Annotated in this window: 101 protein-coding genes and 1 riboswitch (2 of these 102 only partly in view); of the genes, 56 read left to right on the top strand and 45 right to left on the bottom strand. The window is 65.8% G+C overall.

Annotated features, from left to right (window positions below):
* Positions 1–577, bottom strand: partial view of a cobalt-precorrin-6A reductase gene (locus tag U5A67_RS07705; RefSeq protein WP_321813590.1) — the 5' portion only. It extends 176 nt beyond the left edge of the window; 577 of the gene's 753 nt are visible here — the first part of the coding sequence; it begins with the start codon at positions 575–577; its stop codon lies beyond the left edge, outside the window.
* Entirely contained in the window at positions 574–1,821 is a 1,248-nt protein-coding gene (cbiE, locus tag U5A67_RS07710) for a precorrin-6y C5,15-methyltransferase (decarboxylating) subunit CbiE (RefSeq protein WP_321813591.1), read from the bottom strand. Before cbiE ends, U5A67_RS07705 begins: the two co-directional genes overlap by 4 nt.
* 213 nt (positions 1,822–2,034) lie before the next feature.
* Here cbiE and cobG point away from each other — a divergent pair, with 213 nt between their 5' ends.
* The 5 genes from cobG to U5A67_RS07735 all read left to right on the top strand — a co-directional run bounded on the left by cobG (position 2,035) and on the right by U5A67_RS07735 (position 8,115).
* On the top strand, positions 2,035–3,495 hold the full coding sequence (gene cobG / locus U5A67_RS07715; protein ID WP_321813592.1) for a precorrin-3B synthase: 1,461 nt from the start codon (positions 2,035–2,037) through the stop codon (positions 3,493–3,495).
* On the top strand, positions 3,495–4,121 hold the full coding sequence (locus tag U5A67_RS07720) for a precorrin-8X methylmutase (protein WP_321813593.1): 627 nt from the start codon (positions 3,495–3,497) through the stop codon (positions 4,119–4,121). The genes cobG and U5A67_RS07720 overlap by 1 nt, the downstream gene beginning before the upstream one ends.
* Positions 4,122–4,853 (top strand): precorrin-2 C(20)-methyltransferase, encoded by a 732-nt coding sequence (locus U5A67_RS07725; protein ID WP_205985512.1) that lies wholly within the window; start codon positions 4,122–4,124, stop codon positions 4,851–4,853. It begins immediately after the preceding gene.
* On the top strand, positions 4,841–6,547 hold the full coding sequence (gene cobJ, locus U5A67_RS07730; RefSeq protein ID WP_321813594.1) for a precorrin-3B C(17)-methyltransferase: 1,707 nt from the start codon (positions 4,841–4,843) through the stop codon (positions 6,545–6,547). The genes U5A67_RS07725 and cobJ overlap by 13 nt, the downstream gene beginning before the upstream one ends.
* 641 nt (positions 6,548–7,188) lie before the next feature.
* Complete coding sequence (locus U5A67_RS07735) at positions 7,189–8,115, top strand: flagellar brake protein (protein ID WP_321813595.1); 927 nt, start codon at positions 7,189–7,191, stop codon at positions 8,113–8,115.
* Between the two features lie 9 nt (positions 8,116–8,124).
* Here U5A67_RS07735 and U5A67_RS07740 read toward each other — a convergent pair whose 3' ends face one another.
* The 4 genes from U5A67_RS07740 to cobW are packed head-to-tail and all read right to left on the bottom strand — an operon-like array spanning position 8,125 to position 14,814.
* Positions 8,125–8,793: a vWA domain-containing protein gene (locus U5A67_RS07740; protein WP_415767794.1), complete on the bottom strand. Its 669-nt coding sequence runs from the start codon at positions 8,791–8,793 to the stop codon at positions 8,125–8,127.
* Positions 8,790–9,866, bottom strand: a complete 1,077-nt coding sequence (locus U5A67_RS07745; RefSeq protein ID WP_415767795.1) for an ATP-binding protein — start codon at positions 9,864–9,866, stop codon at positions 8,790–8,792. The genes U5A67_RS07740 and U5A67_RS07745 overlap by 4 nt, the downstream gene beginning before the upstream one ends.
* Before the next feature lie 19 nt (positions 9,867–9,885).
* On the bottom strand, positions 9,886–13,677 hold the full coding sequence (cobN, locus tag U5A67_RS07750) for a cobaltochelatase subunit CobN (protein WP_321813597.1): 3,792 nt from the start codon (positions 13,675–13,677) through the stop codon (positions 9,886–9,888).
* 48 nt (positions 13,678–13,725) lie between these two features.
* A complete protein-coding gene (gene cobW, locus U5A67_RS07755) occupies positions 13,726–14,814 on the bottom strand; it encodes a cobalamin biosynthesis protein CobW (protein ID WP_321813685.1) in 1,089 nt (362 codons plus the stop codon).
* 217 nt (positions 14,815–15,031) lie between these two features.
* Positions 15,032–15,308: riboswitch (cobalamin riboswitch) on the bottom strand.
* Positions 15,309–15,418: 110 nt separating this feature from the next.
* Between cobW and U5A67_RS07760 the strand changes: the two genes are divergently transcribed.
* The 4 genes from U5A67_RS07760 to bluB are packed head-to-tail and all read left to right on the top strand — an operon-like array spanning position 15,419 to position 18,621.
* Entirely contained in the window at positions 15,419–16,033 is a 615-nt protein-coding gene (locus tag U5A67_RS07760; protein ID WP_321813598.1) for a cobalamin biosynthesis protein, read from the top strand.
* A gap of 9 nt (positions 16,034–16,042) precedes the next feature.
* Positions 16,043–16,645, top strand: a complete 603-nt coding sequence (cobO, locus tag U5A67_RS07765; RefSeq protein ID WP_205985519.1) for a cob(I)yrinic acid a,c-diamide adenosyltransferase — start codon at positions 16,043–16,045, stop codon at positions 16,643–16,645.
* Between the two features lie 4 nt (positions 16,646–16,649).
* The gene (locus tag U5A67_RS07770; RefSeq protein ID WP_321813599.1) at positions 16,650–17,969 is read left to right on the top strand and encodes a cobyrinate a,c-diamide synthase; all 1,320 of its coding nucleotides are present in this window, start codon (positions 16,650–16,652) and stop codon (positions 17,967–17,969) included.
* Entirely contained in the window at positions 17,953–18,621 is a 669-nt protein-coding gene (gene bluB, locus U5A67_RS07775) for a 5,6-dimethylbenzimidazole synthase (RefSeq protein ID WP_321813600.1), read from the top strand. Before U5A67_RS07770 ends, bluB begins: the two co-directional genes overlap by 17 nt.
* Before the next feature lie 12 nt (positions 18,622–18,633).
* Here the strand turns inward: bluB and U5A67_RS07780 are convergent, their stop codons facing one another.
* From U5A67_RS07780 to ribA, 7 genes are all read right to left on the bottom strand, one after another.
* Positions 18,634–19,332 carry a DUF4136 domain-containing protein gene (locus U5A67_RS07780; RefSeq protein ID WP_321959686.1) on the bottom strand — a complete coding sequence of 233 codons (699 nt, stop codon included), beginning with the start codon at positions 19,330–19,332 and terminating at the stop codon, positions 18,634–18,636.
* A complete protein-coding gene (locus tag U5A67_RS07785; RefSeq protein ID WP_321813602.1) occupies positions 19,304–21,769 on the bottom strand; it encodes a CHASE2 domain-containing protein in 2,466 nt (821 codons plus the stop codon). The genes U5A67_RS07780 and U5A67_RS07785 overlap by 29 nt, the downstream gene beginning before the upstream one ends.
* Before the next feature lie 11 nt (positions 21,770–21,780).
* A complete protein-coding gene (locus U5A67_RS07790; RefSeq protein ID WP_321813603.1) occupies positions 21,781–23,199 on the bottom strand; it encodes a FecR domain-containing protein in 1,419 nt (472 codons plus the stop codon).
* Positions 23,196–23,894, bottom strand: a complete 699-nt coding sequence (locus U5A67_RS07795) for a response regulator transcription factor (RefSeq protein ID WP_205985523.1) — start codon at positions 23,892–23,894, stop codon at positions 23,196–23,198. The genes U5A67_RS07790 and U5A67_RS07795 overlap by 4 nt, the downstream gene beginning before the upstream one ends.
* 286 nt (positions 23,895–24,180) lie before the next feature.
* A complete protein-coding gene (locus U5A67_RS07800) occupies positions 24,181–24,606 on the bottom strand; it encodes a hypothetical protein (protein ID WP_321813604.1) in 426 nt (141 codons plus the stop codon).
* A gap of 766 nt (positions 24,607–25,372) precedes the next feature.
* Complete coding sequence (locus U5A67_RS07805; RefSeq protein WP_321813605.1) at positions 25,373–26,311, bottom strand: SH3 domain-containing protein; 939 nt, start codon at positions 26,309–26,311, stop codon at positions 25,373–25,375.
* Positions 26,312–26,427: 116 nt separating this feature from the next.
* The gene (gene ribA, locus U5A67_RS07810) at positions 26,428–27,075 is read right to left on the bottom strand and encodes a GTP cyclohydrolase II (protein WP_205987079.1); all 648 of its coding nucleotides are present in this window, start codon (positions 27,073–27,075) and stop codon (positions 26,428–26,430) included.
* Positions 27,076–27,353: 278 nt separating this feature from the next.
* Here ribA and U5A67_RS07815 point away from each other — a divergent pair, with 278 nt between their 5' ends.
* Positions 27,354–27,797: a CBS domain-containing protein gene (locus tag U5A67_RS07815; RefSeq protein WP_321813606.1), complete on the top strand. Its 444-nt coding sequence runs from the start codon at positions 27,354–27,356 to the stop codon at positions 27,795–27,797.
* Positions 27,798–28,034: 237 nt separating this feature from the next.
* Here the strand turns inward: U5A67_RS07815 and U5A67_RS07820 are convergent, their stop codons facing one another.
* The 5 genes from U5A67_RS07820 to U5A67_RS07840 all read right to left on the bottom strand — a co-directional run bounded on the left by U5A67_RS07820 (position 28,035) and on the right by U5A67_RS07840 (position 33,296).
* Positions 28,035–28,385, bottom strand: coding sequence for a DUF4148 domain-containing protein (locus U5A67_RS07820; RefSeq protein ID WP_205987081.1), 351 nt, complete (start codon positions 28,383–28,385; stop codon positions 28,035–28,037).
* 185 nt (positions 28,386–28,570) lie between these two features.
* Positions 28,571–29,233, bottom strand: coding sequence for a DNA-3-methyladenine glycosylase (locus U5A67_RS07825; RefSeq protein ID WP_321813607.1), 663 nt, complete (start codon positions 29,231–29,233; stop codon positions 28,571–28,573).
* Complete coding sequence (locus U5A67_RS07830) at positions 29,230–30,582, bottom strand: cytochrome c (protein WP_321813608.1); 1,353 nt, start codon at positions 30,580–30,582, stop codon at positions 29,230–29,232. The genes U5A67_RS07825 and U5A67_RS07830 overlap by 4 nt, the downstream gene beginning before the upstream one ends.
* Before the next feature lie 11 nt (positions 30,583–30,593).
* The gene (locus U5A67_RS07835) at positions 30,594–32,837 is read right to left on the bottom strand and encodes a xanthine dehydrogenase family protein molybdopterin-binding subunit (protein ID WP_321813609.1); all 2,244 of its coding nucleotides are present in this window, start codon (positions 32,835–32,837) and stop codon (positions 30,594–30,596) included.
* Between the two features lie 3 nt (positions 32,838–32,840).
* Entirely contained in the window at positions 32,841–33,296 is a 456-nt protein-coding gene (locus tag U5A67_RS07840; protein ID WP_321813610.1) for a (2Fe-2S)-binding protein, read from the bottom strand.
* 422 nt (positions 33,297–33,718) lie between these two features.
* Between U5A67_RS07840 and U5A67_RS07845 the strand changes: the two genes are divergently transcribed.
* On the top strand, positions 33,719–34,111 hold the full coding sequence (locus tag U5A67_RS07845) for a hypothetical protein (protein ID WP_321813611.1): 393 nt from the start codon (positions 33,719–33,721) through the stop codon (positions 34,109–34,111).
* Between the two features lie 26 nt (positions 34,112–34,137).
* On the opposite strand, the gene prpR is transcribed toward U5A67_RS07845, so the two are convergent.
* Positions 34,138–36,189: a propionate catabolism operon regulatory protein PrpR gene (prpR, locus tag U5A67_RS07850; RefSeq protein WP_321813612.1), complete on the bottom strand. Its 2,052-nt coding sequence runs from the start codon at positions 36,187–36,189 to the stop codon at positions 34,138–34,140.
* A 223-nt stretch (positions 36,190–36,412) separates the two neighbouring features.
* Here prpR and prpB point away from each other — a divergent pair, with 223 nt between their 5' ends.
* From prpB to prpF, 5 genes are all read left to right on the top strand, one after another.
* Positions 36,413–37,303, top strand: coding sequence for a methylisocitrate lyase (prpB, locus tag U5A67_RS07855; protein ID WP_321813613.1), 891 nt, complete (start codon positions 36,413–36,415; stop codon positions 37,301–37,303).
* A gap of 53 nt (positions 37,304–37,356) precedes the next feature.
* Complete coding sequence (gene prpC / locus U5A67_RS07860; protein ID WP_321813614.1) at positions 37,357–38,523, top strand: 2-methylcitrate synthase; 1,167 nt, start codon at positions 37,357–37,359, stop codon at positions 38,521–38,523.
* A gap of 142 nt (positions 38,524–38,665) precedes the next feature.
* Positions 38,666–41,260 carry a Fe/S-dependent 2-methylisocitrate dehydratase AcnD gene (gene acnD, locus U5A67_RS07865; protein ID WP_321813615.1) on the top strand — a complete coding sequence of 865 codons (2,595 nt, stop codon included), beginning with the start codon at positions 38,666–38,668 and terminating at the stop codon, positions 41,258–41,260.
* 59 nt (positions 41,261–41,319) lie between these two features.
* Positions 41,320–41,718: an endonuclease domain-containing protein gene (locus U5A67_RS07870; RefSeq protein ID WP_321813616.1), complete on the top strand. Its 399-nt coding sequence runs from the start codon at positions 41,320–41,322 to the stop codon at positions 41,716–41,718.
* Positions 41,715–42,905, top strand: coding sequence for a 2-methylaconitate cis-trans isomerase PrpF (gene prpF / locus U5A67_RS07875; protein ID WP_321813617.1), 1,191 nt, complete (start codon positions 41,715–41,717; stop codon positions 42,903–42,905). The genes U5A67_RS07870 and prpF overlap by 4 nt, the downstream gene beginning before the upstream one ends.
* A gap of 75 nt (positions 42,906–42,980) precedes the next feature.
* Here the strand turns inward: prpF and U5A67_RS07880 are convergent, their stop codons facing one another.
* On the bottom strand, positions 42,981–43,832 hold the full coding sequence (locus U5A67_RS07880) for a peptidoglycan DD-metalloendopeptidase family protein (protein ID WP_321813618.1): 852 nt from the start codon (positions 43,830–43,832) through the stop codon (positions 42,981–42,983).
* A 742-nt stretch (positions 43,833–44,574) separates the two neighbouring features.
* Here U5A67_RS07880 and U5A67_RS07885 point away from each other — a divergent pair.
* Together U5A67_RS07885 and U5A67_RS07890 are read left to right on the top strand one after the other, a co-directional pair.
* Positions 44,575–45,675 (top strand): OpgC domain-containing protein, encoded by a 1,101-nt coding sequence (locus U5A67_RS07885; protein WP_321813619.1) that lies wholly within the window; start codon positions 44,575–44,577, stop codon positions 45,673–45,675.
* Between the two features lie 199 nt (positions 45,676–45,874).
* A complete protein-coding gene (locus U5A67_RS07890; RefSeq protein ID WP_321813620.1) occupies positions 45,875–46,786 on the top strand; it encodes an alpha/beta hydrolase in 912 nt (303 codons plus the stop codon).
* A gap of 24 nt (positions 46,787–46,810) precedes the next feature.
* Here U5A67_RS07890 and U5A67_RS07895 read toward each other — a convergent pair whose 3' ends face one another.
* Entirely contained in the window at positions 46,811–47,878 is a 1,068-nt protein-coding gene (locus tag U5A67_RS07895) for an AI-2E family transporter (RefSeq protein ID WP_321813621.1), read from the bottom strand.
* 392 nt (positions 47,879–48,270) lie between these two features.
* Between U5A67_RS07895 and U5A67_RS07900 the strand changes: the two genes are divergently transcribed.
* Positions 48,271–48,579, top strand: a complete 309-nt coding sequence (locus U5A67_RS07900; protein ID WP_205987096.1) for a DUF3331 domain-containing protein — start codon at positions 48,271–48,273, stop codon at positions 48,577–48,579.
* 202 nt (positions 48,580–48,781) lie between these two features.
* Here U5A67_RS07900 and U5A67_RS07905 read toward each other — a convergent pair whose 3' ends face one another.
* Positions 48,782–49,306, bottom strand: coding sequence for a thioesterase family protein (locus U5A67_RS07905; RefSeq protein WP_321813622.1), 525 nt, complete (start codon positions 49,304–49,306; stop codon positions 48,782–48,784).
* Positions 49,307–49,469: 163 nt separating this feature from the next.
* Between U5A67_RS07905 and U5A67_RS07910 the strand changes: the two genes are divergently transcribed.
* Complete coding sequence (locus tag U5A67_RS07910) at positions 49,470–52,043, top strand: adenosylcobalamin-dependent ribonucleoside-diphosphate reductase (RefSeq protein WP_321813623.1); 2,574 nt, start codon at positions 49,470–49,472, stop codon at positions 52,041–52,043.
* A 9-nt stretch (positions 52,044–52,052) separates the two neighbouring features.
* Here the strand turns inward: U5A67_RS07910 and U5A67_RS07915 are convergent, their stop codons facing one another.
* The 3 genes from U5A67_RS07915 to U5A67_RS07925 all read right to left on the bottom strand — a co-directional run bounded on the left by U5A67_RS07915 (position 52,053) and on the right by U5A67_RS07925 (position 56,256).
* The gene (locus U5A67_RS07915) at positions 52,053–54,128 is read right to left on the bottom strand and encodes an EAL domain-containing protein (protein ID WP_321813624.1); all 2,076 of its coding nucleotides are present in this window, start codon (positions 54,126–54,128) and stop codon (positions 52,053–52,055) included.
* Positions 54,129–54,350: 222 nt separating this feature from the next.
* Positions 54,351–55,304 carry a 2-hydroxyacid dehydrogenase gene (locus U5A67_RS07920; protein ID WP_321813625.1) on the bottom strand — a complete coding sequence of 318 codons (954 nt, stop codon included), beginning with the start codon at positions 55,302–55,304 and terminating at the stop codon, positions 54,351–54,353.
* Positions 55,305–55,356: 52 nt separating this feature from the next.
* Positions 55,357–56,256, bottom strand: coding sequence for an AraC family transcriptional regulator (locus U5A67_RS07925; RefSeq protein WP_415767796.1), 900 nt, complete (start codon positions 56,254–56,256; stop codon positions 55,357–55,359).
* A gap of 413 nt (positions 56,257–56,669) precedes the next feature.
* Between U5A67_RS07925 and U5A67_RS07930 the strand changes: the two genes are divergently transcribed.
* Entirely contained in the window at positions 56,670–57,722 is a 1,053-nt protein-coding gene (locus tag U5A67_RS07930; protein ID WP_205987102.1) for an NAD(P)-dependent alcohol dehydrogenase, read from the top strand.
* 373 nt (positions 57,723–58,095) lie between these two features.
* Positions 58,096–59,052: a LysR family transcriptional regulator gene (locus tag U5A67_RS07935; RefSeq protein WP_321813626.1), complete on the top strand. Its 957-nt coding sequence runs from the start codon at positions 58,096–58,098 to the stop codon at positions 59,050–59,052.
* A gap of 57 nt (positions 59,053–59,109) precedes the next feature.
* On the opposite strand, the gene U5A67_RS07940 is transcribed toward U5A67_RS07935, so the two are convergent.
* The gene (locus tag U5A67_RS07940) at positions 59,110–59,802 is read right to left on the bottom strand and encodes a C39 family peptidase (RefSeq protein ID WP_321813686.1); all 693 of its coding nucleotides are present in this window, start codon (positions 59,800–59,802) and stop codon (positions 59,110–59,112) included.
* 346 nt (positions 59,803–60,148) lie between these two features.
* Between U5A67_RS07940 and U5A67_RS07945 the strand changes: the two genes are divergently transcribed.
* Positions 60,149–61,003, top strand: coding sequence for a helix-turn-helix domain-containing protein (locus tag U5A67_RS07945; protein ID WP_321813627.1), 855 nt, complete (start codon positions 60,149–60,151; stop codon positions 61,001–61,003).
* Between the two features lie 24 nt (positions 61,004–61,027).
* On the opposite strand, the gene U5A67_RS07950 is transcribed toward U5A67_RS07945, so the two are convergent.
* Complete coding sequence (locus U5A67_RS07950) at positions 61,028–62,893, bottom strand: hybrid sensor histidine kinase/response regulator (protein ID WP_321813628.1); 1,866 nt, start codon at positions 62,891–62,893, stop codon at positions 61,028–61,030.
* 11 nt (positions 62,894–62,904) lie between these two features.
* Positions 62,905–63,501 (bottom strand): molybdopterin-dependent oxidoreductase, encoded by a 597-nt coding sequence (locus U5A67_RS07955; RefSeq protein WP_321813629.1) that lies wholly within the window; start codon positions 63,499–63,501, stop codon positions 62,905–62,907.
* Positions 63,502–63,727: 226 nt separating this feature from the next.
* Here U5A67_RS07955 and U5A67_RS07960 point away from each other — a divergent pair, with 226 nt between their 5' ends.
* The 3 genes from U5A67_RS07960 (at position 63,728) to U5A67_RS07970 (ending at position 66,145) form a co-directional block, all read left to right on the top strand.
* Positions 63,728–64,675 (top strand): phosphoribosyltransferase, encoded by a 948-nt coding sequence (locus U5A67_RS07960; RefSeq protein ID WP_205987106.1) that lies wholly within the window; start codon positions 63,728–63,730, stop codon positions 64,673–64,675.
* A 130-nt stretch (positions 64,676–64,805) separates the two neighbouring features.
* Positions 64,806–65,432 carry a glutathione S-transferase family protein gene (locus tag U5A67_RS07965; RefSeq protein WP_205987107.1) on the top strand — a complete coding sequence of 209 codons (627 nt, stop codon included), beginning with the start codon at positions 64,806–64,808 and terminating at the stop codon, positions 65,430–65,432.
* 65 nt (positions 65,433–65,497) lie between these two features.
* Complete coding sequence (locus U5A67_RS07970; protein ID WP_321813630.1) at positions 65,498–66,145, top strand: Fur family transcriptional regulator; 648 nt, start codon at positions 65,498–65,500, stop codon at positions 66,143–66,145.
* Between the two features lie 173 nt (positions 66,146–66,318).
* On the opposite strand, the gene U5A67_RS07975 is transcribed toward U5A67_RS07970, so the two are convergent.
* From U5A67_RS07975 to U5A67_RS07985, 3 genes are all read right to left on the bottom strand, one after another.
* Entirely contained in the window at positions 66,319–66,729 is a 411-nt protein-coding gene (locus tag U5A67_RS07975; RefSeq protein WP_240161245.1) for a response regulator, read from the bottom strand.
* Between the two features lie 197 nt (positions 66,730–66,926).
* The gene (locus U5A67_RS07980; protein WP_321813631.1) at positions 66,927–68,444 is read right to left on the bottom strand and encodes a deoxyribodipyrimidine photo-lyase; all 1,518 of its coding nucleotides are present in this window, start codon (positions 68,442–68,444) and stop codon (positions 66,927–66,929) included.
* Between the two features lie 155 nt (positions 68,445–68,599).
* Complete coding sequence (locus tag U5A67_RS07985; protein WP_321813632.1) at positions 68,600–69,322, bottom strand: TetR/AcrR family transcriptional regulator; 723 nt, start codon at positions 69,320–69,322, stop codon at positions 68,600–68,602.
* A 117-nt stretch (positions 69,323–69,439) separates the two neighbouring features.
* On the opposite strand from U5A67_RS07985, the gene U5A67_RS07990 reads away from it, so the two are divergent.
* Together U5A67_RS07990 and U5A67_RS07995 are read left to right on the top strand one after the other, a co-directional pair.
* Positions 69,440–70,966, top strand: coding sequence for an MDR family MFS transporter (locus U5A67_RS07990; protein WP_321813633.1), 1,527 nt, complete (start codon positions 69,440–69,442; stop codon positions 70,964–70,966).
* A gap of 182 nt (positions 70,967–71,148) precedes the next feature.
* The gene (locus U5A67_RS07995) at positions 71,149–72,453 is read left to right on the top strand and encodes an MFS family transporter (RefSeq protein WP_205987112.1); all 1,305 of its coding nucleotides are present in this window, start codon (positions 71,149–71,151) and stop codon (positions 72,451–72,453) included.
* 45 nt (positions 72,454–72,498) lie between these two features.
* Here the strand turns inward: U5A67_RS07995 and U5A67_RS08000 are convergent, their stop codons facing one another.
* On the bottom strand, positions 72,499–73,872 hold the full coding sequence (locus tag U5A67_RS08000) for a PLP-dependent aminotransferase family protein (protein ID WP_321813687.1): 1,374 nt from the start codon (positions 73,870–73,872) through the stop codon (positions 72,499–72,501).
* Between the two features lie 184 nt (positions 73,873–74,056).
* On the opposite strand from U5A67_RS08000, the gene U5A67_RS08005 reads away from it, so the two are divergent.
* Complete coding sequence (locus U5A67_RS08005; RefSeq protein WP_321813634.1) at positions 74,057–74,959, top strand: DMT family transporter; 903 nt, start codon at positions 74,057–74,059, stop codon at positions 74,957–74,959.
* Positions 74,960–75,067: 108 nt separating this feature from the next.
* Positions 75,068–75,610 (top strand): GNAT family N-acetyltransferase, encoded by a 543-nt coding sequence (locus tag U5A67_RS08010; RefSeq protein WP_415767787.1) that lies wholly within the window; start codon positions 75,068–75,070, stop codon positions 75,608–75,610.
* A 33-nt stretch (positions 75,611–75,643) separates the two neighbouring features.
* On the opposite strand, the gene U5A67_RS08015 is transcribed toward U5A67_RS08010, so the two are convergent.
* From U5A67_RS08015 to U5A67_RS08025, 3 genes are all read right to left on the bottom strand, one after another.
* Positions 75,644–76,771 carry a HAMP domain-containing sensor histidine kinase gene (locus U5A67_RS08015; RefSeq protein ID WP_321813636.1) on the bottom strand — a complete coding sequence of 376 codons (1,128 nt, stop codon included), beginning with the start codon at positions 76,769–76,771 and terminating at the stop codon, positions 75,644–75,646.
* Between the two features lie 239 nt (positions 76,772–77,010).
* Complete coding sequence (locus U5A67_RS08020; RefSeq protein WP_321813637.1) at positions 77,011–77,328, bottom strand: hypothetical protein; 318 nt, start codon at positions 77,326–77,328, stop codon at positions 77,011–77,013.
* Between the two features lie 117 nt (positions 77,329–77,445).
* Positions 77,446–78,327 (bottom strand): LysR family transcriptional regulator, encoded by an 882-nt coding sequence (locus U5A67_RS08025; RefSeq protein WP_321813638.1) that lies wholly within the window; start codon positions 78,325–78,327, stop codon positions 77,446–77,448.
* 102 nt (positions 78,328–78,429) lie between these two features.
* On the opposite strand from U5A67_RS08025, the gene tam reads away from it, so the two are divergent.
* Positions 78,430–79,239, top strand: a complete 810-nt coding sequence (gene tam / locus U5A67_RS08030) for a trans-aconitate 2-methyltransferase (protein ID WP_321813639.1) — start codon at positions 78,430–78,432, stop codon at positions 79,237–79,239.
* 84 nt (positions 79,240–79,323) lie between these two features.
* The gene (locus U5A67_RS08035; RefSeq protein ID WP_321813640.1) at positions 79,324–80,202 is read left to right on the top strand and encodes a mechanosensitive ion channel family protein; all 879 of its coding nucleotides are present in this window, start codon (positions 79,324–79,326) and stop codon (positions 80,200–80,202) included.
* Here the strand turns inward: U5A67_RS08035 and U5A67_RS08040 are convergent, their stop codons facing one another.
* Complete coding sequence (locus U5A67_RS08040) at positions 80,203–80,757, bottom strand: putative glycolipid-binding domain-containing protein (RefSeq protein ID WP_321813641.1); 555 nt, start codon at positions 80,755–80,757, stop codon at positions 80,203–80,205.
* 209 nt (positions 80,758–80,966) lie between these two features.
* On the opposite strand from U5A67_RS08040, the gene U5A67_RS08045 reads away from it, so the two are divergent.
* The 7 genes from U5A67_RS08045 to U5A67_RS08075 all read left to right on the top strand — a co-directional run bounded on the left by U5A67_RS08045 (position 80,967) and on the right by U5A67_RS08075 (position 86,875).
* On the top strand, positions 80,967–81,884 hold the full coding sequence (locus U5A67_RS08045) for an urea transporter (RefSeq protein WP_321813642.1): 918 nt from the start codon (positions 80,967–80,969) through the stop codon (positions 81,882–81,884).
* Between the two features lie 43 nt (positions 81,885–81,927).
* Positions 81,928–82,701 carry a class II aldolase/adducin family protein gene (locus U5A67_RS08050; RefSeq protein WP_321813643.1) on the top strand — a complete coding sequence of 258 codons (774 nt, stop codon included), beginning with the start codon at positions 81,928–81,930 and terminating at the stop codon, positions 82,699–82,701.
* Between the two features lie 40 nt (positions 82,702–82,741).
* Complete coding sequence (locus U5A67_RS08055) at positions 82,742–82,930, top strand: 4-oxalocrotonate tautomerase (protein ID WP_205987309.1); 189 nt, start codon at positions 82,742–82,744, stop codon at positions 82,928–82,930.
* 428 nt (positions 82,931–83,358) lie between these two features.
* Positions 83,359–84,831 (top strand): cytochrome ubiquinol oxidase subunit I, encoded by a 1,473-nt coding sequence (locus tag U5A67_RS08060; protein WP_321813644.1) that lies wholly within the window; start codon positions 83,359–83,361, stop codon positions 84,829–84,831.
* Positions 84,832–84,884: 53 nt separating this feature from the next.
* Positions 84,885–85,889 carry a cytochrome d ubiquinol oxidase subunit II gene (gene cydB, locus U5A67_RS08065; protein WP_205987308.1) on the top strand — a complete coding sequence of 335 codons (1,005 nt, stop codon included), beginning with the start codon at positions 84,885–84,887 and terminating at the stop codon, positions 85,887–85,889.
* Entirely contained in the window at positions 85,864–86,013 is a 150-nt protein-coding gene (locus U5A67_RS08070) for a hypothetical protein (RefSeq protein WP_321813645.1), read from the top strand. Before cydB ends, U5A67_RS08070 begins: the two co-directional genes overlap by 26 nt.
* 73 nt (positions 86,014–86,086) lie before the next feature.
* Positions 86,087–86,875 (top strand): hypothetical protein, encoded by a 789-nt coding sequence (locus U5A67_RS08075; RefSeq protein ID WP_321813646.1) that lies wholly within the window; start codon positions 86,087–86,089, stop codon positions 86,873–86,875.
* 16 nt (positions 86,876–86,891) lie between these two features.
* Here the strand turns inward: U5A67_RS08075 and U5A67_RS08080 are convergent, their stop codons facing one another.
* The gene (locus U5A67_RS08080) at positions 86,892–87,569 is read right to left on the bottom strand and encodes an isoprenylcysteine carboxylmethyltransferase family protein (protein WP_321813688.1); all 678 of its coding nucleotides are present in this window, start codon (positions 87,567–87,569) and stop codon (positions 86,892–86,894) included.
* 55 nt (positions 87,570–87,624) lie between these two features.
* Entirely contained in the window at positions 87,625–88,467 is an 843-nt protein-coding gene (locus U5A67_RS08085; RefSeq protein ID WP_321813647.1) for an arylamine N-acetyltransferase, read from the bottom strand.
* Between the two features lie 320 nt (positions 88,468–88,787).
* On the opposite strand from U5A67_RS08085, the gene U5A67_RS08090 reads away from it, so the two are divergent.
* From U5A67_RS08090 to U5A67_RS08115, 6 genes are all read left to right on the top strand, one after another.
* Positions 88,788–90,254, top strand: a complete 1,467-nt coding sequence (locus U5A67_RS08090; RefSeq protein WP_415767788.1) for a carbohydrate porin — start codon at positions 88,788–88,790, stop codon at positions 90,252–90,254.
* Between the two features lie 97 nt (positions 90,255–90,351).
* Positions 90,352–91,512, top strand: coding sequence for a hypothetical protein (locus U5A67_RS08095; RefSeq protein ID WP_321813648.1), 1,161 nt, complete (start codon positions 90,352–90,354; stop codon positions 91,510–91,512).
* A gap of 3 nt (positions 91,513–91,515) precedes the next feature.
* Positions 91,516–92,826 (top strand): iron uptake transporter deferrochelatase/peroxidase subunit, encoded by a 1,311-nt coding sequence (efeB, locus tag U5A67_RS08100; RefSeq protein WP_321813649.1) that lies wholly within the window; start codon positions 91,516–91,518, stop codon positions 92,824–92,826.
* Between the two features lie 64 nt (positions 92,827–92,890).
* Positions 92,891–93,910, top strand: coding sequence for an iron ABC transporter substrate-binding protein (locus tag U5A67_RS08105; protein WP_415767789.1), 1,020 nt, complete (start codon positions 92,891–92,893; stop codon positions 93,908–93,910).
* A 65-nt stretch (positions 93,911–93,975) separates the two neighbouring features.
* On the top strand, positions 93,976–95,601 hold the full coding sequence (locus U5A67_RS08110; protein WP_321813650.1) for an iron ABC transporter permease: 1,626 nt from the start codon (positions 93,976–93,978) through the stop codon (positions 95,599–95,601).
* 33 nt (positions 95,602–95,634) lie between these two features.
* The gene (locus U5A67_RS08115; protein WP_321813651.1) at positions 95,635–96,690 is read left to right on the top strand and encodes an ABC transporter ATP-binding protein; all 1,056 of its coding nucleotides are present in this window, start codon (positions 95,635–95,637) and stop codon (positions 96,688–96,690) included.
* On the opposite strand, the gene U5A67_RS08120 is transcribed toward U5A67_RS08115, so the two are convergent.
* Positions 96,678–97,547, bottom strand: a complete 870-nt coding sequence (locus U5A67_RS08120; RefSeq protein ID WP_321813652.1) for a LysR substrate-binding domain-containing protein — start codon at positions 97,545–97,547, stop codon at positions 96,678–96,680. The genes U5A67_RS08115 and U5A67_RS08120 overlap by 13 nt on opposite strands.
* A 105-nt stretch (positions 97,548–97,652) precedes the next feature.
* Here U5A67_RS08120 and U5A67_RS08125 point away from each other — a divergent pair, with 105 nt between their 5' ends.
* The gene (locus tag U5A67_RS08125) at positions 97,653–98,591 is read left to right on the top strand and encodes a DMT family transporter (RefSeq protein WP_321813653.1); all 939 of its coding nucleotides are present in this window, start codon (positions 97,653–97,655) and stop codon (positions 98,589–98,591) included.
* A gap of 75 nt (positions 98,592–98,666) precedes the next feature.
* Here the strand turns inward: U5A67_RS08125 and U5A67_RS08130 are convergent, their stop codons facing one another.
* Positions 98,667–99,965 carry an MFS transporter gene (locus U5A67_RS08130; protein WP_205987297.1) on the bottom strand — a complete coding sequence of 433 codons (1,299 nt, stop codon included), beginning with the start codon at positions 99,963–99,965 and terminating at the stop codon, positions 98,667–98,669.
* Positions 99,966–100,226: 261 nt separating this feature from the next.
* On the opposite strand from U5A67_RS08130, the gene U5A67_RS08135 reads away from it, so the two are divergent.
* Genes U5A67_RS08135 through mdcH form a run of 8 tightly spaced genes read left to right on the top strand, consistent with a single transcriptional unit; the run spans position 100,227 to position 107,337 of the window.
* The gene (locus U5A67_RS08135; protein WP_205987296.1) at positions 100,227–101,060 is read left to right on the top strand and encodes a GntR family transcriptional regulator; all 834 of its coding nucleotides are present in this window, start codon (positions 100,227–100,229) and stop codon (positions 101,058–101,060) included.
* On the top strand, positions 101,044–102,726 hold the full coding sequence (mdcA, locus tag U5A67_RS08140) for a malonate decarboxylase subunit alpha (protein ID WP_205987295.1): 1,683 nt from the start codon (positions 101,044–101,046) through the stop codon (positions 102,724–102,726). The genes U5A67_RS08135 and mdcA overlap by 17 nt, the downstream gene beginning before the upstream one ends.
* Before the next feature lie 5 nt (positions 102,727–102,731).
* Positions 102,732–103,715, top strand: coding sequence for a triphosphoribosyl-dephospho-CoA synthase (locus U5A67_RS08145; protein ID WP_321813654.1), 984 nt, complete (start codon positions 102,732–102,734; stop codon positions 103,713–103,715).
* A complete protein-coding gene (locus tag U5A67_RS08150) occupies positions 103,703–104,035 on the top strand; it encodes a malonate decarboxylase subunit delta (RefSeq protein ID WP_321813655.1) in 333 nt (110 codons plus the stop codon). Before U5A67_RS08145 ends, U5A67_RS08150 begins: the two co-directional genes overlap by 13 nt.
* Positions 104,032–104,910 (top strand): biotin-independent malonate decarboxylase subunit beta, encoded by an 879-nt coding sequence (locus tag U5A67_RS08155; protein WP_321813656.1) that lies wholly within the window; start codon positions 104,032–104,034, stop codon positions 104,908–104,910. Before U5A67_RS08150 ends, U5A67_RS08155 begins: the two co-directional genes overlap by 4 nt.
* Positions 104,907–105,731: a biotin-independent malonate decarboxylase subunit gamma gene (gene mdcE, locus U5A67_RS08160; protein WP_321813657.1), complete on the top strand. Its 825-nt coding sequence runs from the start codon at positions 104,907–104,909 to the stop codon at positions 105,729–105,731. The genes U5A67_RS08155 and mdcE overlap by 4 nt, the downstream gene beginning before the upstream one ends.
* Positions 105,731–106,414 (top strand): malonate decarboxylase holo-ACP synthase, encoded by a 684-nt coding sequence (locus U5A67_RS08165; RefSeq protein ID WP_321813658.1) that lies wholly within the window; start codon positions 105,731–105,733, stop codon positions 106,412–106,414. The genes mdcE and U5A67_RS08165 overlap by 1 nt, the downstream gene beginning before the upstream one ends.
* A complete protein-coding gene (gene mdcH, locus U5A67_RS08170) occupies positions 106,411–107,337 on the top strand; it encodes a malonate decarboxylase subunit epsilon (RefSeq protein ID WP_321813659.1) in 927 nt (308 codons plus the stop codon). The genes U5A67_RS08165 and mdcH overlap by 4 nt, the downstream gene beginning before the upstream one ends.
* 128 nt (positions 107,338–107,465) lie before the next feature.
* On the opposite strand, the gene U5A67_RS08175 is transcribed toward mdcH, so the two are convergent.
* The gene (locus tag U5A67_RS08175) at positions 107,466–108,065 is read right to left on the bottom strand and encodes an alpha-ketoglutarate-dependent dioxygenase AlkB family protein (RefSeq protein ID WP_321813660.1); all 600 of its coding nucleotides are present in this window, start codon (positions 108,063–108,065) and stop codon (positions 107,466–107,468) included.
* A 104-nt stretch (positions 108,066–108,169) separates the two neighbouring features.
* The gene (locus U5A67_RS08180) at positions 108,170–108,493 is read right to left on the bottom strand and encodes a hypothetical protein (RefSeq protein ID WP_321813661.1); all 324 of its coding nucleotides are present in this window, start codon (positions 108,491–108,493) and stop codon (positions 108,170–108,172) included.
* Positions 108,494–108,879: 386 nt separating this feature from the next.
* Between U5A67_RS08180 and U5A67_RS08185 the strand changes: the two genes are divergently transcribed.
* Together U5A67_RS08185 and U5A67_RS08190 are read left to right on the top strand one after the other, a co-directional pair.
* Positions 108,880–110,037 carry a metallophosphoesterase gene (locus U5A67_RS08185; RefSeq protein ID WP_321813662.1) on the top strand — a complete coding sequence of 386 codons (1,158 nt, stop codon included), beginning with the start codon at positions 108,880–108,882 and terminating at the stop codon, positions 110,035–110,037.
* A gap of 116 nt (positions 110,038–110,153) precedes the next feature.
* Complete coding sequence (locus tag U5A67_RS08190) at positions 110,154–111,251, top strand: AI-2E family transporter (RefSeq protein WP_321813663.1); 1,098 nt, start codon at positions 110,154–110,156, stop codon at positions 111,249–111,251.
* Between the two features lie 9 nt (positions 111,252–111,260).
* On the opposite strand, the gene U5A67_RS08195 is transcribed toward U5A67_RS08190, so the two are convergent.
* The 3 genes in view from U5A67_RS08195 to U5A67_RS08205 are tightly spaced (at most 60 nt apart) and all read right to left on the bottom strand, a layout consistent with a single transcriptional unit that may run on beyond the window.
* Positions 111,261–112,709: a heavy metal sensor histidine kinase gene (locus U5A67_RS08195; protein WP_321813664.1), complete on the bottom strand. Its 1,449-nt coding sequence runs from the start codon at positions 112,707–112,709 to the stop codon at positions 111,261–111,263.
* Positions 112,706–113,395, bottom strand: a complete 690-nt coding sequence (locus tag U5A67_RS08200; protein ID WP_103706550.1) for a heavy metal response regulator transcription factor — start codon at positions 113,393–113,395, stop codon at positions 112,706–112,708. The genes U5A67_RS08195 and U5A67_RS08200 overlap by 4 nt, the downstream gene beginning before the upstream one ends.
* A gap of 60 nt (positions 113,396–113,455) precedes the next feature.
* Positions 113,456–114,718, bottom strand: partial view of an efflux transporter outer membrane subunit gene (locus tag U5A67_RS08205; protein WP_321813665.1) — the 3' portion only. The gene runs 273 nt beyond the window's last position; the window shows 1,263 of its 1,536 coding nt (coding positions 274–1,536); its start codon lies beyond the right edge, outside the window — the gene reads right to left on this strand; it ends in the stop codon at positions 113,456–113,458.

The following is a 114,718-nucleotide window of genomic DNA, read 5'->3' on the forward strand; positions in this document are numbered from 1 at the left end:
TGTTCTTGCTGACGATCACGTCGTAGCGTCCTGATTCGAACAGCGCGCGCTCGCCTTCGTGCGTGAAAGGCCCGCGCGCGTCGATCACCTGCGCGCGCGCATGGCCGGGATGCGGATCGAGGCAACGCACGGTCCAATGCTGATGCGTCGGCACTTCGTCCAGATGCGCGAGCGGCTCGCGCCCCAGCGTGAACAGCACGCGCTGATAAGAAGCGATCGCGCCGGTCACGCCGCTCCAGCCGTCCACCATGCGCCAGTCATCGCCGGGATGCGGCTGCCACGGCGCGCGGCGCAGCGCCCAGTACGGCACCTGCGTCTGCTCGCAAGCGTTCGCAGCATTCGCGCTGATCTGCGCCGCGTAAGGATGCGTGGCGTCGAGCACGAGGCCGATTTTCTCATCGGCGAGATAACGCGCGAGGCCCGGCGCACCGCCAAAGCCGCCCACCCGCACGGTGCAATGCAGATCGGCGGGCACGCGCCCGAGGCCCGCGAGGCTGTAGACATGCGCGCTGTCGAGCGCGCGCGCAATGCGCAGCGCGTCGCCCGTGCCGCCGAGCAACAAGACGCGCGCGCTCATGGCTTGATCGCTTCGTAGAGCGTGACGGGCAGCGCTTGACGCCAGGTGTCGAAGCGCCCCAAAGGCTCCGCTTCGCCGATACCGATGCGCGTAAGCGTGCCGCCATGTTGCGCGCGCCAGTTCACCAGCGCGATTTCGGTCTGCACGGTCACCGCGTTCGCCACCAGGCGGCCGCCCGGCGCGAGGCGCTCCCAGCAGGTTTCGAGCACGCCCGGCACCGTCACGCCGCCGCCGATGAACACGGCATCCGGCGTGGCGAGACCGGCCAGCGCATCCGGCGCGCGCCCCGCGACGAGTTGCAGCGCCGGCACGCCCAGCGCCTGGCGATTGTGTTCGATATTGCGTTGCCGCTCGCTGTTCGATTCGATCGCAATCGCCCGGCAGGCGGGATGCGAGCGCATCCATTCGATGCCGATCGAACCGCTGCCGCCGCCCACGTCCCAGAGCAAGGCGCCGGGCGTCGGCGCGAGACGCGCGAGCGTGAGCGCGCGCACGTCGCGTTTGGTGATCTGGCCGTCGTGCTGATAGGCCTCGTCGGGCAGGCCTGGCGTGAGCGTCCAGGGCTGCGCGGGCCTATCTTCGGCGGCAACGCATTCGAAGGCCACCAGATTGAGCGCCGCGACTTCATCGACGATTGCGCCGTTTGCCCACGCATCGGCGCGGCCATCGATACGACGTTCCTGTGCGCCGCCCAGATGCTCGAACACGACCACACGCGTCGCGCCATAACCCTGCTGCGCAAGCAGCGCGGCGATGGCCCGGGGCGTGCGCCCATCAGCGCTCAAGGCCAGCACGCGAGCGCCCGCGAACAGATGACGCCGCAGCGCATCGAGCGGCCTGCCGACCAGCGAGGCCACCGCCGTCTCCTGCAAGGCCCAGCCCAGCCGCGCGGCCGCCAGCGACAGCGACGAAGGCGCGGGCAGCACGCACATTTCCTCGGCCGGGAGCTGGCGTGCGAGCGTCGCGCCCACGCCGTAGAACATCGGATCGCCGCTTGCCAGCACGCACACGGAAAACGGCGAGGACGACTGCGCATCTCGCAGCTTCAGCAAAGGCTCGACGCTGAACGGCTGCGGCCACGCTTCGCGGCGCGCGCGCACGCGGGCGGGCAGCATCGCCAGATGACGCGCGCCGCCCGTCACGACCGTCGCCGCGAACAGCGCGCGGCGCGCCTCGCGCCCGAGGCCCTCGTATCCGTCCTCGCCGATGCCGATCACCGTCAGCCACGCTCGCCTGCCCTGCATTCACGCTCCGTCATGCGTTGCGCGCGGCCCGCCCGGATTGGCGAATCGCGCTGGAAAACGGGCATAATACCGCTTCCGCTGGCGCCTCACGGGCCTGAAATCCGCGAATTTCCCTCGAATTTCCGGCCCACCGCCGATTCAGCCAGCGCGCGCCAAAGCCGTGCCGCCACGCCGGCAAGGTCAAACGACCGCGCGACTCATCCACGGTGCCCCTTGAATCACGACTCGAAGCCCGCTTCGTCCCCTGCTGCATGGGCCGCGGCCCGCCGTTCGGCGTGCCCGGGGCTGGTGCGCGTCGTCGCCACGCACGACGGCGGGCTCTGCCGCGTGCGTCTGCCGGGCGGCGTGCTCACGGCCGCGCAGGCCGAAGCGATCGCGCAAGCCGCGCTCGCGCACGCCAGCGGCACGCTCGAACTCACGAATCGCGCCAACCTGCAGGTGCGCGGCATCCGGGCGGGCAGCGAAGCGGCGCTGAGCGAAGCGCTCGTGGCAGGCGGCCTCGGCCCATCGGCATCGGCAAGCGCCGATCTCTGCACCGCCGACGAATTGCGCAACCTGATGCTCGCGCCGCTCGCCGGACTCGACCCCGCCGCGCTGCTCGATACGACCACGCTCGCCGCGCCCATCGTCGCGATGCTGCAAAACGAGCCGCGTTTCGCGGCACTTTCGCCGAAGTTCGCGCTGCTGATCGATGGCGGCGAAGCGCTGGCCGCGCTCGATCATCCGCACGATATCTGGCTGGCTGCGACCGCGCATGAAGGCGGCGCGCGTTTCATGTTCGGCCTCGCCGGATGTCCTGGCGATGGCGCTTTCGGCTCGATTGCCGCAGCGCAGGCGACGCCGTTGATCCGCGCGCTGCTGCACGCATTCCTCGATCTCGCCGGGCCCGGCCAGTTGCGCATGCGCGAAGTGGTCGCCGCGCACGGCCTGCAAGCGGTGCTGAAACAGGCGCTGCATCATGCGTCGATCGACATCGCGAACGAAACGGCAAGCGGCTGGCAACGCAGCAAAGTCGATACCGGTTTGCGCCTTGGCGCGCACAGGCTGAACGATCGGACCGGCTACGTGGGCTGCCAGCCGCCGCTCGCGCGCCTCGATGCCGCGACGCTGCGCGGCCTCGCCGCGCTCGCGCAAACGCATGGCGACGGCACATTGCGCATCACGCCATGGCAAGGCGCGATCTTGCCGCACGTGGCGAACGACGCCATGCCGGCAGTGATCGCATCGCTGCACGCGCTCGGCCTGATAACCGATGCCGCGCATCCGCTCGCCCGCACGATCGCCTGCACGGGTTCGACGGGCTGCGCCAAAAGTCGCGCCGATACCAAAGCCGATGCGCTTTTGCTGGCCGCACACTTGCCGCCGAAGGTCCACGTGCATCTGAGCGGTTGCGAGCGATCCTGCGCCGCCGCCCATCGCGCGCCGTTCACGCTGCTGGCGGTCGCGCCCGGCGCTTACGACGTTTACGAAAACGTCGACGAAGACATCGACGAAGACATCGACGAGGACATCGACGAAAGCGTCGCCCAAAACAGCAGCGAAAACATTGAAGAGCGCGACGCGGCCCCATTCGGCCGCCGTGTCGCGCGCCACCTGACGATCGAAGCCGCTGCGCAACTGCTCGAACACCTTTCGACGCAACCGCATGCGCAGCGCGCCCCGGAGCATTCCTGATGTCTGATTACATCCGCGACGGCCAGGCGATCTATCGCGAGTCCTTCGCGACGATCCGCGCCGAAGCCGATCTCGCGCACATTCCCGCCGACCTCGAAAAACTCGCCGTGCGCGTGATTCACGCCTGCGGCATGGTCGATGTCGTCGCCGACCTGGCCTTTTCGCCGGGCGCGGGCGCAGCCGGCCGCGCAGCGCTGGCCAGCGGCGCACCCATTCTCTGCGACGCGAAAATGGTCGCCTTCGGCATCACGCGCGCGCGTCTGCCGGCCAACAACACGGTCGTCTGCACGCTCGACGATCCCGCGGTGCCCACGCTCGCGCGCGAACTCGGCAATACGCGCTCGGCGGCCGCGCTCGAACTCTGGCGTCCGCATCTGGAAGGCAGCGTGGTCGCGATCGGCAATGCGCCTACGGCGCTGTTTCACCTCATCGACATGATCGAAGCGGGCGCGCCGCGTCCCGCGCTGATCCTCGGCATGCCGGTGGGTTTCGTGGGCGCCGCCGAATCGAAGGCGCTGCTCGCGAGCGCCGGCATCGACGTGCCTTACGTGGTCGTACACGGACGGCGCGGCGGCAGCGCGATGGCCGCCGCCGCTGTCAACGCATTGGCTTCGGAGATCGAATAAATGTCCAGTAAAGGACGACTGCATGGCATTGGTGTCGGCCCCGGCGACCCTGAACTGCTGACGCTCAAGGCGCTGCGCTTGATCAAGGCCGCACCCGTGGTGGCGTATTTCGTCGCCAAAGGCAAGAAAGGCAACGCGTTCGGCATCATCGAAGATCATCTGGAACCGGAGCAGGAACAACTGCCGCTGGTTTATCCGGTAACGACCGAAGCGCTCGAACCGCCGCTCTCGTACGAAGCGATCATCGCCGACTTCTACGACGGCGCGGCCGACGTGCTCGCCCGCCATCTGGACGCGGGCCGCGACGTGGCCGTGATCTGCGAAGGCGATCCGTTCTTCTACGGCTCGTACATGTATCTGCACGACCGCCTGGCCGCGCGTTACGAAGCCGAAGTCGTGCCGGGCGTGTGCTCGATGCTCGGCGGCGTGGCGGTGCTGGGCGTGCCGCTGGTGTACCGCAACCAGAGCCTTTCGGTGCTGTCCGGCGTGCTGCCCGAAGACGAACTGCGCCGCCGTCTCGCCGATGCGGACGCGGCCGTCATCATGAAACTCGGCCGCAACTTCGAGAAAGTGCGCCGCGTGCTGACCGAACTCGGTCTCGCCGATCGCGCGCTGTATGTTGAGCGCGCAACGATGTCGAACCAGCGAATCGTGCCGCTCGACGATGTCGATCCGATGGCTTCGCCGTATTTTTCGCTGCTCGTCGTGCCGGGGGAAAAATGGCAACCGTGAATCCCGCGCTGCAGCCGCCGGCCGTGATCGTGCTGGGACCGGGCGCGCTGGCCACGGCGCAGCGCGTCAAGGCGCTGTATGCGGGCGCGCAGATTCACGCGCTGCAGGACCGCGCGCAAGGCGATATCGCGTTCAGCGAACTGGGCGAACATCTGCGCGAACTGTATCGGCGTGGCACGCCGCTCATCGCGCTGTGCGCGGCGGGTATCGTGATTCGCTGCGTGGCGCCGCTGCTGGCCAACAAGGGCATCGAGCCGCCCGTGCTCGCGCTCGCGGAAGACGGCAGCGCCGTGGTGCCGCTGCTCGGCGGGCTGATGGGCGTGAACGTGATGGCGCGCGAAATCGGCGCGGCGCTGGGGATGGCGCCCGCGATCACGACAAGCGGCGAATTGCGCTTTGGCACCTGCCTGCTGAATCCGCCGGAAGGTTATGCGCTGGCGAGTCTCGCGCAGGGCAAGCGTTTCGTGTCGGATCTGCTGGCGGGCGAGGCCACGCGCATCGACGGCGACGCGCCCTGGCTCGACAACGTCGATCTGCCGCGCGACGCCGCGGCGCGCCACGCGATACGCGTGAGTCCGCAGGCGTGGGACGGCAATCCCGAGCATCTGGTGATTCATCCGCGTTCGGTGGTGGCGGCGGCGGCCGAAGCGCCCGAACTGCTGGCCGAATACGTGCGTGAGGCACTGCGCGAAGCTGGCGTGGCGGAGCAGGCGCTGGCTGCGCTGGTGGCGCCGGCGGCGCGGATGGGCGAGGTGGCGTTCGAACAGGCGGCGGCGGCTTTGAATGTGCCGTTGCGATTCGTCGATGGTGGCTTGCTCGATGGTTTGAAGTTGCCGCTGGCGCATCGGCGCGTGGAGGCGGCGCATGGGATTGCGCTGGGTATCGCCGATGAGCCGCTGGATGTGGCCGCGCTTGGCCGGGCGCGTGGACGGCTGACCGTGCTGGGTCTCGGGCCTGGCCGGGCCGATCTCATGACGCCGATGGCGCGCGCCGCGCTCGACGAAGCCACCGATATCATCGGTTACGCCACGTATGTGGAAATGGCCGGGCCGCTGCGGCCGGGGCAGGTGCGGCACCCGACCGATAATCGCGAAGAGTTGCAGCGCGCGCGGCATGCGTTCGAGCTGGCCTGCGAGGGGCGGCGTGTGGCGGTGGTGTCGTCGGGCGATCCGGGAGTGTTTGCGATGGCCGCTGCGGTGCTCGAGGCGCTCGAAGGCGCTGAGGATGAGCGCTGGCGCAAGGTCGATCTGCGGATCGTGCCGGGTGTTTCGGCGGCGCTGGCGACGGCTGCGCAGGCTGGGGCGCCGCTGGGGCATGACTTCTGCATGATCTCGCTGTCGGACAATCTCAAGCCTTGGGCGGTGATCGAGAAGCGCTTGCATCATGCTGCGGTCGCGGATCTGGTTATGGCTTTCTATAACCCGATTTCGCGGGCGCGGCCGTGGCAGCTCGATCGGGCGCTGGAGGTTGTGCGGGCTGTGCGAACGCCTGAGACGCGTGTCGTGCTCGGACGCGATGTCGGGCGGCCCGGGGAGACGCTTCGGGCTACTACGCTTGGTGCGCTTCGATCCGATGATGTCGATATGCGGACTATGGTGATTGTGGGGTCTTCGGCTACGCGTGGGTTTTTGCGTGGTGGTGATGGGGGTGGGGAGTGGGTTTATACGCCTCGGTGGTATGGGGTTGATGTTTGATTGGTGGCGTTTCTTGGGGGTTGGCATTTCCTTGTTTTCGTGTCGGTCTATTAGCGTTGCCCCTGTGCGGGGCGGCACCTACTTTCTTTGCGGCGGCAAAGAAAGTAGGCAAAGAAAGCCGCTCACACCGCCAATGTGACGCAGTCCACAACCAGCCTTACGCGGGGAATGGTATAGGGGCATCCGGCATCTCGCGCCTTCAAAGCCAGTGACAAAGCCGTCATACATCCCGTTGCTCGCTGCGCGCGCAACGGTTGGGTTTGCCCGTGAAACCAGCAAACCTTCGGTTTGCGGTTATGCCCCTCGGGGCGCGCAGCGCCCCCGGGTGGGCGGGCGCCTTGTCACTAGCTTTGGTGGCGCGGGGGACCGGATGCTCCTATACCTTTCCCCCTTAACGGCTGTTTGTGGACTGCGTCATTCTGGCGTTTGTAGCGGCTTTCTTTTGCCTACTTTTCTTTGCCGCTGCAAAGAAAAGTAGGTGCCGCCCCGCACAGGGGCGACGCTAATAGACCGACACGACCACAAGGAAATGCCAACCCCCTAATAAAACCCACAAAAAAACCCACCCCGCATATCCCCCCTAAAAATCCCCCCCATCGCGCCGTAAACACAGTGAACCCATCCTCGCAGGAACCGCGCAGATGACCGAGACAGCCACCGCAGCAGCAGCCACAGAATCAGCGACCGCCCCCCTAGCGGCAGCCGACATCACCCCAGGCGAGCCCCTCCCCTGGCCCCTGGTCGACGCCGACGGCACACTCCTGCTCGACAGCGGCGCAACCCTGGTAGGCGCACTAGAACGCGACTTCCTGTTCCGCCACTTCAAGCCGCACCGCGGCGACACCGAAGCCCCCGCTTCCGAACCCAAAAAGCCCGCCGCAGAAGACGCGCCCCTCACAGTCCGCGACCTGCACCTGACGATCGGCGCCCTCATGGGCCTGCGTCCGCAGCAAGGCGCCAGCGGCGCGCCCATGCATCCGTGCAAGCTGATCGGCGTCGCGCCCAACGAAGCGATCTTCGTCACGCTCCCCTACGTCGACCGACGCCCGATCGACATCACCCCCGGCGAAAACGTCGAAATCGTCGCGATCGCCAGTCATGCGGTCTACCGCTTCGTCTGCACCATCCACGCGCTGTATCAGCAGCCGCTCAGCTATCTCGTGCTCTCGAAGCCCGCCAATATCCGCATGCTGCGCGAGCGCAAGTCGATTCGCGTGCGCGCGCAATTTCCCGTGCGCTACGGCATCGGCGAGGAGTCGGAGGGGTTTCAGGGCGTTGCGCTCGCGCGCGGCATCAGCGCGCTCGGGCTGTCGATTGCCGCGCCGTGGGCGCTCGCCAAGGTCGGCGAACGGCTGCGCGTGGCGTTCCGGCTGCAATCGGGCGAACTCGATACCACCGTCGAAACCAGCGCCGTCGTGCGCAATGTGCATCAGGAAGAGGGCGCCGAGCCGCTGCACACGCTCGGGCTCGAACTCGACAGCCTCTCGCCCGCCGATCAAATGGCGATGAAGGTCTACGTGTTCGATCGTCAGGACGACGTGCTGTACTGGACCGGCGGTTCGCGCTAGGACGCGGTTTCAAGCGGGCAACGCCGCCGCCTCGATGCACTCGCCCTGCCACGCCTGCGCCAGCCTCCGGCAGCGCCCCAGCCGCACATCCGCCGCTTCGCAATCCACCACGGTGATGTGATCCGCGTGGCGCGGGCGCGCCGGCCACTGCGTCGTGCGCCCGTCGCTAAAGAGCCAGAGGTGGCGTTCGCGCGCGGGGTCGCGCCGCGCCGCCGCATCGAGCAGTTGCGAGGCGCGCGCGATGCCCGCTTCGAGCGGCGTGCCGCCGCCGCCCGCAATCGGCTCCAGCCAGCGTTCGTTCCACCAGCGCGGCACCGCAGGGCCGAAACGCAATTCGGCCTGTGCGCCGCCAAAGCAGATCAAGGCCACTTCCACGCGCTCGCTGCGCGCACGGTCGAACAGCGCGATCAGCAGCCCTTTGGCAAGCGCAAGCTGATCGTGCGCGAGCATCGACGCCGAACAATCCAGCACGAAGCAATGCAAGGCGCCGTTGCCGGTCTTGCGCCGCGCGTATCGCAGATGTCGCGCCTCGAGCGCCGCACCGCGTTTGGCCGCCAGCGTGGGCGGCCAGGCAATGCGTGCGCCGTCGCTTGAGACACGCGCTCGCGACTGTCCGGGGCCTTCTCGCCGTCGTGCGCCGCCCTGTGCCTGGGCGGCGGCCCTTGCCCGACGGGTCAGCGTTTTTTTGCCGGCAGCGGGATCACGCCCTTCACCGCTTTCGCGGCCACCGGCTCGGGCGGCATTTCGCCCCAATCGGAGATTGTTTCGGACTGCGGCTTTTGCGTCTGCGTGCTTTGTCTATCGTCGCGGGAATCGCGCGAGTCATGCGAGTCATGCGAGTCGCGCGATTGCGGCGGCGCTTCTTCACGCCCCGCCTGCGGCTGATCCGGCAAGGCACGCCGGCGATGCGCGAGCACCGCATCGGCAACCTGATCGACGTGTTCGGGCGTGATCCGCGCCGCGCCTTCGAACGCCGCCAGCGCACGCGCCGCGCGCAGCATCACGAGATCGGCGCGCATGCCGTCCACCGCCGCTTCCACGCACCGTTGCGCCGCGCGTTCGTGCACGGCGTCGCTCCATTCGAGCGTATCGAGCGCCACGCGCGCCGCCGCGATGCGCGTCGCCAGTTCGCGCTGCGCGGACTCGTGCGCCGCGCAAAACGCCGGCGGATTCGCATCGAACGCAAGCCGCGCCTTGACGATGCGCTGCCGCTCCGCCGTGTCGTAGCGATTGTCGAGTTCGATCATCAGGCCGAAGCGGTCCAGCAGTTGCGGGCGCAGTTCACCCTCTTCCGGGTTCATCGTGCCCACCAGCACGAAACGCGCTTCGTGCGTGTGCGAGACGCCGTCGCGCTCGACCGTGTTCACGCCGCTGGCGGCGGCATCGAGCAAGGCATCGACGAGCGCATCGGGCAGCAGGTTCACTTCATCGACATACAGCACGCCGTCGTGCGCGCGCGCGAGCAGGCCCGGCGCAAAACGCACGGCGTTTTCGCGCAGCGCGGCTTCGAGATCGAGCGTGCCGATCAGCTTTTCCTCGCTCGCGCCCAGCGGCAGCGTGACGAACGCGCCATCGGGCAGCAGCGCGGCGAGCGCGCGCGCCGCCGTCGATTTCGCGGTGCCGCGCGGGCCGCTCACCAGCACGCCGCCGATCGCCGGATCGATGGCCGCCAGCAGCAGCGCGCGCTGCAACGGCGCCTGGCCGACCAGCGCGGTGAAGGGAAAAGCCGGACGCGTCGCCGCGATAGTCATGGTCATTCCTTCGATATCCTTATCGACCTTCCATACGCTCGCCCACTTCGAGCAGGCGCTGTTCGATGCGTTCGCGATGCTCGCCGGGCGCTTGCCAGAGGCCGCGCTGCATCGCTTCGATCAACCGTTCGCAGATCGCGTGCAAGGCGTGCGGATTGTGGCGCTGCATGAAGGCGCGCGTCGCGTCATCGTGCACGTAGGCATCGGCGACCAGCGCGTATTGATGGTCGCCCACCACGCGCGCGGTCGCGTCGTAGCCAAACAGATAGTCGACGGTCGCGGCCATTTCGGCCGCGCCCTTGTAGCCGTGACGCTGCACGCCTTCGATCCACTTCGGATTGACCACGCGCGAGCGGATCACGCGCGCGATCTCCTCGTGCAGCGGCCGGATGCGCGGCGCGGCGGGGTTGCTGTGATCGGCGTGATAGAGCGTGGGCTGCGCCTGCGAGAAGTGCCGCGCCGCCGCCGCCATGCCGCCCTGGAACTGGTAGTAGTCGTTCGAGTCGAGCAGATCGTGCTCGCGATTGTCCTGGTTCTGCAGGATCACGTCGATGGACGCGAGGCGCTTGCGGAACGCGTCGCGCGCGTCGTCGCCGCTGCTTTTCTGCGCGTAGGCATAGCCGCCCCACGCCTGATAGGCGAGCGCGAGATCGGCGTCGCTCTGCCATTGCCGATGATCGATCATCGATTGCAGACCCGCGCCATACGCGCCGGGCTTTGCGCTGAACACGCGCCAGCCGGCGCGGCGGCGCGCTTCGCCCGCTTCCATGCCTTCGGCGATCAGGGCATCGCGTTCGCGCTGGATACGCGCGCGCAGCGGGTTCAGATGCTCGGGTTCGTCGAGTTCCGCCACGGCCTGCACGGCGGCGTCGAACAGATGCATGACGTTCGGGAACGCGTCGCGGAAAAAGCCCGACACGCGCAACGTCACGTCGATACGCGGCCGATCCAGCGCCTCCACCGGCATGATCTCGAAGTCGATCACGCGCTGGCTGCCCGCCGCCCACTTCGGCCGCGCGCCGATCAACGCGAGCGCCTGGGCGATATCGTCGCCGCCCGTGCGCATGGTGGCCGTGCCCCACACCGACAAACCGATCGCACGCGGAAAATCGCCGTGCTCCTGCAAATGCCGCTCGATCAGTTGCTGCGCCGATTTCAAACCGAGCGACCACGCGGCCTGCGTGGGCACCGCGCGCGTATCGACCGAATAGAAGTTGCGGCCCGTGGGCAGCACGTCTGGCCGCCCGCGCGAAGGCGAACCGCTAGGCCCCGGCGGCACGAAACGGCCTTCGAAACCGCGGCGCAGCTGACGCAATTCCTCGTGCCCGCAGGCATCGAGGCGCGGCAATACGTCGTCGCGCAGACGCGCGATCACACGCGCCGCGTGCGGCAGCGTCAAAGCGATTTCATCTGGCGTGTTCGCCTCGTCACAGGCCCGCGCGAGCAGCGCAGCCGCCAGCGCTTCGAGCCGTTCGCGCGTGTCGCCCGCATGACGCCACGGCGCGTCGATCGCCTGCGCCAGCAGCGCAGGACGCGCGCCGGTCCATGGCGCGGCCCAGTCGACGGTCGCAGCATCGAGCAGATGGTCGATGCCGAAATCGCGCGCCAGCGCGTCGATCAGACCCGCGTTCGCGCCCTGCCCGTCACCGCTCGCATAACGCCCGAGCGCGAGCAGCGTATCGCGACGTTGTGTGCCTTGCGGCGATTCGCCGAAGGTATGCAGCCCGTCGCGAATCTGCGCTTCCTTCAACTCGCACAGGTAGGCATCGGCGCGATTGAGCAGTTCGTCTTCGCCCTGCTCGTTCTGCGGCGCGGCCACGCTCAGTTCCTCGTGCAGCTTGTGCTCGATGATGGTCGCGAGAATGGTCTTGCGCAGCAGCTTCGCGCGGCGCGGGTCGACCATCAAGGCTTCGTAATACTCGTCGACCTGACGTTCGAGGTCTTGCAGCGGCCCGTAGTTTTCCGCGCGCGTGAGCGGCGGCATCAGATGATCGATAATCACGGCCTGGGCGCGGCGCTTGGCCTGACTGCCCTCGCCCGGATCGTTGACGATGAACGGATACAGATGCGGCAGCGGCCCGAGCGCCATGTCGGGCCAGCAGGTATCGGCCAGCGCCACGCTCTTGCCCGGCAGCCATTCGAGGTTGCCGTGCTTGCCCACGTGCGCGATCGCATCGATGCCGAAGCTCTCGCGCAGCCAGAAGTAAAACGCCAGATAGGCGTGCGGCGGTACGAGATCGGCGTCGTGATAGTTCGCGTAGCTGTCGTCGCCGCGCGAACGCGACGGCTGGATGCCGACAAACACCTGGCCGCAGCGCCAGCCCGCGATCATGAAGCGCCCGCGCCGCACCGTCGGGTCCTGCTCGGGCGCGCCCCAGCGCGCGATCAGCGCGTTCTGCGCGTCTACCGGCAGTTGCGCGAAACGCGCGCGGTAATCGTCGAGCGCAAGACTTTGCCACGCGGGCCGCAGCGCGCGCGTATCGGGATCGTTGGTCACGCCCTGCGTGAGCGTGTGCATGAGCGCTTCGCCGTCCTCGGGCAGATCGGCGACGCGATAACCTTCGTCGCGCAGCATGCGCAGAATGTTCACCACCGACGCCGGCGTATCCAGTCCCACCCCATTGCCGATACGCCCTTCGCTCATCGGATAGTTGGCGAGTACCAGCGCGAGCTTTTTCTGCGCATTCGGCACCGTGCGCAGACGGCACCAGCGCCGCGCGAGTTCGGCCACGAAGGCCACGCGTTCGACATCGGGCTGATAGCGCACCACATCGACCTGCGTGTCCTTGCAGTGATACGCGAGGCCCTTGAAGCTGATCGCGCGCGTGATCACGCGGCCATCGACTTCGGGCAGCGCGATATGCATGGCGATATCGCGCGAATTGAGGCCGTGATTGTCCTTGACCCAGTCGTCGCGATTGCCGCCGCTCAGGATCACCTGGAGCACGGGCGCGTCGCCTGCAATGGCGAGCGGTTCCGGGTCGTCGAGCGACGACGCCGCGAACGCCGTGGTGTTCAGCACCAGCGCGATGTCGTGCTCGGCCGCGAGGCGATCGAGCACGTCGCGGCTGATCGCGTCCTTGAGCGAGGTGATCGCGAGCGGCAGCGGATTCAATCCGCGCTCGCTCAGCGCGTCGATCAGCGCGTCGAAGGCAGCCGTGTTGGCGGCCTGCAAATGCGCCTTGTAAAACAGGATCGCGACGACCGGCGCGCCGGCTTGCCAGCGCGCGCGCCAGTCCTCGACGGTCGCCACGTCGCGCGACGGGTGATAAAGCGATGCGGCGGGCAGCGCCACCGGCGGCGCGGGTTCGACGCCAAAACCGAACGCACGCCACGCCAGCGCGCGCAGAAAACCCTCGGCATTGGCCGCGCCGCCTTCGCGCAGATAACGCCAGAGCAGCCGGCAGAATTCGGGTTCCGCGCGGCTTTTGGCGATCAGGTTCGGATCTTCCTGCAGATCGCCGGAAAACATCGCCAGCGTCTGGCCGCGTTGTTCGGCGAGCGTCGTGACCTGCTCGATGCCGTAAGGCCAATAGGCTTCGCCGCCCAGATGATCGACGACGACCACCTTCGCGTGCTGCAACACGTCGTCGACGTAAAAATCCACCGAGGCGGGCTGGCGCAGATACGTCACGTTCGCGAGCCGCACGCTCGGGAAACCGGCGGGCAGGCGCGGCACGACGCTCGCCAGCAGCGCGAGCGTCGTATCGGCCGAACTCAGCACGACGATTTCTGCGGGCTGCTGGTCGATGCGAATGACGCCCTGCGAGTCGTCGACGAAACCACCTGGCGTGGTGCGCAAAAGATGCATGGCGGTTCCGTCAGTGCAAACTTGAAGAGGTGAGACGCAAACGCGCGCTTATTGAGCGACGGCGACAGCCGCCAGTGCGGCGTCGAAGGCGCTTTGCAGCGTGGCCGCATCGAGGTCTTCGCCGATCAGCACGAAGCGGCTCGCAAGCGTGCCGGCCTGCTGCGCCGCGCTTTCCTGCGCGTTCCAGCGGCGATCGAAATAGCTGTCGAAACGGCGGCCCACACCCTGGATCACGAGGCGCATCGGCGCGCCCGGCAGTGCGGCGAAGCCCTTCGCGCGATAGATCGTGTGCTTGTCCACGAGGCCTTGCAGCACTTCGATGGCCACTTCGCGCGACGTGACGCGGCCTTCGACCACGACCGAATCGAATTCGTCGTGATGATGGTCGGCATCGTCGGCGGAACCGTGGTGATCGTGGCGCAGATGGATGCTTTCTTCCGACGCCGATTCGAGCCCGAGCAGCGTATGCAGGTCGAGCTGGCCGTGCTGCGCGCGCACGATCTTCACCTGCGGCGGCAGCTCCTCGCGCAGTTCGGCGATCAGCGCTTCCTGACCTGCTTCGTCGATCAGATCGGTCTTGTTGAGGATCACCAGGTCGGCGGCGCCAAGCTGGTCTTCGAACAGTTCGTGCAGCGGCGATTCGTGATCGAGATTCGGATCGGCCTTGCGCTGCGCGTCCACGGCCTGCGGATTGGCCGCGAACTGGCCGCTCGCGGCGGCCGGGCCGTCGACCACGGTCACCACGGCATCGACGGTGAACGCGTTGCGGATCGACGGCCAGTGGAAGGCCTGCACGAGCGGCTTGGGCAGCGCGAGACCGGACGTTTCGATCAGCACGTGATCGATATCGCCGCGACGCTCCAGCAACTGCTCCATCACCGGGAAGAATTCTTCCTGCACCGTGCAGCACAGGCAGCCGTTCGCCAGTTCGTAGAGCTGGCCTTCGGTTTCGTTGCCGTTTTCGTCGCAGCCGATGCCGCAACCGCGCAGGATTTCGCCGTCGATACCCAGCTCGCCGAATTCGTTGACGATGACCGCGACGCGCAGGCCGCCTGCGTGCTGAAGAATGTGACGCAGCAGCGTGGTCTTGCCGCTACCGAGAAAGCCCGTGACGATGGTGACCGGGATCTTGCGCATTTGCATGGGTGCTCCTTCGGCGCTCTGGCCGCAGGTGGACTGCGCCGCGCCGGACGTGGCGCGCGCGCCTTCGCGTTTCCCGAGCGCCGGTTGCAACGCGCAGCGCGCCTGCCGCGAAGCAGGCGTGCACGACAACCAGACGATGAAGCGAAGACGCGTCGCAAGCCAAAGCCAGCGCACGCATGGAAATCATGGACGGTGCGCCGCATCCCCGCAGCGCGCGTCCCACGTATCTGGCCGGTATCCGGACTGACGAACGCCGCTTCGCCTTCCCACGCGGGGCCATCAGGACCATGTGGCCCGTCTGTCCTGCCTGCGCAGTGGCGTTGCTTGAAGCGGCGTGCATCGGCTTGCGGCCGATGCGCTCGTTGTACCGTTGCGGGTGCAGTTCAGGCCGGCTGTCATGTCGATGGCCGACGTGATAGCTCCCTGATTCCCGTTTAACCGCGTGCAGAACGATCGCGCACGCGAGCACCAGAGTGCGTGCGAGTGTAGGCGCGGGCCACCCCTGCGTCAACCGGGCGGCGCGGCCTTCGGTCGCCTTGCAGCGCCGCTGGAGCGGCGCTGCGTGCGCGAAAGCGTGTGCTATCGTAGCGCGCATTCCATGCGGGACACGTCAGACCTTGCGTGCCGCGTCACCGGCTTTGGCCGCTTTTACGTGAATCGCTCCCAACCTGCCGATCCCTTGCCCGACGCCGCCGCACCGGCCGATCACGCGCTCGACACGGCTCTTGCCGACGCCTTCGCGCTCGGCATCGGCTGCCGTAGCGGCGTGACGCTCGCGCAGATCGAGGCGGCGGTGGCGGCGCGGCTCGGCGCGTGGCCGCTTGCGCGCGTAAAGGCGGTCGGCACGCTCGACGCCAAGGCCGCCGAACCGGCGCTGCTCGCCTTTTGCGACGCGCACGCGCTGCCGCTGCACAGCTTCACGCGCGAGCAGGTCACCGCGCTCGACGCCGCGTCGTTGCTATCGGCGCCCAGCGTTGCAGCGCAGGCCCGCTTCGGCGTGGCAGGCGTGAGCGAACCGTGCGCGCGGCTGGCGGCTCAGGGCGGCCCGCTGGTGCGCGCGAAACTCGCGCTCGACGGCGTGACGGTGGCGCTCGCCGCTTTCGGCAATAGCGCCGGTATTGCGTGCGAAACGGTGCCCGAATCTACGCCCGAGACTGCACCCGCTAACGCAAAAACAAGCCCCATTCAGCACAACATCGCAACCCAGGACTGATCCGCGACGATGAAAACCGATCCCGAATCGCACCAGCGCATGACCCAACGCCGCCGCGAAGGCCACGAGAAGAAGCAGGCCGCCGCGACCCACGAAAAAGGCCTGTTGATCGTCAACACCGGCAACGGCAAGGGCAAGAGCACGGCCGCATTCGGCATGGCCGTGCGCGTGCTCGGCCACGGCATGAAGCTGGGCGTCGTGCAGTTCATCAAGGGCGCGCTGCATACCTCCGAGCGCGACTTCCTCGCCAGCGTCGCGCACTGCGACTTCGTGACGATGGGCGACGGCTACACCTGGAACACCCAGAACCGCGACGCCGATGTCGCCACCGCGCGCAAAGGCTGGGACGAAGCGAAGCGCATGATCGAAAGCGGCGAATACGGCATGGTGATCCTCGACGAGCTGAACACCGTGCTCAAGTACGACTATCTGCCGCTCGAAGAAGTACTGGAAGTGCTCACCGCGCGCGGGCCGATGCAGCACGTCGTCGTCACGGGCCGCCACGCGCCCGATGCGCTGATCGAAGCCGCCGACCTCGTCACCGAAATGCGCCTCGTGAAGCATCCGTACCGCGAGCAAGGCGTGAAAGCGCAAAAGGGCGTGGAGTTTTGACGCCATGAAGGCGATGACCGGACCGCTCGCCTGCCCCGCGCTCTTCATCAGCGCGCCGGCTTCGGGCCAGGGCAAGACCACGCTCACGGCGGGACTCGCGCGTCTGCATCGCCGCAACGGGAAACGCGTGCGCGTCTTCAAGACCGGCCCGGATTTTCTCGATCCGATGATCCTCGCGCACGCGAGCGGCGCGCCGGTCATGTCGCTCGATCTCTGGATGGTGGGCGAAGCCGGCTGCCGCGCGCTGCTCGCGCAGGCCGCGCGCGAAGCCGATCTGATCCTGATCGAAGGCGTGATGGGCCTGTTCGACGGCACGCCCAGCAGCGCCGATCTGGCCGCGAAGTTCGGCGTGCCGGTGGCTGCCGTGATCGGCGCGAATTCGATGGCGCAGACCTTTGGCGCGATCGCTTTCGGCCTTGCGCACTATCGCGCCGACGTGCCGTTTCATGGCGTGCTGGCCAACCGCGTGGGTTCGGCGCGGCACGCCCAGATGCTGCAGGAAGGCATGCCCGACGGGCTGCGCTGGCTCGGCCACGTGGCGAGCGACGCGCAGTTTTCGCTGCCCGATCGCCACCTCGGGCTGCATCAGGCCAGCGAAATCGACGATCTCGATGCGCGGATCGAACGCGCCGCCGATGCGCTCGAACACACGGCGCTGGCCGCCTTGCCGCCCGCCGTCACGTTCGAGCCGCCCGCGGCCGAAGCCGCGCTGCCGCGTTGGCTCGAAGGCAAGCACATCGCCATTGCGCGCGACGCCGCGTTCTCGTTTCTCTATCCGGCCAACCTCGCGCTGCTCGAAGCGCTCGGCGCGCGCCTGAGCTTCTTTTCACCGCTCGCCGATGAAACCGCGCCCGCCGACGCCAGCGCCGTCTATCTGCCCGGCGGCTATCCCGAACTGCACGCGGCCACGCTCGCGGCGAATACGCGCAGCGCGGCTTCGCTGCGCGCACACGCCGAAGCGGGCAAACCGCTGGTCGCCGAATGCGGCGGCATGCTGTATCTGCTCGACGCGCTCACCACCGTCGACGGCACGCGCACGCCGATGCTCGGCCTGCTTCCGGGCGAAGCAGCGATGCAAAAGCGCTTCGCCGCGCTCGGCATGCAGCGTCTGGACGGCGCACACGGCACGCTCACCGGCCACACGTTCCACTACTCGCGCGTGAGCACGCCGCTTGCGCCCGTGCTGCGCGCCCGCCACGCCCAGACCGGCGCGGACGGCGAAGCGCTCTATCGCCACGGCGCGATCACCGCGACCTATATGCACGCCTACTGGCCTTCCAATCCGGCCTTCGCGGCCGCCCTATTCCATGGCACAACCCTTTGACGAAGCCGAACGCGCGGCGGTTTACCGCGCGATCTACGAGCGGCGCGACATGCGTCACTTCGCGCCCGGCCCAGTCGATCCGGCAGTGCTCTCGCGCCTGCTCGACGCCGCGCATCACGCGCCGAGCGTCGGCTTCATGCAGCCCTGGCGCATCGTGCGGATCACCGACGCCGCCGTGCGCGAGCAGCTTCAGCAAGCCGTCGAGCGCGAGCGCATCGCGACCGCCGACGCGCTCGGCAAGCGCCGCGAAGAGTTCATGAAGCTCAAAGTGGAAGGCATGCGCGAGTGCGGCGAACTGCTGGTCGTCGCGTTGATGGATCGCCGCGAGGCGCATATTTTCGGCCGCCGCACGCTGCCGGAAATGGATCTGGCTTCCGTGGCCTGCGCGATCCAGAACATGTGGCTGGCCGCGCGCGCCGAAGGGCTCGGCATGGGCTGGGTATCGATTTTCGATGTCGACGAAGTGCATGCGCTGCTGGGCATGCCGGAAGGCGCGAAGCCCGTGGCGATCCTCTGCGTCGGCCATGTGGCCGAGTTCTATCCGAAGCCGATGCTCGAAATCGAGCATTGGGCCGAGCGCAAGGATCTGGGCGAATGCGTGTATGAAAACCGCTGGCCGCAGCTGCCTGAAGAGTCGCAGCCGCAGGATTGAGACGCCGCGTTTTTACTGCGTCAGCGGTTTGACCGACGTCACTTCGGGCATGGCCGCCGTTGCGCCGCCCTGCGCGCCGGCCGGCAGCGCATCCTTCATCTTCACGCGCCACTGCGGCGCGCCCGCGTAAGGCATCTTCGCCAGCGCACCCGCGACCAGATACGGCAGCGCCTGCTGCGCGTCGGCGTTGCGGTCACGCTTTTCGGCGCTGACCTTGTACGCTTCGCGGCCATCGGGCAGCGCGAAGAAACGCAGCGTCAGCGTATGCACATAGCGATGGCCGAACCACGGCAGCGACGGACCTTGCGCAGGCGCGCAGCCGCCCTTGCAGTCGCCGGTGGCGATCGTGACATCGGCGGGACGCGAAGCCCACGCGGCGGAAACCAGATAGCGCGCCGCGTCGGGCGCGCCTTCCTGGAAGCCGCGTTGCGCCAGGCCCGCGCGTAACAGCGCCTCGTAGGGCAGGCTTTCGCCCGCTTCGGCCTGCGCTGGCGTATGGGCGAATCGATACGTCGATGCCGCGCCTTCGGCGGGCAGAGCGCCGCTCGCCTGCACGTCGGCGCTCGCGCCAGCGCAACCGGCGAGTGCGCCCGCCAGCGACACGGCGCAGATCGTCATCAGGTACTTCACTGCGTACTCCATCGGAATCTTTGCCAGCAGGTTCTGAGTGCGTGCGGGGCCATCAGGCGCTGCGCCCGTCGTCGCTTGCATCGTCGGGGACATCGAGCGCGGGCAGCGACATCGTCACCGTCGTGCCCTGGTCCACCCGGCTCTCGACGTGAATCTCGCCGCCGTGACGCGTCACGACCGTTTTCACGAACGCCATGCCGAGCCCCGCGCCACTCACCTCGGGCCGCTGCCCGGCATGAAAACGGCGGAACGGCTCGAACAATTTCGCCTGATCTTCGAGCGCGATGCCGTAACCCTGATCGCGGATCGAGCAGATCACGCGCGGGCCCGAACCCTCCACGACAGCGATACTACAGACAATCCTTGTTTTCGGTGGGCTGTATTTCACCGCATTGTTAAGCAGGTTCACGAGCGCGCGCGTCATCAGCGAACGGTCGGCGTTGATCCAGCCGAGTTCTTCGCCATCGAAGGCGGTTTCGATCTGAATCTGCTTTGCGCTGGCCTGCGGCCAGACTTCGTCGCTCGCGTCGATGGCCAGTTCCGTGAGGCTGGTGGGCTCGAGCGCGTAGTTCTGCGATTCGGCGCGCGCGAGTTGCACGAAGTCGTCGGCGAGCGTGAGCGAACGACGCGCGTAACGCTCGATGCGGTCCATCACTTCGCGCACCGGCGCGGCTTCGAGCGTGCCGCGCTCACGCTCGGTCTCCACCAGCGCGACGATCGACGCCTGCGGCGAGCGCATATCGTGCGAAAGCAGGCGCAGCGCGTCTTCGCGCTGGCGCTCGGCATCGTGCAGCGCCGTGACGTCGACCAGACCCGCGATCCAGCCGACGCCCTGCCCCTGCGCATTGGTGCAGCAGGCGTAGCGCAGCAGATAGTCGCTGCCGTCGCGCGCGCGCACTTCCACGCCGCGCTCCATCAGTCCGGTGTACTCGCCCAGCGCGGGATCGAGCGGCGCGGGCCAGTGCGCATGGGCGAACGCGAGCATTTCCGGGTTCGGGTCGATCGGCTTGACGAGCGCGAGATCGCCGAACACATCCTGCACCAGCCGCCCTTCGGCATCGCCTTCGCTCAGGCCCGCGAGGTACGCGCGCGCCGCGTGGTTGGCGATCAGCACGACGCCCTGCAGGTCGGCCACCAGCAGCGGTTCGGGCACCGAGTCGAGGCTGTCCCAGACGAAGCGGCGCATGTCCTGCAGACGCTGCGCGGCCTGCGCCATCAGCGCCATCTGCTGCGCGAGCGCGTCGCCGCCGAATTCGCGCGCCGGTTCGGCCGCTTCGGGCAACAGATAGGGTTCGTCGGCGAGTTGTTTGAGCTCTTTACGCAGATACGCCATCGTCATTTCAAGGCGCCGCCAGCCCCACAGCGGATACACCAGCGCGAGCGCGAGAATCGCGGGCACCGGCGCGAGCCAGAGGCGCGCGACATAAAGCAGCGCGGCGCTGGCGGCGAGCGTGACGAGCACGAGCAGCGGCAGCAGCAACATCGTGCGCAGCGGCGACAGCACCAGAAAGCCCGCCAGCAGCAGCGCAAGCGGCACCAGCGAAGCCAGCACGACCAGCGGGCGCGAAGCCGGTTCGATCGCCGAGCCGGTGAGCAGCGTGTCGAGCACCAGCGCGTGGATATCGACGCCCGGCACGGGCCCGAGCGTGCCCGAGAGCGGCGTGGCGAAGCGGTCGTAAAGGCCCGACGCCGTCACGCCCACCAGCGCCACGCGAGCGCGCAGCAGATCGGGCGGCACGCGGCCTTCGAGCACCTGCGCGAACGACACCTTGCGATACGACTGCGTGGTGCGGCTGAACGGCAGCAGAAAGCGCGCTTCGCTGCCGGAACCGGCGGCGCGCAGGATCTGGGCGTCGGCGCGCTGGATGGCTTCGGACGGCGGATTGGCGGTGCCGCCCAGCGCAATGCGGCCGTCGCGCACCGCGCGCCAGAGCGGCTCCATCAGTTGCGGCCAGCGCTGCTGCGCGTCGCCTTCGAACAGCGCCACGCTGCGCACGATGCCGTCGTTATCGACTTCGAGATTGATGTGGCCGAGACCCGCGGCAGCAGCGGCAAGCGGCGCGACCGGTTTGACGAGCTGGCGGCGGCCGTCGGCGGCTTCGTCGGCGGGCGAAAGCAGCACGGGCAAAAACGCGGGACGCTCGCGCAGCGCGGCGCCAAAACGGGCGTCGTCGGGCGAGGGTTCGGTGAACAGCACGTCGTAGACGATGGCCGCGGCGCCCGCCTTCGCCAGTTGATCGACGAGTTGCGCGTGGACGCTGCGCGGCCAGGGCCAGCGCCCCAGCGCGGCAACGCTCGCATTATCGATTTCGACCACGACGATATCGGGCGACACCGGCCGCTCGCGCGCGGCGAGGAAGCGGTCGTAGACGAGCGAATCGGCGCTCAGCGTCCAGTGCGTGAGCACGCTCAAGAGGACGATGGCGACGCCCGCGCAGGCGACGCCCAGCCACTCGAACAGAAAGCGGCGCCCCGCTGGGCGGCCCCGACGAAGACTGGCGCGCACGCCCACGCTCATGCGCGCCGGCCTCACCAGTCGAGCCGGAACGACTGGACCGGGCTGGCCTTCTGGTAGTAGCGGCCCGCTTCGAACTGTTCGGCGATCACCGTCCAGTAGTAGGTGCCCTTGGGCAGATCGCGCACGACGGCCTCGCCGTCCGTGATGTCGGTGCGGTCCACCAGTGGCGTGCGCAGATCCGCCGACGCCGCGAGCACGAAGCGGAAGTGCGTGTCGCCCGCGCTGCGATCGACGAACCAGCGGAACGCGTAGTCGCGCGTGCCATCGACTCGGCCCGCCGAAGCGCCCAGCGAAACGTGGCGGCGCTGGAACGCGTACGTCGACGGCATGCCTTCGAGACCGTTCGCATCGATCGCCGAAAGGCGCACGAAATACGTGCCGTCGTCGAGTGCGCCGACTTCGGCATGCGCACTGTCGCTGCGCAGGTCGCGGATCATGTCGAACAGGCCCGCGTCGCGGCCAACCTGCACGCGATAGCGGCTCGCCCCGGACACCGGCGCGAGATCGAACGCGACCACGGCATCGTCCTGAACCTTGCCGGGATTGCGCAGATCGGGCGCGTCGAGCAGCGCGACCGGGCCGCCGACCGCGCCGCCCGCGAGCGTCAAACTGCCGTGACGCGCCGCGACCAGTTGCGTCGAAGCGGCCAAAGGCGTGCCCGGCGCGGGCGCGACGGACGCCGCCTGACCGTGCGACGCGGCATCCACGCCCACCGCGCCTTCGAGCACTTCCACCGCCGTCGATTGTTTATCGCCGTCGTAATTCACGCGAAAGCTGGTGCCGCGCACACCCGCTACCACCGAAGGCGAGCGGATCTGAAAGCGGTCGTCCTTCTTCGTGGCGTGCGTGACTTCGGTGTTCACCTCGCCCTGCTTGAGATTGACGATGCGGTCGGTCGAGCCCGTCAGCGCGGTCTGGCGCAGCGTGGCCAAATCGAGCGCGGTGCGCGGCGGAATCACCAGATGCGAGCCGTCGGCCAATTCGAGCGTGGCGAAACCGTTCTCGCCGGTCTGCACATGCTCGCCTTCGACCAGCTTCCCGCCGACGATCAGCGGCAAGGCCGCACCATCGCCGAAGGTATGCGTCGCCGGCCCGGACGTGGCAATGACGCGCGCGCTCAAGCCGTCCTGGCGCAGCAGCGCGACCGGCACGCGCAGTTGCGTGCCCGGCTTCAGGTGGCGGGGTGCGCTCACGTGATTCAAACGGGCGAGCTGGGTCCAGTCGGCGGGATCGCGCAGGTAGCGCTGGGCGATGTCGTAAAGCGAATCGCCGGCGCGCGTGACGTAGATCGTGGTTTCAGCGGTGCGCGTAGTGGCATGTTCAGGCGCTTGCGCGCGAGGCCCCGCCGCATGCGCGGCAGGCAGCAAACCCAACGCAAGCAGGCAGGCAAACAGCGGGCGCGCCGGACGAACCCATTGCGCCGCGCTCAAGCCGCATCCCCTTCGATCCGTTCGAGGCGGTAGCCGTAGCCGTAGATCGGCGTCAGGCGATAGCCGTTTTCCGGGCGCAGCCCGAGCTTCGAGCGCAGCATCGACACGTGCGTGTCCATCGTGCGCGAAGGGATGTCGTCGGATTGTTTCCAGATGACGTCGAGGATGTGCGCGCGCGAAAGCGGCCGGCTCAGGTGCTGGAACAGCAGCAGCGCCAGTTCGAACTCCTTTTGCGTGAGCGCGACCGGCTTGCCGCCGACCGACGCCTGGCGCGACTTCAGATCGAATTCGTAGTCGCCGAACACTTCTTTCTGCGCGGGCGCATGCAACTGATACGCGCGACGCAGCAGCGAGCCGACGCGCGCGAGCAGCACCGGCGCGGATACCGGCTTGACCACGTAGTCGTCGGCGCCGCTATTGAGCATCAGCGCGATATCGACTTCGCGGCTGCGGCTCGTCATGAACAGCACCGGCAGGCGCGTGGACAGACTCTGGCGGACCCAGTGCAGGACTTCGTCGCCGGCCATGTCGGGGACGTTCCAGTCGAGCACGAGCAGGTCGAACGTCTGCCGCCGCAACTGCTTGACGAGATCGCCGCCCTTGGCGAACGCATGACAGACATGGCCCGCGGCCACCAGCGTTTGACTGACGAATTCGGTTTGCGCCGGATCGTCATCGAGTACTGCGATTCTCATAGTGCCCTGCACCCAGTTCGTTATTCATCTTCTCGGGCCAGGCCGGCTCGATGCCGCCCGGACTCCATTCCCAGACTCATGACGCGCAGCCCCTGCCGCGCGCCCAAGCCGCTACTCTCGCTGCGTCTTGAAATGAATGGGAGCGCCAGTCGCCAGTCGAGATCGGGAACTGGATTTCGCTCATGGTAGTCGAAAACGCCCCCGTGCCGATCTGCGTAGCGCGCTAAACCCTGTATGCGCGAGGCCGGCGACTTGCCGCTCACGACGCGCGGCTAGCGGCGCGCGGCTAGCGGTCGCGCTCGCCGTGTTCGGGATCGCTGGCGATCGCATTTGCGTTCGCGCCCGGCAAGTCGCGCGTACCGGCTGGCGGCAAGCCCGCCAGCGCGGCGGCCAGTTGCACGCGCACATGCTCCCACGCGGCGTGCGCGTAGTCGGGCTGCACGGCCGCGCGCGCCTGCGCGAGCACGAACGCGCGCAGCACCGTCGACCCGCATTGCGTCAACTTATCCGAACGGCCGAAGCGCGAGTCGCGCAGGACTTCGCTCAACCACGGCAATTCGGCTTCGCAGGAATCCGCATAGGCTTCCATGGCCGCACGCGCGTGGCGGTCACGGGCCAGATCCAGTTCGATACGTTCGAGATCGCGGCCGCGGCCCGAGCCATTCACGCGCGAGCCGGGCGGAAATCGCATGCTGCCGGAACGGAAAAACATGACACCTCTCGTGTAACTGACTTACCCGGCTATATCGTCGCGGCACTGTCGGCTTCATTGGCGAAGCCAGCCGCGCGGGCACGGGGACACGGATAGTGGATGAAAAACGAGTGGCGACAGCCGCGGGCTGCGCGATCTCCGCGACCCGATCCTCCCGGCCTCGGGCCACCGGCGCAGGCGCCGCCTTGCCGGCGCGTCGCATGCGTGCGGGCATCACCGCCCGATGCCCGCACGCGGACTGCAACCGATAAACATGGCGTCCCCGACGCCATCGCCACTCCTACTGCCAGTCGCTGTTTGCCAGCGTTATACGGCGGGTTCGAACCCGCTCTGGCTGCCTCGCCACCAGCGCGCCGCCGTGTCCCGACCGCGCCAGCCCCCGTAGCCGATATACGTTGCACAGCGCGCAATGGATGCACGCCGCATGACGCGAGCTCAGAAACTTCCGAAGCCGCGATGACTTATTGTCGTTGCTTGCGTGAGAATTTACTGTCAGGGATTGTTAAATCGATGCCATCGAATAGCGATAAGCGGTTTGACGGCGTGCGCGAGCGGGAGAAAGATAAGCAGATACAACGGAATCCTGATTAATCGACGTGCGGGTTAAACGCGTTGTGTGTGCTCGTTCATAGCCTGGCGTGGTCTGACCGCGTTCAATCGTTTCGACTTAGGTGAGCACAATCAAGCTCACTGCATTTATCTCGATCAAGATAAAAACGGGCGTTCGATCAGAACGCCCGACAGATCATGCGCAAACGCTACGAGATCAATTCGGCTGGCGCCGATCGTCGTGGCCTCCACCGCCTTGACCCGATTGATGACCACCGCCCTGGCCGCCTTGTGGCGGCGCTTCGTGTCCGCGCTCGGCCGGCGCCGGTCCAGGCGGGCGTCCGCCGCCTTGCGGCATCTGCTGCATCTGGGGTGGCGCATGGTTGAACGACGGCGCGGGCGCCGCTGGATGCGGTGCGTTGTTGGGCTGCGGCATCGGCGCGTGCGGCTGATTGACCGGCGCGGCAGGCGGCCGTGGCGCCTCGACGCGCTCGCCGCCATTCATGGGCGGCCGCCCTGCTTGCGGCGGCGCGCCGTTGCCCTCACGCGGTCCTTCGGGCGGACGTCCCGCACCCGGAGGCGGTCCACCATTCGGCTGACCCGGCGCGCGCCCGCCACCGACTTGCGGCGCAGGTGGCCGGCCTTGACCTCCCTGAGGCCCGCCACGCGGCCCGGGCGGCGGCCCCGGCGGATGGCCGCCATAACCCGGCGGCGGCACGTGCGACCAGCGCTCGCGGTCGCCATACCACGAGCGGTCGCGGTAGAAACTGCCCCAATAGGCGCCGATGGAAAACGTCACGATAGGCAAGCCGATCGCCGCCCCATACCCTTCCAGCGGCACATAGCCGCCTTGATACGGATAGGTGAGATAGCCCGCATAAACCCAGCCGCGCATGCCCGGCATGGCCACGTCGCACCATGAATAGTCGCTGACGCAGCCCATCACCGTGACGGGCACATTCGGCCCGAGTTCGGTCACGACGGGGTAGTCGCCGGATGGCCCGGCGTAGAGATCGACAGGTTCGCTGGTATAGGCCTGGCTTTGCGCGTAAGCCTCAGCGGAGCCGAGCGAAAGCCCGGCGGCAAGGAAAACGGCAGTAACGGCCGCAAGCGGCGCGCCGAAACGGCGCGGCGGCGGCGTGGAACGGTGACTCATGCTCTCCCCTCTTGTTTGTCTGCATTCGTGCATGGGAGTGAGCATATTCCGTTCCGCATGCGCGGAATACCACGCCAAACGGCGTAGGCCGGATGGTGCGTGACGAGCAAATCGTATTACTCGTTTTCCTCGAAGTAATGGCCAAACTTGACCTGCTTCGTGCGGATGTAATGCTCGTTTTCCTCGCGCATCGGAATCGCCAGCGCGACGCGTTCGACCACCGGAATACCGTGCTTCGACAGCGTGTCGAACTTCTTCGGATTGTTGCTCATCAGACGCACCGAATTGACCTTGAGCAGGCGCAGGATGGCGGCCGCCGAATCATATTCGCGGGCGTCGTCGGGCAGGCCGAGATCGCGGTTCGCCTCGACGGTGTCGCGGCCCTGCTGCTGCAGCTGGTACGCGCGGATCTTGTTCGACAGGCCGATGCCGCGCCCTTCGTGGCCACGCAGATAAAGCAGCACGCCACGGCCTTCGGCCGCGATATAGCGCAGTGCGAGATCGAGCTGTTCGCCGCAGTCGCAGCGGTAGGAACCGAACACATCGCCGGTCAGACATTCGGAATGCAGGCGCGCCAGCACGGGCTCGCCGCTCCCCACGTCGCCCATCACGAGCGCGCAGTGTTCGGCGCCGCCATCCTTGACCCGATAGACGTAGGACTCGAAGGTGCCGTAACGGGTCGGCAGCGTGGCGCTCGCGTCAAGTACGACGCATTCGTTGGCGTTGTCGCCGTCAGCGCAGGACGGCTCTTGAAGCGTAGGCATGATCTGGAACAAATGACTGGCAGAAACCGGCGCAGGGCCGGATTGAAGTTCGGAACCGGAGTGTACCGCCATTTGACCCGGCTCGCCCCGCGCACCTCGGGCAGCCCTTCGCCGCCAGGGGGATCGGGCCCCGCACAGCGCCGCGCAGCGGCCAACCCCGCGCATACCCCGACGCCGCCCGCGCGGCCGTCAGCCTATACTGCATAGGCCTCGATGGCTTTCTTCCCGGCTATGACCGAACGGATCGAACGAAAAGAAGGACGAACTGGAGTCGCCCCATGACGAGCGTTGCACAGGTACTTAAATCCAAGCCGGAACAAGCGGTCTACACCATCGGCGTCAACGATTCGGTCTTCGACGCGATCCGCCTGATGGCCGAAAAGCACATCGGCGCGCTGGTCGTCGTCGATGGCGAGGCGATCGTCGGCATCGTGACCGAGCGCGATTACGCGCGCAAGATCGTGCTGATGGACCGCTCGTCGAAAACGACCGCCGTGCGCGACATCATGACCCCGCACGTGCGCTTCGTGCAGCTCGAGCAAACCACCTACGACTGTATGGCGCTGATGACCGAACGGCGCATGCGCCACCTGCCGGTCATGGAAAACGGCAAGCTCATCGGCATGGTGTCGATCGGCGACCTGGTGAAGGAAATCATCGCCGAGCAGCAGTTCACGATTTCGCAACTCGAGCATTACATCACCGGCGGTCCTGGCACCTGAGCGCGCATCCGCTGCGCTTTTCGCGCTCCAACGCACACATTTCAGCGAAAAAAGCCCAATCCGGGGGCGGGTTGGGCGAAGCCACCTTACGGCGGCGGAGGTTCCACGCATGAAAAATCACGCGAAAGTGTGAGTTGGAATGCGACCGTTACGGTCATACGCGGCCTGCGCAAAGCAGGCCGCTTGTTTTGTCACGCCGGTATGTCGGATCGAAGTCAGTTACGGCTCAGTTACCGCTCAATTACCAAAATACGTGCGCTGCTGCGGCGCAAGCGTGGCGGGCTGGCTACCCGATTGCGACGATCCCATCGATGCACCGCCGTAGCCGGTATCGGCCGTCGGCTGGGTCTGCGCGACGCCTTCCTGCTGCGAAACGCGCGCTTCGGCAGCCTGGATGTCATGCGGATAGTTGGAGTCGTTAGCGGTGGCCGGGTTGTAGCCGGCCTGCTCGATCTGGATCAACTCGGCGCGCACTTCGGCGCGGGTCTTCGGAGCATTGTTCTGGTCCACCGACTGCGCGAACGACAAAGCCGGTGCGGCCACGAACGCCGCGACGATCGCGGCCTGAATAAGGGTACGGGTCTTCATGGTATTTACCTCCATCGCTTGTTGTGCCGGGCCTCGTTGGAGCAGCGCTCCATCGGGCCAGTGCTTAACAGTCTATGAAGCGAAGCGACCAGGGGAAATACTTATTTCTCCAAAATACAGTTCCGTAGAAAGCAACAATCCGCCGGATGCAAAAATCGGCGTAAAAATCGGATCGCATCGTATTTTCAGGTCGACGTCAGCAGCTTGCGCGGTCCACTGACGTAAGGACTGCCGATCTCGTAGAAACGCAGCGGTCTATCCTGTTCACGCGATAAACCGATGCGCGTGGTCACGCCCACTGCCCGCGCCGGCACGTCAAGGCGTCCTATCCACAATCCTTCGCCGCTGCATAAATCGACGCCATCGAAACTCGCGCCGATCCCGAACGCCTGCGTCAGCCGTCCCGGCCCGCGCGTGAGATCGCGCTGCGGCACGCCCGGCCTGCGCGCCGCCATCAGCTCCAGACCTTCGAGCGGTTCGACGGCGCGAAACAGCACGCCCGCGCCCACGTCCTGCGCTTCGCTCGCCATGTTGAGCATCCAGGACAGGCCGTAAGTCAGCCGCACATAAGCGTGCCCGCGCGCCAGAAAAAGCGACGCGTTCCACCCGCGCCGCCCGATGAAGGCATGGCCCGTGGAGTCGCCGGGCGGATAGCCTTCGACTTCGACAATCCGCCCCGCGAGGCGCCCCTCTGGCAGATCGTGAACCAGCATCTTGCCGACCATGTAGCGCGCGAGCGTGGCGGTCTCAATCGGCAAATCCTTGCGCCGCAAAGGCACGATCGGCAACGGTGACGGCACATCCAAAGACGCGGCGGACAGCGCAACGCCGGCCGCCGCGCGCTTCACTGCGCCGCTCCTTGTGCCTGCGCCGTCTGCGCTTCGGGTTGCGTCGCGCTACGCAGTTTCGCGACATCGCCCGCGCTCACCGCGCCCGCGCGATTGTTCCAGCCCGCGCGGATAAAGCTCAGCACATCGGCGATCTGCTGGTCGTTCAACTGGTCGCGATACGAGGGCATCGGATACGGCGCCGGAATGCCCTGGATCACGAGGTCGTCGGTGCCGTTGAGCGTGACGTTGATGAGCGACGCGGCCTCCTTTTCCAGCACGTTCGGATTGCCCGCCAGCGGCGCGAACATCGGTGCGAATCCGCGTCCGTCGGCGCCGTGGCAGTGCATGCAGTACGCCGTGTAGACGCGCGCGCCCGCATCGTTCGCGGGCCGCGAGAGCGACACTTTGGTCGCCTGCGGATCGTAGGCATAGGCCGGTGCGCCACTGCCGCCCGCCGCCGGCAGCGACTTCAGATAACCGGCGATCGCGCTGACATCGGCGTCATTGAGCGCCTGGGTGCTGTTGTTGATCACGCTCGTCATCGCGCCAAACGCCGACGCGTGCTGGTTCGCGCCCGTCTTGAGGAATTGCGCGAGATCGGCCTGGGTCCAGCGGCCAAGCCCGGTGTTGTGCTCGCCCGTGAGATTCGAGGCGAACCAGCCGTCGAGCAGCGCGCCGCTCAGGAACTCGCTGCCGCTATCGTCGAGCGCCTGTTCGTTGAAGCCGATGCCGCGCGGCGTATGGCACGAGCCGCAGTGACCGAGCCCTTGCACCAGATACGCGCCGCGATTCCAGGCGGCGTCTTTGTCCGGTTTGTCCTGATAAGCGCCCTTCTTGAGGAACACGATGTTCCAGAGCTTGAGCGGCCAGCGCATGTTCATCGGCCATTTGATGTCGCTGTCGCGATTGGCCGCCTTGACCGGTTGCACGCCATGCATGAAGTAGGCGTAGAGCGCGGCCACGTCGTCGTCGCGGACTTTGGCGTAGGACGGATAAGGCATCGCCGGATAGAGGTTGTGGCCGTCCTTCGCCACGCCTTCGCGCAAGGCGCGCGCGAAATCGTCCTGCGTATAGCCGCCGATGCCCGTGTCCGGGTCGGGCGTGATGTTGGTCGTGTAGATGCGCCCGAGCGGCGTGTTCATCGGCAGGCCGCCGGCGAACGGTTTGCCGTGGGGCGCCGTGTGGCAGGCCGCGCAATCGCCCGCCTGGGCGAGATAGGCGCCGCGCTGGATGGTGGCGGCATCGGCGCTGGAATCGGCTGCGCGGGCATAGCCGGGCGCGAGCGCCACGGTGATCGCGGTCGCCGAAACGGCCAGGCAGTGAGCAGCAAATCCTCGCGCGCGGGAGGATGCGTTGAATGGCTTCATCGTCGTCCTCCTCAAGCGGTTTGGGCGTTCATGAGCTGACGGCCCACGGGCAGATGCCGCAGCCGCTGCCCGGTGGCCGCGTAGATCGCGTTGGTCACCGCAGGCGCAAGCGCCGCCGTGCCCGGCTCGCCGATTCCGCCCGGCGCTTCGGCGCTCGGCACGATATGCACTTCGATCACCGGCGATTCGTCGATGCGCAGGATGCGGTAATCGGTGAAATTGCGCTGCGTGACGCGCCCGCGCTCGATCGTGATCTCGCTGAACAGCGCCGCCGAAATGCCGAACACGATGCCGCCCTGCACCTGCGCTTCGATGGTCGTCGGGTTCACCACCATGCCGCAATCGACAGCCGCCACCACGCGGTTCACGCGCACTTCGCCGTTGCTCACGGTCACGTCGGCGACCATCGCGAAAAAGCTGCCGAACGCGTGCATCACGGAAACACCGCGCCCTTGTCCCTTCGGCATCGGCGGTCCCCAGTTGGCCGCGCGCGTGGCCACGTCGAGCACGCCCAGCGCGCGCGGCGACTTGCCCAGCAGATTGCGCCGGTACTGCACGGGATCGGTCTTCGCGGCCGCCGCGCATTCGTCGATAAAGCTCTCCACCACGAAGGTGCCGCGCGTCGGCCCGACGCCGCGCCAGAACGCCGTGGGCACCGTATGCGGTTCCTGGCGCACGTATTCGATCAGTTGATTGGGCAGATCGTAGGGCAGATCGGCGGCCACTTCGACGGCGTCCGGGTCGATGCCGTTCTTGAACGCGGGCGGCGCAAACCGCGCCATGATCGACGAACCGACGATGCGATGCTGCCACGCCACCGGCTTGCCGTTGGCGTCGAGTCCGGCCGAAATGCGGTCGTAGTAGAACGGCCGGTACATGTCGTGCTGGATATCTTCCTCGCGCGTCCAGAACACCTTCACGGGCGTGCTCACCTGCTTGCCGACCTTGAGCGCCTGGGTGATCGCATCGACTTCGAGCCGCCGCCCGAAACCGCCGCCGAGCAGATGGTTATGCAGCACGATTTGCTCGGGCTTGAGGCCCGTCACGGCCACGCCCGCGTCCACGGCGCGCGTGGGCACCTGGGTGCCGACCCAGATTTCGCAGGCGTCGGCGCGCACGTGCACGGTGCAGTTGATCGGCTCCATGGTCGCGTGCGCGAGAAACGGCTGCTGATAGACCGCATCGACACGCGTTTTGGCGCCGCCAAAGGCCTGCTGCACGTCGCCGTCCTTGCGCGCGACGGCGCCGGGTTGCTGCTGCGCGGCATTGGCCAGATCGCCGACGATCTGTTTCATCGACAGATTCGCCGCCGTGCCCTCGTTCCACTCGATCACGAGCGCCGCCGCGCCGCGCTTCGCGGCCCACGTATGTGCGCCGATTACGGCCACGCCGTTATCGATCTTGACGATCTGCGTGACACCGGGAATCTGCTTCGCGTGCGTGTCGTCCACGCGCACGAGCGTGCCGCCGAACACCGGACAATTGACGATGGCCGCGTAGACCATATTGGGCAGGCGCACGTCGAGCCCGAACAGCGCCGAACCATCGACTTTTTCCGGCGAATCGAGCCGCTTCGTGGGCTTGCCGACGATGGTGAAATCCTTGGGATTTTTGAGCGCGACGTTCTGCGGCGCGGGCAGCTTCGCCGCCGCATCCACAAGCTGGCCGTAAGACGCACGCTGCCCGCTCGCGTCGTGCAGCACTTCGCCATTTTTCGCGTGGCAGGCGGCGGGGTCGACCTGCCATTGCTGCGCGGCCGCCGCGATCAGCACCGTGCGCGCCGTCGCGCCCGCGCGGCGCATCGGCTCCCACGCGTAGCGGATCGAGGTCGAGCCACCCGTCAGTTGGCCGCCCAGCAGCGGATCGGTGAACAGCTTCGCGTCGGGAGGCGCGTGATCGATCGTCACGCTGTCGAGCGGCACTTCGAGTTCTTCGGCGATCAGCATCGGAATCGACGTGTAGACGCCCTGTCCCATCTCCACCTTCGGGATGATCAGCGTGACCTTGCCGCTGCGGTCGATCTGCACGAAGGCATTCGGCTCGAATACGCCGTCCTGCTGCGTCTCGTTGCCGTCGCCGCCGACCACCGATTTACGCGCGGCGCTATCGCCCTGCGCGCCCGCGCCGACACTGAAACCGAGCAGCAGACCGCCGCTGGCCGCCGCGCCGAGCTTGAGGAAGCTGCGCCGGGAAATCGTCGCGATAGCGGATGCACGCGCAGCGCCGTTCTGCGCATCGAGGAGACCTTGTGACATCGCTCAGGCCTCCTTCGCGGCTTGCTTGATGGCCGCGCGGATGCGGCTATAGGTGCCGCAGCGGCAGATATTGCCGGCCATGGCGGCGTCGATATCGGCATCGGTGGGGTTCGGGTTGGCGGCGATCAGCGCCGCGGCCGACATCACCTGCCCCGACTGGCAGTAACCGCACTGCACCACGTCGATCTCGCGCCACGCCTTCTGCACTTTCTGCCCGGCGGGCGTCGCGCCCACGGCCTCGATCGTCGTGATCTTGCGGCCTTCGAGCGCCGCGACCGGCAGCACGCAGGAGCGCGTGGGCTCGCCGTCCAGATGCACCGTGCAGGCGCCGCATTGCGCAATGCCGCAACCGAACTTGGTGCCGGTCAGCCCGACGATGTCGCGCAGCACCCAGAGCAGCGGCATGTCGGGTGGCGCGTCGATCGTGTGGGTCTCGCCGTTGATGTTTAGCGTGGGCATGAGGCGGCTCTCCGGTGTGGGGACTGTCGATGATTGTTGACTGCGTTCGATCAATCGAAGGCCATGCATGCGCGTTGTTGCGACTTCGCGCGCAAATCGTGGAGATTTGCGCGTACGGCGCGCGACTGCGGCCTTGCGAGGACTGGCCGAGTGTAGCGCCGACTTTATTCGCGCGCTGTTAAGTGCACTGTCGGAAGTGCATTGCCCGGCGCACGGCCGCGCCATAACGACGTGCGCGGCGGCGTTGCGCTACCATCGTTCGATCGGCTGGACCGGTTCGACGGACCTGCCCGCTCTTGCTGGTCTTGAGCGGGTCGTGCGCGGGGCCTGAACTGGCCTTGAAGCCGCGTGATCTCGCACGCATATACGCAACTTCACGTACCAGGCCGCGTCAACACGCAGCACAACCAGGAGCCGCCACGATGGACGAAGCCCGCGCGATTCAATTTCTTTCCGAAGTCCGCAAGCCGCTGCTCAATCTGCACAAGGCGATGCTCGATCACGAACGCGCCGAATACGAGCGCGAATTCGGCCCGACCACGCCCGCCGCATTCCTGCAGGTGCTGATCAACGGCACGGGATTTCGCTGGCTGATGCCGCTCTCGACGGTCATCGCCAATGTGGACGAAACGCTCGATGCGAAGGACGCCAAACCGGAAGACCGCGTCGGCGCAGCCGAGGGCGTGACGGCCTTGTTCGCCGGCCAGGAATCGGCGGAATTTTTCGAGCGCTATCAGGCGCTGCTGCAGAAAAGTCCCACTGTGTTGCAACTGCACGGCGTCGTCGCGCAGTTGCTGAACGGGATCAAGAACTGAGGCTGGATTGAACGCCGAAGGCCGCGCTATTGATCGATTTCGCGCGCGGCTTTCTTCAGCGTATTTTTCGCCGCGCTTTTTGCCGCGTTTTTCACCGGATTCAAGCGCCGCCACAACGTCGTCTTGCTGATGCCGAGCATCGCGCACGCGCGGTCGCGATCGCCGCCGCAAGCGTCGAGCACCGCGCGGATTTCATCGGCTTCCACGTTCAGACTGCGTTCGCGCAGCGTGAGCGTTTGCGCCGTGCGCTCCGTGGCGTGCTGCGCGATAGCCCGCGGCGCGATGGCCCGCGGCGCCTCGAACACCTCCGGCGCAATCGCGCGCAAGACGTCGGGCGTGAGCACATCGCCTTCGGAATCCGCGAGTTCCACCACCATGCGCTCCACCACGTTCTGCAATTCGCGCACGTTGCCCGGCCACGTGTGACGCGCCAGCGCGCCGCCAATCGCGCCCAGCGCGCGCGCCGCATCGTCCTGCGTGCGAAAGCGTAAAGCCACGCGCGTTTCGCGCCGCGCCGATTGCAGCAGCAATTCCGCCGCCAGCGGCACGATATCGTCGAGGCGTTCGCGCAGCGGCGGAATCGCCAGATTCAAAATATTCAGCCGATAAAACAGGTCGGCGCGAAACGCCCCGCTCTCGATCTGTTCGGTGAGCGCGCGGTGCGTCGCGGCCACCACGCGCACATCGACGCGCGTGGGTTCCGTCGCGCCCAGCCGCACCACTTCGCGCTCCTGCAGCACGCGCAGCAAACGGCTTTGCAGCGGCAAAGGCATTTCGCCGATTTCATCGAGAAACAGCGTGCCGCGATGCGCCGCCTCGATCAGCCCGACCTTGCCGCCGCGCCGCGCGCCCGTGAACGCGCCTTCCTCGTAGCCGAACAGTTCGCTCTCCAGCAGCGCCTCTGGAAACGCGCCGCAATTGATCGCGACGAACGGAAAATCGCGCCGCGGACTTTCGCGATGAATGCCCTGCGCGACCATCTCCTTGCCGGTACCGCTTTCGCCGCGAATCAGCACGGTGGCATCGGATTTCGCGTAGCGCTGCGCAAGCTGGCGCACGCGCGCGATGCCCGGCGTCGCGCCGCTCAGATCGCCGATCCGATAACGCGCCACGAACTGCTGCGTGCGCTGGCGCGAGCGCAAGGTGCGGTCGAGCCGCTCGACCGCGCGCGATTCCTGAAACGTGAGCACGGCGCCCGTCGTGACGCCGTTGTCGACCAGCGGGCCGCGATGCACGACATAGCTCACGCCGCGCAGGGTTTCGAGCGATTCGCCATCGGCGTCGGGCAGTGTGAAGGCGATGTCGGGCGCGAGCGTGGCGAGCGACTGGCCCGCCGCCGTCGCGGGATCGATGCCGAGCACGCTCGCGAGGCGCTGGTTGATCGCCTCCACGCGCCCGCGCGCATCGAGCGCCACCACGCCGTCGCGCAGATGCTGCAGCACGCTGTCCAGCCGCTGACGCCGCTGCGTTTCGCGCCACGTCGCCTGCACGACTTCGAGCGCGTTGTCGAAGGCCGCGCGCACCGAAGAGCGCGAATAGACGAAGAACGGCACCAGCCCGAAACGCGCCGCCAGATCGTTCACATGGCCCGGCCCCACCACCGCGCCCACGCCGCGATCGCGCAGATCGAGCACGCAGGCTTCCGCGTCCTGCACGGTGCGATAGGAGGCGAACACCACGTCGATGCCGTAGGCGCTCGCGAAGCGGCGCACTTCCATCGGCGTCTCGCCATAGGTCACGAGCGCGACCAGATCGGCTTCGCGGCGCGCGCGGGCGAGCGCCTGCATCACGTCGAAGCCGGTGGGCTGCACGAGCACCACGGGCACGTCGATGCGCGACTTCAGATACGTGCCGTTCGAGCCGGCCGCCACCACCACGTCCGGGCGCTGATTCGGCCCGGCTGCGGCGATTTCGGCGATCGCTTCCTCGAAGCCGCGCGGCACCACGCGCAGATCGGCGAGTTCGTCGTATTCGCCCGCGATGTCGCGGAACAGATCGCGCAGACGGCTGATGCCCATCGCCCAGACGCGCGGGCGGAACGGTTCGGAGGCGGTGGGAAAACGGTTGATCGGATTCATGGACGGCTCGGGCGGCGCGCACGGCAGCAGGATTTCACGTGGATTTCATTATCGCGCTTCGATTTCAAATTTGAAATCCAGATTTCACGGGAGAAATCGGGGCGAGAACCCCATCGGCGGCGTTCAGGCGCAAAATCAACGCCTTAGAGAACGCACTGGCCACCGCCTTCGCGCTGGCACGGTATCTGCAGTAAGAGCGTCGATTCCTTCGGAGACTTCACGCATGAACAGCAAAACCCCCGCAAGCGCCGGCGCGAAATTCCGCGCGGCCGTGGCTGCCGAACAACCGCTGCAGGTCGTGGGCGCGATCACCGCCTACGCCGCCAAACTGGCCGAACAGACCGGCTTCAAGGCCGTTTATCTGTCCGGCGGCGGCGTGGCCGCCAACTCGCTGGGCGTACCCGATCTGGGCATCAGCACGATGGACGATGTGCTGATCGACGCGCGCCGTATCACCGACGCCGTGGACATTCCGCTGATGGTCGATATCGACACCGGCTGGGGCGGTGCCTTCAACATCGCGCGCACGGTCAAGTCCTTCATCAAGGCGGGCGTCGCGGCCGTGCACATGGAAGACCAGGTGGGCCAGAAACGCTGCGGCCATCGCCCGAACAAGGAAGTCGTGCCGACCGACGAAATGGTGGACCGCGTGAAGGCCGCCGTGGACGCGCGCACCGACGACGGCTTCGTCATCATGGCCCGCACCGATGCGGCCGCCGTGGAAGGCATCGACGCCGCCATCGAGCGCGCCGTCGCCTACGTGGAAGCGGGCGCGGACATGATCTTCCCCGAAGCCATGAAAACGCTCGACGACTACCGCCGTTTTCGCGCCGCCGTGAAGGTGCCGATTCTCGCGAACCTGACCGAATTCGGCTCGACGCCGTTCTTCACGACCGACGAACTCAAGAGCGCGAATGTGGACATCGCCCTGTACTGTTGCGGCGCCTATCGCGCCATGAACGCGGCCGCGCTGAACTTCTACGAGACGGTCAAGCGCGACGGCACGCAGAAGGCCGCCGTATCGACGATGCAATCGCGTGAAGATCTGTACCGATACCTCGGCTACCACGAATACGAAGACAAGCTCGACGCGCTGTTCGCATCGAAGAAGTAACGCCGCATAGCGCGCCCCACTATTTGCCTATCAGATCGAGAGAGGAAGACACCATGAGCGAAACGGACAACACCACGCAAAGCGCCGGCGGTTTCAAGCCGAAGAAGTCGGTTGCGCTGTCGGGCGTGGCGGCGGGCAACACGGCGCTGTGCACCGTGGGCCGCACCGGCAACGACCTGCACTATCGCGGCTACGACATCCTGGATCTGGCCACGGCCTGCGAATTCGAGGAAGTCGCCTATCTGCTGGTACACGGCAAGCTGCCGAACACCGCCGAACTGGCCGCCTACAAGACGAAGCTCAAGGCGCTGCGCGGCCTGCCCGCGAACGTGAAGGCGGCGCTCGAATGGGTGCCGGCTTCGGCGCATCCGATGGATGTGATGCGCACGGGCGTGTCGGTGCTCGGCACCGTGCTGCCGGAAAAGGACGATCACAACCTGCCGGGCGCGCGCGATATCGCCGATCGCCTGATGGCTTCGCTCGGCTCGATGCTGCTGTACTGGTATCACTACTCGCACAACGGCAAGCGCATCGAAGTGGAAACCGACGACGACTCGATCGGCGGCCATTTCCTGCATCTGCTGCATGGCGTGGAGCCGTCGAAGTCGTGGGTCGACGCGATGCACGTTTCGCTGAACCTATACGCCGAACACGAGTTCAACGCCTCGACCTTTACCGGCCGCGTGATCGCGGGCACGGGCGCGGATATCTACTCGGCCATCACCGGCGCGATCGGCGCGCTGCGCGGCCCGAAGCACGGCGGCGCGAACGAAGTGGCGTTCGAAATCCAGTCGCGTTACGAAGACCCGGATCAGGCGGAAGCGGACATCCGCGCGCGCGTCGAGAAGAAGGAAGTCGTGATTGGCTTCGGCCATCCGGTCTATACGATCTCGGACCCGCGCAACAAGGTCATCAAGGAAGTCGCGAAGAAGCTCTCGAAAGAACAGTCGAACCTGAAGCTGTTCGATATCGCCGAGCGTCTCGAATCGACGATGTGGGACGTCAAGAAGATGTTCCCGAACCTCGACTGGTTCAGCGCGGTTTCGTATCACATGATGGACGTGCCGACCGCGATGTTCACGCCGCTGTTCGTGATTGCGCGTACGGCAGGCTGGAGCGCGCACATCATCGAACAACGCGTCGACAACAAGATCATCCGCCCGAGCGCCAATTACACCGGGCCGGAAAACCTGAAGTTCGTGCCGATCGGCAAGCGCTGATACGCGCGTTTCGTGCTCGCCAGTCGTCCGGATGGCATAGGCCGTCTGGACGACTGCAAGACGGCGGCGCGCTCGCATAGAGTGGAGTCATCGCCCAGGCCTCGTGCCGCCGCAACCCTATTCAAACTATTGGTCCCCAGCCGTGAATACCGCCCATCGCAAAGCCCTGCCCGGCACCCGGCTCGATTACTTCGACGCGCGCGAAGCCGTCGAGGCCATCCAGCCCGGCGCCTGGGACACGTTGCCCTACACCTCGCGCGTGCTCGCCGAAAACCTCGTGCGCCGCTGCGAGCCCGCTACCCTGGCCGCTTCGCTCGAACAGCTCATCGAGCGCAAGCGCGACCTCGATTTTCCGTGGTATCCCGCGCGCGTGGTCTGCCACGACATCCTCGGACAAACCGCGCTGGTCGACCTCGCGGGCCTGCGCGACGCCATCGCCGATCAAGGCGGCGATCCTGCCAAGGTCAATCCGGTCGTGCCGGTTCAGTTGATCGTCGATCACTCGCTCGCGGTGGAATGCGGCGGCTTCGATCCGCAGGCGTTCGAGAAGAACCGTGCGATCGAAGATCGGCGTAACGAAGACCGCTTCGACTTCATCAACTGGACGAAGAAAGCGTTCAAGAACGTCGACGTGATCCCGCCGGGCAACGGCATCATGCACCAGATCAATCTGGAAAAGATGTCGCCGGTGATCGGCGTGAGCGACGGCGTCGCCTATCCCGACACCTGCGTAGGCACCGACAGCCACACGCCGCACGTGGATGCGCTGGGCGTGATCGCCATCGGCGTGGGCGGGCTGGAAGCGGAAAACGTCATGCTGGGCCGCGCCTCGTGGATGCGCCTGCCGGATATCGTCGGCGTGGAGCTCACGGGCAAGCGCCAGCCGGGCATCACGGCCACGGACATCGTGCTCGCGCTCACCGAATTCCTGCGCAAGGAAAAGGTGGTGGGCGCGTATCTGGAGTTTCGCGGCGCAGGCGCGTCGAGCCTCACGCTGGGTGACCGCGCGACGATCTCGAACATGGCGCCCGAATATGGCGCCACGGCGGCGATGTTCTTCATCGACAACCAGACGCTCGACTATCTGCGTCTGACGGGCCGCGAGGAAGAGCAGGTGAAGCTGGTGGAAACCTACGCGAAGACCGTTGGCCTGTGGGCCGATGCGCTCGCGAACGCGCAATACGAGCGCACGCTCACGTTCGATCTGTCGAGCGTCGTGCGCAATATGGCGGGCCCGTCGAATCCGCACAAGCGCCTGCCGGTGTCCGCGCTGGCCGAGCGCGGCATCGCGGGCAAGTGGGAAGACACGCCGGGACAGATGCCGGATGGCGCGGTCATCATCGCCGCGATTACGAGTTGCACGAACACCAGCAACCCGCGCAACGTGATCGCGGCGGCGCTGCTGGCGCGCAACGCGAACGCGCGCGGCCTCACGCGCAAGCCGTGGGTGAAGAGCTCGCTGGCGCCGGGATCGAAGGCGGTCGAACTGTATCTGGAAGAAGCGAAGCTGCTGCCGGATCTGGAGAAGCTGGGCTTTGGCATCGTCGCGTTTGCGTGTACGACGTGTAACGGCATGTCGGGCGCGCTCGATCCGAAGATCCACCAGGAGATTGTCGATCGCGACCTGTACGCGACTGCGGTGCTCTCGGGCAACCGCAACTTCGACGGGCGGATTCATCCGTACGCGAAGCAGGCGTTTCTGGCCTCGCCGCCGCTGGTGGTGGCGTATGCGATTGCGGGCACGATCCGCTTCGACATCGAGAAAGACTCGCTTGGCAAGGATCAGAACGGCCAGCCGGTTTATCTGAAAGACCTCTGGCCGAGCGACGAGGAAATCGACGCAATCGTGGCTCAAAGCGTGAAGCCCGAGCAGTTCCGCAAGGTGTACGAACCGATGTTCGCGGTGACGGCCGCCAGCGGCGAAACCACGGACCCGCTGTACGACTGGCGCGCGCAAAGCACCTACATCCGCCGGCCGCCGTACTGGGAAGGCGCGTTGGCGGGCGAACGCACGTTGCGCGGATTGCGACCGCTGGCGGTGCTGGGCGACAACATCACGACCGACCATCTTTCGCCGTCGAATGCGATCCTGCTGGACAGCGCGGCGGGCGAATACCTCGCGAAAATGGGTCTACCGGAAGAGGACTTCAACTCGTACGCAACGCACCGCGGCGACCACCTGACGGCGCAGCGCGCGACCTTCGCAAACCCGACGCTGATCAACGAGATGGCCATCGTTGACGGCGTGCAAAAGAAGGGCTCGCTCGCACGCGTGGAGCCGGAAGGCAAAGTTGTGCGCATGTGGGAAGCGATCGAAACGTACATGGACCGCAAGCAACCGCTGATTATTGTTGCGGGTGCGGACTACGGCCAGGGATCGTCGCGTGACTGGGCGGCGAAGGGCGTGCGACTGGCGGGCGTGGAAGCGATCGTGGCGGAGGGCTTCGAGCGGATTCACCGCACGAACCTGATCGGCATGGGCGTGTTGCCGCTGGAGTTCAAGGCGGGCACGAACCGCACGACGCTGGGCATCGACGGCACGGAGACGTTCAACGTGATTGGCGAGCGCAAACCCCGAGCGGACCTGACGCTGGTAATCGAGCGCAAAAACGGCGAACGCGTTGAAGTGCCGGTAACGTGCAGACTGGACACGGCGGAAGAAGTATCGATCTACGAAGCAGGCGGCGTACTGCAGCGCTTCGCACAAGACTTCCTCGAATCGTCACAGTCAGCATAACCACCACGAGAAAGCCCCTCTCCCAGGGGAGAGGGGTTGGGGAGAGGGGGCGTGACCCAATGAACCAACTAGCGCAAGCACGCCACCTCCGCAAAAACATGACCGAAGCCGAGCGCCTGCTCTGGCGTCACCTCCGCGCTCACCGCCTCCGCGGCGAGAAGTTTCGCCGACAGCACCCCATCGGCCCTTACATCGTCGATTTCATGCATTGCGGCGCGCGCGTAGTCATCGAAGCGGACGGCGGACACCACAACGCCCGCGCGAGCGACGCAGCACGCGACGCCTGGTTCCAACACCGCGGCTTCACCGTCTTGCGCTTCTGGAACAACGAGATATTGCAGAACGTCGATGGGGTGCTTGAGGTGATTTCGGCTACGGTTAGCCAGGCCACTCGCCCCCTCTCCCCCAACCCCTTTCCCTCTGGGAGCGGGGAGACAAAACACTTGGGATTTTCATGAGCCATCAAGCACAGATCAAGATTGCCGCCACCTATATGCGCGGCGGCACCAGCAAAGGCGTGTTCTTCCGTCTCCAGGATCTGCCCGAAGCGGCACAGCAACCCGGCACCGCGCGCGACCAGCTCCTCATGCGCGTGATCGGCAGCCCCGACCCTTACGGCAAGCAGATCGACGGCATGGGCGGCGCAACTTCGAGCACCAGCAAGACGGTGATCGTCGCGAAAAGCACCCGCCCCGATCATGACGTCGACTATCTGTTCGGCCAGGTCGCCATCGACAAAGCTTTCGTCGACTGGAGCGGCAACTGCGGCAACCTCTCGGCGGCCGTCGGTCCGTTCGCGATCAGCAGCGGCCTGATCGACTCCGGTCGCGTGCCCGATAACGGCGTCGCAACCGTGCGCATCTGGCAAGCGAACATCGGCAAGACCATCGTCGCGCACGTGCCCATCACGAACGGCCAGGTGCAGGAAACCGGCGACTTCGAACTCGACGGCGTGACCTTCCCCGCCGCCGAAGTGCAACTCGAATTCCTCGACCCCGCCGCCGATGAAGACGGCGCAGGCGGCGCGATGTTCCCCACCGGCAATCTCGTCGACGACCTGGAAGTGCCCGGCTTCGGCACCCTCAAGGCGACCATGATCAATGCCGGTATCCCGACGATCTTCGTGAACGCCGATGCCATCGGCTACACCGGCACGGAATTGCAGGACGCCATCAACGGCGATGCGCAGGCGCTGGAAAAGTTCGAGACGCTGCGCGCGCACGGCGCGTTGCGCATGGGGCTGATCAAGAATCTGGATGAGATCGCCACGCGCCAGCACACGCCGAAGATCGCCTTCGTCGCGAAGCCCGCGGCCTATACGTCATCCAGCGGCAAGCGCGTGGATTCCGACGATGTCGATCTGCTGGTGCGCGCGATGTCGATGGGCAAACTGCATCACGCGATGATGGGCACGGCGGCCGTGGCCATCGGCACAGCCGCCGCCATTCCCGGCACGCTGGTGAATCTGGCGGCAGGCGGCGGCGAACGCAACGCCGTGCGCTTCGGCCATCCGTCGGGCACGCTGCGCGTGGGCGCAGAAGCGCGTCAGGAAAACGGCGAGTGGACCGTAACCAAGGCCATCATGAGCCGCAGTGCACGCGTGCTGATGGAAGGCTGGGTGCGGGTGCCGGGAGATGCGTTTTAAGAAGCCAGACGTGCCGGCTGAATAGAAAATGCCCTGACACATCGCTGTGTCAGGGCATTTTCGGAAATCGCACGCTCAACTCTGCGGCGTCGGCAGATACGGCATCGGATCGACCGGTTTGCCGTCGCGGCGCACTTCGAACAGCACGGCCACGCGGTCGTTGTTCTCGTTGCCCATTTCGGCGATCTGCTGGCCGCGATGCACGGTGTCGCCGGTCTTCACCAGCAGGCGACGGTTGTGCGAATAGGCCGTCAGAAAATCCTTGTTGTGCTGGACGATGATCAGGCTGCCGTATTCGTTCAGCCCCGTCCCCGCATACATGACCTTGCCGTCGGCGGCGGCCAGCACAGGATCGCCGGCCTTGCCCGCGATCTCGATGCCGCGCGTCGTGCCGGGCTCGAACGGTTCCACCACGCGACCTTGTGCCGGCCACATCAGCGCCACGCTATCCGCATGACGTGCGACTTCGGCGGCCACTGCGCGGCTTTGCGCCGCGTTCGCCGTCGCTGCGCCGCCAGCCTGCGCGGGCGCGGCCTGCTGCACGATGATCGTCTGCGTCGAAACGAGTTTGAGCGACTGGCCGGCGCGCAACCGGCCGTTCGGCTTCATGCGGTTCCAGGCGCACAGATCCTTGACCGAAACGTTATGCGCCGAGGCAATACGCTGCAGCGAATCGCCGCGGCGCACGCGCACCCAGGTGGTTTTGGTGACGGTACGTTTGACCGGCGCACTGGCTGCCTGCGCGGCGGCCGCTGCAGCGTCGCCGGCCGGGCTCGTGGCCGCCGAAGGATCGGCTTGCGGCTGCGGTGCCTGGGGGTCGCTAACGTTAGCGCAAGCGCCCAGCATCAATGAAAGGCCAAGGCCTGCGAGGCCAGCCCACCAACGTGTCAGACCGGAAGCGCCGTGCGCCGAACGATCCTCGTTCATATTCGAAACTCCTTGTTACCAGCGGCGGCACACTCGTTGCGGTCGGCAAATCGCGGTCTGCTGCGTTCAAACGCGCTCCCGCCCTGCTTTTTCAATCCGCTACGCATGCGCACCACTGCTTTCGATTTCATGCAAATTACGGGCTTTATCGACCAGAATCGCCGCACTTCGCGCAATATCCACGCACGATAGCGGCATTCTTATCTCAAAAGCGCTGCGGCATTGTAATGCGCATTTCATGAGCAGCAGGCGGGCGACAACACTTGGATACAACTCTTGCGCGCCCGAATCTTTACGGCTGCATGCGTGCCTGCCTTGCCCTGAAATCGCACCAGATCCTGCCCTCTTATCTCTTCTGCATATCGGCAGGCTGAGCGAGAACTTGAACGCCTTATCCGAACGGGCAGCGCTCGATCAACGCCCGATCAGTGCACGATCGGCAGATAGCCGCCATACGGCCCGGCGCACTGAAAGCCCTTTGAAATTAAGGTAGTATTGCGAACATTCCCGGTAGAATCCGCCCCACGGGAACCTCAACGAGTCAATCGGGTCATTTCCTGGGCAACCTGCAGGCTTCGTCCTACGCGGGCTACATTCCGTCTTCACCGACTTTTTCACGCTGCCTGGCGCAGCCGCCGCCGTCGAGCCTTCGCTCCGGCAGCGGGCCCTCGCAGCAGTTTTTTGCATGCGCCAACCCGGCCGTGCGCGCCAGACGGCGTGCCAGCCGGGCAGCGCCGAACCCATGTCACAGTCATCCAATCGTCTTCTCGAGCTCGACTTCTTTCGCGGGCTCGTCCTGCTAATCATCGTTGTCGACCACATCGGCGGCAGCATTCTGTCGCGCGCTACGCTGCACGCCTACGCGCTGTGCGACGCCGCCGAAGTGTTCGTGTTCCTCGGCGGCTTCGCCACGGCCACGGCCTGGGCCGCGCTCTGCGCGCGCCGCACCGAAGCCGCCGCGCGCCAGCGCTTCATCAAGCGCGCGTTCGAGATCTATCGCGCCTTCGTCATCACCGCGCTGCTCATGCTGCTGGTCACGGCGATCCTCGTCGCCTGCAACGTGGATGCGCCGAATCTCGCCACCACCGATCTCGACGACCTCACGCTCGCGCCCGCATCCGCGCTGCGCGACATCGTGCTGCTGCGCCGCCAGCCGTATCTGGCCGGCGTGCTGCCGATGTACGCGTGCTTCGCGCTGGCCGCGCCGCTTGCCTTGCCGCTCGCGCGCTCGCGTCCGTGGCTGCTGGCCGCGTTCAGCCTCGCGCTGTGGGGCGTGGCGCCGCATCTCGCGCCGTATCTCCCGCACGTCGACGACGTCAACTGGGACTTCAATCCCTTCGCCTGGCAACTGCTGTTCGTGGGCGGCGTGATCGCGCAGGCGCAGCCGGTGTTCCAGAGCGTCACGGCGCGGCCGAAGTTCGGTGCGATCGTGACGATGCTCGCGCTCGCCGTGGTCGCCGCGGCCGCGATCTATCGCCTGCATCTGGGCAACACGGCACTCGACGCCGACTTCAAGCGCAATCTCGCGTGGTTCCGCGCGCTCAACTTCTTCGGCATCGCATGGCTCACCGCGCACGCGATCCGGCTGGGCTGGGCGAAGAAACTGGCGGTTGCGCTGCCGTGGATCGGCCTCGTCGGCCGCAAGGGCATGCTCTCGTTCGTGGCGGGCGCCGTGATCTCGCTGACCGTCGATTCGGTGCTCTACTGGTACACGGACGGCTATCTCGACATCCCCGCCGGTCTGGCCGCCGACGCCATCGCGCTGACCGCGCTGTTTGTCGTCGCGCGCGCGTCCGATCCGCTCAAGCGTCTGCTGCCGTCGCGCGCCAAGGCATCGGCCTGAACGCCGCCGCGCCGCACGGCGGCGCTGGCAACGGCGATCGCGGCCACACGGCAGTGGCCACAGCAGTGGCCCCCGCAGTGGCCCCCGCAGTGGCCCCACTTCCTGGCGTCACGCGTCGCTGCTAGGATGACGGCCCACGCCACCGGCGCGCCAGGCTGGCGCGCCTCCAGAATCCCGCTTCCGAACTGGCTTACCTGCCATGCGCAGACTTCCACGCACCGCGCCGCTCGCCGCCCTGCCGAGTGTCCTGCTGAACGCCTCGCTTAACGTCCTGCGCCCCGCTTTTGCAGCCTTGGCCGCCCTGGTAGCCCTGGCGAGCGCCGCACACCCCGCCGCCGCCAGCACGATCGCCTCGCGCACCTTCCACGCCAACGCGCTCGAGCGCGACTGGCCCTACGTGATCTATCTGCCCACCGGCTATCGCGCCGACGGCCCGCGCTATCCCGTGCTCTACCTCCTGCACGGCAACAACGGCGAGCCGATGGACTGGGTCACGCAAGGCGCGCTGCAGAACGCCGCCGACGCGCTGATCGCCCATCACGAGATTCCGCCCGTCGTGATCGTGATGCCGCAAGGCGGCACCGACTGGTACGTCGATCGCAAGGAAAAGATGGAGACGGCGTTTTTCTCGGACCTGATGCCCGAGATCGAGTCGCACTTCGCCGTCGACGATACGCGCGACGGCCGCGCGATCGGCGGCGTGTCGATGGGCGGCTTCGGCGCGCTGCGCTATACGCTGGAGCATCCCGATATGTTCTGCGGGACGATGCTGCTCTCGCCCGCGATCTACTCGGGCGATCCGCCGCCGGCTTCGTCGGCGCGCCGCGTGGGCGTGTTCGGCGAGCATCAGTTCGACTCGCACATCTGGCGCACGCTCAACTATCCGGCGCAGTGGAGCGGCTATTTCGGCCGTCCGTGGCGCGTGCCCTTCTTCATCGCCTCGGGCGACGACGACCTCGTGATCCAGGCCGAATCGTCGCTGCTCTACACGCGTCTGCGCGAGGCGGGCAATCCGGCGGCCCTGCGCATCGTCGATGGCGGGCATGTCTGGCCGGTCTGGCGCGAACTGCTGCCCGCCGCGCTCAAGTACACGCTCGCCTGCGTGCGCTGAACGCGCCTTGCGGCGCATCGAGCCTTATTCCGCCCAGTTCGCCCACAGCACCATCAGCACCGTCATCAGCGCGGGGCCGATAAAGATGCCGATCAGGCCAAACGTGGTCGCGCCGCCCAGGATGCCGAACAGCACGAGCAGGAAGGGCAGACGCGTCGAGTTGCCGATCAGCACGGGCCGCACGAAATGCTCGGCGACGAACACCACCACGAGGCCCGTCACCGCCACGGCCACGGCGCCCACCACCGCGCCCTGCGCCGCCAGCCACAGCGCCGCGCCGCAGAACACCAGCGGCGCGCAGAACGGCAGCATCGCCGCGATGGCCGTGACGGTGCCGAGCAACGCCGCGTGCGGCACGCCCGCGAACAGGTACGCGATGCCGAGCAGCACGCCCTCGCCCAGCCCGACCACCACGAGCCCCGTCACTGTCGCGCGCACGGCGGCGGCCATGCGCTGGAGCAATTGCGCGCCATCGGCGCCGAACGCGCGGCGCGCGCCGCGCATCACCGTGCCGGAGAGCTTCGGCCCCGCCTGCAGGATCACGAACAGCGTCACCAGCATGAAGCCGAAGGTCATCGACGCATGGACCGCGCGCGCGCCGAAATGCCGCCCGAACGTGACGATGGCGTCGCCGTGCAGGTTTTTCATCGCCGGCGAAGCCTTGAGCGGTTGCGTCAGATTGGCCTGCCACCAGTCGTTGACCTGGCGGCTGCCGAACGGCAGATGCGCGACGAAATCGGGCACCGGCACGCCGTTCTCCTGCGCCGTGCGCACCCACTGGTAGAGATCGTGCGCCTCGCCGCCGGCCTGGATCGCCGAAAGCGCGATCGGCAACACGACCAGCAAGGCGACAGCGACCGTCAGAACGGTCGCCAGCCACGTCGTACGGCCGCGGAACAGGCTGTGCCGCTCGATGGCCTGATAGGCCGGCCAGAGCACGATGGCGAGCACGCTCGCCCACGCGACGGCGGGCAGGAATTCGCGCACGACCCACAGCGCGATCAGGACGAGCACGGCGTACAGCGCAGCCGACGCGGCGCGCTGAAGTTTTTGCTCGTTTGCGGAGTTCGGAGCAGGCGGACGATGAATCATGTAACCTCGTGAAAATTCGACAAGACAGCCAGTGCGGCGCAGCAAAACCGCTGCCATCCAAGCCGCCAGCATAAGGGCGACAGACCGGAAACGCGAAGCAAGTACCAGGCCTTACGGCAGCTTTCCATCTGATTCGCATCGCCTTTCAGCGTTCCAACCCCGCTCCCATCCCGCCTTACAGGCCGATTTTCATGTCGCGCCTCGCACAACACTGCGTTGCACAAATTCGCAGGGTCGGCCTTCGATCGCCCGCAAACCCGCATTCCTTCGTTAACCCGTATATGTGCCAGATCGATTGTTGCCGTTTTTGGAATGGTGTTTCAACGGCGACACAATGGCACTTGACGCTTTAGAGGAATACATTCGCGGCAACCCCACTTACGGAGCCGACAATGAAGAAAAAAGCGTGCCTCGCGCTTGACGGAGCCAACGGTGAACGCATCGAAATCCTCGAACAAACGGATTCCGCGCTCGTGATCCGCTGGGTGGAACCCGGCCGCTGTCATTATGGCGAGCAGCGCTGGCGCCGCCGCTCGGCGCATACGTCGGGCACCTGCGCCGTGTCGCGCCGCAAGATCCGCCGCGGCGACGCTGTGTTCAAACCGGCCGAGCGCCCTGCGCCGCTGAACGCGTCGGTGATGATCGCAGCCGAAGTGTTCTGCGATCTGGTCGCCAACGTGCCGTACAGCGAAGCAGCCTGACGCGTTCAAGAGCGCTCCATACCGTCTCAAGACGGCACCAGCACGGCAACATTCCGGCACATTCTGGCCAGATAGCGACTGAGCGATTAGGTGAGATTCCCGTAATAATCGCGATCCAGACGATCGCAAGCGCCTCAAGGCGACCACGGACGACTCCCTGCGCTTCAGCCGCTCGAAGGCCACCGCCACAGCCCAGGCGGCTTCAGCCGGTGACCTGCCAGCCCAGCGCCTGCCGCACCGCGTCGAGCGAAATCGAGCGCCCGGCATAGCGCGCCGTCATGCCTGCGGACGCTTCGCCCAGCGCAGCCACGCGCGCGAGCACGTCGGGATCGAACGGCACGGCGCGCGGGATCTTCGGGTCCACATGCAGCAAAAGCTGCTCGCTCGCGCAGACCGGCGCCGCTTCATCGCCTGCTTCGCGATCGTCGGCAAACATCTCCAGATAGACCCGCACGCGCTTCGCGTCGTGCTCCAGCACCCGCACCTCCACCCGCAGCGGCGTGCCCTCCCGAACCTCGCGCAAATAGTTCACGTGCGCTTCCACCGTGTACATCGACCGGCCGCGCGCCTCGCGCTGCGCGGCGTCGAGCCCGATCGCGTCGAGCAGCGCATCGGTCGCCAGGCTGTAGATCAGCATATAAAAAGCGTCGCGCAGATGGCCGTTGTAATCGACCCATTCGGCGCGCACGCGGTCGCGGTAGACGACGCTGGGCGCGTGGTCGTTCATGTCCCCTCCTCCTGACCCGGAATTCGTGCAAAGCGCTCATGCCAAGCGGCGCGGCCAGTTTACCCATTGCGCCGATGCGGGCTTCGGCAAATGTGCGGGCACGCGCGCTGCCTCTGCGCTACTCTGAGCTAACGCAGCACGACCCGATCGCAAGGAACCGGCCATGGCAGAACATTCGCGTCCGCAGTCCGACTCAACGATCCCGCGCCCCGACGCGCAGCCTTTCTCGCTCGATGTGATGCTGGAAAAGTACGCGAAGGGCGACGAACGCAGCGCCGACGACATCTATCGGCGCGTCGCCCACGGCATCGCGCAGGCCGAGCCGCCCGCGCTGCGTGCGGAAATCGAGGCGCGCTTCGTCGATAACCTGCGGCACGGCGCCCTGGGCGCGGGACGCATCATGAGCGCGGCGGGCACCGGCATCGAAGCCACGCTGATCAACTGCTTCGTGCAGCCCGTGGGCGACAGCATCCAGGACGTGGACGACGAAGGCCGCCCCGGCATCTACGTGGCGCTGCTGCAGGCCGCCGAAACCATGCGGCGCGGCGGCGGCGTGGGCTACAACTTCTCGGCGATCCGGCCGCACGGCGCGCTGGTGCATTCGACGGGATCGAGCGCATCCGGGCCGTGCAGCTACATCGACGTGTTCGACGCCTCGTGCCGCACCGTCGAAAGCGCGGGCGCGCGGCGCGGCGCGCAGATGGCCGTGCTCGATTGCGATCACCCGGACCTGCCCGAATTCATCGAAGCCAAGCACTCGAAGGGACGCTGGAACAACTTCAACGTCTCCGTGGCGGTGACCGACGCCTTCATGCGCGCCGTCGAAAACGACGACATCTGGCAACTGGTCCATCGCGCCGAACCCTCGCCCGCGCTGCGCGCGGCAGGCGATCTGCGCCAACGCGAAGACGGCTTCTGGATCTACGCGGAGAAACGCGCGCGCGCGATCTGGGACACGATCATGCGCTCGACTTACGATATCGCCGAGCCGGGCGTGGTGTTCATCTCGCGCATGAACGAGGACAACAATCTGCGCGCCGTCGAGCGTATCCGCGCGACCAATCCGTGCGGCGAGCAGCCCTTGCCAGCTTACGGCTGCTGCAATCTCGGGCCGCTCGATCTCACGCGTTTCGTGCGCGAACCGTTCGCTTCATTGCGCGGCGGGAAAAATGTCGCCGCTTCGTTCGACTGGGAAGGACTGGTTGCACGCACAACCACACAGGTGCGCTTTCTCGACGATGTGCTCGACGTCACGCTCTGGCCTTTGCCCGAACAGCATGCGGAAGCGATAGCCAAGCGGCGCATCGGCGTCGGATTTACGGGCCTGGGCGATACGCTGGTTATGTTAGGTATCCGATATAACTCGGAAGAAGGCTGTGCATTCGGCGCGCGCGTGGGCCGCACGATGCGCGACGCGGCCTATCGCGCGTCGGTCGAACTCGCGCGCGAGCGCGGCGCGTTTACGCTCTTCGACGCGAATACCTATCTCGCGCCCGGCACCTTCGCCTCGCGCTTGCCCGAGGATCTGCAGGCGGCGATTCGCCAGCACGGCATCCGCAACAGCCATCTGCTCTCGATCGCGCCGACGGGCACGGTGAGCCTCGCTTTCGCCGACAACGTCTCGAACGGCATCGAGCCGGCCTTCTCGTGGACTTACCAGCGCACGCGCCGCATGGCCGACGGCAGCCGCGAAACCTTCGCCGTGGAAGATCATGCGTGGCGCCTCTATCGCACGATGGGCGGCGACGTGAACGCCCTGCCCGACTATTTCGTCAACGCGCTGCAGATGAGCGCTCAGGAACACGTGGCGATGATGGCAGCGGTGCAGCCTTTCGTCGATACCTCGATTTCGAAAACGGTGAACGTGCCCGCCGACTATCCGTTCGAGGCCTTCGAGAATCTCTATCTGGACGCGTGGCGGCGCGGGCTCAAGGGGCTCGCGACGTATCGGCCGAACGAGACGCTGGGCGCGGTGCTGCAAGTGTTGCCCACGAACGAGAACACGCCCGCCGATGCGCAAAGCGACGCGCTGCTCGATCCGCTGCGCGTGGCGATCGATCATCGGCCCAAGGGCGAGTTACCCGCCGTGATCGAGAAAATCGAATATCTGACGCAGACGGGCAAGGTGTCGCTTTACGTGGCGGTATCGTTTCTCGAAGTGACCGGCCAGGTGGGCGGCGAAACCGTGACGATCGAGCGGCCGATCGAATTCTTCATCCCCGTGGGCCAGCGCGACGAATCGCAGCAGTGGATCACCGCGACCATGCGTTCGCTGTCGCTGGCCGCGCGCGGCGGTTTTGTCGCGCGCAACCTGCAGGATCTGCGCAAGGTGTCGTGGGATCGCGGGCAGGTGCGCTATGGCGAAACGCAGCGGCTCGACGGCAAGCGCACGCCCTTGTGGCACGACTCGGAAGTCGCGGCGATTGCGTATGCGATCCAGCAGATTCTGCATCGGCGCGGGTTTCTCGATGCGGAGGGAAAGCAAGTGCCTTCGCGCTTGCTGGCGCAAAAGCGTGAGGCGGTTTCTTCCACGCGTTTGGCGGAAACAGTCGAAGAGTCGGCACGTGCCGGCGATCAGGTGCTGGACGGCCCGAATGCGCTGCCCGCCGATGCCACGCTCGCCACGCCTCATGCGATGTTCGGGCGTAAATGCGGTTCGTGCAGCGCGAATGCGGTGATCCGCAAGGACGGATGCGATTTTTGTACGGCATGTGGGGAGATTGGGACGTGTGGGTGAGCGAGGTGCTCAATGCACATGCGCCGCCACCCCCGCCTCCTGCGCCGCCGCCTCGATCGCCAGCATGAGGCGCGCGAGCGCGCGCTGCCACGCGGCGCTCGTGCGTCCGTCCGGCAACGCGCGCAGCAGATCGCGCTGGATCGCATCGCGCGTGGCACCGGCAGGCAAAATATCGCCGAGACCCACCAGCGCTTCGACCAGCGGATCGCGTGCAGCCGTCGCAGCGGAATCGGCCAGCAGATCGCGCGCCGCGCCCAGCGTCGTAGCGATCATGCGCACGCGCTCCTCCCACACCACGAAGCGCGCCAGCCGCGCCAGCACGCTCGCCGCCGCCGCCGCATCGGTCGTGCGCGGCTTGCCGCCGATCCACGCCGCCAGTTCGCCCGCAGGCATCGGCCGCGCGATCACATAACCCTGCGCGCCATCCACGCCCAGAACCGCGAGCGCTTCGAGCAGATCCGCAGCATCGACGCCTTCGGCCAGCACCAGTTTGCCGAGCGAATGCCCGAGCCGCGTCACCTGATACACCACCCGCAGCGCGTCGAGCGCGGCATCGCCGCCCAGTCGCGCGCCGCCCAGATGCGCGATCTCGCGATCGATCTTGATCCAGTCGAACGGCAGTTCGCGCAGCCGCGTCAGCCCGCTATGTCCCGAACCGAGATCGTCCTGCGCGAGCAGCACGCCCAAGGCGCGAAACTTCGCGAGGATCGCCCGCTGTCCCTGATTGAGCGATAACGCTTCGTTCTCCAGAACTTCCAGCGTGAGGCGCCCGCTCGGGCACGCATACTCCGCCAGCATGTCGCGCGTCGCGTCGAAATAGCGGATGTCGTTGAGCGCAGCCGGCGGCAGATTGATCGACATCTCCAGATCGTGGCCCGCTGCGAGCCAGCGCGCGCGATCGGCAAGCGCCTGCTGCAGGCCACGCGCGAACAGTTCGAGCAGATCGTCGGAGGCCAGCGCAAAGAGGAATTCATCGGGCGTAAGCAGGCGTTCGCCGTCGTGCAGCCGCGCGAGCGCTTCCACCTTCCCGCACTCGCCGCTCGCGAGACTCAATAGCGGCTGATAGTGCATTTCCAGCGCGCCGGTGCGCACGAGCGCGGCCCAATGCTGGCGCACGCTCATCGGCACTGCCGCCACGTGCAGGCCATCGTGCGTCTGCAGGCGCGTCACCGCGCAGCCCAGCAGCGTCTGCAACAGCTCGACAAAGGCAACCTGATCCGGCCCGACGAAGCCGCCCGGATACGCGCTGTAAAGCATCAGGATCGCAATCGGCGTCTGTCCCGGCGCGGCCAGCGGCAGCGCCACGGCCGAGCGCAGTCCTTCGCGTTCGGCGATATCGCGCCAGCGCGCCACCAGCGGATCGGTCTGATAATTGACCACGCGCTCGGGATTGCCGCTGCGCCATGCGCGCCCCACGGCGCCCTGACCCTGCGGATGATCGGCGCGCACGCTGATCTCGTGGCCCTGCGCCATCAGCACGTCGAGCAGGCCGTCGCCGTGCTTGCCGCCGGTTCCGCCAGTGCCGGCCTCGAAATGGAACATGCCGGCTTCATCGGGGCGGCCGATCGCACAGGCGGTCACTTCGTCGTGCGCGGCAAGCGTCGCCACGACCTGATCGATGAAATGGGTATAACTGCCCGCTTCCCAGACGATGCGCGTGATGCGCTGAAGTACGTCCTGCTGCGAGTCTTCGACGGATTGGTACGCTTTCAATTGCCAGGCAGTATCGGAGGTGAGGCGGCGCGCGTACAGAGCCAGCGCCTGGCTACTCACGTTGCGTCCGATCAGTTTGAAAATCAGTTCCTGCAGGATGCCGCGGCTGCGCACCAGCTCTTCCTTGTCGAGCCCGACGATGGCGTGAATGCGGCCGATGCGCATCGCCATGTCGGCATGCGCCTTCGCGGTCAATCCAGGCTGCGCAATGGCGAGGAGATTCTGGATCTGCTTCGATTTAAGCTGGGCGAGCTCGTGCTCCGACAGCATTTCCAGAATGCGCCGGGATTTGGGCAGGCGAGCCAGCTCCTCGTAGAAACGGTTGACTACGAGATCTGCTGTGCCTTGCAAAGCCTCGATCAAAGTGTGCATTAACGCGGCTCCCGGGCGGGGAAGTCGGCCGTCCATGCGCGGCGCGCGAGGCAACGGGCGAAGCGGCTATCGAGTACAGGTCGCTCAGGTCGCCATGATACGGCATGGCCGCGCGCACGGCCGTGCCCCACCGTACATAGCGCCGTCCAGGGCGGGAAAACGCCAGGCGATGGCGGTAAAAAACGGCGCGCCGGTTGCGGCGGGAAGCGCTTTAAAGCGATCTTAAAGCGGCGTGAGCAAGGCCTCGCCTGCAAAGCAGCGCGTGGCGTTGTCGATGAAATTGCGCACCGTGGCCGCGCGCACATCGGGCGACGTGCCCGCCACGTGCGGCGTAAGTACGATGTTTTGCAGCGCGATCAGCGCCTGCGGCGGTTCCGGCTCGCCTTCGTAGACGTCGAGTCCCGCACCGCCCAGCGCGCCTTCTGTCAGCGCCGCAGCGAGCGCCGCCGTATCCACCACGCTGCCACGCGAAACGTTGACGAGGAAACCTTCTGGCCCGAGCGCATCGAGCACCGCGCGATCGACCAGATGCTGCGTGAGCGCGCCGCCAGGCGTCGCGATGACGAGGCAATCGCTCCACTGCGCGAGCGCGAGAATTGAATCGAAATAACGCGCATTGGCATCTTCGCGCGGACGGCGGTTGTGATAACCGATCGTCATATCGAAGCCCGCTGCGCGCCGCGCAATTTTCGCGCCGATATGCCCATAACCGACGATCCCCAGACGCCGCCCCGTGAGCGTAGGCCGCATCGGCAAGGCGTCGCGCCAGACGCCCGCGCGGCACGCGGCGTCGTATTGCGGCACCGCACGCACGGCGGCGAGCAGCAGCGCCATGGCGTGATCGGCGACGCAATCGGCGTTCACACCCGCGCCGTTGCACAGCGCAATGCCGCGCGAACGCGCGTGATCGAGCGCGATGTTTTCGTAACCCGCGCCCAGCGCCGCCACCAGTTCGAGCGCGGGCATTGCGTCGATTTCGGCGGCGCTCAGGCCCGTGGTGCCGTTCGTGAGGACCGCACGCACCGTGCCGCCCAACTGCGCCACCGCCGCTTCGCGCTGCGTCGCGTCGGGCGCGTAGTGCACGTCGAAATGCTGCGCCAGCGCGGCAAGGTCGGCTTCGGTGAGCGGAATCAGCACAAGCAGGCGGATTTTTTCGGCGGGCACGCTGGCGTTCATATCGGCATCAATCCTCAGTCATGCGAATTATTGGCGCGCATTCGGCGAACGCTCAGGCGGCGGTGGCGTAACGCGCCACCACTTCCACGCGCGGCGCGGCGGCTTCGGCCGCGGTGCGCGCGCGGCGCATTTCGTCGGCGGGACTGCAGCCGAACAGGCGCTTGAATTCGCGGCTGAACTGCGAGGCGCTTTCGTAGCCCACGCGCGTGGCCGCCGCGCTCACGTTCATGCCGTCGTGCGCGATCAGAATGCGCGCGTGGTGCAGGCGCGTGGTCTTCACGTACTGCATCGGCGAAGTCTGCGTGACGGCCTTGAAGTGCGCGTGAAACACGGCGAGGCTCATGCCCGCTTCGGCGGCCAGCGTCACCACATCCAGAACGCCGCGGTAATCGGCGTGAATGCGGCGCAGCGCCTTGGCGATACGGCCGAAGTGATGCTGATGCGTGAGCGCCGCGCGGATCGCGTCGCCCTGCTCGCCCGTCAGCACGCGGTAGCAGATCTCGCGCACGATCGCCGGGCCGAGAATACGCGCGTCGCTCGGCTGCGCGAGCGCTTCGAGCAGGCGCAGCACGGCGTTCGAGAGCGGCGCGTCGAGCGGCGTGGCGTAAATGCCCACGGGTTCCGCCACGGCGCTGCCGCGTGTGTCGTCGAGCGCCATCAGCAATTCGGCGACCATGGTCAGATCGACGCGCACCGAAATCGCGAGCAGCGGCTTTTCCGGCGTCGCCTCGGTTTCGCACTCGAACGGCAGCGGCACGGACAGCACCAGATATTGCTGCGCGTCGTAGATAAAGGTCTGATCGCCGAGAAAGCCGCGCTTGCGGCCCTGACAGACGATAAAAATGCTCGGCTCGTACATCACCGGCTGGCGCGGGTGCGCCTGGCTGCCGCGAAACAGGCGCACGCCTTCGATGGCGCTTTGATGCGCGCCGTCGCGTTGCGTGAGCTGCATCAGCAGATCGACGACACGGCGCTGCATCGCGTCTTCGTTCTGGACGGCGACCGGATCGCGTTGATGACTGGGCAGGGAAACTGCTGTGGAGACCGGGCTGGCCGCAAGCGGCGCGTCGGTGGTGTGTGCGTTTTTCATGACAGAAGCGCCCCTAAATTCATCGGCAAAGGCGGAGAAACAGGCTTGCCAATCTATCACCGAATGCACGACTGCGCTGTTCGCCAGGAGGAACAGGCAAGTCTTCGATAGATTCAGGTATTCCCTGGGTGGGCTCCGATCCTTACGATGGGAACCCTGCCGCAACACCCGAACCGTCCAGCGCCGCCACGCGTTGCGCTGCGGTATTTGCGCTGCGTTTGTAGTGAATTTTCCGCGCTGTTTTTCAGGCAACCCAGATTCAGGAGTCACACGATATGTACCCGACCTACGGATATGCCGCTCGCGATGCTGCCTCGCCGCTCGCTCCCTTCGAATTCCAGCGCCGCGATCTGCGCGAACTCGATGTGCGTATCGACGTGCAGTTCTGCGGCGTGTGTCACTCCGACCTGCACCAGGCGCGCAACGAATGGCGCAACACGCTGTTCCCGGTCGTGCCGGGCCACGAGATCGTCGGCCGCGTCGCGGAAGTGGGCAAGGGCGTGACGCGCTACAAGGTGGGCGACCTCGTCGGCGTGGGCTGTCTCGTCGATTCGTGCCGCACCTGTTCGAGCTGCGAAGAAGGTCTCGAGCAATATTGCGAAAACGGTTTCGTCGGCACCTATAACGGCAACGACCGCGTGAGCGGCGATGTCACCTTCGGCGGTTATTCGACGCAACTCGTGGTCGACGAAGCCTTCGTGCTGCGCGTGCCGGACAACCTCGACGCCGCCGCGGCCGCGCCGCTGCTGTGCGCCGGCATCACCACGTATTCGCCGCTGCGCACGTGGGGCGCGGGCCCGGGCAAGAAGGTCGGCATCGTCGGTCTCGGCGGTCTTGGCCACATGGGCGTGAAGATCGCTCACGCGATGGGCGCGCATGTCGTGCTGTTCACCACCTCGCCTTCGAAGATCGAAGACGGTCTGCGCCTGGGCGCCGACGAAGTCGTGATTTCGAAGGACCCGGAGCAGATGGCGAAGCACGCCAACAGCTTCGACCTGATCGTCAACACGGTGGCCGCGCAGCACGATCTGAACCCGTTCATCGAACTGCTCAAGCGCGACGGCACGCTCACGCTGGTCGGCGCGCCGGAGCACGATCACCCGTCGCCGCAAGTGTTCAACCTGATCATGAAGCGCCGCCGTCTGGCGGGTTCGCTGATCGGTGGCATCGCGGAAACCCAGGAAATGCTGGACTTCTGCGGCAAGCATGGCCTCACGTCCGATATCGAAATGATCAAGATGCAGGACATCAACGACGCCTACGAGCGCATGCTCAAGAGCGACGTGAAGTACCGCTTCGTGATCGATATCGACTCGATGCGCAAGTAAGCGCGCAACCGAAGACGTAACGCCTTGCCCCGCCGGGCCGTCCATTCCGGACGGCCCGCCAGCCCCCGCTTCGAGGCCGATCTTCGCGGCCTCCCGCAGTCCCTGCGCAGTACCGCTTGTAGTCGAGCCGGCGTCCGCGTGCGCCGCCCTCCAACGAAGCACCAACCGTTCATCCACGGTCACCGCTGCCGCGCGTCGCTTTCCGCGAGACGCCGGCGTCGCGAAGCGTTTCCCGACGCAGCGCGGCTCAGCGCTTTTCCGCCGTTTTGCGCGAATGCCCAGAGGCATTCCACGGCATGGCGTTGAAATTTCGCGGAAATCGTTCCAGCCGTTTTAGCTCAGTTTTCAAGCCCGTCATTGAAGGAGCTCGCCCGTGATCGACCGCATCCAGGCGATGCGTACGTTCGTGCGCATCGTCGACACCAATAGCTTCACCAAAGCCGCGCAGTCGCTGGACATGCCGCGCGCCAGCGCCACCACGCTCATGCAGAGTCTCGAAGCGCTGCTGGGCACGCAGTTGCTCGTGCGCACCACGCGCCGCCTTTCGCTCACGCCGGAAGGCGCCGCTTACTATGAACGCGCCGCGCAAATCCTCGCCGATATCGACGACGCCGAAGCCAGCGTGCGTCAGTCGCCCGATGCCATCGGCGGGCGTTTGCGCGTGGAAATGCCGGGGCTGATCGCCAATGCGATCGTGCTGCCCGCGCTCGATGAATTCCACGCGCGTTATCCGCAGATCGGTCTGGTGATCGGCGTGAGTCTGCGTAACGTCGACCTGGTCGGCGAAGGCGTGGATTGCAGCATCCAGCTCGGCGAATTGCCGGATTCGGGTTTTGCCGCGCGCCGGCTCGGCCTGCTCGAACACGTGACCTGCGCGAGTCCCGCGTATCTCGCGCGTCATGGCGCGCCCGCCTCGCTCGACGAACTCGCGCAGCATCCCGTGGTGAATTTTCTGTCGCCGCTCACGGGGCGTCCGTACGAGTTCGACTTCGAGGTGGACGGCAGTCCGACCAAGGTGAAAGTGGACGGCTTCGTGCACGTGTCCGACGAATTCGCCTACCTCACCTGCGGCTTGCAGGGTTACGGGCTCGTGCAGCCGCCGCTGCTGGCCGCACAGCAGTATCTGGACAGCGGCGCGCTGGTCGAGGTCTTGCCGCAGTGGAAGCCGCTGCCGACGCCGGTGTCGGTCGCGTTCGTGAAGTCGCGTCAGCTTGCGCCGCGCGTGCGCGTGTTTATCGACTGGCTTGCGGAGCTGTTCGAAGACGCGGGCGCGCTCAATCGCGATCTGTCGCGCGTGAGGCAGTTGCTGGGGGGATTGCAGCCGGCTTGATATCGAGCAAAGGAAAGCGGCGCGGCGGTTGCGTGCAAACCGCCGCGCCGTATCCGCTTATTCGGCCAGATTGTCTTCGACGATGCGCGTGAGCGCCATGCCGCGCCGCGCGTGGAAACGCGCCACGGTTTCGTAGGGCAACCAGGCATCGGCCTGGTACGGCGCCACGCCCGACGGATTGTGGAACCACACGCCGCCATCGCTGCGGCCGTGCAGCAGGATCAGATGGCCGCCCTGGCTGTCGTTGGCGCGTTCGGGATAGCGGATCTCCGGGCTCACCGAAACGATCGCCAGCGTATCGGCGCTCAATCGCGCGGCGCTCGCCTTGATGTCTTCATCGGTGATCACTTCGACGCGCACGCCGTAGGCCGATTCCGCCCACGCGGCGAACGGGTGATAGATCATGCCGTCCACGCCGCCATCGTCGCGCATGCGGTAGACGTCGTGACGCAAGGCTTCTTCGAGCATGACCGCGCGCGGCGCGTGATCGATGCCCCAGTAATCGAGCGCGGATTCGAAGCAGGTCAAACCGCACAGGCGCTTTGCCCAGAAGCGGTATTGGTCGGCAGTCGCGAAACCGCTCGCACGCCAGGCCGGATCGTCGCAAGGATCGATCGCGTCCTCGACGATGCGCGCCACCCACTCCGGGCTGCCCCACTGGCTGTAATACGGTACGCCAAAATGGCGGATTTCCCGCTCATGAGCGCCGGAGCGGCGCTGCCCGGCTACGTGTTCGCGCGATGCCTGCATATTGATTTCGTTCAAGCTTTCCCATCCCAATGTCGTTATGCGACCGTAATCGGCCTGAAAGGACAAACCCGAGCCCCGGCTCGTGAAATGCGCGTACAAAGTTCATTGTCGCAGACACGCGTGACGTTCGCGGGATGCGTGTCTACGGGCTTTTACCAGGCTGCGAGCGGGTGTTTGCATCGGTGTGATTTGACCCTTAATGTTGTCATACAAAAGCTTGAGCGATTGTCAAATGATGCGTTTAGAATATTGTGCGCCCTTCCTCTGTCAGGATTATTCGTCCCGGCGGCGGCACTGCGGCACGCGATAATTAGCCCAATTCCGACTCCATCACCCCATTAGCAGTATGTCGAACGTTGCACACACAACCGACTCGGCCGCGGTCGCGGAGCGCGTACGCGAGCTGATGAGCCGTCATGGAATCGGCAAGCGTCAGCAGACGACCGAGCTATGCCGGATTCTCGAGCTGAGCTTTTCGCAAGGGCACCGCAAGCTGCGCGGCAACAGCCCGTGGACGCTCGCGCAGATCACCAGGGTAGCTGAAGCATTCGGCGAGCCGGCGGGCCAGTTGTTCGGCGCGCAACTGCTCGATCCCGGCATGGTGGGCGCGACCGCGCAGGATGCGCTGCTGTGCGTGAGCGCGGTGGAGCTTGCCTGTACGGCGTGGATTGGCGCGCCGGTGGAAGCGGGCACGCGCCCCGACTTCGTCGCGTACGAGAAGCAGGGCCAATGGCGCGTGGTGCGCCCGGACGGCGCGCTTTATCAGAACACGCGCGAAGTCCACAAGATCGAGATCTACCCGCGCCGCGCGGAGGCCGACAAGCCGCTGATCGCCGTGGTCGACGACGATCAGACGTCCGCCGACAATCTGCGCGATTATCTGGAGCACAGCGGCTACGCGGCGCATGCGCTCTACGGCCTCGCGGCATTCACGCAGGCGCTCGAAAACAACGTGTTCGACGGCGTGGTGATCGACTGGCTGTTCGGCAGCCAGACCGCCGCCGAGGCGATCCGCCAGGTGCGCGCGTCCGAGAACCCGGAAGCGCCGATCTTCGTGCTGACCGGCGAACTGCTGACCGGCAAGGCCAGCGAATCGGAAATCAGCCAGGTGGTGCGCCACTACAACGTGGCCTGCTATGAGAAGCCCGCGCGTATGGCGATTCTGGTCGCCGATCTCTCCAAGCGACTGAATCGCAGCTAAACACGTCGCGCCTGAAAACCGCGGCTAGAGCGCGCGCTCGTCCTGCGGCGCATTGAACGCGCGCTGCAAGGCCGCGCGCAGCACTTCGTAGTGCACGGGCTTCGGCAGCGCGTCGAAGAACGGATTCTCTGCCCCATTCTCCCTTTGAGCCGATGGTGAAAGCGCCGTGACATCGGCGCTCACGGCAATCACGCGCGGACGTTTGCGCGCCTGCGCACCCGCGCGCGCATCCAGCCCCGCCACGAACGCATAGCCATCGCGGCCCGGCATATGCAGGTCGAGCAGCACGACATCGCAAGGCGTGGCGTCGAGGCTGGCGAGCGCGCCATCCGCGTCGCTTGCGGCCAGCGCCGCGTAGCCCATATGCGCCACCATCTCGCACAGCGACTCGCGCACCAGCGGGTTGTCGTCGACGACCAGCACCTGCGGCTGCACGCTTTCCTCGCGCACCGGCGGCGCGAGCGTTTCGGCCACGGGCGGCGGCACCGCCGTGACCGGAATCGTCACCGTGAAGGTCGTGCCCTCGCCCACGCGGCTATCGGTTTCGATCGTGCCGCCGAACAGATCGACCAGCCCGCGCACGATCGCCAGCCCCATCCCCGCGCCCTCGTAGCGCCGCGCACGCGACGAATCGAGCTGCGTGAACTCCTTGAAGATCAGCGGAATCTGCGCCGCCGACACCCCCGGCCCGGTATCGCTCACGCTGATCGCGAGCGCCTGCGCGCCGTTCGCACCTTCGTCGCTCGCGGCGAATTCGATACGCACCGTACCGCGCTCCGTATAGCGGATCGCGTTGGTCACGAGGTTGTTGGCGATCTGGCGGATGCGGTGCGGATCGGCCACCACGCAGCGCTGCAAACCGCGCCACGCATGGTCGAACGCCAGCCCGCGCGCACGCGCCGCCTGCTCGTTTTCATCGACGATCGACTGCAGCAGTTCGCGCGGACAAAACTCCTCCTGGCGCAGTTCCAGCTTGCCCGCGCCAAGACGCGCGTAATCGGTCAGATCCTTCATCTGCGCTTCGAGCTGGCGCGCGGCCGTTTCGAGTCGCTGGATCACCTTGCGGTCCGCTTCCGAATGCGAGTTGAAGCCCAGCAGTTCGATCGACGAAACGATCGCATGCAGCGGCGTGCGCAACTCGTGGCTGATCATGCCGAGGAACGCGTCCTTCGCCATGCTCGCCTCGCGCGCGGCGCGGCTCGCCTGGTGTTCGGCCTCCAGCGCCGCGTGCTGCTGGCGAATCAGACGCGTGCGCCGGTAGCCGTTCATCACCAGCAGCACGGCCGCCGCCGCCGACAGCATCAGCAACACCAGCCCCGCCGCAAACAGTTCGCGGCGCTTGGCGATGAAGTCGCGGCGGATCGCCTCGCGCTCCGTGACATCGGCGAAACGACGATTGAGCGCGAGGTCGGTGACGTCGGTCCAGTGCGTGTCGAGCGCGGTGAGCATCGGCACGGCGCGCTCGGGGTTTTCGGCGAGCGTGGCGATCTGCGCGTCGAACGGCGCGATGGTCGCGTCGATCACGGCGAGATCGGCTTGCTGGCGCTGCATCAGGTCGGGCATGCCCGCGAGCGTGCGCGTCGAGCCCTTCATCACGTTGAGCTTCGATTGCAGCAGTTCGTAGCGCAGCCGCACCTTGTCGAGATCGCGATCGATGCCATCGGCGTAAATCAGCAACTGGCTTTCGAAGCGCGCGTAGGCGATCTGCATCTGCGCGGCGTCCCAGTAAAGGCCGTCGTAGTTGCCGGTGAGACGCTGCACGACCTTGGGATTGAGCAGATTGGCGTAGAGCAGATAGCCGACCGCCATCACCGGCGGCGCGAGCGCGACGATCCAGATCAGCACATGAAGAAAGCGCCGCAGCGGACGATGCATCATCGTCGAACTCATCGATGTAAAACTCAGGCCTTGATGGTCATCGAAACGATCTGCCAGGCGAACTTGGAATCGCCGGCCGCGCCGTCGAGTTCGAGCGGGAACTGGTCGCGTGGATAGATCAGGAACAGCGGGCCGAAGTCGCTCACCTTCAGGCGCTGGCCGTTCATCGCGTAGGCCAGCACGGCGCCGAAGCGCGCGGCATCGGACATCGGCACGAGACAGGTGTAATCGTCGATGGTGTGGATTTCGATCTGGCTGCCGTAAGCGCCGACGGTTTTCAGCACGTCGGTGAGCAGCGGGCCCGTGAAGGTCGAGCGCGGCGTCCAGGTCGTGGCGGTCGAGATCGCATGCACGGGCAGCTTGAGCAGATCGGCTTCGCTGAAATGATAGGCCGTGTGCGCAGCGTTATTGGTCACGCGCACCTGGCCGTCGACGTCGAGCGCGAGCGCGCCGCCCGCCGCCGCCCGCGCCGGGCGCGGCAACGGCAAGGCAGCCGCGCTCAGCAGGCCCGCCAGCGCGAGAGTGAAGCGCCTGCGTTCGACACTTGCGGGCCGGTCTGTGTGCCGGCTTTCGTCGCGATTCGTTTCCTGCCTGTTCTCCAGGACAATGCGATCCTGCATCTGCTCGCCCCCTGGCGCGTGATGGTCGTGTGGTCATCGGCTTTCGCGATCGCGCCCCATCATGGCCGGCTTGGCCAGTCTGGGCGCGCGAGCCTCGCCGGTCTGCATGAGACGGCAAGCATAGGCATAATATCGTCAAACATTGATCCGACAATAGACGTGTTCTTCGCTCACACATTCGCGAGCGTCGTGCATCTGACCGTCATCGTGCTGCATTTGCCATCAAATGAATAAACCCGTCGTTCCGCTCACTTACGAACAGCTCGACCATTGGGTCGAATCGCTGCAACCGTTGCTGATCGAGGAGAAATTCGATGTTGTCGTGGGCATCCTGCGCGGCGGTGCGCCGCTCGCGCTGATGGTGTCGCACGCCACCGGCGCAAGCGTCGCGTTCCTGCGCTACACCCGCGAAACGCGCGAAGTGCGCTGGGACTCCACCTTGCCGATGCCCGAACCGGGCGCCAAGGTGCTGCTCTGCGAGGACATCGCTGGGCGCGGCCACACGCTGGTCGACTGCATCGCGTTCCTGCGCGAACACGGCATCGTGGTACGCACGCTCACCGGCGCCTACGACGATCTGAGCCGTCTGCGCCCGGATTATTCGATCGACGCGAGCGGCTATTTCGCGCTGTTCCCGTGGGAGCGCCAGGCCTACACCGACCGCTATCGCGCCGACTGGGTGCGCGAGGGCGCGCGCGAAGGCGCCTCGATGGCCGACGACCACGAGTACACCGTCTACGCAATCGATCTCGACGGCATCCTGCTGCCCGATATTCCGCTGATGCGCTACGACGAGGATCTCGAAGCCGCCCTGGCCGAACGCGACGCGCTGTTGCCGCTCGACCGCATTCCCGATATCGACATCAAACGCGCCCGCGCGATCATCACGGGCCGCCCGGAGGTCGACCGCGAACGCACCCAGGCGTGGCTCGATCGCCATGGTTTCGGCCACCTGGAACTGATGATGCGCACGCCGGGCGAACACGACGACACGCCGTCGGGCGCCGCCGCGCACAAGGCCGCTGCGGCCGTGCGCTGCGGCGTGACGCACTTCATCGAAAGCGACCCGGTCCAGGCCATCTATATCGCGCAACAGGCGCCGCTGCTGCGCGTGATCTGGTGGAACGCGCAGGCGCGCGTGGGCACGATGATCGGCGCGTCGGCCTGGGGTTAGGACGTTCGCGTTCGTTGCGCCGTGACGCCCAGCGCCTATGCTGGTTAGAACGTATCCCCATAGAAGCGTATTGCGCGCTGTTGACGAGCGCCTTTTACCCTGATTTTTGCTGCAAAGGAGAGTGCACCGGATGATCAAAATCTGGGGACGCGCCAACTCGGTGAACGTCCAGAAAGTGCTGTGGTGTTGCGACGAACTGGTGCTGCCGTTCGAGCGCATCGATGCGGGCGGCAAGTTCGGCCATCTCGACGAGCCCGACTATCTCGCCATGAATCCGAACGCCAAGGTGCCGACGCTGAAAGACGGCAACTTCGTGCTCTGGGAATCGAACGCGATCCTGCGCTATCTGGCGATGGAATACGGCCCGTCGAGCATGCTCTATCCGGCCGAGCCGAAAGCGCGCGCCGGCATCGAGCGCTGGCTCGACTGGTCGATCGGCACGCTCGCGCCAGCCGAGCGGCCGCTGTTTCTCGCACTCGTGCGCACGCCGCCCGAACAGCGCGACGCCGCGAAGATCGAAGCCGACCTCGCCAGTACGGCCGCGCTGTGGACGCTGCTCGACCAGCATCTGCAAGGCCGCTTCTTCCTGGAAAACGAGCGCTTCACGCTCGCCGATATCGTGCTGGGTTCGTTCGCGCGGCGCTGGTACGGCCTTGAAGGCGTCGAGCGCCCCACCTTGCCGAATCTCGATCGCTGGTATCAGCGGCTGGCGCAGCGCCAGGGTTTCCGCAAGTACATCGACCTGCCGCTCACCTGAGCGGCGCAACGAAGCCGCGCCCGGCACGCCGGGCGCGCGCGCGGCGTGCCCCGTATAATCGCAGCATGAAGACAGCAAAACCGTCCCCGGACACCTCGGCCCTGCATGCGCACAGCGCGGCGCACGACCACGCACACGATCATGATCACGCCCACGCGGCGCACGATCACGCGCATGCGCACGGCCACAGTCACGCAGCGGGCGGCACGAATGAACAGGGTGCGTCGAGTGCGGCATCGCTCGAAAGCGCACTCGCGCTGGCCGAAGCCTATTGCCGCGAACGCGGCGAGAAGCTCACGCCGATCCGCCGCAAGGTGCTTGAACTGTTGATGACGTCGGGCCGCGCGACCAAGGCCTATTCCCTGCTCGACGAAATGCGCCAGATCCATCCTGGATCGGCGCCGCCGACGGTCTATCGCGCACTCGACTTTCTGCTCTCGGCCGGGTTGATCCACCGTATCGAATCGATCAACGCATTCGCCGTCTGCCACGATCTCACGCAATGCCAGCACGGCATTCTGGTGGTCTGCCAGCAATGCGGCAACGTCACCGAACTGCACGAGCCGAAACTGCGCCAGGCGCTGGTCGCGCAGATCGAAGCGGCGGGTTATCGGCTCTCGGGCGACGGGATCGAATTGAAAGGCGTCTGCGCGCAATGCCAGGCGAACGAGCAGGCCGGCGCGCAAGGCGCAAGCGCCGCCGCACACTCCTGATCGCCTCAACTCCTTCCGTATCTAGCGGCTGAAATTTAAGGGCTGAATCGCAGCGTCCAGGCCGCGCATTTCCCGCGCGGCATTCAAACCGCGCGCGAATGGCGCAACGCGCAGGCAGCGATGCAAGGCCAAGGCCGAAGCCGCCTCACGCGCCGCCGCGCTCCGTCAAACCATCAGGACGACTGGCGTGCGTCGATCGCGTCGCTGAGCAACGCGACCAGCGCCTCCGGCTTGGCCGGCTTGGTCATGAAGTGCTGGAAGCCCTCGCCGATGCTGCGCAAGCGCCAGCTTTCGTCGGTGTGGCCGGTCAGCGCCACGGCGACCGCCGGTGCGTGATCGCCGCGAATCTCGTGGTCGCGCAGGCGCTGGATCAGGTAAAAACCGTCCATCGCGGGCAGATCGAGATCGCACACCACGGCATCGGGGAGCAGGCTGAGTGCTGCTTCGACGCCGGTTTCGGCGTCCTCCACCGCTACGACCCGGGCACCTTCCGCTTCCAGCAGCGAAGTGAGGGAGTCCCGGCTCTGCGGGTCGTCTTCGACCAGCACGATGGTCGTCTGGTCGAGCTTGTGTACTGCGTTCATTGTGTTTGCTTGAATGCCGTTCTGTCTGTTTGGCTTGCCACGCGGCCGGGCAGGCGGCGCGGCTCGCATGGCAACCCGTCCCGGACACCTGCTTCTGCGTGACCGGGCGCTCCATTAGAGCAATATTGATGCCGTGCGTTCAGCCGCGCGCACGATAACTGCCGCCAGCGTCACGCCGATGACAGCCGCGCAGCCTGTTATTTCTGTGACTTTCCTTTGCGCCTGGGCTTTTCTTCGTCGTCATCGGCGGCGAGATGTTTGCCTTTGCCGGTTTTCGCGAACGCTTCGAGCGCCCGCTGGCGCGCCATATCGTGCTCGACGACCGGCAGCGGATAGTCCTTGCCCAGGCGCACGCCAGCCTCGGCCAGCTGCGCTTCGCTGGCCTTCCAGGGCTGATGGATCATCTTGTCGGGCAGGCCCGCGAGTTCGGGCACCCATTGGCGCACGTACAGCCCGCGCGGATCGAACTTCTGGCCCTGCAGGACCGGATTGAAGATGCGGAAGTACGGCGCCGCGTCCATGCCGCAGCCCGCGACCCATTGCCAGTTGGCGGGATTGCTCGCGCCATCGGCGTCCACCAGGGTGTCCCAGAACCACGCCTCGCCTTCGCGCCAGTCGATCAGCAGATGCTTGGCGACGAAAGACGCCACCACCATGCGCACGCGGTTATGCATCCAGCCCGTGTGCCACAGCTCGCGCATGCCGGCATCGACGAGCGGATACCCCGTCAGCCCGCGCTGCCAGGCGCGCAGCCCCTTGGCGTCGCGTCGCCAGGGCATGGCGTCGAAGGCCGCGCGCAGGTTGCGTTCGGCGAGATCGGGCCAGTGGAAGCGCTGGTAGTAACAGAACTCCCGCCAGCCCAATTCGCTGAGGAATTTTTCGGCACTGGTTTCGCGGCGCGTGGGCGAGCCGCCATGGCGGCCGTGCTGCGCATGCTTGAGCGCCGCGAACGCCTGGCGCGGCGAGATCGCGCCAACGGCCAGATACGGCGAAAGCCGGCTGGTTGCCGCGACGCTCGGTTCGTCGCGCTCGTCGGCGTAGGCTTCGAGATCGTCGGCGAGAAAGGTGCGCAGTCGCTCCAGCGCCGCTTCTTCGCCCGCCTGCCAGGCTTCGCGCATGCCGCCAGCCCAGTCGGGCTTCTGGGGCAGGAAGCCGAGATCGGCGAGCTTCGATGCGTTGCGGGTAAGTCCTGCCGGTAGCGATTGAAAAATCATCCGTTCCGGCGCAGATTCGGGCGGCGGCGGGTCGCCCACGCGGCGGCAGGCGCGCCAGAACGCCGTGTAGACCTGGAACGGCTCGCCGGACTGGTTGAGCACCGTCCACGGTTCGTACATCAGCGCGCCGTTGAAGCTTTCGACCGTCAGGCCGTTGTCGCGCAGACGCGCCTTGAGCGCCGCATCGGCTTCACGCTCCTTGCCGCCATAACGGCGGTTCCAGAACACGCCGGTCGCGCCGGTCGCCGCGATACAGGCGTCGATCACCTCGCCCTGCGCGCCCTCCATGATCAGGAGGCGTCCGCCCTGCTCGTGCAGCGCGGCATCGAGCGCCGCCAGCGTGCCGTGCAGCCACCAGCGCATCGCGCCGCCGGGCGCGCGCTCGCCAGCGGCCTGCGGATCATGGATATAGAGGCAGATCAGCGGTTGCCCGGTCGCAGCGGCGTGCGCGAGCGCGGGTTGGTCGGCCAGACGCAGATCGTCGCGAAACCAGACGATCACGGGAGCGGAAGCGGAAGCGGATTTTTTCGGAGACAGACGGACCTCGACGAAGGGAATGCCGTGCGCTGCGCGCCCCGGCTTGCGAGGCGCAGCGTACCACGCGCCACGTACGGCGCCAGCCCGGGACTACGCGGGGTCTACGGCGGGTCTACGCCTCAAGCAGGCCGTATGCCCTGGGTGATGAGCGCGACGGCGTGACGGGCGATTTCCTCGGCGCCAACGTTGCGCGGCACGACGTCGTTGCGCCAGACCGGCGCGGTGGCGAGCGGCAGCAGCGTGAGGCCGAGCAGCGACTGGAACAGCAGCGACGGCTCCAGCGCCGGGTTGAGCTTGCCCTCGCGCTGCCAGCGCACGATGGCCTCGTGCACGCGATGCTGCTGCGCCTGGCCGAAACGTTCGTGCATACGCTGGCGCAACAACCCGCCTTCGCTGATGACCTCGCGCACCCACAGCGGCGCGAACCACGGATTGGCCTGCCCCACTTCGACAAAGCGGCGCGTGAGCGCCGTGAGCGCCGCCACGGGATCGTCGGGATGCGCCTCGAAGCAGCCGCCAAACGCGGCGCGCTGCGGAATGAAACGCTCGTCGATCAACACGTCGATCAACTGGTCGCGCGTCTTGAAGTAATAGTGGACCATCGCCGACGTCACGCCCGCCTCGCGCGCGATGGCGGCCAGCGTCGTATCGAGAATGCCCTGGCGCGCGAACAGCGCCAGCGCGGCGTCCAGCAGGCGCTCGCGCTGCTCGGCCCCGCCGCCCGCGCTGCCGCTCGGGCGCCCTGGGCGGCGCACCGCAGTTTTGGGTGCCTGAACGTGTTCCGCAGCCTCATCGGCGTGAACAGCCGGCTTCTTCACCTTCGTTTCGTTCGACTCTTTCATCTCGTTACTTCTAATGGCTTTGACCGGCAACCGGAATTATCCTAATATTAATCGTCGCGTTAATTAATTTCAAGATTCCCGATGCCTTCAAAGCTTCACAAGGCTGGAGATTCCCCGATGCAAACCACCACTCAGCCCACCGCGAACGAACCTGCGTTAGCCGAGAGCGCCGCGCAGTCTCACCCGCCGCTGCGCCTGCTGTTCCCCGCGCTGCTGCTCGTCATGCTGCTGGCCGCGCTCGACCAGACCATCGTGTCGACGGCGCTGCCCACCATCGTCGGCGAACTGGGCGGGCTCGACCGGCTTTCGTGGGTCGTGACCGCTTACCTGCTCACGTCCACCATCGTCGTGCCGCTGTACGGCAAATTTGGCGACCTGTTCGGCCGCAAGATCGTGCTGCAGACGGCCATCGTCATCTTTCTGATCGGCTCGGCGCTGTGCGGCGTCGCGCAGAACATGCCGCAACTGATCGCGCTGCGCGCGCTGCAAGGCATCGGCGGCGGCGGTCTGATGGTCGTGACGATGGCGGCCGTCGGCGACGTCATCCCACCCGCGCAGCGCGGCAAGTATCAAGGCATGTTCGGCGGCGTGTTCGGTCTCGCCACCGTGGTCGGGCCGCTGCTGGGCGGTTTTCTCGTCGAGCATCTGTCCTGGCGCTGGATTTTCTATATCAACCTGCCGCTGGGCGCGCTTGCGCTGGTGGTGATCGGCGCCGTGTTCAAGCCGCGCGTCGCGCAGGTCAAACACGTGATCGACTATATGGGCGCGGGCTGGCTGGCCGCCGCGCTCACCTGCCTGATCCTCTTTACCAGCGAAGGCGGCTCGCTGCTGCCGTGGAATTCGCCGCAACTCTGGCTCACCTTGCTGATGGGCGTGGTCGCTGTCGCGGGCTTCATCCACGAGGAGAAACACGCGGTCGAACCCATCATGCCGCTGGCGCTGTTTCGCGAGCGCACCTTCGTGCTGTCGAGCCTGATCGGCTTCATTGTGGGCGTGTCGCTGTTCGGCTCGGTCACGTTCCTGCCGCTGTATCTGCAGGTCGTCAAAGGTTCGACGCCTTCGCAGGCCGGCGTGCAGATGCTGCCGATGATGGGCGGCGTGCTGATCATGTCGATGGTGGCAGGCCGCATCATCAGCAAGATCGGCAAGTACCGCGCGTTTCCGATCGCCGGCACCGCCTGCGTGGCCGTGGCGATGATGCTGCTCGCGCGGCTCGAAATCGCCACGCCGCTCTCGCATATGTATCTGTACATGGGGCTGCTCGGCTGCGGGCTCGGCATGGTGATGCAGGTGCTGATTCTGGCCGTGCAGAACACGGTGGAGTTTCGCCACATGGGCGTGGCGACCTCGGGCGCGACGCTGTTCCGCTCGATTGGCGGCTCGGTGGGCGTGGCCGCGTTCGGCGCGGTGTTCTCGCACGGGCTGCATACGCGCCTCGCCGCCCTCATCAGCGCCGATGTCGAACTGCCCCAGCCGCTCACGCCCGAAGTGATCCGCCATCTGCCGCCCGCGCTGCACGCGCAGTATCTCGACGCCTTCGCGGGCGCGCTGCATACCGTTTATCTCGCGGCGGCGTGCGTGGTCGTGCTGGCTTTCGCGCTCTCGTGGTTCATGCGCAACGCGCCGCTGCGTACGCATCAATAAGCGCACATCGGCGGCGCTTTCGATAGCCGCCCGATCGTCCCCTTTATCCCCTGCCCGGCCTGCGTGCCGGGCTTTTTCTTTCATTTTCCATGCCATAAATTACAATCCGCCATTGCCCGGCCGCAATATCCGCAATATCGCAGCGGCCGGCGCTATGACAGACAGACAAAAGGAGACCCCTCATGGACGTCAAGACTCCCCCCGTCGTCCCGGACGCGCACGACACCCGCCGCCGCGTATTCGCCATCGTCGGCGCCTCATCGGGCAATCTGGTCGAGTGGTTCGACTTTTACATTTACTCGTTCTGCGCGCTCTATTTCGCGCCCGCCTTCTTCCCGAGCGGCAACACCACGACGCAGCTGCTGAACACCGCCGGCGTGTTCGCGGCAGGCTTCCTGATGCGCCCGATCGGCGGCTGGCTGTTCGGCCGTATCGCCGACCGCCACGGCCGCCGCACCGCGATGATGATTTCCGTGCTGATGATGTGCGGCGGTTCGCTCGTCATCGCCGTTTTGCCGACCTACGCGCAGATTGGCGCGTTCGCGCCGCTGCTGCTGCTGATCGCGCGCCTGTTCCAGGGCCTTTCGGTCGGCGGCGAATACGGCACCAGCGCAACCTACATGAGTGAAGTGGCGCTGAAAGGCCGCCGCGGCTTCTTCGCGTCGTTCCAGTACGTCACGCTGATCGGCGGCCAGCTTTGCGCGCTGCTGGTGCTCGTGATCCTGCAACAGACGCTCTCGACCGAAGAACTCAAGGCGTGGGGCTGGCGCATTCCCTTTGTCGTGGGCGCAGCAGCCGCGCTGATCTCGCTCTATCTGCGTAAATCGCTCGACGAAACCTCGACCAGCGAATCGCGCCACAGCAAGGACGCCGGCACGATTCGCGGCGTGTGGCAGCACAAGGGCGCGTTCCTCACGGTGGTGGGTTTCACCGCCGGCGGCTCGCTGATCTTCTACACGTTCACGACCTACATGCAGAAGTACCTCGTCAACACGGCGGGCATGCACGCGAAAACCGCCAGCAACGTGATGACCGGCGCGCTGTTCGTCTACATGCTGATGCAGCCGCTGTTCGGCGCGCTGTCGGATCGCATCGGCCGCCGTCAGTCGATGATACTTTTCGGTGTGTGCGCAACCATCGGCACGGTGCCGTTGATGCACGCGCTCAAGGACGTGTCGAGCCCATTCGCCGCATTCGGGCTCATCACGCTTGCGCTCGCCATCGTCAGCTTCTATACGTCGATCAGCGGGCTCATCAAGGCCGAAATGTTCCCGCCCGCCGTGCGCGCGATGGGCGTGGGCCTTTCGTATGCGGTTGCGAACGCGCTGTTCGGCGGCACGGCAGAATACGTCGCGCTGTGGTTCAAGTCGATCGGCAGCGAAACCACGTTCTACTGGTACGTGAGCGCGTTGTGCGCGATCTCGCTGATCGTCTCGTGGCGCATGCGCGATCCGAGCAAGGAAGGCTATCTGCGTCACGAGCCTTGATGTTTCGAGGCGCGATTGTGTTGCGCCGCCCGCTGGCGATTTCGCTCAAGCGGGCGTAGCAGCGCGCTCCATCGCGCGTAGCAAGGTCTCGTAGACCTTGGGCCGGTTGCACTGCGAAGCGTTGAAACGCAGAAAGCGGCCGGCATTGCGCGACACGCTGAAGACATTGCCCGGCGCGAGCACCACGCCGTCCGCCAGCGCCTCGCGCGCGACCTGCGCGGCATCGAGTCCATCCGGTAGTTGCGCCCACAACAACATGCCGGCCTGCGGGCGCGTCCACGCCGTCAAGCCCGCCGATGCCAGTCGCCGCAGCGTGTCGCCCATGGCATCCGCCAGTTGCGCGCGGAGTCCATCCAGATAGCGCCGATACGTGCCGTCCACCAGCAGACGCTGCACGAGATCGGCGGCCAGTTCCCCATTGCCGAACGACACCGCCAGCTTGAGATCGACGAGCGGTTCGACCCAGTCCGCACGCGTCGCGATATAGCCGCAGCGCGCGGCCGCCGTCATGGTCTTCGAGAAACTGCCGATCGCCACCACGCGCGCGAGGCCGTCGAAGGCTGCGAGGCGCGGCGCGGGATCGGTCTCGAAGTCGGCGAAAATATCGTCCTCGACGATCAGCAGATTGTGTTCTTCCGCGAGCTTGAGCAGCCGGTGCGCGACCGTGGGCGCGAGCGTCGCGCCGGTCGGGTTGTGGATCGCCGAATTCGTCACGTAAAGACGCGGCCGGTGCGCCGCGAGCACGCGCTCGAACGCCGCCAGATCGGGGCCGGTGGGCGTGTACGGCACGCTCACAATCTGCACGCGATGCACGCGCAACAGCGCCTGAAAATTGAAGTAGCACGGATCGTCGACCACCACCGTATCGCCCGGTTCGAGCAGAAAGCGGCAGACGATATCGAGCGCCTGGCTGCCGCCGTCGGTCAGCACGATCTGTTCGGGCGCGGCGTCGATGCTGTGCTGGCCGAGCCGCCATGCCAGATGCTGACGCAGCGCGGGCGAGCCGAGCGGCGTGGCGTAATCGGTCAGTTGCGCGCGCGGGTCGCGGGCGATGGCGCGCAAGGCGCGACGCACCGCGTCCTGCGGCAGCCACGAAGCGGGCAGCCAGCCGCAGCCGGGACGCAGCGCACGCGCATCGGTTTCGAGCGACTGGCGCGTGAGCCAGAGCGGATCGATTTCACGGTCCATGTTCGGGCCGGGCGCGCTACCGGTTGCCCGCACCAGCGCAGCGGCGTGCCCCGCCACGAAGAACCCGGAACCGCGCCGCGCCGCCAGCGCGCCTTCCGCCACCAGACGCTCGTAAGCCTCCACCACGGTCGACTTCGACACGCCCATCTGCTCGCTCATCATGCGGATCGACGGCACGCGCGCCCCAGCCGCGAGCGCGCGCGTGGCGATGCGCTCGCGCACGGCCTGCATCACCTGCTCGACGCGGGTGAGCGCCGCATGCGCTGTCTGGTACATAGCCGGGTGCGTGTCTTCCATCTGTACTGCTCCGTATTCAATACAGTTTGTCGAAATTGTACTGATGCTTAGCTTACCGGTTTGCCCGCGCGCGCGCATGATCGGCCGATCGGCCCAGGCCATCCTTCATACTGACTTCATGCGCAAACCCCTCGATGCCTCCACCGATGGCTGGCTCTGCGGCCTCGCCGGCGTACTCATCTTCAGCGGCTCGCTGCCGGCCACGCGGCTGGCCGTGCTCGGCCTCGATCCGCTCTTTCTGACCGGCGCGCGCGCGACACTCGCGGGCGTGCTCGGCGCCTTGCTGCTCGTGCTGTTTCGCGCGGCGCGGCCCGAACGCCGCGAAGTCTGGCCGCTCGTGATCGTAGCGCTGGGCGTGGTGGTGGGTTTTCCGCTGCTCACGGCGCTGGCGCTCAAGCATGTCAGCTCGGCGCATGCGATCGTCTTCGTCGGCTTGTTGCCGCTTTCCACGGCGCTGTTCGGCGTGCTGCGCGGCGGCGAGCGTCCGCAAGCGGCGTTCTGGCTGTTTTCCGCGCTCGGCAGCGCCGCTGTGGTCGCCTTCGCGCTGCGCCACGGCGCCAACGCTTCGCCCATCGGCGATGCGCTGATGCTCGCGGCCATCGTCGTCTGCGGGCTGGGCTATGCGGAAGGCGCGCGGCTGTCGCGCCGGCTCGGCGGCTGGCAGGTGATCTGCTGGGCGCTGGTGATTTCGCTGCCGGTGATGGCGCCGCTCGCGTGGTGGCTCATGCCCGCCTCGTTTGCGTCCGTGAGCGCGGCGTCGTGGTGGGGACTCGGCTATGTGTCGCTGTTCAGCATGTTGATCGGCTTCGTGTTCTGGTATCGCGGCCTGGCGCTGGGCGGCATCGCGGGTGTCGGCCAGTTGCAGTTGCTGCAGCCGTTCTTCGGCTTCGTGCTGGCCGCGTTGCTGCTCCACGAAGCCGTGCCGCCCGCGATGATCGCGGTGACGGCTATCGTGATCGCCTGCGTGGCGGGCGCGCGGCGTTTCGGACGCGCCACGGTCGCCCCGGCGCGCGCGGGTTGATCTCGCCGATGCGCGAATTTTGACGCGCTTCATTTCGACACGCGCGCAGGGCATAGTGGACGCGAGCGCCGCGCTCACCGCGCGGCGCAGCCAATCCGCATGCCGATCATGAACGAACCGCACACTGCCGCGCCGCTGCTGCGCGACGCCACGCCCGCCGACTTCCCCGCCATCGCGGCCATCTACGCGCATCACGTGCAATACGGCGCCGCTTCATTCGAGGAAACGCCGCCTTCGCTCGACGAAATGCTGCGCCGTCACGCCGCCGTGCGCGAACACGGCCTGCCGTGGATCGTCGCCGAAATCGACGCTCGCGTGGCTGGCTATTGCTACGCCACGCCGTATCGGCCGAGACCGGCGTATCGCTATACCGTCGAAGATTCCATCTATATCGACGAAGCCTTTCGCGGCCGCGGACTGGGCCGCATGTTGCTCGCGGCGCTGATCGAGCGTTGCGAGGCCGGGCCGTGGCGGCAGATGATCGCCGTGGTGGCGGACCCGCAAGGCGGTTCGCTGGCGCTGCATGCGAGTTTGGGTTTCGAGCCCGTGGGGACGTTGCGGGCGGTGGGATTCAAGCATGGCGCGTGGCGCGATACGGCGCTCATGCAGCGCACGCTGGGCGACGGCTCAGCCAGCTCGCCCGACAATTAATCCGGATCACGAATCAAACGTCGAATGCCGTTATTACGCTTTAGCAGGGAAGCGCGGAATCTTCACGGTGAATGCCGTGGCGTGTTCATCCGATTCGACGCCTATCGTGCCGTGATGGGCCTGCGCGATGCAGCGGCAAATATAGAGCCCAAGGCCAACGCCCGATGATGCGCGTGCTGAATCATTGAGTGGATCGGCGCGCGTCAAGGGATCGAAAAGAGTGGGCAACGCCCTCGCCGGAATAGGCGCGCCTTCGTTCGAAACCGTCAGCACGATTTGCTGACTGTCGCCGGCCGCTTTCACGCGCACCATCCCACTGCCGTACTGAACCGCATTCGTGACCAGATTGGCAATCAGTTGATTCATGCGGGCAGCATCCCACACGCCCGTCAGTTCGCCCGCCGATTGCGTTTCGATTTGCGCATCCGGCCTTGCCGCCAGCACTTCATCGACCACCCCGCGACACAGTCGGCCAAAATCCTGCTGCGTGAATTCAACCGGCAACGTATCGCCCAGACGCACGCGCGTAAAAACAAACAGATCGTCGATCAGCAGTTTCAGACGTTCCGCGCTGCGTTGCAGATTCGTTGTCGCCCGCAAGCTCAGCGGCGCGAGATTTTCATCGCGCAACACCACTTGCGCCGAATTCAGGATCGCCCCCACGGGCGAGCGCATATCGTGCGCCAGCACGCCGGCGAACAGATCGCGAATGCGTTCGGTGCGCTGCGCGAATTGCCGGACCGACTCCGCCACCATCTGATCGATCGCCTCGTTAAAGCGGATCATGTCCTGAAACGCGGTGATGTCGAGCGAGCCGGTACGTTGCCAGCGGCGCAGGACACTCGCACGCAGCGCGCGATACTCGGCCACCAGCGCGTTGATGCCGAAGCCGTGCGCCTGCCGGTCATCGGCGTGGCCACGACCAATCTGATTGAATGTCGAGTCTGGATCGGGACGCTCGCCGTGCGATTTTGCTTCCTGTTGCGCGGCGCTCTGCGAGACACGCATATCGGCGGCGATTCCCAGCAGCAGTTCGCGCGCGGAATTGCGTAACTGCACGTCCTGGAGATGACTGTCCGCCGGGCTGATGGCGCGCGCGTAGTCGGTCCAGTCGTCGATGATTCCGTCGAGATCCGCTTCGATAAAGTCCGCTAGATTCATGGTTCTTTCCCGGCTGCGAGAGAGTGAATGGCATGCGAACGGCTACACCCGAATTTTAGCGGCTTCTGCCTCGCCGCACTTTAATATCATATGTCACTCAATTTCAGAAAAATAAGGTTCCGATTCGATAACACAGCAAGCCGCTGCGTTTGCGGCGCAGCGGCGCTTTCATGCGACCGATAAAGGAGAACGGCGGGGAAAACCCCAGCGTCTGCGGCTTACTGATTTACTGATGGCATTTACTGATGGCCCACCGGCGAGACCACGCTAGGCGTCGCCAGCGTGTTGTTGGTCTTGGGCGGAGGCGTGGGCGTCGTCGATTGATTCGTCATGTTGTTCTGCTGGTTCCAGCCGGGCGCGTTGTTGCCCATGCCGCTGTCCGACCGTGCTGCGCCGGGCATGCCGTAGCCGCTCGATGTCCCGTTCATCTGATTCGTCGCGGGGCTGGCCGTGCTGCCGGTACTGCCGTTCGAGCCCGCGCTCGTCTGCGCAAAAGCGCCGCCCGACATGGCCAATGCGGCGAGCGCCGCGATTAACGTGCTGCTTGCCTTGTTCATGATCGATTCCTCCTTGAATGCCTCCTTGACTGGAAAGGCAGAACGACGCAGGCAAACAGCGCCTGCACGAACAAGACTTGCGCAATCACCGTGCCGCGTGCACTTTTTGCGCGACGCTCACTGGTCCAGCAGCATGTCGTAGAGCGCCTGCGCCGCGGGCGAGAGATGCGCCGCCTTGCGTGTGAGCAGCACCAGTGTGCGCGACACGGCCGGCTCGATCAGTTCGATCACGCGCACCATCGGAAAAACGTCTTTCTGTACCGCGAGGCGCGGCACGACCGCGGCGCCTAAACCTTCCGCGACCAGACCCAGCGCAGTCGAACTGCGCTGCACCTCGTAAAACGCCCGCAGATTCACGCCATTCGTTTCGAGCGCCACATCGAGCAGCCCGCGATTCGCGCTCACCTCGCCCGCAAAAATCAGGGCGTGCGCGCCCAATGCCGACCATTTCACACGTCTGCGCTTCGCAAGCGGATGATCGTCGCGGCAAACCAGCACATAAGGATCGCTGGTGAGCGGCACGCTTGCCAGTTCGGGATGCTGCTCGCCCGCCACGCCGATGCCGAATTCCGCTTCGCGTCGCAGCACCGCGGCACGCACATGCGCCGACGCATGATCGAGTATGCGCACGCGATCGTGCGGACGGCTCGCCGAAAAGCGCCGCAACACTCGCGGCAGATACTGCACGCCGACGGTCGGCACGCAGGCGATCGACACATCGCCGCGCTGGCTCATGCCGGTCTCGCGGATTTCGGTGAGCGCATCGGAAAGCTCGCCCAGCAGCCGACGCGCCTGCGGCAAAAAACGCGCGCCGATTTCCGTGAGCGCACAATGGCGCGTGGTGCGCTCGATCAGCACGACACCCAGATACGATTCGAGCTTGAGCAGCCGCTGCGTAATGGCGGTTTGCGTGACATTGAGCGTTTGCGCGGCCTGCCGGAAGCTGCCGCCTTCCGCAATCGCCACGAATGCCTGCACGCCGAGCGTGTCAATTTTCATCAGAATTTTGAATCAATCGGTCAACTTATTTCATTTTACTGATTTCCCGCCGACGGCCAGAATACGCGCATCCCACGACGCAGCAGCCATCAGGAGAACACCATGACGGGCGCAACCGATACCGGCCGCAACGGCTACGCGCAGCAATACGTGCAGTTCGAAAGCGAGCGCACGCGGCCCGTGCGCGACCTGCTGGCTGCCGTTCCCGAAACGGCGGTCCGGCGCGCCATCGACATCGGTTGCGGGCCGGGCAATTCCACCGAACTGCTGATCGCTCATGTGCCTCAAGCGCAAGTGAGCGGGCTCGACGCATCGGCGGATATGCTCGATGCGGCACGCCAGCGCCTGCCGCAAACCCGCTTCACACTCGCCGATATCGCACAATGGAGCGCGGGCGCGCAGCGCGATACGCCCGGCTACGATCTGATCCTCGCGAATGCCGTTTTGCAATGGCTGCCCGATCACAACACGTTGTTCGCGCAACTGGTTCAGCGACTCGCATCGGGTGGACATCTGGCGGTACAGATGCCCGACAATCTCGACGAACCGGCGCATCGCCTGTTGCGGGACATCGCGGCGTCCGGGCCCTGGGCGCAACGACTCAAAGGCGTGGAGCGCACCGCCCGCTTCGACGCCCGGCACTATTACGCGCTGCTCGCGCCGCTTTGCACACGCGTGGAGGTGTGGCGCACGACCTATCACCATCCGCTCGCGGGCGGCCCGGATGCCGTCGTCGAGTGGTTCAAGGGCAGCGCCTTGCGGCCGTTTCTCGCTGCCCTCGCGAGTGACGACGAACGCGCCGCCTTCACGGCGCGCTATCGCGAGGCAATTGCACAGGCCTATCCTGCTCTGGCCGATGGCACGGTCCTGCTACCGTTCCCGCGCCTCTTTATCGTCGCGACGAAGCGCTAATCTGTACGTGCGCCCGTAAAATAGGTCCTCTCCACGAGCCGGCTGCGCGCCGGCCCGGCCGCATACTTCGAGGACCTTCGGCTCATGCAATCGCTACTCGTGCACGTTCATCCGACCAACTGGAGCTTCCTCTGGGACGCGCTCACCGCCTTCGCGCTGCGCCTGTGCGCGGCCGTGGCGATCATCTGGATCGGCTGGTGGATCTCCCGGCGCGTGGCCCACTGGCTCTCGCGCCAGAGCAGCATCGACGCCACGCTGCGCCCGATCGCGCGTGACAGCGCTGTGTGGGGCGTGCGCCTCGTGGCGATCATCGGCGCGTTGTCGCAGATCGGCATCCAGACCGCGAGCATCGTGGCCGTGCTGGGCGCCGCCGGTCTGGCGATCGGCCTCGCGCTGCAAGGCACGCTGCAGAATATCGCGGCCGGCATCATGTTGCTGCTGCTGCGCCCCTTCAAGGTGGGCGACTATATCGATGGCGGCGGCGGGAATGTCGCGGGCACCGTCGAGGAAGTCAATCTCTTCACCACGCGCCTCACCAAGCCCGACGGCATCTGCGAATACGTGCCGAACAGCGCGCTGTGGAGCAATTCGATCCGCAATTTCAGCCGCAATCCCACGCGCCGTCTCGATCTGGAAGTGGAAATCTCCGTGCGCGACGACGTGAACCGCGCCATCGAGGCCTTGCGCACGCTCGCGCTGGCCGATCCGCGCGTGCTGGCCGCGCCCGCGCCGCAAGTGATGGTGACGCGCTTCGACGATAGCATCGCAGTGCTGAACATTCGCGTCTGGTCGAATATCGACACCTTTTGGGAAATGCGCTGGGAACTGTCGCGCAAGGTGCGCCAGACGCTCAACGACGCACAGTTCGCGCTGCCGCTGCGCACGCGCGAACTGCATATCGTGCAGAGCGATCAACGCGCCGCCGATGCGCCCGACGCCGCCGCCACGCAACAGACGCCGTAATCACGCCAGCGCAGACAAACGGCGAAACAGCGTGGGATAGTCGAGCACAAGCCCGTCTGCGTCGATCTTCAGGTTCGCCGTGAAGTCGCGAAAAATGCCTTCGTAGCGATATTCCCGATCCGGCTCGATGCAGACATACGCCTGAGCGACGCGCGTGGGCACGAGTTCCGGCGCGGCGATATACGCCACGTCGATCGGCCGGCGCTCGCCGCGCGTGAGGCCGAGCCGGCGCATCGGCAGCGTATTGGTGTACGGCGTGGCGGCAATATCGATATCGATGCAGCCTTCGATCTCGTCCAGCGCGCGTCCTTGCGCGTCGCGCCAATGGCCGCGGCCGTCGCCGTGCATCGCGAAGCTCGCACCGCCCATCACGCGAAACGCCGCGTAGGTCACGCACCAGCGCATATCGCAGTGCACGGTGTAGCACAGGCCGTAAGCCTTGCCGTAACGCTGCCCGACCACCACGCTTTCCGCGCGGATCACCCCGCCGCTCGCATCGAACGCCAGATGCTCGATGCCCTCGCCTTCCTCCGAAGCCCAACGCACTTCACGCATGGTTCGTCTCCGCTGCCTAGTGACTGTTAAGTAGACACTGATCGATCCCAACTCTGCTGCACGGCAATGGCGGCTATCGTAGCTCAGGCCCGCAAATAGCGACTATCAACGCCCGCGCATGCGCAAGCGGGCCCGCTTCGCCTATCCTGCGCGATGCGGCGCGCACGGCGCTGCATCGTCGATCTGCTCCGCTTCCGTCCTTGCCAACCATGTCCACCCACGCGCCCGCCCGCGCCGCTTCGCCCGACTCCGCCGCCAGCCTCGCCGAGCCCGTACGCACGCTGCTGCGCAGCCTCGGCCAGATCGTGCTGCAAAAGCATGCGGGCACCGGCGCCTGCGTGCTCGCGGCGCTCGCGCTCTGCGACCTGCGGCTGGCCTGCGCGGCGCTGATCGGCGCGACGGCCGCCAATGTCTGCGCGCTGCTCGGCCGCGCCCCATTCGATGCGATCCGCGACGGCCTGGCCGGTTTCAACGGTGCGCTCGCGGGCCTCGCCGCCTTCACCTTCGCCGCCGATACCGCCACGGCCTTCGCGCTCGCGCTGCTCGCGGCGGCGTTCAGCGCCTGGCTGGGCACACCGCTCGTGCGCGCACTGGGCCGCGCGCGCCTGGCCGTGTATTCGGCCCCCTGCCTGGCCGCGACGTGGCTCTGGATGACGCTGGGCGCAGGCGGCGAACGCGTGGCAGCCGGATCGTCCGCCATGGCCATCAGAGGCGCATCTGACGCGTCTGACGCGTTGGCAGGCGTGCTCAGCGGCGTCGCCCAAACGGTCTTCGCCACCGGCGCGCTGCCCGGTCTCGTGCTGCTTGCGGGCCTCGCGTGGTCGTCGCGACGTGCGGCGGCCTATGCGCTCGGCGGCGCGGCGCTCGCCAGCGCGCTCGAATACGCGCTGGGCGCGCCGCCAGCCAGCTTCGCCGCCGGCTTGTGCGGCTTCAACGGCGCGCTTGCGGCGCTGGCCGCCAGCGCACTCGGCCCGCGCGCCGCGATCTGTGCGACGATGCTTGCCGCGGCGCTCCATCTGGCCGCCACGCGCCTGGGCCTGCCCGCGATGACCGCGCCGTTCGCGCTCGCGGGCTGGGCCGTGCATCTTGCCGCGCGCCTGCCGCGGCATCGGCGCCGCGCAAGCTGAGCCAAGCCGCGCGCGCCACCTCACTGACGTAGAAGGAGACCTCATGTCATTCGCGCATCGCCCGGCTGGCTTCGCCGACGCCACGCCGCCCTCCGAAGCGGAGCTGCAACTGCGCGTCGATCTCGCCGCCGCCTACCGCCTGATCGCGCTCCATGGCTGGGACGACCTCATCTACACGCATGTTTCGGCCGCCATTCCGGGCGAGCCGGGCCGCTTCCTGATCAACCCGTTCGGCCTCGCCTTCGACGAAGTGCGCGCCTCGAACCTCGTCAAGATCGATACCGAAGGCCGCATCGTCGGCAACAGCGAGCACCCGGTCAACGCGACTGGCTTCGCGCTGCACGCCGCCGTGCATCTCGCGCGGCCGGACGCCGTCTGCGTGATGCATCTGCACAACACGGCGGGCATTGCCGTGTCGATCCAGCGCGACGGCCTGCTGCCCGCTTCGCAACACGCGCTGCGTTTCTACGGCCAACTGGCCTGGCACGACTACGAAGGTCTCGCCTTTTCGCCCGCTGAAGGCACGCGCCTGACCGCGAACCTCGGCGACAAACCGGCCATGCTGCTGCGCAATCACGGCACGCTCACCACCGGCCGCACGGTCGCCGAAGCCTTCGTCCTGATGGCCACGCTGATCAAGGCCTGCGAGATCCAGTTGCAGGCGCAGGCGGGCGGCGTGCCGCTCGTGACGCCGCCACCCGACATCTGCGCGCGCACGGCCGAACAGCTATTCGACGGCGGCGCCATCGAAGGCGCGCTCGAATGGCCTGCGCTGCTGCGCAAGCTCGACCGCATCGATCGCTCGTACCGGGATTGAATTCCTCATCGCTTCAGCAACATCCAACACGGAGATCACCATGCCCACGTTTCATATCGAACTCTTCGAAGGCCGCAGCGTCGAGAAAAAGCGCGAACTCGCCGCCGCGCTGACCGAAACCACCTGCGCGGTGCTCGGCTGCGACGCTCAATCCGTCGACATCATTTTCCACGACGTCAAACCCGAAAACTGGGCGACAGCGGGCAAGCTCTGGAGCGATCCGCGCTAATCGTCTCGCAGTCGATTAGATTGGCATCCTGAGTATTTTCATTCGAAGCGCCACGATCTCCGTGGCGCTTTTTTTACGCCTCGTCAGCGTAGAAAAAGCGTAGAAAAATTGCCGGTTCGAACACCGTTTCTTCGCGCACCTGGGCCAATTGACGCACCGCGCGCGACCATCGCGAAAATTGACGCATATTGCCGCAGCGCGCACGTCTTGCGATAAATCAAGCAATCGCAAAACTTCCGCCGAAATTTATCGCTATCAATGCTTTAGCGCAGTCGATGAGCGCTTGAAGCGGGTGTGCATGCGACATGCTGGCGCAGATCGCAGCGCAGCAAAGCAGGCCATGTTCCCCTACGCTTACGTCAAATCGCACGACGCCTCGCGCGTCATGTGGAGTTTTCCGACGTATAAAAAGAGCATCAGGCACGCACATGCACCCGTCCCTCCCCGCTATACCGGCGCTCTCGGCCTTTGACCTGGCCCGGCTCCAGTTCGCCTTCACGGTGTCCTTCCATATCGTCTTCCCGGCGCTTTCCATCGGCCTCGCGAGTTTTATCGCGGTGCTCGAAGCGTGCTGGCTCAAGACCCGCAAACCGTTCTACAAAGAGCTCTGCCACTTCTGGTCGAAGATCTTCGCCGTGGCTTTCGGCATGGGCGTGGTGTCGGGCGTCGTGATGAGCTACGAATTCGGCACCAACTGGGCCGGCTTCTCGTCGTTCGCAGGCCCCGTCACCGGGCCGCTGCTGATGTACGAAGTCATGACCGCATTCTTCCTGGAAGCGGGCTTCCTCGGCATCATGCTGTTCGGCTGGAATCGCGTGAGCGAACGTGCGCACTTTGGCGCGACGCTGATGGTCGCCATCGGCACGCTGATTTCGACGTTCTGGATTCTGGCTTCGAATAGCTGGATGCAGACGCCGCAAGGCTTCAAGATCGTCGATGGTCACGTCGTCCCGACCGACTGGCTCAAGATCATTTTCAACCCGTCGTTCCCGTATCGTCTCGCGCACATGGCGATTGCCGCCTTTATCGTGGCTGCGCTGGTGGTGGCCGCAACGGGCGCATGGCACCTGCTCAAGGGCCGCCGCGATCCGGCCGTGAAGAAGATGTTCTCGATGGCGCTGGGTCTGCTGCTCGTGCTCGCGCCGATCCAGGCGTTCGTGGGCGATGCGCACGGTCTGAACACGCGTGAATATCAGCCCGCCAAGATCGCGGCGATCGAAGGCATCTGGGATACGGAACACGGCGGCACCGCGCTGAACCTGTTCGGCATTCCCGACATGAAAGCCGAAACCACGCGCTACGCCGTGCAGGTTCCGCACCTCGGCAGCCTGATCCTCACGCATAGCTGGGACGGCGAAATTCGCGGCCTCAAGACCTTCCCGCCCGAAGATCGTCCGAACTCGACGCTGATCTTCTGGACCTTCCGCGTGATGGTTGGCTTAGGCATCCTGATGATTGTGCTGGGCGTGACCGGATGGTGGCTGCGCAAGCGCGGCACGCTGTATGAATCGCGTCTGTTCCAGCGCTTCACGCTGCTGATGGGCCCGACCGGTTTCATCACGCTGCTCGCGGGCTGGATCACGACCGAAGCCGGCCGCCAGCCGTGGGTGGTCTACGGCGTGATGCGCACTTCGCAGGCCGTTTCGCCGCTCACGGCGCAGCAGGTCGGCATTTCGCTGATGGCCTTCGTGTTCGTGTACTTCCTCGTGTTCGGCACGGGCATCTATTACCTGCTCAAGCTGATGCGCAAGGGTCCGGCGCTGCCTGGCGCGCCGTCGCATGACGGTCACGGCAATAACGGCGGCCACGGCGAACGCGTCGTGGAAGCCCACTCCGCGCTCGCCGCGAACCAGACCGCGCGCCGCCCGATGGCCGCCGCCGATCAACTGATCGACGCCTGACGCGAAGCTTCAAAGCCCCAACACACACGCACACAGAAACGAGGCAACGCAACATGGATGTCACCGTCATCTGGGCCGCGATCATCGCGCTCGGTCTTTTACTCTACGTCGTGCTGGACGGTTTCGATCTGGGTATCGGCATCGTCTTCCCGTTCTTCCCCGACGAGGAAGAGCGCAACCTGATGATGAACACCGTCGCGCCCGTCTGGGACGGCAACGAAACCTGGCTCGTGCTGGGTGGCGCGGGCCTGTTCGCCGTGTTCCCGATCGTGTATTCGACGGTGCTCTCGGCGCTCTATCTGCCGCTGATTTTCATGCTCGCCTGCCTGATTTTCCGCGGCGTGTCGTTCGAGATTCGCGCCAAGGCCAACCGCACGCGCCATCTGTGGGATCTCGCCTTTATCGGCGGATCGACGGGCGCGGCGTTCTTCCAGGGCATCGCGCTGGGCTCCTTCCTGCAAGGCATTCCGATGCAGGACGGCCATTTCGCGGGCGACGCATTCGGCTGGCTCACGCCGTTCACCCTGCTTTCGGGCTTCGGTCTGGTGGCCACGTATGCACTGCTCGGCAGCTGCTGGCTGGTCGCGAAGACCGAAGGCGATCTGCAGCGCCGTCTGCACAAACTGGTCTGGCCGCTGACGGTCATGCTGCTCGGCTTCATTGCGCTCGTGAGCCTGTGGACGCCGCTGCAAGACCCGTCGATTGCGAATCGCTGGTTCTACTCGGGTCTGTTCTGGCGTCTTGCGCCGGTGCCGCTGCTGGTGATCGCCTGCGCCGTGTGGATGCGCTGGGCCGTGCAGTCGCGCCATCACAAGACGCCGTTCGTGGCCGCGCTCGCGCTCGTGCTGCTGGGCTATATCGGCCTGCTGGTGAGCCTGTGGCCGTACGCGATCCCGCAGCATCTGACGCTCTGGGAAGCCGCCGCACCGCGCGAAAGCCAGACCTTCACGCTGATCGGCGCATCGGTCATCCTGCCGATCATCCTCGCCTATACGGCGCTCGGTTACTGGGTTTTCAGAGGCAAGCTCAATCATGGCGACGCTCACCACTATCACTAGGAAGGGCGCCCTGCCCGGCTGGCTCTGGTTCGTGCTGCTCTGGTGCGGCGGCGTGGCCGGAGCGGTTTCGCTCGGCGAAGTGTTCAGGGTGTTCATGAACCTGACGCTATTCGCCGTGAAATAGCGCAAACCGGGCGCACTCGGGTCCCACGCCGCGTTAGACTGTAGGCCATCTGTCAACTTCGACCCTAAGCACCATGCAACAGATGACCTTCATGGAATGCGTCAAGCGCGCGTGGGCCAGCGCCTGGCAAACCGTCACGCACATGCCCGCCGTGGTGCTGCGCGCGTTTGCCATCTATGCCGTGCTGGGCTGGCTCGCGCTGGCCGGCCGCCCCATCCCGGGCGAGGGCGACATGCCCTCCACCGCCCTCATTCTCGCGGGCAATATCGCGTCGCTCTTCAACGCCCTCGTCTATCTCTGGTTCACGCTGAAGGTCTACCGCTTCGTGCTGCTGGGCGAGCGCACCGCGCCGCTCATGCCCAACGGCGCGCGGCCGATGCTGCGCATGCTCGGTCTGGGCGTGCTGATGATGCTGTTCTTTATCGGCACCGGCGCGGGACTCTGGCTGATGTTGAGCCCGCGCACCGCGGCCAGCGAGTTGTTCCTCGCGCTGGTCGTCGCGGCCATCTGGATGATCGTGGGCGTGCGCGTCTGTCTGCTCTATCCGGCACTGGCGATCGGCGAGCGTTTCTCGCTGGGCGCCGCGTGGCGCGATAGCCAGGGGCACTTCTGGAATCTGCTGGGTGTCTCGTGCGTGGCGGCGTTGCCGCTGATCGTGTGCGCTGCGCTCGTGCTGATCGGCATGGGCCACGCGGGGATCTCGCCGGCCGTCGTGCAGACGCCGGGATGGTTTACAGCGCTCGCGATCATGCAGAGCGTGGCCAATCTCGCCTTCGCGCTGGTGACGAGTTCGGCGCTGGCCTGGCTGTATCGGCGCTATGCAAATGCGCTGGGGACGGCTGCGGGTTCTTCTGCGCAATGAAGCGGCGCGTTTGGCGTCACCACACGCCAGGCACGAACCGATACCTCACCCGCTCCATATACGTGCGATAGCCCGGCAATTCCGCGGCTAACGCGCGCTCCTCACGCACGGCGCGCCAGCCGACGCCCACGATCATCGGCGGCACCCACGCCAGCCCCCACCACGATCCCAGCATCAGCGGCGTGCCCGCGAGCAGAAGGATCGCGAATGCGTACATGGGATGGCGCACATACGCATACGGCCCGCTATCCGTCACCGCATGCCCACGCTCGCGCTGGATCTTGACGACAGGCGCCGCGTAGCGATTCGCCGCGAACACACCACGCGTGGCATACAGATCGACGAAGATCGCCACCGCGCCGCACACGCTGAGCCACACCGGCACATGCGACCAGTGAAAACGCATGGCATCCACGCCGATAAAAACCAGCCATCCGCACCAGACCAGCGCCACGGCGATCATGAACACGCGATCCCAGCGCGCCTGTTCGCGTTGCGCAAACGGTGCAAGACGCTCGGCCAGCAGACCCGGATCGGTACGGGCGAGCCACAAGCCGATCCACGCGCTGCACGCCGCCCATTCGAGCAGCCAGAGCCACGCCGCCGGCCAGGCCAGCGTGCCCGCGCCGACGAACAACAGCGCGCCCTGAAACACCAGCCAGATGGCGGTCTGCGTAACGAGCCGCAAGACCAGTGGCGTGTTCATCGTCCCCTCCCTGCGCCGCGTTCGAAGCCGACGCAACGAAGCTTCAGCGTGCGAGACTCTGCTCGCGTCCTTCCACGCGCGCGAACATCTCAGGCACATCGAAGCCCGTCGTATCCAGATTGAAGCCTTCGTTCAGGCATTGCGCGAGTTCGCCAGCGCTGCCGATAAAGCGTTCGACCAGCAACTGGCCGTTACCGTCGCGTTCGCTATAGCGATTGTTGAACAGCACCGCGCGGCGTCCTTCGTGCGCGATGCACGCGATCAGGTTGCCCCTGAAAAACGATTCCGGCAAGGTCGACGTGTACCAGTTCGACATTTCGTAATCGACCCACTGCGCCGGTTTATCGTCGAAGCGATAAACATCCACCCACGCATTGCCGTCGAACGATTCGAGCTTCCATTCGGTCGCGTCGATCGGCGCAAGGCGCGCGGGTTCGAGCCGCGTCTGTTGCGTGCCGCGTTGCGCGAACGCGAGCGGCGCGCTCAGCGATGCGCCGCCAAAGCCGACATCGGCGAGCCACGCCTGGCCGTCGATCCTCACGCGCAACAACATATGCGTGCGCGGCATGATCAGGCCGTCCGGCAGACCGAACAGCACGCGCGCCGCCATCGGCTCGACTTCGAAACCCAGTTGCATGAGCACGTGCGCGAACAGCGTGTTGTGCTCGAAGCAGTAACCACCGCGTCGCGAGTCCACCAGCTTCGCGACGATATCGGGCAACGCCACCGACACCGGCCGCGCCGCGAACGGATTCAGGTTTTCGAAAGCAATCGCGCGCGGATGCAGGTCATGCAGCGCGCGCAAAACATCGATCGTTGCTTCACGCGGGCCTGCATAGCCGATACGGGAGAAATAATCGTTCAGATTTAGTTCGAATGCGGACATCGGTCTCACCTGCGTGCAAATAAATGAAATAACAGCATCAAAAAATCGGGCTGACAGACGAGGCATTTTCGCGTGATTTCCTCATACCGTACAGCGGCTTATCTAACTGCTTGTAATGATCAGGATCACCGATGAAAGCGCCTTGTAAACACCGTGCTTACGACTCGTAATTAATGTGAGAATCATTCTCATTTGTGTTGACGACCTTATTAGCGAATCGTACGATTGCGCCGTCTCGGAGACAAACGATTCACGCTCGCTAATTAAGCGGGCATGGAGATTCGATACTGCTATAAAGAATTAAATAAGTAAGGAATACGATGAAACCAATCCGGTCATCCCGTTCGTTCGAACGGCGTGCGCCTGCCCTGCGCGGACTCGCGATGTGGGCTGCCTGTGCGACTTTTGCATGCGCTGCACACGCCCAGTCGAGCAACCCCGATGCCGCGCCCGAAGCCCCCGAGGCCGATCTGTCGATCAAGGCGCAACCGTCGAACTTCTGGACCGGCATCTGGACGCGTCAGAACCTGCTCGGCGATATGGGCGGTCTGCGTCCGTGGCTCGGCAAATACGGCGTGACGTTCGAACTGACCGAGACGAGCGAATATCTGGCGAATCTGCGCGGCGGTCTGAATCGCGGCGGCGCCTATGACGGCCTCACAACCGCGACGGTGCAGGTGGATACGAGCAAGGCGCTCGGCATTCAGGGTGGCCTGTTCAATATCAGCGCGCTGCAGATTCACGGCTCGAATCTGAGCGCGAATAATCTCGGCACGCTGAATACCGCGAGCGGCATCGAGGCGCAGGACACCACGCGTCTGTGGGAGATGTGGTATCAGCAGTCCTTCCTCGACAAGAAGCTCGATATCAAGGTCGGTCAGCAGAGTATCGACCAGGAATTCATGGCGAGTCAGTATTCGGCGCTGTTCGTCAACACGATGTTCGGCTGGCCGGCGCTGCCTTCGTACGACATGCCTTCGGGCGGCCCGGCGTATCCGCTTGCGGATCTGGGCGTGCGCGTGCGCGGCCAGATTACGCCTTCGCTGACGGGTTTGATCGGCGTGTTCGATGGCGATCCGCTCGGCAACAATCCGAATAACCTTAGCGGTACGAACTTTAATCTGCACCACGGCGCACTCGTGATCGGCGAGTTGCAGTATGCGATTAACCAGCCGTCCGAAGGCGAACTCGTGAGCGCGGACAATCACGGTCTGCCGGGCACCTACAAACTGGGCTTCTGGTACAACAGCAATTCGTTCGACGACCTGCACTACGACACCACGGGGCAGTCGCTGAACAATCCGGCCAGCACCGGGATTGCCGCGCAACATCACGGCGACTACAGCATCTACGCCGTGGCCGACCAGATGATCTGGCGTCCCGATCCCGACGAACCGCGCAGCATCGGCGTATTCGCACGCGTGATGGGCGCGCCGGGCGACCGCAATCTCGTGAGCTTTTCGGCGAATGCGGGCGTGGTCATGAAGGCGCCGTTCAAGGGTCGCGACAACGACAGCGTGGGTCTGGCGCTCACGTATATCAAGGTCAGCAATGCCGTGCACGACCTCGATCTGGACTACCGCAACTACTACGGTACGCCCTATGGCGTGCGTACCCAGGAAACCACGCTGGAAGCGACCTACCAGTATCAGGTCACGCCCTGGTGGCAATTGCAGGCCGACGCGCAATACACCTTCAATGCCGGCGCCGGCCAGAATCCGAACGATGCGACCGCGGCGCTGCGCAACACCTTTGTGTTGGGCGTGCGCACCAACATCACGTTCTGATCCGCTCGATCCGTTTATGTCTAACCCCAAGTCCTCGCGCTTTTCCGCTACGCCCATGAAGGCGCGTGCGTGCCTGCGCGGGGCACGGAGAAATACCATGAATCACGCCATGCGCAAGCTGCTGCTGTGCTCGGCTCACGCCACCCGCGCGGCGCTCGCGCTCTCCGCTGTCGCCGTGCTCGGCGCGCCGCTCGCCGCTCATGCCGACCCGCAAGGTCTGCTCGAAATCGTTCATCACCAGACCACGCTCATCAACACGGTGCCCGATAACGGCGACCAGAATCCGTACGCGCTGGTTGTCGCGCCGGTGAGCGCCGGCACGGTGAAACAGGGCGATGTGCTGATCGACAACTTCAACAACGCCGCCAATATGCAGGGCACCGGCAGCACGATCGTCGACTATCACCCCGACACGAAGCAGATGACGCTGTTCGCGACGATCCCGCGCGACCTCAAGGAATGCCCCGGCGGCGTGGGTCTGTCGACCGCGATGACGATGCTGAAGTCGGGCTGGGTGATCGTCGGCAGCACGCCGAGCAACGATGGCACGACCAGCACCAAGGGCGCGGGCTGCATGATCGTGCTCGATAGCGGCGGCAAGATTGCGAAGGTCATCAGCAGTCCGAACATCAACGATCCGTGGGGCAATATGGCCGTGGTCGATAACGGCGACCATGCCACGCTGTTCGTGAGCAATGCGGGCTTTGGCGTGGGCGGCGCGCAAGGCAATCCGCCGCCGGTGTTCAAGCAGGCCACGGTGCTGCGCATGGAACTCGACGTCCCGAGCGGCCAGGCGCCGGTCGTGAAGAGCGAAACGGTGGTGGCGAGCGGCTTCGGCGCGCAGGCGGATCGCGGCGTGTTCCTGGTCGGCCCGACCGGTCTGGCACTCTCCGCCGACAACAAGCTGCTCTACGTGTCCGACGCGATCGGCAACCGCATCAACGTGATCGAAGATCCACTCACGCGCGATACGAGCGCAGGCGTGGGCCGCCAGTTGACCGCCGACGGTCTGCTGCACCGCCCGCTTGCGATGATCGCGACGCCGCAGGGCCATCTGCTGGTGACGAACGCGCTCAACGGCCAGGTCGTGGAAATCGACCCGGTCGCGGCGAAGCAACTCTACGCACGCTGGATCGATACCGACAAGGCGCAGACGCCGCCCGGCAACGGCGACCTGTTCGGCATCGCGCTGACTCCGGCGGGCGACGGCTTCTACTACGTGGAAGACGACGTCAATACTCTTGTGCTGGCCAAATAAATCATGTCCTCCGATGATCCCCACGACCGCCCGCGGCAAAGTTCGCGGCGCGGTTTCCTGAAGGCAGGCGGCGCGGCCGTCGCGGCGGGCGCTACGCTCGGCGCGACGCTGTCGCAGCAGGCGCAGGCCGCCGAAGCGAAGCACCGCATGGCGGCAGCGGACCCGCTCGCCGCCGTCGAGCCGTTTTACGCGCCGCATCAAGGCGGCATCGTCACGGCTCAACAGGCGCATACCTATGTGGCCGCGTTCGACCTCACGACCACCTCGCGCGACGATGTCATCAAGCTGCTGCGCCAGTGGACCGACTCCGCCGCGCGCATGACGCAAGGCCACAGCGCCGCCGCGCTCGACGGTCTGAGCGACGACCAACCCGCGCCAGATTCTGGCGACGTGCTGGGTCTTGGCCCGGCGGGTCTCACGCTCACGTTCGGCTTCGGTCCCGGCCTTTTCATGTCCGAAGGCAAGGATCGCTATGGTCTCGCGAGCAGGCGGCCCGCTGCGCTCGTCGATCTGCCGCGCTTTAACGGCGACCAGTTGATCGCCGAGAAAACCGGCGGCGATCTCTACGTGCAGGCCTGCGCGAACGACGCGCAAGTGGCCTTCCACGCGGTACGCCAGCTCGCGCGCCAGGGCTACGGCATGCTGCGCATGCGCTGGGGCCAGGCGGGTTTTCTGTCGGGTCCGCGCGGCCAGACGCCGCGCAATCTGATGGGCTTCAAGGACGGCACCAACAATCCGCCGACCGCCGACCCCGCCGCGATGAAGGAATTCGTCTGGGCCACGTCCGCCGATACGCCGTGGATGCAGGGCGGCACGTACACGGTCGTGCGCCGTATCCGCATCACGCTCGAACACTGGGACCAGATGGAACTGGGCTTCCAGGAGCAGGTGTTCGGGCGCCGCAAGTACAGCGGCGCGCCCATCGGCAAGGAGAAGGAATTCGATCCGGTCGATCTCGGCGCGCAGGATAAGGACGGCAATGCGCTGATTCCCGACAACTCGCACGTGCGCCTGTCCAATCGCGCCTCGAATAACGGCGCGCAGATTCTGCGCCGTTCGTACTCGTACAACGACAGCACGAACTTCTATATCGAGCGCTGGCCGCCATGGCGTCAGGAAACCGAATATGACGCGGGCCTCATCTTTATCGCCCACCAGGCGGACCCGCGCACGGGCTTCATTCCGATCAACGAGAAGCTCGCGAAGTTCGACATGATGAACCAGTTCACTACTCACGTGGGCAGCGCGATTTTTGCGTGTCCGCCGGGTGCGAAGCCGGGCTCGTTCATCGGCGCCGAACTCTTCGAGGCCTGAAATAAGCGCTTTTTTGCATACGCATTCGACACACGCAATCGACAAGAACGGATAACGACCGATCATGAAAACAACATTCCCTAGCGCACGCCTGCGCGCTGCCGCCCTCGCGCTCGCCTTTGCGGGCATGGTGCCGTTCGCCGCGCACGCCGCGTCGATCACGCTCTACAACGCCCAGCACGAGCAGGTCGTGAACCAGCTCGCGAAGGACTTCGAGCAGCAGACCGGCATCGACGTGAAGATCCGCAGCGGCGAAGGCCCGGCGCTGGCCGCGCAACTCGTGGCCGAAGGCGAGAAGACGCCCGCCGATGTCTACTTCACCGAGAACTCGCCCGAGCTGATGCTGCTCGAAGAAAAAGGCCTGCTCGCGCCCGTGCAGAAAAGCACGCTGGGCGAAGTGCCCGCGCGCTACAACTCGCCCGCCGGCCAGTGGGTGGCCGTGACCGCGCGTGAGAACGTGCTGGCCTACAACACGGCAAAGGTGCCGGCCGCGCAACTGCCGCAATCGCTGTTCGATCTGGCGAAGCCGGAATGGAAAGGCAAGGTTGGCATCGCGCCGAGCGACGCCGACTTCCTGCCGGTGGTGGACGCCGTGCTGGCCGCCAAGGGCGAAGCCGCTACGGTCGCCTGGCTCAAGGGCCTGAAAACCAACGCGCAGATCTTCGACGACGATGAAGGCGTGGTCGCCGCCGTGAACCGCGGCGCGGTCGCCACGGGCATCATCAACAACTACTACTGGGACCGCCTGCACGCCGAGATCGGCGACAAGCAGACGCGCAGCGCCGTAGCGCATTTCGCCGACGGCGACGTGGGCGCACTGGTGAACGTCTCGGGCGCAGCAGTGCTGAAGGCCGCGCATAACCAGGACGGCGCGCAGAAGTTTCTCGCTTACCTCGTGAGCGAGCGCGCGCAAAAACTCATGGCGCAAGGTCATATCAGCTTCGAATATCCGCTGCGCCCGGGCGTGGCCGGCGATCCGATCAACAAGCCGTTCGACCAGCTCAAGCCGCCCGCGCTGACGATCCAGCAGCTCGGCGACGACAGCCAGGCCGCCCGTCTGCTGCGTCAGGCCGGTTTACTCTGACGCTTGATCAATTCACAAGGATGCCTGATTAAATTGTGAGTGACGCTGTTTCTCCGGCACCTCCCGTGCCGGACACATTGGATGCACCGGACGGCGCGACGGTCACGACCTCGCGCCGGCGGGCGCCGCGCGCGCTGTTTCTAGCCGCGGCGCTCGGCCCATTGCTGGTGCTGCTGCCGCTCGCGCTGACGTTCTGGCGCGCGCTGTCGTTTGCGCAGGAAACCGGTTTCGCCGATGCCGCCGACCTGATCTTCCGGCCGCTGGTGGGCGAACTGCTCGTCAACACGCTCGAAATCACGGTGAGCGCGACGCTGGCTTCGGCCGTACTCGGCACCGCCTGCGCCTGGTTCGTCGAGCGCACCGATGTGCCGGGAAGGCGCGCCTGGGCGCTGCTCGCCGCCGCGCCGCTGGCGATGCCCGCATTCGTGACGAGTTACGCGTGGGTCTCGCTAAGCCTCGATTTGCAGGACTTTCTGGGCGCATTGATCGTCATCACGACCGCGTATTTCCCGCTCGTCTATCTGCCGGTGGCCGCTGCATTGCGCGGGCTTGATCCCGCGCTGGAAGAATGCGCGCGTGCGCTCGGCTGCGATCGCTGGACCACCTTCGTGCGCGTGGTGCTGCCGCAATTGCGCCCTGCCCTGCTCGGCTCGATGCTGCTGGTGGCGCTGGGCGTGCTGTCCGAATTCGGCGCATTTACGCTGCTGCGTTTTCGCACCTTCACCACCGAGATTTACGCCGAATACCGCACGAGTTTCGATGGCGGCGGCGCATCGCTGCTCGCCTGCGTGCTGATTCTGCTGTGTCTCGTGTGCCTCGTATTCGAATTTCGCATCCGCGGACGCGCGCGTTACGAGCGCGTCGATCGCGGCACGCGCCGCGCGAGCGTGCGGCACGCGTTGGGCCGCTGGCGCTGGCCGGTGGCGCTGGGATTCGCCGCGCTCAACATCGGCACGCTGGGTGTGCCGCTCGGCATGATCGGCTACTGGCTCACGCAGCCGGGCGCCGCCGCCATCACGCCCGCCGATGTCTCGCCCGAACTGCTGCTGTCCACCACCTTCGCATCGCTGCGCCTGGGCCTCACCGCCGCCGTGGTGACGACGCTGCTGGCGCTGCCGCTCGGCTATCTGCTCGCGCGTTTTCCTGGGCGCGCGGCAACGTTTCTCGAACGCACCACGTTTATCGCGCAAGGCGTGCCGGGTCTTGTAATCGCGCTGGCCATCGTGTCGCTCGCGGTACGCATGCTGGAGCCGCTTTATCAGGGCAACACGCTGCTGATCGCGGCCTACGCGATCCTGTTCCTGCCGCTCGCGCTCGTCAGCGTGCGTGCGGCGCTATTGCAGGCGCAGCAGCGTCTCGAAGAGACTTCGCGCGCGCTTGGCCTTGGCTGGTTCGCCACCTTGCGGCGCGTCGTGCTGCCGCTTGCGGGGCCGGGCCTGGGCGCGGCGGCGTCGATGGTGTTCATCTCCGTCGTCACCGAACTCAACGCCACGCTGCTGCTCGCGCCCATCGGCACGCACACGCTCGCCACCCAGGTCTGGTCCGATACCTCGACGCTCGCGTTCGCCGCGGCCGCGCCCTATGCGGCGCTGCTCACGGCGCTTTCGCTCGCGGCTTCGGGGCTGCTGTTCGCGTTCGCCGGGAAATCGGCGCTCGCGGGACAGGCTTCGGCGCCTGCCGGCGACCAGTAGCGGGCAGCCTTGATCGACGTTTTATCCGTATCCATGAGCACACTTCGCATTTCCGGCGTCTCCAAGTCCTTCGACGACCATCCCGTGCTGCACGACGTTCACCTCACGGTGAAATCGGGCACGCTGGTCGCCTTGCTCGGCCCGTCGGGCAGCGGCAAGACCACGCTGCTGCGGCTGCTTTGCGGCTTCGAACGCGCCGATGCCGGCACGATCGAAATCGGCGGGCGGCGCGTGGCCGGCGACGGTCTGCATCTGCCGTCCGAGCAACGCCAGATTGGCTACGTGCCGCAGGAAGGCGCGCTGTTTCCGCACCTCACGGTGGCGCAGAACATCGTCTTCGGACTGCCGCGCTCGCAGCGGCGCGCCAATCATCGCGTGGCGGAACTGCTCGAACTCGTCGGGTTGCCGCAGTCGTATGCCACGCGTGCGCCGCAACAGTTATCGGGCGGCCAGCAGCAGCGCGTGGCGCTGGCGCGTGCGCTCGCGCCCTCGCCGGGACTCGTGATGCTCGACGAGCCGTTTTCCTCGCTCGACGCTGCGCTGCGCGTGGAAACACGCGAGGCGGTTGCGCGGGCGCTCGCGGCTGCGGGCGCAACCGCCGTGCTGGTGACGCACGATCAGGCCGAAGCGCTTTCGATGGGCCATGAAGTCGCGGTGCTGTGGCGCGGGCGTCTGGTGCAGACGGCGGCGCCGCAGACGCTTTATCGCCGCCCGGTGACGCGCGAACTGGCCGCTTTCGTCGGCGAAGCGGTGTTGCTGCCCGGACGCGTCAGCGCAGGACGTGCGCATTGCGCGCTCGGCGATCTGCCGCTTGCCGAAGGCACGCGGCCTGAAGACGGCGATGTCGATGTGATGCTGCGGCCCGAGCAGATCGACGTGCTGCCTCAGGATACCGCGAGGCCAGCGCTCGAAGCGCTCGTGCGCGAAGTCACGTTCCAGGGCCAGGATGCCGCGCTCACGCTCGAACTCGCCACCACCGCCACGACCGCCACTACCCTGCGCGCACGCGTGCCGGGCTATCGCACACCGCGCCCCGGCGAGCGTGTGCGCATCGCCGTCGGCGATGAGGTCAACGTTTATCCCCGCTGACGTTTGACGGCGAGATCCTGCATCATCTGTTCTACGAAGTAATCGCAGGTAGGCCGATTCGACTTCACGCTGCGTGCAACGACGATTTCGAGCGGCTCGATCTTCGGCAAGCCGTGCGCCTCGCCCAGCACTTCGAAGCGCGGCGGCACGCTGCAACGCGTGAGCGCCACCACGGCGATGCCCGCTTCCACCGTCGCCATCAGTCCCATCAGGCTCGCGCTGCTATAGGCCGCGCGATAGCGGATACGCGCTGCATCGAGCGCTGCCACCGTATGCGCGCGCGCCACGCTGCCGTGCTCGTACAGCCCGACCGGCAGCGGCGACATCGAGAGCGGCGCGGGGTCGTCCGGCGAACCCACCCACACCATATCTTCGCTGCGCACATACTCGCCGCGCAGCTTGCGGTCGCGCGTGACAAACGCCACATCGATCTTGTTGTCCGCCAGCATCGGCCCGAGCGCCACGCTCTGCGCGCAGACGATCTCGATCTCCACATGCGGATAAAGCGTCGAAAAGCGCCGCAGCACCGGCGAAAGCAGCGCGGCCATATAGTCGTCCGGCGCGCCCAGCACGACGCGCCCGGTCACCTCGGGACGCACCAGCGCCGACCACGCCTCCTCCTGCAAATCGAGCGCGCGCCGCGCGTATTCCAGCAAGGTATTGCCGGGCCGCGTCAGCGCGAGATTGCGCGTATCGCGTGCGAACAAGGTCGTGCCCAGCATCTGCTCCAGCCGCTTGATCTGCATGCTCACGGCCGCCTGCGAGCGATGCACGGTGACGGCGGCTTTGGTAAAACTGCCCGCGTCCGCGACGGCCGTGAAGGTGCGCAACAGATCGAGATCGAACTCGGGATTCATGATTTATCAGCTGCGTTGATGGAATTCTTCAATTTAATTCGTTTGCCGACACCCTGCAACTGACGAATACTGGGACCGTTTTCAACGTGCTTTCAGTCCATCGCCATGCAGTCCGATCTACACACCAATCGCCGGAACGGCGTCGCCATGCTCGCGGGCGGCGGCCTTTTGATGGGCACGATCGGCGTGTTCGTCGAAGAGGCGCATCTGGGCGCGCTCACGCTGGTGTTTTTCCGCTGTTTCTTCGGCATGCTCGCGCTCGCGGCGTATTGCGCGTGGCGCGGCTGGCTCGCACCGCGCCAGCTCGCGCAGCAGTTCACGCGCCGCACGTTCACGCTGGCCTTTATTTCCGGTCTGCTGATGGTGACGCAATGGGTGGGCTTTTTCGATTCGATCCATCGCACCAGCATCGCAGTCGCGACGGTCGTGTTTCATGTGCAGCCGTTCTGGGTCGTGCTGATGGGCGCGGCGCTCTTTCACGAGCGTCTGGGCGCGGACCGTCTGGGCTGGATCGCGATTGCTTTTGTCGGTCTCGTGCTGGCTTCGGGCGTGCTCGCGGAAAGTCATGTGGCCGATCATTCGCGCTATCTGATTGGCCTCGCCGAAGCGCTTGGCGGATCGGTGCTCTACGCGAGCGTCACGCTGATCGCCAAGAGCCTGCGCGATTTTCGCCCGCATCTGCTGACGCTCACGCAATGCGCAGTGGGCGCAGTGTGTCTGCCGCTGATTGCGCCCTTCGTCGCGCCGCTCGAACTCGCGCATATTTCGCCGGTGCAATGGGGCTGGTTGATCGGCATGGGCGTGCTGCACACGGGGCTGTCGTATGTGCTGATTTATGGCGCGCTGCCGCGGCTCACGACGCCGGTGATCGCCGTGTTGCTGTTCGTCTATCCGCTCACGGCGATTGCCGTCGACGCGCTGGTTTATGGCCGCGCGCTGAGCGTGCCGCAATGCGCAGGCATGGTGCTGATCGTGGCGGCGAGCCTCGGCGTGAATCTTGGCTGGCGGTTGTTGCCGCCACGGCTTGCCCTCAAACGGCGATAAAAACGGCATTGAAAAAGGCGCGTGCAAAACACGCGCCATTTAGTTTCGCTTTGAGTTTCGCTTTGACTTCGGCCATCAAGCCGGCAACTGTTCGCCCTTTGTCTCCGGCGCGAACGGAATAATCAGCAGGCCGATCACAAATGCAATCGCGGTCAGCGCCACCGGCACGCCCAACGTGTGCATATGCAGCACGGCCGCGCCCAGCAGGAAGTTCACGCCCGCGCCCACGAAACGGCCGAACGACGTACAGAACGCGAACGCCGTCGCCCGCACGCGCGTCTCGAACTGCTCCGGCAACCACAGGCTGAACAGCGCGAAGTTACCGCCGAAGAAGCCCAGCACGAACAACAACGCGATAAACGGCACCAGCCCGTTTTGCAGGTAATAGGCCCAGCCGAAGCTCGCCGCAATCGTCACCGCCATCCCCGAAAAATACACCGCGAGCGTCCAGCGCCGGCCGATGCGTTCGGCCATCGGCGGCAATGCCAGGCAACCGAAGATCGTGCCGATCGACAGAATGCCGGTGGCGATCGATGCCGTGCGGATCGCTTCGGGCTTGCTCGCCCCGGCGCGCGTGGCAAGCTGGATCACCGCCGACGGTTCATACACCGCGCCCGCCCACAAGCCGATGATCGCAATCGTCAGCAATGCGCAGGCCACCACCGTGCGCTTGCGATAAGCACTGCCGAAGATCTCACGAAGCGGGCTGCCGCGATGTACATGGCTCGCTTCCGACTTCTTCCACGTGGTGGGTTCTTCGACGCGGGTGAGCACGAGAATCGCCACGACGACTGGAATCGCGCCCGTGAGGAACATCGCGCGCCAGCCGAAGTGCACACCCACCGTGTAGTTGAGCGCCGCCGCGATAAAGAAGCCCGCGTAATAGCCGGTTTGCAGATAACCCGCGCCCATCTTGCGCCGGTCCTCGGGCCACGACTCCGCCACATAGGTGCCCGCCAGCGCCCATTCGCCGCCAATCCCCACGCCCGCCAGGAAGCGATAAATGCCGAGCGCCCACACGCTTTGCGCGGTGGCCGAAAGCCCCGTGAAGATCGCGAACATGAAGATGGTGCCCGCCAGCACGCGCGTGCGGCCGAAGCGGTCGGCCATCGGCCCCCAGATGAACGACAGCCCCCAGCCGACCAGAAACAGCGCGAACAGGATCGAGCCCGCGAGGCCGACATTCGACGCCGTCGCCGCATAGCCCGATTTCGGCAGCAATTCCGTCAACGCGGGCGTCAGCACGAGCGCGTAGATGAACGAGTCCATCCCGTCGAGCGTCCAGCCCGCCCACGCGCCCCAGAAACCTGCGATCTGCGAACGGTTGAGCGGCGTCTTCTGCGCTCGCCGCGCGGAACCGGTAATCGAATTCATGATGCTTGTCTCCTCCTGTGGGGCGGCGCTGTGCCTTGAGCACCCTGGCCGATCCCGTGCAACGTGGTTGCGTGGCCGCTCGCTTCGCGCCCGATCCTGCTGGCGCCGCGCAGCGTGGAATGCGTGCCGGCTCGAGGCCAGCGCGCTGTGGAAGCTCGCTGTAAGGCCATTGCGAGATCCCCGGTTGTCTACCCCGTCTATGCTGTGTTGCGGGTTTGCGAGACTTTCAGTGTCACCGTTTTATATATAATATTTGATGTTATGAGCAACGCAACGGATGGTTTTCCCCTGGATGGCGGCTCCGCGCCCACGTCGCAGACCTTGCTGACGGGCGTGGCGGCCCCGCTCGCGCCGCCCACCAGCACCTCGCACGTGATCGCGGACGCCCTGCGCACCGCCATCGTCGAGGGTACGCTGGCGCCCGGCGCGCCGCTGCGCCAAGACGCCATCGCGCGGCATTTTTCGGTCAGTGCAATTCCCGTGCGCGAAGCGCTGCGCCAGCTCGCCAGCGAAGGCTGGGCGCGCATCGAACTGAACAAGGGCGCGAGCGTCGCGCCGCTGTCACGCGACGAAGCGCGCGAGATTTACGAAATCCGCTCGGCGCTGGAAAGCCTGGCGCTTGGACTTGCGATTCCGAATCACACCGACGCGTCGCTGCGCGAAGTCAGCGCGCTGGTCAAATCCGCGTCGAGCGAAACCGATCCGTCGCTTTACGTCGCGCGCAACGAGGCCTTCCATATGAGCCTCTACGCGCCCGCCGGGCGGCCGCAACTGATGGAGATGCTGGCCACGCTGCATCGGCGTGGCGAGCGTTATCTGCGGCTCAAATTTGGCTTTCCGGCCTACAAAGGCGAGTCCGACGACGAACACGCCGAAATCCTCGCCGCCGTAAAGCGACGCGATATTCCCGCCGCCCAGGCGCTCGTCGCGGCCCACCTGCTGGGCACCGGCGAACTCATCTATCGTTTTCTGACCGAGCGCGCAGCGGCGCAACCCGCCGCGAAAAAGCGCCGCGCACGCACGGCCAGCGCAGCGCCCGCCTCTCCCGCACCATCCCGCTCACGGAGCCGAACTCCCGATGAAGCCTCAAGCTGAAACGCCCGACCTCGCCCAGACCGCACCGCGTTCGTGGACCACGCGCCGCGACGAAAAGACCCGCCGCCTCGCCTCGATTGCCGGCTGGCTCGAAGACGGCGTCCTGCCCACCGCGCGCGCCACCGAAGCGCTCGAACTGCTGATCCGCCCGGGTGACCGCGTCGCCCTCGAAGGCGACAACCAGAAGCAGGCCGACTTTCTCTCGCGCTCGCTGGCCAAGGCCGATCCGGCACGCGTCAACAATATTCATCTGCTGATTTCGACGATCAACCGCCCCGAGCATCTGACGCTGTTCGAGCGCGGCATCGCGCATCGCGTGGACTTTTCGTTCGCGGGTCCGCAAAGCCTGCGCGTGGCGCAACTGCTCGAAGACGGCCAGCTCGAAGTGGGCGCGATCCACACGTACGTGGAGTTGTATGCGCGCATGTTCGTCGATCTGATTCCGCAGGTCGCGCTGCTGTGCGCGGAGAAAGCCGATCGTCACGGCAATCTCTACACCGGCCCGAACACCGAGGACACGCCCACGATTGCCGAAGCCGCGGCGTTCAGCCAGGGCATCGTGATCGTTCAGGTCAACGAAATTGTCGATGAACTGCCGCGCGTGGATATTCCCGGCTCGTGGGTCGATGTGGTCGTCCAGGCCGATCGTCCGTTTGCAGTCGAGCCGCTGTTTACGCGCGATCCGCGTCATATCGGCGATCTGCAGGTGCTCACGGCGATGATGGCCATCAAGGGCATTTACGCGCCGTACAACATCACGTCGCTCAATCACGGCATTGGTTTCGACACGGCCGCGATCGAATTGCTGCTGCCCACGTACGGCGAATCGCTGGGCCTGCGCGGCAAGATCTGCCGCAACTGGACGCTCAATCCGCATCCCACGCTGATTCCGGCGATCGAATCGGGCTGGGTGGAAAGCGTGCATTGCTTCGGCAGCGAAGTGGGCATGGAGTCATATATCGCCGCGCGCCCCGACGTGTTCTTCACCGGCAACGACGGCAGCCTGCGCTCCAACCGCGTGCTGTGCCAGCTTGCGGGGCAATATGGCGTCGATCTATTTATCGGCTCGACGCTGCAGATCGACGCCGATGCGAATTCGTCCACCGTCACGCGCGGACGTCTCGCGGGTTTCGGCGGCGCGCCGAACATGGGCCATGATCCGCGCGGCCGACGACATGCGAGCGAGGCGTGGCTCAAGCTGCTGCGCAAGAGCGATCCGCAATCGCCGATCGCGCGCGGACAGAAGCTCGTCGTGCAACTCGTGGAAACGTGGAAGAAAGGCGGCGAACCGACTTTCGTCGATGAACTCGACGCGATCGCCGTGGGCGAGAAGAGCGGCATGCCGGTCGCGCCCGTGATGATTTACGGCGACGACGTGAGCCATGTCGTGACCGAAGAAGGCATCGCGCATCTGCATCGTGCAGAAGGTATCGAAGAGCGGCGCGCGACGCTTGCGGCGGTGGCGGGCGTGACGCCGATCGGCCTGCGTGCGAAAGCCGAAAAAACGGCTGAACTGCGCCGTCGCGGCATCGTGCAATTCCCGGAAGATCTGGGCATTCGTCGCGGCGAGGCCAAGCGCTCGCTGCTCGCGGCGCGCAGTATCGACGATCTCGTGACGTGGTCGGGCGGTCTGTACACGCCGCCCGCGCGTTTCCGTAGCTGGTAAGCGCGATGCAGACGCTCATGCTGGATACGCTCGCGGACAGCGCGGCGCCGCATTACGCGCGCGCCGCCGCGCCCAGTCCCGACGCGCTGCTTGCGCGCTTCGCCCGCGATGCGCTGATCGAAGAAGCGCGCCTCACGCCCAAGCCCGCGCTTGTGGATGCACGCGGCAGCGGCGCGCACGTCGATCTCGATCTCGCGACGATGCTGCGCTCCGCCAACGCGCTCGAACCCACATTCGAGGCGCTGGCGCGCGCGTCGCGCGGCGCCACGCCAGGCAGCGTGCTGCGCACCGATCTCGCGCGCATCGGCCGCGCGGGCGAAGCGGCGATGATGCGCGCCACCGGCGGCAGCAACGCGCATCGCGGCGCGATCTGGATCGTTGGCTTGCTGGTTGCGGGCGCAACCATCGTGCACACGGCGGGCGACAGCGCACTCGCACATGCCCATGCCATCGCCGATACGGCTGCGCAGATCGCGCGCTTCGACGACCGGCTGGCCGCGCCGATTGCGTCGCCTGCTTCTTCGTTCGCTTCTTTGTCCGCTTCTATGTCCGTTAAGCCGAGCAACGGCGAGCGCGTGCGCCAGCGCTACAACGTCGGCGGCGCGCGGCAGGAAGCCCAGGACGGCTTTCCGCACGTGATCCGCGTCGGCCTGCCCGCGCTGCACGCGGCGCGCGCGCAGGGTCATGACGAAGCGAGTGCGCGCGTCGATGCGCTGCTCGCGATCATGGCCTCGCTCGACGACACCTGCGTGCTGCATCGTGCGGGTCTAGCGGGACGCGAAGCGGCGCAAGCGGGCGCGCAGCGCGTGCGCGACGCAGGCGGCATCGCCACGCGCGCGGGCCGCGCGGCATTCGACGCGCTCGAACGCGCGCTGCTCGCCCTCAACGCATCGCCAGGTGGCGCGGCCGATCTGCTCGCCGCGACGCTCTTCATCGACAGACTGCTTCAGCACCGCATCGGCGGAAGGACGGTTTCATGGAACAACTGACATTCGATTATCCGGCGCAGCGCGCCGTGACGACGCGCGCCCACGTGGGCGTGGTGGGTTCGGGCGATCTCGAAGTGCTGCTGCAACCCGCCGCCGACATGCAGGCGCGCGTGGTCGTGCACACGAGCGTCGATGGCTACAGTCACATCTGGAAGAGCGTGCTGGATCGCTTTTTCACGCGTTACGACGGCGCGGCGCTCATCGAGATCAACGACTTCGGCGCGACGCCGGGCGTGGTGGCGCTGCGGCTCGCCGAAGCCGTGGAAGCCACGCAGGACGATGCACAGAACGATGCACGCGCGCAGGGAGGCCAGCAATGAGCGCCTTGCCGAACGCCCCTTCCACCTTGCTGCGCGAGAGTTTTATCGAATTGAGCGCACGCGAGCGCGCGGCCGCGCTGCTCGATAAAGGCAGCTTCCGCGAATTGCTCGGGCCGTTCGACCGCATCGAATCGCCGTGGCTGCCGCTGCAAGGCATCGTTTGCCAGGCCGATGACGGCGCCGTGATCGCACGCGGCACCATCGACGGCGAACCGGCCGTTGTGTGCGCAATCGAATCGGCATTTCAGGGCGGCAGTATTGGCGAAGTGTCGGGCAGCAAGATTGCCGCGGCGCTCGAACTCGCGCTGGCCGACTGCGAGCGCGGCAAGATCGTGCGCCCTGTCGTGCTGTTCGAAACCGGCGGCGTGCGCCTGCAGGAAGCGAATCTGGGCCTTGCGGTGATCTCGGAGATCCAGTCGACCATCGTCGCCTTGCGCCGTCATGTGCCGGTGGTCGGCGCGGTGGCGGGCATGGTGGGCTGCTTCGGCGGCATGTCGCTGGCCGCGGCGCTGTGCTCGTATCTGGTGATGACCAAACAAGGTCGCCTGGGCATGAACGGCCCCGAGGTGATCGAACAGGAAGCGGGCATCGAGGAACTCGATGCAAGCGATCGCCGCCGCGTGTGGCAACTGATTGGCGGCGAGCAGCGCGCCAGCACCGGTTTTGCCGATGCGCTGGTGGAAGACGCCGTCGACGATGTGCGCGCCGCCGTGCAGGCCGCGTTCGCGAAAGGCGTGCCCGCTGCGCATCGCACGGAACGCGTCGACGCCACGCTCGCGAAGCTCGCGCAGATCGATCCTGCGAGCATTTCGCCCGAAACGATGCGCGCGGTGTTCGCTGCATCGCCGCTGACCGTCCCCGGAGAACAGGCATGAACGAAACGACGATGAGCCGGGGCGCGCGCTGGCTGCGCGCGCTTGCGGGCGACAAGGTGCAAGGCGCGTGTGTGCAATATGCGGATGCGCCGCTCGATGGTAGCGATGGCGAAACGGCACGCTTTATCGCGGTCGTGCCCGACGCTGACAACCGCTTTCCGCGTGCGCGCGACAACGTGGTCGGTCTGGAACAAGGCTGGCGTCTGGCCGAAGCCGTGCGTGCCGCGATTGCCGACGATGCCGCCAGCGGCACGCGCCGCCCGATCGTCGCCGTGGTCGATGTGAAGAGCCAGGCATATGGCTTTCGCGAGGAAATGCTGGGCATTCATCTGGCCTGCGCAGCGGGCGTCGATGCGTATGCGAGCGCGCGTCTTGCCGGGCATCCGGTGATCGCGCTGATTGTCGGGCCTGCGATGTCGGGCGCGTTTCTCGCGCATGGTTATCAGGCCAACCGCATCGTCGCGATCGATGCGCCGGGCACGATGGTGCACGCGATGGGCAAGGAAGCGGCGGCGCGCGTGACGCGGCGCAGCGTCGAGGATCTCGATGCGCTCGGCGAAAAGATCGTGCCGATGTCGTATACGATGGCCTCGTTCGCGAAGCTCGGCTTGCTCGACGAACTGATCCACGATATTGACGCCGATGCGCCCACCGATGCGCAGATCGCCAAAGTCCGCGATGTGCTCGCGCAGAAAGTGCGCGAGGCACGCGACGATACAAGCGGTCTCGCGCATCGTCTGCAAGGTGAAGCGGCGCAACGCACGCGCGCGGCTTCGATCGAGGTACGCAAGCGCCTTGCGCAACAGTGGGACGCGGCCTGATGCGCGTGTGCGCCGCCCCGCCGTTTGCCGTTGACGCGCCACGCGTGAAGCAAACGCGCTGGCGCGCGCACGATCTGCTGCGGCTCAAGCGCCTTGCAATAGCGGAGGACGAGCCGTCGTGGGTGCGCGAGGCGTTTGCGCGCGCGCCTTTCGCCGTCGTGCGGCGCGCCGAAGCGGCAGCAGGATTCGTGGCGGCAGGCGTGCGCGGTGTAACGCGTTCGCAGCGCTTCGGGACGTGGATCAATGATCAGGATATCGAATCATGTGTTTCGCCCGAATCATTGTCTGATGTCGAGCCTTGGGCGGAACGCGCGGCGTGGCCAGCGTTCGTCGCGCTTGCGGCGTTACCGCGCGCTTTCGCTGGCAGCGGCCTGGACACATTCGTCTGGGGACCGACGGGCGGCGCAGGCTTCGAACTCGCCACGCGCGTTCCCACCATCAGCACGAGCAGCGATCTGGATATCCTGATCCGCATGCCGGATCGCTGCGATTGGGCAACCATCGCGGCATTGTCCGATCTGCTCGCGGAAGTCGCTCAGCGGGCTGGCACGCGCATCGATGCGCAGCTCGAAACGCCTTCTGGCGGCGTCGCGCTCGCCGAACTCGCAACCGGCAAACCGCGCGTGCTGGCACGCGCAAACGACGGCGCGCGCCTTGTCGCCGATCCCTGGCAACCGTCATGACACTCGCCTGCATTTTTCCCGGTCAGGGCGCGCAAAGCCCCGGCTTTCTGCATCGGCTGCCCGAGCATGAAGTCGTGCGCGCGACGCTCGACGAAGCATCGATGGTGCTCGACATCGACGTGCTCTCACTCGATAGCGCCGATGCCTTGCAATCGACCGTTGCCGTGCAGATCGGCCTCGTGGTGGCGGGCGTTGCGCATGCGCGCGCACTGGCGCATGAAGGCTTGACGCCGCAATTCAGCGCGGGGCTGTCGGTTGGTGCGTATCCTGCTGCGGTGTGTTGCGGCGCGCTCGCTTTCGGCGACGCACTGCGCATGGTGCGCAAACGGGCCGAATTGATGGAATCCGCGTGGCCTTCGGGGTATGGGCTCACCGCGGTCTCCGGCATGAGCGAAACGCAGGTCGAAACGCTGGCCGCCGATATGCAGAGCGAACGCGTCTACGTGGCTAACGTTAACGCGCCGCGCCAGATCGTCGTGGCAGGCGCCGATAAAGCGCTCGATGCTTTCGCGGAACGCGCCCTCGCCGCAGGCGCGCGCAAGGCGCAGCGCCTGGCGGTTTCCGTTCCTTCGCATTGCGAACTATTGGCCGATGCCGCCGATCAGCTGGTTGCCTGGTCGCGCGACATTCCCTTTCGCACGCCCATGGGTGCGTATATCGACAATCGCGGCGGCCGGCCGCTCTATCGTGGCGATGCCATTCGCGCCGATCTCGCCACCAATATGCGCCACACGATACGCTGGTTCGACGCGCTCACGGTCATGGTGGAATCCGGCACGACTGTGATGGTGGAAGCGCCGCCGGGCCAGGTGCTCACCGACATCGCCCGCGAGCATTACCCGGATATCGCAGGGCTGAGCGCTTCCACGTTGCCGCTCGACCGGCTCGTTGCGACGGTGCGACGTCGGCTCGGCGAAGATTGACTCGATCTTTCGCGCTAAATTTCGAATAAGAATTTTATGCGCATAAAGTCGTATTGGATTTCTGGCGTGTCAGCAAACGGTGAATAACCCAAAATTCGCTCATCCACGGCCAAAAACACGCCATCTACTTACTTCTTTCGCAATTCTGGCATCACCACGCGGAATGTGAGATTCAGGCGCTCGCCGCTCACCGAAGGCTCCTTGGGCACCCGATGCCGCCACTGCGCCTGCGTCTGTCCGCGCATGACCAGCAGGCTGCCGCCCGCAAGCGCGAACGAGCGCGTTACGCCGCTGGCGGTGTGGCGCAGATCGAAGCGCCGCGTCGCGCCCAGACTCAGCGAAGCGATGACCGGTTCCGGGCCGAGTTCGGGTTCGTGATCGGCATGCCAGCCCATGCTGTCGGTGCCACCACGGTAACGGTTGAGCAGCACGCTGTTGAAGCGCACCTTGCAGAGCGCGGCGATGGCGTCGCGCAGCTCGGCCACTGCGGGCGTCCACGGCTGCGGCTCGTTGCGGATGCCCGAATAGATGTAAATCGCGCCGGGATCGCCCTGCCACGCCGTCAGCCGCGGCTGGTCCACCCAGCCGCCCGGCGTGCGGATGCGCTCCTGGCGCCAGTCGGTTTCGGCGACGATGCGCGCGAGGTAGGCGGCCGCGTCGGCGGGCTTGAGCCACGACGGATGCCAGTCGACATCGGGTTGCGGGGTATCGTCGAAAAGATCGAACATCGGAAACGCGGGCGTGAAACCCGAGGCGAAAAGCGCAGTGTCGCACGACGCGGCACGCGTGCCGGCGTCGTGGCCGCTTGCCTTTAACTGACTTTGACTGAGCGTCAGGTCAAAAGCGCGATGTAGAACACCACCGCGCCGATCAGCGCGCCGATGAAGCAGAAGCCTTCGGGTGCGTCGTCGGTGGTGCGTGAGCGCAGCCAGCCGCCCGCCACGCCGAACATCCCCGCGATACCGAGCGCGACGAACACCATCACGACATCGAATAGCGCGCTACGGCCGATTTCGAGAATATCGAACTGCCTGACCGCGTAATACAACACGATGGCCATGATCGAGAGCACGACAAGCGGCAGCATGACGTGGCTACCCTCGTGCCCAACGTGACGACCATGATGCCCTTGCACGACCGGCTTGGTAATTTTCATGACCCGTCTCCCCCAGAGCGCCCGAAACCGCACGGGCCTCGATTCGAGCATAGTTCACAGATTGCGCGGGTTCAATAAACGTTTAATAGCGCTCATGCCCACGGGAAAATCATGCGGCGCGTCCCATATTTTGGCAATCCAGGGTTATGCCGCAGTGCCACAGACCGGCTGTATAGCGCGCAGCAAGCTGCGAGCAAGGCCGCAGCAAGCTTTATCGACGATCGATTGCGCGCTGCGCAAAGCGCAACCTCGTCTGACTGCGTTGCCCCGCCTTGCCCGCACGCGGCACGAAGTCTGCTCTCTGGCTAGAATGCATCGTGTTTCGTGCGTGCCCGCCGCCCGGTGGCGCCGCGCACGTCGCGCCCTCCACTGCCTTCGCGCCCGCCATGCCCCGACTTTCGTTTCTGGTCCGCTTTGTTTCCATCGGCGTGCTGCTGCATGTCTATGTCGGTTTCCGGCTGATTCCCGATCTGCCCGTGCCCGCCGCCGGCAAATGGCTCGCGGCGCTCTGGCTCGTGCTCTCGGTGCTGGTGATTCCGCCGGGCCTGCTTGCACGCCGCTTCGAGCGCCAACCGCTGGGCGACCGGCTCGCATGGATCGGCATGCTGGCGATGGGCTTTTTTTCGTCGCTGCTGATGCTCACCATCGTGCGCGATCTGATGCTGGCCTCGCTGATGACCGTCGAGTCGCTCTGGCCGGGCATCGTGAGTCTCGCGCACTGGCGCATCGCCAGCGCCGCGACGGTCGTTGCGCTCGCATTCTGTTCGAGCGGTATCGGCTTTTTCAATGCGCGGCGGCGCGCTCCGGTGCGCAACGTCGAAGTGCCGATCCGCAATCTGCCCGCCGCGCTCGACGGCTTCACGATCGTGCAGCTCAGCGACATCCACGTGGGACCGACGATCAAGCACGATTACGTCGAGGCGATCGTGCGCGCGGTGAACCAGCTCGATGCCGATGTCGTCGCCATTACCGGCGATGTGGTGGACGGCAGCGTGCAGCATCTGTCGAATCACACCGCGCCGCTCGGGCAACTGGCCGCGCAGCATGGCGTCTTTCTCGTCACCGGCAATCACGAATATTATTCGGGCGCCGATGCCTGGGTGGCCGAATTCCGCCGCATCGGCCTGACGGTTCTGATGAATCAGCATGTGGTGATCGAGCATGACGGCGCGCGGCTCGTGCTTGCGGGCGTGACCGATTACACCGCCGGCCATTTCGATCCTTCGCACCGCAGCGATCCGCAAGGCGCGTTGCGCGGCGCACCCGACGATGTGAATACGCGCGTGCTGCTCGCGCATCAGCCGCGCACCGCGCACGCTGCCGTCGATGCGGGTTACACGCTGCAACTCTCCGGCCACACGCACGGCGGCCAGATTTTCCCGTGGAATTTCATGGTGCGGCTGCAACAGCCGTTCACGGCGGGCCTGGAAAAGCTGGGCAGCCTGTGGGTCTATACGAGTCGTGGCACGGGCTATTGGGGACCGCCGAAGCGCCTTGGCGCGCCATCGGAAATCACGCGCGTGCGGCTGGTGGGCGCGCATTGAACGCCGTTCCTCAACGGGTTGCGCGCATCGAATACACGCCCTTGCATGGACGTGCCCGCAAAGCCGCTATGATGATCTGATCAGTCCCTGCCCGGAACCACAGGAATCCATCGCTAATGGACGGCAACAAGCATCTCCATCAAACCGCGTTTTATCTGCTGCTCTTCGTTGTCTCCATCGCATTGTGTTTCGTGCTCGCACCGTTTTTCAGCACGGTGCTGTGGGGCGCAATACTCGCGCTGATCTTTCAACCCGTGCAGCGCCGCATCGTCGCGCGACTCGGGCGGCGGCATACGCTGGCCGCATTCATCACGCTCACGATCTGTCTGGTGATCGTGATCTTCCCGCTTACGCTGGTCGCGGGTACGTTGGTCCAGCAAGTGGGTTACGCCTACGCGCAAGTGCGCTCAGGAACGCTCGACTTCGGCGCGTTTTTCAGCCAGATCGTGCATGCGCTGCCGCAATCGATCCAGAACGTACTCGCGCGTTACGACCTGATGGATCTGCCCGGCCTGCAGCAGCGTCTTTCGGCGGGCGCGGCGCAAATCAGCCAGTTCGTCGCGACGCGCGCGCTCAGTCTTGGCCAGAACACCGTGCAGTTTGTGGTGAGCTTCTGCGTGATGCTGTATCTGTTCTTCTTTCTCGTGCGCGACGGCCGCGAAATCTCGCGTCTGATTCGCGATGCGATTCCGCTCGACGAAACCCACAAGCAGCATTTGATCCGCAAATTCACCACGGTGATTCGCGCGACGGTAAAAGGCAATGTGGTCGTGGCCGTCGTGCAGGGCACGCTCGGCGGCATTGCGCTCTGGGTGCTCGGCATTCAGGGCGCGTTGCTGTGGGGTTTCGTGATGATGCTGCTATCGCTGCTGCCCGCCGTTGGCGCGGCGCTCGTGTGGCTGCCCGTGGCGATCTATTTCCTGTCGACGGGCGCGCTCGTGAAAGGCATCGGCCTGGCGCTGTTTGGAACGCTGGTGATCGGCACCGTCGATAACGTGCTGCGGCCCGTGCTGGTGGGCAAGGACACGCGCCTGCCCGACTGGGTCGTGCTGATTTCCACCCTCGGCGGCATTTCGCTTATCGGCATCAACGGCTTTGTGATCGGGCCGCTGATTGCCGCGCTGTTTATCAGTTGCTGGGATCTGCTGCGGCGCGATCAACACCAGCACAGCGACGGCGCGGCCGCGCCCGATCCCGACGACGACCCCGTGTAACGCGGCCTTCTACGACGAAACGTGCATCGGCAAACCAGCGCGCCCTTGACGCGGCAGATCGGGCACGACCGGCTCGTTCGCGCTCGCAGCCGAACCGCCCTGCGCCGCCACGGAAAAGCCAAACGTATTGATGCCGTTGGCACTGCGCACGAACACCGTGCCGCCATGCATTTCGGCCACGGCCTTGACGATGGAAAGCCCCAGCCCGTGATTTTCGTGGCTGTTCGAACGCGCTTCCTGAATGCGATAAAAGCGGTCGAAGATATGCTCGCGCACATCGGGATCGAGCGGCTCGCCAGGATTCGATACGGCGATTTCCACGTGGCCGTCCTGCGGCGCAATCGTGGCCTGCAAAACCGTACCCGGCGACGAATGCTGGATCGCATTCACAAACAGATTGCTCACCGCACGGCCAATCAGCGAAGTATTGACCCACGCGCGCGCATCGCCTTGCACGTCCACATTCAATTGCGCTTCTTCGAGCGGCATCTCCAGAAACTCCAGCATGCGCTCGACTTCGCCGCGCAATGACACTTCCGCCAGTTCCGTTGCGCGCTCGCCGCGATCGCTGCGCGAGAGGAACAGCATGTCGTTGACGATCACGCGCAATCGTTCGAATTCCTCAAGATTCGATTGCAGCGTCTGTTGCAACTGTTCGACCGAGCGATCGCGCGTGAGCGCCACCTGCGTCTGGCCGATCAGAATGCTCACCGGCGTGCGCAATTCGTGCGCGACATCGGCATTGAACGATTCGAGGCGTTCATAGGCTTTATCGAGCCGCTCCAATGCGCCGTTAAACGACGTTGCGAGTTCATGCAATTCCTCGGGCAATTCGCCCGAATGCAAACGCTGACGCCGGTTCGACGGACTCAGTTGCGTCGCCTCGCGCGACAGCCGCGTAAGCGGCGCAAGACCGAAGCGCGTGACTGCGCGGCTCAGCAACGCAACCGCAATCGTGGACAACGCAATCAGCACACCCAGCGCGATGCCAAAGCGCCGCAACATGCTTTCGGTGCGCACGCAATCGCTCGACACCACCAGCTTCACTTCGGGGCGATCGCCGCTCGCGGGCACGATGATGCTCGTGACGATCACGTCGTAATTGCAGCCAGGCGGGCGCACGAGTTGATGGTTCGGGCCGACATCGCCCGTGACCGTGCCCGCCACCGGCGCGCCAAAGCGAAAGCGCGGATCGGGGCCTTCGACGTAGTAGTGCATGCGGCTATCGGCAGGCGAAAGATCGCGCAGTTTTTCCTGCACGAAGGCCCACTTCTTCACGTCGGGCGCGTGCGAAACGATCAGGCTGGCGATACGCGCGCGCGTGTCGAGCGTCTCGCGCAGCTCGTTGAAAAGCTGCCCTTGCATCAGCAGAAAAAGGCCCGTGCCGGTCAGCGTGAAGACGACCAGCGACACCGCTGCGAACATCGCCGAAAGCCGCAGCGAAATCGAGCGTTTCATGACAGCGCGCCCCCGTCTTCGCGCACTTCGAGCACGTAGCCCATGCCGCGAATCGTGTGCAGCAGCTTGGCCGCATGCGGACCGTCGAGTTTCGCGCGCAGGCGTTTGATGGCGGTTTCGACCACGTTGGCGTTGCTTTCGAAGTTCACATCCCAGACCAGTTCGGTGATGAGCGTCTTCGACAGAATCTCGCCGCGCCGCCGCGCCAGCACCGAAAGCAACTGGAACTCCTTGGCCGTGAGATCGAGGCGCACGCCATCGCGCGTGGCGCGGCGGCTGATCAGATCCACCTGCAGATCGCCCACGGAAATCAGCGTCGATTCCTGTGCGCGTGCGCGACGCGTCAGCGCACGCAAACGCTCGACCAGTTCGAGAAACGAAAACGGTTTGGTCAGATAGTCGTCGGCGCCATCGCGCAGACCATGGACACGATCGTCCACGCGATCGCGCGCGGTCAGCATGATGACCGGCGTTTCCTTTTTCGCGCGCACCGCGCGCAGCACGCCGAAGCCGTCGAGCTTCGGCAACATCACGTCGAGCACGATCACATCGAAATCGTATTCGGTGGCCATCCACGCGCCTTCTTCACCGTCCATCGCCACATCGACGATCCAGCCCTGCTCGCTCAAGCCGCTGCGCAGATAGTCCACGACTTTGCGTTCATCTTCGATAACCAGTACTTTCATGCTTGCCCTCCACTTCGCGCGCGGCCTCGTGGGCCGCGTCGAATCGTATTTGTGTTGCCGTCAGCCTCGTCCGGGCGCGGCGTTCTGCGGATTTTGCGCGCCGCCTGCCGGCACTTCGCGGCAGGTGCCCATGCTACAGGCGAGCGCGCGTTCGTCCGCGCTCCAGCCGCCGCCCAGCGCCTTTGCCAGATATACCACCGTGGCGGCCTGCTGTCCGTGAATCTGCACCTCCTGGCGCTCGCTGGCAAGCAATTGCTGCTCGGCGTTGAGCACGTCGATGAAGGCGACCAGACCGCCCTGATAGCGGTCGTTGGCGAGATCGAACGATTGGCGCGCGTCGTCCACCGCCGCCTGACCGTCCGTCGACGCGCGTTCGAGCACGGAAAGCCCCGTCACCGCATTCTGCACCTCCTGGAAGGCCGTGAGCACGGTCTGCCGATACGACGCCTGCGCCGATTCGTAACCCGCCTGCGCGTAATCCACGCCGGCCGCGCGCTTGCCGCCATCGAACAACACCTCGCCCGCACTCGCGCCAAGCGACCATAGCAGGCTCGACGCGGTAAACAGGCTGCCGAAGCTGGTCGCTTCCCAGCCCAGCGTCGGCGAGAGCGTGATGTCGGGAAAGTACGCGGAGCGCGCTACGCCGATCTGTGCGTTGGCCGCCGCCATCGCGCGCTCGGCCGACGCCACATCCGGGCGGCGCTGCAGCAACTCGCTCGGCAAGCCGGTCGGCAAGGCGGGCGTGGGCAAGGGCGTGACCCTGGGCGCGAGCGCGAATGCCGGCGCGGGCTTGCCGACCAGCACGGCGATGGCGTGTTCGTCCTGCTGACGCTGGTTTTCCAGCAGATGCACCTGCGTTTTCGTGGCGTCCAGTTGCGCCTTCTGCTGCAGGAGCGTGAGGCCCGACACCGCGCCCAGATCGTGCTGCGCGTTGACGAAGTCGAGCGCCTTCTGTTGCAGCGCGATCGAGCGGTTCACCACGTCGATTTCATCGTCGAGTTCGCGCAGCGCGAAATAATCGGTGGCCAGTTCCGCCGTGAGCACGAGGCGCGCGTTGGCGAGATCGTCGCCCGCTTCCTGCGCGGACGCCTGCGCCGATTCCACCATGCGCCGGATGCGCCCGAACAGATCGAGTTCGTAGCTGATGGTCGGCCCGACCTTGATGTCGTTCTGCACCGTCGACATATTCGGCGTCACATAGCTCGTCTGCGGGCGATTCGCGGAGATGCGCTCGCGCGCGAGGCTGCCGTCGAGCGATACCTGCGGCGACTGTTGCGAGGACACCGAGGCGAGCGTCGAGCGCGCCTGCGCGTAGTGCGCGAC

It is taken from the genome of Paraburkholderia sp. J69-1 (assembly GCF_905220255.1).
Lineage (GTDB): Bacteria > Pseudomonadota > Gammaproteobacteria > Burkholderiales > Burkholderiaceae > Paraburkholderia.

Bases quoted from the DNA above. Each gene is read 5' to 3' on its own strand.
- cbiE (WP_321813591.1), bottom strand. From the start codon at position 1,821: ATGCAGGGCAGGCGAGCGTGGCTGACGGTGATCGGCATCGGCGAGGAC.
- U5A67_RS07720 (WP_321813593.1), top strand. From the start codon at position 3,495: ATGTCTGATTACATCCGCGACGGCCAGGCGATCTATCGCGAGTCCTTC.
- U5A67_RS07725 (WP_205985512.1), top strand. From the start codon at position 4,122: ATGTCCAGTAAAGGACGACTGCATGGCATTGGTGTCGGCCCCGGCGAC.
- cobJ (WP_321813594.1), top strand. From the start codon at position 4,841: ATGGCAACCGTGAATCCCGCGCTGCAGCCGCCGGCCGTGATCGTGCTG.
- U5A67_RS07735 (WP_321813595.1), top strand. From the start codon at position 7,189: ATGACCGAGACAGCCACCGCAGCAGCAGCCACAGAATCAGCGACCGCC.
- U5A67_RS07745 (WP_415767795.1), bottom strand. From the start codon at position 9,866: ATGACTATCGCGGCGACGCGTCCGGCTTTTCCCTTCACCGCGCTGGTC.
- cobN (WP_321813597.1), bottom strand. From the start codon at position 13,677: ATGCATCTTTTGCGCACCACGCCAGGTGGTTTCGTCGACGACTCGCAG.
- cobW (WP_321813685.1), bottom strand. From the start codon at position 14,814: ATGCGCAAGATCCCGGTCACCATCGTCACGGGCTTTCTCGGTAGCGGC.
- U5A67_RS07760 (WP_321813598.1), top strand. From the start codon at position 15,419: ATGCGGGACACGTCAGACCTTGCGTGCCGCGTCACCGGCTTTGGCCGC.
- cobO (WP_205985519.1), top strand. From the start codon at position 16,043: ATGAAAACCGATCCCGAATCGCACCAGCGCATGACCCAACGCCGCCGC.
- U5A67_RS07770 (WP_321813599.1), top strand. From the start codon at position 16,650: ATGAAGGCGATGACCGGACCGCTCGCCTGCCCCGCGCTCTTCATCAGC.
- bluB (WP_321813600.1), top strand. From the start codon at position 17,953: ATGGCACAACCCTTTGACGAAGCCGAACGCGCGGCGGTTTACCGCGCG.
- U5A67_RS07780 (WP_321959686.1), bottom strand. From the start codon at position 19,332: ATGCAAGCGACGACGGGCGCAGCGCCTGATGGCCCCGCACGCACTCAG.
- U5A67_RS07785 (WP_321813602.1), bottom strand. From the start codon at position 21,769: ATGAGCGTGGGCGTGCGCGCCAGTCTTCGTCGGGGCCGCCCAGCGGGG.
- U5A67_RS07795 (WP_205985523.1), bottom strand. From the start codon at position 23,894: ATGAGAATCGCAGTACTCGATGACGATCCGGCGCAAACCGAATTCGTC.
- U5A67_RS07800 (WP_321813604.1), bottom strand. From the start codon at position 24,606: ATGTTTTTCCGTTCCGGCAGCATGCGATTTCCGCCCGGCTCGCGCGTG.
- U5A67_RS07805 (WP_321813605.1), bottom strand. From the start codon at position 26,311: ATGAGTCACCGTTCCACGCCGCCGCCGCGCCGTTTCGGCGCGCCGCTT.
- ribA (WP_205987079.1), bottom strand. From the start codon at position 27,075: ATGCCTACGCTTCAAGAGCCGTCCTGCGCTGACGGCGACAACGCCAAC.
- U5A67_RS07815 (WP_321813606.1), top strand. From the start codon at position 27,354: ATGACGAGCGTTGCACAGGTACTTAAATCCAAGCCGGAACAAGCGGTC.
- U5A67_RS07820 (WP_205987081.1), bottom strand. From the start codon at position 28,385: ATGAAGACCCGTACCCTTATTCAGGCCGCGATCGTCGCGGCGTTCGTG.
- U5A67_RS07830 (WP_321813608.1), bottom strand. From the start codon at position 30,582: ATGAAGCCATTCAACGCATCCTCCCGCGCGCGAGGATTTGCTGCTCAC.
- U5A67_RS07835 (WP_321813609.1), bottom strand. From the start codon at position 32,837: ATGTCACAAGGTCTCCTCGATGCGCAGAACGGCGCTGCGCGTGCATCC.
- U5A67_RS07840 (WP_321813610.1), bottom strand. From the start codon at position 33,296: ATGCCCACGCTAAACATCAACGGCGAGACCCACACGATCGACGCGCCA.
- U5A67_RS07845 (WP_321813611.1), top strand. From the start codon at position 33,719: ATGGACGAAGCCCGCGCGATTCAATTTCTTTCCGAAGTCCGCAAGCCG.
- prpR (WP_321813612.1), bottom strand. From the start codon at position 36,189: ATGAATCCGATCAACCGTTTTCCCACCGCCTCCGAACCGTTCCGCCCG.
- prpB (WP_321813613.1), top strand. From the start codon at position 36,413: ATGAACAGCAAAACCCCCGCAAGCGCCGGCGCGAAATTCCGCGCGGCC.
- prpC (WP_321813614.1), top strand. From the start codon at position 37,357: ATGAGCGAAACGGACAACACCACGCAAAGCGCCGGCGGTTTCAAGCCG.
- U5A67_RS07870 (WP_321813616.1), top strand. From the start codon at position 41,320: ATGAACCAACTAGCGCAAGCACGCCACCTCCGCAAAAACATGACCGAA.
- prpF (WP_321813617.1), top strand. From the start codon at position 41,715: ATGAGCCATCAAGCACAGATCAAGATTGCCGCCACCTATATGCGCGGC.
- U5A67_RS07880 (WP_321813618.1), bottom strand. From the start codon at position 43,832: ATGAACGAGGATCGTTCGGCGCACGGCGCTTCCGGTCTGACACGTTGG.
- U5A67_RS07885 (WP_321813619.1), top strand. From the start codon at position 44,575: ATGTCACAGTCATCCAATCGTCTTCTCGAGCTCGACTTCTTTCGCGGG.
- U5A67_RS07890 (WP_321813620.1), top strand. From the start codon at position 45,875: ATGCGCAGACTTCCACGCACCGCGCCGCTCGCCGCCCTGCCGAGTGTC.
- U5A67_RS07895 (WP_321813621.1), bottom strand. From the start codon at position 47,878: ATGATTCATCGTCCGCCTGCTCCGAACTCCGCAAACGAGCAAAAACTT.
- U5A67_RS07900 (WP_205987096.1), top strand. From the start codon at position 48,271: ATGAAGAAAAAAGCGTGCCTCGCGCTTGACGGAGCCAACGGTGAACGC.
- U5A67_RS07905 (WP_321813622.1), bottom strand. From the start codon at position 49,306: ATGAACGACCACGCGCCCAGCGTCGTCTACCGCGACCGCGTGCGCGCC.
- U5A67_RS07910 (WP_321813623.1), top strand. From the start codon at position 49,470: ATGGCAGAACATTCGCGTCCGCAGTCCGACTCAACGATCCCGCGCCCC.
- U5A67_RS07915 (WP_321813624.1), bottom strand. From the start codon at position 54,128: ATGCACACTTTGATCGAGGCTTTGCAAGGCACAGCAGATCTCGTAGTC.
- U5A67_RS07920 (WP_321813625.1), bottom strand. From the start codon at position 55,304: ATGAACGCCAGCGTGCCCGCCGAAAAAATCCGCCTGCTTGTGCTGATT.
- U5A67_RS07925 (WP_415767796.1), bottom strand. From the start codon at position 56,256: ATGCAGCTCACGCAACGCGACGGCGCGCATCAAAGCGCCATCGAAGGC.
- U5A67_RS07930 (WP_205987102.1), top strand. From the start codon at position 56,670: ATGTACCCGACCTACGGATATGCCGCTCGCGATGCTGCCTCGCCGCTC.
- U5A67_RS07940 (WP_321813686.1), bottom strand. From the start codon at position 59,802: ATGCAGGCATCGCGCGAACACGTAGCCGGGCAGCGCCGCTCCGGCGCT.
- U5A67_RS07945 (WP_321813627.1), top strand. From the start codon at position 60,149: ATGTCGAACGTTGCACACACAACCGACTCGGCCGCGGTCGCGGAGCGC.
- U5A67_RS07950 (WP_321813628.1), bottom strand. From the start codon at position 62,893: ATGAGTTCGACGATGATGCATCGTCCGCTGCGGCGCTTTCTTCATGTG.
- U5A67_RS07955 (WP_321813629.1), bottom strand. From the start codon at position 63,501: ATGCAGGATCGCATTGTCCTGGAGAACAGGCAGGAAACGAATCGCGAC.
- U5A67_RS07960 (WP_205987106.1), top strand. From the start codon at position 63,728: ATGAATAAACCCGTCGTTCCGCTCACTTACGAACAGCTCGACCATTGG.
- U5A67_RS07965 (WP_205987107.1), top strand. From the start codon at position 64,806: ATGATCAAAATCTGGGGACGCGCCAACTCGGTGAACGTCCAGAAAGTG.
- U5A67_RS07970 (WP_321813630.1), top strand. From the start codon at position 65,498: ATGAAGACAGCAAAACCGTCCCCGGACACCTCGGCCCTGCATGCGCAC.
- U5A67_RS07975 (WP_240161245.1), bottom strand. From the start codon at position 66,729: ATGAACGCAGTACACAAGCTCGACCAGACGACCATCGTGCTGGTCGAA.
- U5A67_RS07985 (WP_321813632.1), bottom strand. From the start codon at position 69,322: ATGAAAGAGTCGAACGAAACGAAGGTGAAGAAGCCGGCTGTTCACGCC.
- U5A67_RS07990 (WP_321813633.1), top strand. From the start codon at position 69,440: ATGCAAACCACCACTCAGCCCACCGCGAACGAACCTGCGTTAGCCGAG.
- U5A67_RS07995 (WP_205987112.1), top strand. From the start codon at position 71,149: ATGGACGTCAAGACTCCCCCCGTCGTCCCGGACGCGCACGACACCCGC.
- U5A67_RS08000 (WP_321813687.1), bottom strand. From the start codon at position 73,872: ATGCAGGCCGTGCGCGAGCGCATCGCCACGCGCGCGCTCGCGGCTGGG.
- U5A67_RS08005 (WP_321813634.1), top strand. From the start codon at position 74,057: ATGCGCAAACCCCTCGATGCCTCCACCGATGGCTGGCTCTGCGGCCTC.
- U5A67_RS08010 (WP_415767787.1), top strand. From the start codon at position 75,068: ATGAACGAACCGCACACTGCCGCGCCGCTGCTGCGCGACGCCACGCCC.
- U5A67_RS08015 (WP_321813636.1), bottom strand. From the start codon at position 76,771: ATGAATCTAGCGGACTTTATCGAAGCGGATCTCGACGGAATCATCGAC.
- U5A67_RS08020 (WP_321813637.1), bottom strand. From the start codon at position 77,328: ATGAACAAGGCAAGCAGCACGTTAATCGCGGCGCTCGCCGCATTGGCC.
- U5A67_RS08025 (WP_321813638.1), bottom strand. From the start codon at position 78,327: ATGAAAATTGACACGCTCGGCGTGCAGGCATTCGTGGCGATTGCGGAA.
- tam (WP_321813639.1), top strand. From the start codon at position 78,430: ATGACGGGCGCAACCGATACCGGCCGCAACGGCTACGCGCAGCAATAC.
- U5A67_RS08035 (WP_321813640.1), top strand. From the start codon at position 79,324: ATGCAATCGCTACTCGTGCACGTTCATCCGACCAACTGGAGCTTCCTC.
- U5A67_RS08040 (WP_321813641.1), bottom strand. From the start codon at position 80,757: ATGCGTGAAGTGCGTTGGGCTTCGGAGGAAGGCGAGGGCATCGAGCAT.
- U5A67_RS08045 (WP_321813642.1), top strand. From the start codon at position 80,967: ATGTCCACCCACGCGCCCGCCCGCGCCGCTTCGCCCGACTCCGCCGCC.
- U5A67_RS08050 (WP_321813643.1), top strand. From the start codon at position 81,928: ATGTCATTCGCGCATCGCCCGGCTGGCTTCGCCGACGCCACGCCGCCC.
- U5A67_RS08055 (WP_205987309.1), top strand. From the start codon at position 82,742: ATGCCCACGTTTCATATCGAACTCTTCGAAGGCCGCAGCGTCGAGAAA.
- U5A67_RS08060 (WP_321813644.1), top strand. From the start codon at position 83,359: ATGCACCCGTCCCTCCCCGCTATACCGGCGCTCTCGGCCTTTGACCTG.
- cydB (WP_205987308.1), top strand. From the start codon at position 84,885: ATGGATGTCACCGTCATCTGGGCCGCGATCATCGCGCTCGGTCTTTTA.
- U5A67_RS08070 (WP_321813645.1), top strand. From the start codon at position 85,864: ATGGCGACGCTCACCACTATCACTAGGAAGGGCGCCCTGCCCGGCTGG.
- U5A67_RS08075 (WP_321813646.1), top strand. From the start codon at position 86,087: ATGCAACAGATGACCTTCATGGAATGCGTCAAGCGCGCGTGGGCCAGC.
- U5A67_RS08085 (WP_321813647.1), bottom strand. From the start codon at position 88,467: ATGTCCGCATTCGAACTAAATCTGAACGATTATTTCTCCCGTATCGGC.
- U5A67_RS08090 (WP_415767788.1), top strand. From the start codon at position 88,788: ATGAAACCAATCCGGTCATCCCGTTCGTTCGAACGGCGTGCGCCTGCC.
- U5A67_RS08095 (WP_321813648.1), top strand. From the start codon at position 90,352: ATGAATCACGCCATGCGCAAGCTGCTGCTGTGCTCGGCTCACGCCACC.
- efeB (WP_321813649.1), top strand. From the start codon at position 91,516: ATGTCCTCCGATGATCCCCACGACCGCCCGCGGCAAAGTTCGCGGCGC.
- U5A67_RS08105 (WP_415767789.1), top strand. From the start codon at position 92,891: ATGAAAACAACATTCCCTAGCGCACGCCTGCGCGCTGCCGCCCTCGCG.
- U5A67_RS08115 (WP_321813651.1), top strand. From the start codon at position 95,635: ATGAGCACACTTCGCATTTCCGGCGTCTCCAAGTCCTTCGACGACCAT.
- U5A67_RS08120 (WP_321813652.1), bottom strand. From the start codon at position 97,547: ATGAATCCCGAGTTCGATCTCGATCTGTTGCGCACCTTCACGGCCGTC.
- U5A67_RS08125 (WP_321813653.1), top strand. From the start codon at position 97,653: ATGCAGTCCGATCTACACACCAATCGCCGGAACGGCGTCGCCATGCTC.
- U5A67_RS08130 (WP_205987297.1), bottom strand. From the start codon at position 99,965: ATGAATTCGATTACCGGTTCCGCGCGGCGAGCGCAGAAGACGCCGCTC.
- U5A67_RS08135 (WP_205987296.1), top strand. From the start codon at position 100,227: ATGAGCAACGCAACGGATGGTTTTCCCCTGGATGGCGGCTCCGCGCCC.
- mdcA (WP_205987295.1), top strand. From the start codon at position 101,044: ATGAAGCCTCAAGCTGAAACGCCCGACCTCGCCCAGACCGCACCGCGT.
- U5A67_RS08145 (WP_321813654.1), top strand. From the start codon at position 102,732: ATGCAGACGCTCATGCTGGATACGCTCGCGGACAGCGCGGCGCCGCAT.
- U5A67_RS08150 (WP_321813655.1), top strand. From the start codon at position 103,703: ATGGAACAACTGACATTCGATTATCCGGCGCAGCGCGCCGTGACGACG.
- U5A67_RS08155 (WP_321813656.1), top strand. From the start codon at position 104,032: ATGAGCGCCTTGCCGAACGCCCCTTCCACCTTGCTGCGCGAGAGTTTT.
- mdcE (WP_321813657.1), top strand. From the start codon at position 104,907: ATGAACGAAACGACGATGAGCCGGGGCGCGCGCTGGCTGCGCGCGCTT.
- U5A67_RS08165 (WP_321813658.1), top strand. From the start codon at position 105,731: ATGCGCGTGTGCGCCGCCCCGCCGTTTGCCGTTGACGCGCCACGCGTG.
- mdcH (WP_321813659.1), top strand. From the start codon at position 106,411: ATGACACTCGCCTGCATTTTTCCCGGTCAGGGCGCGCAAAGCCCCGGC.
- U5A67_RS08175 (WP_321813660.1), bottom strand. From the start codon at position 108,065: ATGTTCGATCTTTTCGACGATACCCCGCAACCCGATGTCGACTGGCAT.
- U5A67_RS08180 (WP_321813661.1), bottom strand. From the start codon at position 108,493: ATGAAAATTACCAAGCCGGTCGTGCAAGGGCATCATGGTCGTCACGTT.
- U5A67_RS08185 (WP_321813662.1), top strand. From the start codon at position 108,880: ATGCCCCGACTTTCGTTTCTGGTCCGCTTTGTTTCCATCGGCGTGCTG.
- U5A67_RS08190 (WP_321813663.1), top strand. From the start codon at position 110,154: ATGGACGGCAACAAGCATCTCCATCAAACCGCGTTTTATCTGCTGCTC.
- U5A67_RS08195 (WP_321813664.1), bottom strand. From the start codon at position 112,709: ATGAAACGCTCGATTTCGCTGCGGCTTTCGGCGATGTTCGCAGCGGTG.
- U5A67_RS08200 (WP_103706550.1), bottom strand. From the start codon at position 113,395: ATGAAAGTACTGGTTATCGAAGATGAACGCAAAGTCGTGGACTATCTG.